The sequence below is a fragment of the Nocardia puris genome (assembly GCF_003315035.1).
GTDB lineage: Bacteria > Actinomycetota > Actinomycetes > Mycobacteriales > Mycobacteriaceae > Nocardia > Nocardia puris.
In genome coordinates, this window is sequence record NZ_QNRE01000005.1 from 112,318 (window position 1) to 223,542 (window position 111,225).

The 111,225-nt window shown below is 69.7% G+C and carries 111 protein-coding genes, 4 tRNA genes and 1 pseudogene (2 of these 116 cut by a window edge); 79 read left to right on the forward strand and 37 right to left on the reverse strand.

Annotated features, from left to right (window positions below; translation table 11 throughout):
• The 5 genes from DFR74_RS16340 to DFR74_RS16360 form a co-directional block, all read left to right on the forward strand.
• Positions 1 to 657, forward strand: the 3' portion of a protein-coding gene (locus DFR74_RS16340; protein ID WP_067505994.1) for an ROK family protein. 237 nt of this gene lie to the left of the window's left edge; 657 of the gene's 894 nt are visible here — the last part of the coding sequence; its start codon lies off the left edge, out of view; the stop codon is at positions 655 to 657.
• A 51-nt stretch (positions 658 to 708) separates the two neighbouring features.
• The gene (locus DFR74_RS16345; RefSeq protein WP_195142095.1) at positions 709 to 1,455 is read left to right on the forward strand and encodes a phosphoglyceromutase; all 747 of its coding nucleotides are present in this window, start codon (positions 709 to 711) and stop codon (positions 1,453 to 1,455) included.
• A gap of 329 nt (positions 1,456 to 1,784) precedes the next feature.
• Positions 1,785 to 3,836, forward strand: coding sequence for a CocE/NonD family hydrolase (locus DFR74_RS16350; protein ID WP_067505998.1), 2,052 nt, complete (start codon positions 1,785 to 1,787; stop codon positions 3,834 to 3,836).
• Between the two features lie 242 nt (positions 3,837 to 4,078).
• Complete coding sequence (locus DFR74_RS16355; RefSeq protein ID WP_067506001.1) at positions 4,079 to 5,314, forward strand: sensor histidine kinase; 1,236 nt, start codon at positions 4,079 to 4,081, stop codon at positions 5,312 to 5,314.
• The gene (locus DFR74_RS16360) at positions 5,311 to 6,000 is read left to right on the forward strand and encodes a response regulator transcription factor (RefSeq protein WP_067506004.1); all 690 of its coding nucleotides are present in this window, start codon (positions 5,311 to 5,313) and stop codon (positions 5,998 to 6,000) included. Before DFR74_RS16355 ends, DFR74_RS16360 begins: the two co-directional genes overlap by 4 nt.
• 108 nt (positions 6,001 to 6,108) lie before the next feature.
• Here the strand turns inward: DFR74_RS16360 and DFR74_RS16365 are convergent, their stop codons facing one another.
• The 4 genes from DFR74_RS16365 to DFR74_RS16380 form a co-directional block, all read right to left on the reverse strand.
• Entirely contained in the window at positions 6,109 to 6,438 is a 330-nt protein-coding gene (locus tag DFR74_RS16365; RefSeq protein ID WP_228788997.1) for a hypothetical protein, read from the reverse strand.
• 124 nt (positions 6,439 to 6,562) lie between these two features.
• The gene (locus DFR74_RS16370) at positions 6,563 to 7,021 is read right to left on the reverse strand and encodes a hypothetical protein (protein WP_067506011.1); all 459 of its coding nucleotides are present in this window, start codon (positions 7,019 to 7,021) and stop codon (positions 6,563 to 6,565) included.
• A 105-nt stretch (positions 7,022 to 7,126) separates the two neighbouring features.
• Positions 7,127 to 7,600, reverse strand: a complete 474-nt coding sequence (locus DFR74_RS16375; protein ID WP_067506015.1) for a hypothetical protein — start codon at positions 7,598 to 7,600, stop codon at positions 7,127 to 7,129.
• A gap of 122 nt (positions 7,601 to 7,722) precedes the next feature.
• A complete protein-coding gene (locus tag DFR74_RS16380) occupies positions 7,723 to 8,577 on the reverse strand; it encodes a hypothetical protein (protein WP_067506018.1) in 855 nt (284 codons plus the stop codon).
• A gap of 67 nt (positions 8,578 to 8,644) precedes the next feature.
• Here DFR74_RS16380 and DFR74_RS16385 point away from each other — a divergent pair, with 67 nt between their 5' ends.
• The 9 genes from DFR74_RS16385 (at position 8,645) to DFR74_RS16425 (ending at position 17,720) form a co-directional block, all read left to right on the forward strand.
• The gene (locus DFR74_RS16385; protein WP_067506021.1) at positions 8,645 to 9,664 is read left to right on the forward strand and encodes a Ppx/GppA family phosphatase; all 1,020 of its coding nucleotides are present in this window, start codon (positions 8,645 to 8,647) and stop codon (positions 9,662 to 9,664) included.
• A gap of 31 nt (positions 9,665 to 9,695) precedes the next feature.
• Positions 9,696 to 11,789, forward strand: a complete 2,094-nt coding sequence (locus tag DFR74_RS16390) for a hypothetical protein (protein WP_067506025.1) — start codon at positions 9,696 to 9,698, stop codon at positions 11,787 to 11,789.
• 132 nt (positions 11,790 to 11,921) lie between these two features.
• A complete protein-coding gene (locus DFR74_RS16395; protein ID WP_067506417.1) occupies positions 11,922 to 12,791 on the forward strand; it encodes a sugar phosphate isomerase/epimerase family protein in 870 nt (289 codons plus the stop codon).
• Between the two features lie 78 nt (positions 12,792 to 12,869).
• On the forward strand, positions 12,870 to 13,739 hold the full coding sequence (locus DFR74_RS16400) for a thioesterase family protein (RefSeq protein WP_084537427.1): 870 nt from the start codon (positions 12,870 to 12,872) through the stop codon (positions 13,737 to 13,739).
• A gap of 22 nt (positions 13,740 to 13,761) precedes the next feature.
• Entirely contained in the window at positions 13,762 to 14,583 is an 822-nt protein-coding gene (gene proC / locus DFR74_RS16405) for a pyrroline-5-carboxylate reductase (protein WP_067506029.1), read from the forward strand.
• A gap of 194 nt (positions 14,584 to 14,777) precedes the next feature.
• Positions 14,778 to 15,068, forward strand: a complete 291-nt coding sequence (locus DFR74_RS37990; RefSeq protein ID WP_228788999.1) for a helix-turn-helix domain-containing protein — start codon at positions 14,778 to 14,780, stop codon at positions 15,066 to 15,068.
• Between the two features lie 238 nt (positions 15,069 to 15,306).
• Entirely contained in the window at positions 15,307 to 15,408 is a 102-nt protein-coding gene (locus DFR74_RS16415; RefSeq protein ID WP_003402602.1) for a 30S ribosomal protein bS22, read from the forward strand.
• A 258-nt stretch (positions 15,409 to 15,666) separates the two neighbouring features.
• Positions 15,667 to 16,698 carry an NAD-dependent epimerase/dehydratase family protein gene (locus DFR74_RS16420; RefSeq protein ID WP_067506032.1) on the forward strand — a complete coding sequence of 344 codons (1,032 nt, stop codon included), beginning with the start codon at positions 15,667 to 15,669 and terminating at the stop codon, positions 16,696 to 16,698.
• Positions 16,695 to 17,720 (forward strand): lysophospholipid acyltransferase family protein, encoded by a 1,026-nt coding sequence (locus DFR74_RS16425; RefSeq protein WP_067506036.1) that lies wholly within the window; start codon positions 16,695 to 16,697, stop codon positions 17,718 to 17,720. The genes DFR74_RS16420 and DFR74_RS16425 overlap by 4 nt, the downstream gene beginning before the upstream one ends.
• A gap of 121 nt (positions 17,721 to 17,841) precedes the next feature.
• On the opposite strand, the gene DFR74_RS16430 is transcribed toward DFR74_RS16425, so the two are convergent.
• Complete coding sequence (locus tag DFR74_RS16430; RefSeq protein WP_067506423.1) at positions 17,842 to 18,768, reverse strand: HAD family hydrolase; 927 nt, start codon at positions 18,766 to 18,768, stop codon at positions 17,842 to 17,844.
• A 208-nt stretch (positions 18,769 to 18,976) separates the two neighbouring features.
• Here DFR74_RS16430 and DFR74_RS16435 point away from each other — a divergent pair, with 208 nt between their 5' ends.
• The 5 genes from DFR74_RS16435 (at position 18,977) to DFR74_RS16455 (ending at position 24,514) form a co-directional block, all read left to right on the forward strand.
• Positions 18,977 to 19,258, forward strand: a complete 282-nt coding sequence (locus tag DFR74_RS16435) for a glutaredoxin family protein (RefSeq protein WP_067506039.1) — start codon at positions 18,977 to 18,979, stop codon at positions 19,256 to 19,258.
• A gap of 238 nt (positions 19,259 to 19,496) precedes the next feature.
• A complete protein-coding gene (locus DFR74_RS16440) occupies positions 19,497 to 20,348 on the forward strand; it encodes a redox-sensing transcriptional repressor Rex (RefSeq protein WP_067506042.1) in 852 nt (283 codons plus the stop codon).
• A 73-nt stretch (positions 20,349 to 20,421) separates the two neighbouring features.
• Positions 20,422 to 21,858, forward strand: coding sequence for a glutamyl-tRNA reductase (locus tag DFR74_RS16445; protein ID WP_067506046.1), 1,437 nt, complete (start codon positions 20,422 to 20,424; stop codon positions 21,856 to 21,858).
• Entirely contained in the window at positions 21,855 to 22,955 is a 1,101-nt protein-coding gene (hemC, locus tag DFR74_RS16450; RefSeq protein WP_067506050.1) for a hydroxymethylbilane synthase, read from the forward strand. Before DFR74_RS16445 ends, hemC begins: the two co-directional genes overlap by 4 nt.
• Positions 22,952 to 24,514 carry a bifunctional uroporphyrinogen-III C-methyltransferase/uroporphyrinogen-III synthase gene (locus DFR74_RS16455; RefSeq protein ID WP_067506053.1) on the forward strand — a complete coding sequence of 521 codons (1,563 nt, stop codon included), beginning with the start codon at positions 22,952 to 22,954 and terminating at the stop codon, positions 24,512 to 24,514. Before hemC ends, DFR74_RS16455 begins: the two co-directional genes overlap by 4 nt.
• Positions 24,515 to 24,934: 420 nt before the next feature.
• On the opposite strand, the gene DFR74_RS16460 is transcribed toward DFR74_RS16455, so the two are convergent.
• On the reverse strand, positions 24,935 to 25,207 hold the full coding sequence (locus tag DFR74_RS16460; protein WP_067506057.1) for a hypothetical protein: 273 nt from the start codon (positions 25,205 to 25,207) through the stop codon (positions 24,935 to 24,937).
• 169 nt (positions 25,208 to 25,376) lie between these two features.
• Between DFR74_RS16460 and hemB the strand changes: the two genes are divergently transcribed.
• The 6 genes from hemB (at position 25,377) to DFR74_RS36010 (ending at position 28,768) form a co-directional block, all read left to right on the forward strand.
• Entirely contained in the window at positions 25,377 to 26,354 is a 978-nt protein-coding gene (hemB, locus tag DFR74_RS16465) for a porphobilinogen synthase (protein WP_067506060.1), read from the forward strand.
• Positions 26,355 to 26,404: 50 nt separating this feature from the next.
• Positions 26,405 to 26,881 (forward strand): hypothetical protein, encoded by a 477-nt coding sequence (locus DFR74_RS16470; protein WP_228789001.1) that lies wholly within the window; start codon positions 26,405 to 26,407, stop codon positions 26,879 to 26,881.
• 302 nt (positions 26,882 to 27,183) lie between these two features.
• Positions 27,184 to 27,684, forward strand: a complete 501-nt coding sequence (locus tag DFR74_RS16475) for a hypothetical protein (RefSeq protein WP_067506066.1) — start codon at positions 27,184 to 27,186, stop codon at positions 27,682 to 27,684.
• A complete protein-coding gene (locus DFR74_RS16480) occupies positions 27,681 to 27,929 on the forward strand; it encodes a hypothetical protein (protein WP_067506069.1) in 249 nt (82 codons plus the stop codon). The genes DFR74_RS16475 and DFR74_RS16480 overlap by 4 nt, the downstream gene beginning before the upstream one ends.
• 56 nt (positions 27,930 to 27,985) lie before the next feature.
• Positions 27,986 to 28,288: a hypothetical protein gene (locus DFR74_RS35435; RefSeq protein ID WP_147265843.1), complete on the forward strand. Its 303-nt coding sequence runs from the start codon at positions 27,986 to 27,988 to the stop codon at positions 28,286 to 28,288.
• Positions 28,289 to 28,624: 336 nt separating this feature from the next.
• Positions 28,625 to 28,768: a hypothetical protein gene (locus DFR74_RS36010; RefSeq protein WP_157115809.1), complete on the forward strand. Its 144-nt coding sequence runs from the start codon at positions 28,625 to 28,627 to the stop codon at positions 28,766 to 28,768.
• 64 nt (positions 28,769 to 28,832) lie between these two features.
• Here the strand turns inward: DFR74_RS36010 and DFR74_RS16490 are convergent, their stop codons facing one another.
• Positions 28,833 to 29,219 (reverse strand): hypothetical protein, encoded by a 387-nt coding sequence (locus DFR74_RS16490; RefSeq protein ID WP_067506075.1) that lies wholly within the window; start codon positions 29,217 to 29,219, stop codon positions 28,833 to 28,835.
• Positions 29,220 to 29,401: 182 nt separating this feature from the next.
• Here DFR74_RS16490 and hemL point away from each other — a divergent pair, with 182 nt between their 5' ends.
• The 7 genes from hemL (at position 29,402) to DFR74_RS36015 (ending at position 36,853) form a co-directional block, all read left to right on the forward strand.
• A complete protein-coding gene (hemL, locus tag DFR74_RS16495) occupies positions 29,402 to 30,721 on the forward strand; it encodes a glutamate-1-semialdehyde 2,1-aminomutase (RefSeq protein WP_411157644.1) in 1,320 nt (439 codons plus the stop codon).
• A gap of 941 nt (positions 30,722 to 31,662) precedes the next feature.
• Positions 31,663 to 32,280, forward strand: a complete 618-nt coding sequence (locus DFR74_RS16500) for a histidine phosphatase family protein (protein ID WP_067506429.1) — start codon at positions 31,663 to 31,665, stop codon at positions 32,278 to 32,280.
• A complete protein-coding gene (locus DFR74_RS16505) occupies positions 32,277 to 32,903 on the forward strand; it encodes a TlpA disulfide reductase family protein (RefSeq protein ID WP_084537429.1) in 627 nt (208 codons plus the stop codon). Before DFR74_RS16500 ends, DFR74_RS16505 begins: the two co-directional genes overlap by 4 nt.
• Positions 32,903 to 33,742: a cytochrome c biogenesis CcdA family protein gene (locus DFR74_RS16510; RefSeq protein WP_067506082.1), complete on the forward strand. Its 840-nt coding sequence runs from the start codon at positions 32,903 to 32,905 to the stop codon at positions 33,740 to 33,742. Before DFR74_RS16505 ends, DFR74_RS16510 begins: the two co-directional genes overlap by 1 nt.
• Entirely contained in the window at positions 33,739 to 35,388 is a 1,650-nt protein-coding gene (gene resB, locus DFR74_RS16515) for a cytochrome c biogenesis protein ResB (RefSeq protein ID WP_067506086.1), read from the forward strand. Before DFR74_RS16510 ends, resB begins: the two co-directional genes overlap by 4 nt.
• A gap of 2 nt (positions 35,389 to 35,390) precedes the next feature.
• Complete coding sequence (ccsB, locus tag DFR74_RS16520) at positions 35,391 to 36,356, forward strand: c-type cytochrome biogenesis protein CcsB (RefSeq protein WP_067506089.1); 966 nt, start codon at positions 35,391 to 35,393, stop codon at positions 36,354 to 36,356.
• Positions 36,357 to 36,679: 323 nt separating this feature from the next.
• Entirely contained in the window at positions 36,680 to 36,853 is a 174-nt protein-coding gene (locus DFR74_RS36015) for a hypothetical protein (RefSeq protein WP_157115810.1), read from the forward strand.
• A gap of 178 nt (positions 36,854 to 37,031) precedes the next feature.
• Here the strand turns inward: DFR74_RS36015 and DFR74_RS16525 are convergent, their stop codons facing one another.
• Together DFR74_RS16525 and DFR74_RS16530 are read right to left on the reverse strand one after the other, a co-directional pair.
• Positions 37,032 to 37,223 (reverse strand): hypothetical protein, encoded by a 192-nt coding sequence (locus DFR74_RS16525; RefSeq protein WP_067506092.1) that lies wholly within the window; start codon positions 37,221 to 37,223, stop codon positions 37,032 to 37,034.
• Between the two features lie 119 nt (positions 37,224 to 37,342).
• Entirely contained in the window at positions 37,343 to 37,555 is a 213-nt protein-coding gene (locus DFR74_RS16530; RefSeq protein ID WP_067506095.1) for a BldC family transcriptional regulator, read from the reverse strand.
• A gap of 183 nt (positions 37,556 to 37,738) precedes the next feature.
• Between DFR74_RS16530 and DFR74_RS16535 the strand changes: the two genes are divergently transcribed.
• Together DFR74_RS16535 and cds1 are read left to right on the forward strand one after the other, a co-directional pair.
• On the forward strand, positions 37,739 to 38,062 hold the full coding sequence (locus DFR74_RS16535; RefSeq protein WP_067506099.1) for a DUF4229 domain-containing protein: 324 nt from the start codon (positions 37,739 to 37,741) through the stop codon (positions 38,060 to 38,062).
• Positions 38,059 to 39,144: an L-cysteine desulfhydrase Cds1 gene (cds1, locus tag DFR74_RS16540; protein ID WP_067506102.1), complete on the forward strand. Its 1,086-nt coding sequence runs from the start codon at positions 38,059 to 38,061 to the stop codon at positions 39,142 to 39,144. The genes DFR74_RS16535 and cds1 overlap by 4 nt, the downstream gene beginning before the upstream one ends.
• A gap of 51 nt (positions 39,145 to 39,195) precedes the next feature.
• Here the strand turns inward: cds1 and DFR74_RS36020 are convergent, their stop codons facing one another.
• Positions 39,196 to 39,363, reverse strand: coding sequence for a hypothetical protein (locus DFR74_RS36020; protein WP_170160767.1), 168 nt, complete (start codon positions 39,361 to 39,363; stop codon positions 39,196 to 39,198).
• 42 nt (positions 39,364 to 39,405) lie between these two features.
• On the opposite strand from DFR74_RS36020, the gene DFR74_RS16545 reads away from it, so the two are divergent.
• From DFR74_RS16545 to DFR74_RS16555, 3 genes are read left to right on the forward strand one after another with little or no spacing between them, the layout of a single operon-like run.
• Positions 39,406 to 39,624, forward strand: coding sequence for a hypothetical protein (locus tag DFR74_RS16545; protein ID WP_067506105.1), 219 nt, complete (start codon positions 39,406 to 39,408; stop codon positions 39,622 to 39,624).
• Positions 39,624 to 40,202 (forward strand): Clp protease N-terminal domain-containing protein, encoded by a 579-nt coding sequence (locus DFR74_RS16550; RefSeq protein ID WP_067506108.1) that lies wholly within the window; start codon positions 39,624 to 39,626, stop codon positions 40,200 to 40,202. The genes DFR74_RS16545 and DFR74_RS16550 overlap by 1 nt, the downstream gene beginning before the upstream one ends.
• A gap of 59 nt (positions 40,203 to 40,261) precedes the next feature.
• Positions 40,262 to 40,654, forward strand: coding sequence for a phage holin family protein (locus DFR74_RS16555; protein WP_067506111.1), 393 nt, complete (start codon positions 40,262 to 40,264; stop codon positions 40,652 to 40,654).
• A gap of 57 nt (positions 40,655 to 40,711) precedes the next feature.
• Here DFR74_RS16555 and DFR74_RS16560 read toward each other — a convergent pair whose 3' ends face one another.
• On the reverse strand, positions 40,712 to 41,581 hold the full coding sequence (locus tag DFR74_RS16560) for a 1,4-dihydroxy-2-naphthoate polyprenyltransferase (protein ID WP_067506114.1): 870 nt from the start codon (positions 41,579 to 41,581) through the stop codon (positions 40,712 to 40,714).
• Between the two features lie 27 nt (positions 41,582 to 41,608).
• Positions 41,609 to 42,064 (reverse strand): SRPBCC family protein, encoded by a 456-nt coding sequence (locus DFR74_RS16565; protein WP_067506117.1) that lies wholly within the window; start codon positions 42,062 to 42,064, stop codon positions 41,609 to 41,611.
• 130 nt (positions 42,065 to 42,194) lie between these two features.
• Between DFR74_RS16565 and DFR74_RS37170 the strand changes: the two genes are divergently transcribed.
• A complete protein-coding gene (locus DFR74_RS37170; protein WP_067506120.1) occupies positions 42,195 to 45,647 on the forward strand; it encodes an AfsR/SARP family transcriptional regulator in 3,453 nt (1,150 codons plus the stop codon).
• Positions 45,648 to 45,687: 40 nt separating this feature from the next.
• Here DFR74_RS37170 and DFR74_RS16575 read toward each other — a convergent pair whose 3' ends face one another.
• From DFR74_RS16575 to DFR74_RS16595, 5 genes are all read right to left on the reverse strand, one after another.
• Positions 45,688 to 46,524 (reverse strand): ABC transporter permease, encoded by an 837-nt coding sequence (locus DFR74_RS16575; RefSeq protein ID WP_067506124.1) that lies wholly within the window; start codon positions 46,522 to 46,524, stop codon positions 45,688 to 45,690.
• Positions 46,521 to 47,501, reverse strand: coding sequence for an ATP-binding cassette domain-containing protein (locus tag DFR74_RS16580; RefSeq protein WP_067506128.1), 981 nt, complete (start codon positions 47,499 to 47,501; stop codon positions 46,521 to 46,523). The genes DFR74_RS16575 and DFR74_RS16580 overlap by 4 nt, the downstream gene beginning before the upstream one ends.
• A 235-nt stretch (positions 47,502 to 47,736) precedes the next feature.
• Entirely contained in the window at positions 47,737 to 48,870 is a 1,134-nt protein-coding gene (menE, locus tag DFR74_RS16585) for an o-succinylbenzoate--CoA ligase (protein WP_067506432.1), read from the reverse strand.
• A 359-nt stretch (positions 48,871 to 49,229) separates the two neighbouring features.
• Positions 49,230 to 49,622, reverse strand: coding sequence for a VOC family protein (locus DFR74_RS16590; protein WP_067506131.1), 393 nt, complete (start codon positions 49,620 to 49,622; stop codon positions 49,230 to 49,232).
• Positions 49,623 to 49,637: 15 nt separating this feature from the next.
• Positions 49,638 to 50,531 carry a 1,4-dihydroxy-2-naphthoyl-CoA synthase gene (locus DFR74_RS16595; protein WP_067506134.1) on the reverse strand — a complete coding sequence of 298 codons (894 nt, stop codon included), beginning with the start codon at positions 50,529 to 50,531 and terminating at the stop codon, positions 49,638 to 49,640.
• 116 nt (positions 50,532 to 50,647) lie between these two features.
• Between DFR74_RS16595 and DFR74_RS16600 the strand changes: the two genes are divergently transcribed.
• From DFR74_RS16600 to menD, 3 genes are all read left to right on the forward strand, one after another.
• Positions 50,648 to 51,361 carry a PaaI family thioesterase gene (locus DFR74_RS16600; RefSeq protein WP_084537431.1) on the forward strand — a complete coding sequence of 238 codons (714 nt, stop codon included), beginning with the start codon at positions 50,648 to 50,650 and terminating at the stop codon, positions 51,359 to 51,361.
• 97 nt (positions 51,362 to 51,458) lie between these two features.
• Positions 51,459 to 51,905, forward strand: coding sequence for a DUF6918 family protein (locus DFR74_RS16605; RefSeq protein ID WP_067506137.1), 447 nt, complete (start codon positions 51,459 to 51,461; stop codon positions 51,903 to 51,905).
• 462 nt (positions 51,906 to 52,367) lie between these two features.
• Positions 52,368 to 53,999 (forward strand): 2-succinyl-5-enolpyruvyl-6-hydroxy-3-cyclohexene-1-carboxylic-acid synthase, encoded by a 1,632-nt coding sequence (gene menD / locus DFR74_RS16610; RefSeq protein ID WP_067506140.1) that lies wholly within the window; start codon positions 52,368 to 52,370, stop codon positions 53,997 to 53,999.
• 364 nt (positions 54,000 to 54,363) lie between these two features.
• On the opposite strand, the gene DFR74_RS16615 is transcribed toward menD, so the two are convergent.
• Positions 54,364 to 54,570, reverse strand: a complete 207-nt coding sequence (locus DFR74_RS16615; RefSeq protein WP_067506144.1) for a hypothetical protein — start codon at positions 54,568 to 54,570, stop codon at positions 54,364 to 54,366.
• A gap of 128 nt (positions 54,571 to 54,698) precedes the next feature.
• On the opposite strand from DFR74_RS16615, the gene DFR74_RS16620 reads away from it, so the two are divergent.
• Complete coding sequence (locus tag DFR74_RS16620) at positions 54,699 to 55,187, forward strand: DUF6998 domain-containing protein (RefSeq protein ID WP_067506147.1); 489 nt, start codon at positions 54,699 to 54,701, stop codon at positions 55,185 to 55,187.
• Positions 55,188 to 55,541: 354 nt separating this feature from the next.
• A complete protein-coding gene (locus DFR74_RS16625; RefSeq protein ID WP_067506150.1) occupies positions 55,542 to 56,117 on the forward strand; it encodes a TIGR03086 family metal-binding protein in 576 nt (191 codons plus the stop codon).
• A gap of 226 nt (positions 56,118 to 56,343) precedes the next feature.
• Here the strand turns inward: DFR74_RS16625 and DFR74_RS16630 are convergent, their stop codons facing one another.
• The gene (locus DFR74_RS16630; RefSeq protein ID WP_067506153.1) at positions 56,344 to 56,964 is read right to left on the reverse strand and encodes a TetR/AcrR family transcriptional regulator; all 621 of its coding nucleotides are present in this window, start codon (positions 56,962 to 56,964) and stop codon (positions 56,344 to 56,346) included.
• An 83-nt stretch (positions 56,965 to 57,047) separates the two neighbouring features.
• Here DFR74_RS16630 and DFR74_RS16635 point away from each other — a divergent pair, with 83 nt between their 5' ends.
• On the forward strand, positions 57,048 to 58,082 hold the full coding sequence (locus DFR74_RS16635) for an aldo/keto reductase (protein WP_067506157.1): 1,035 nt from the start codon (positions 57,048 to 57,050) through the stop codon (positions 58,080 to 58,082).
• Between the two features lie 648 nt (positions 58,083 to 58,730).
• Here DFR74_RS16635 and DFR74_RS16640 read toward each other — a convergent pair.
• From DFR74_RS16640 to DFR74_RS16650, 3 genes are all read right to left on the reverse strand, one after another.
• A complete protein-coding gene (locus DFR74_RS16640) occupies positions 58,731 to 62,861 on the reverse strand; it encodes a bifunctional nitrate reductase/sulfite reductase flavoprotein subunit alpha (RefSeq protein WP_067506438.1) in 4,131 nt (1,376 codons plus the stop codon).
• 112 nt (positions 62,862 to 62,973) lie between these two features.
• Complete coding sequence (locus DFR74_RS16645; protein ID WP_067506160.1) at positions 62,974 to 63,687, reverse strand: demethylmenaquinone methyltransferase; 714 nt, start codon at positions 63,685 to 63,687, stop codon at positions 62,974 to 62,976.
• A 90-nt stretch (positions 63,688 to 63,777) separates the two neighbouring features.
• Positions 63,778 to 64,920 carry a glycosyltransferase family 4 protein gene (locus tag DFR74_RS16650; protein WP_067506163.1) on the reverse strand — a complete coding sequence of 381 codons (1,143 nt, stop codon included), beginning with the start codon at positions 64,918 to 64,920 and terminating at the stop codon, positions 63,778 to 63,780.
• A gap of 162 nt (positions 64,921 to 65,082) precedes the next feature.
• Between DFR74_RS16650 and DFR74_RS16655 the strand changes: the two genes are divergently transcribed.
• Positions 65,083 to 65,385, forward strand: coding sequence for a cupin domain-containing protein (locus DFR74_RS16655; protein ID WP_267898908.1), 303 nt, complete (start codon positions 65,083 to 65,085; stop codon positions 65,383 to 65,385).
• A 102-nt stretch (positions 65,386 to 65,487) separates the two neighbouring features.
• Here the strand turns inward: DFR74_RS16655 and DFR74_RS16660 are convergent, their stop codons facing one another.
• Positions 65,488 to 65,967: a DUF3592 domain-containing protein gene (locus DFR74_RS16660; protein ID WP_067506440.1), complete on the reverse strand. Its 480-nt coding sequence runs from the start codon at positions 65,965 to 65,967 to the stop codon at positions 65,488 to 65,490.
• Between the two features lie 40 nt (positions 65,968 to 66,007).
• Here DFR74_RS16660 and DFR74_RS16665 point away from each other — a divergent pair, with 40 nt between their 5' ends.
• Entirely contained in the window at positions 66,008 to 66,514 is a 507-nt protein-coding gene (locus tag DFR74_RS16665; RefSeq protein WP_067506169.1) for a DUF2505 domain-containing protein, read from the forward strand.
• A 46-nt stretch (positions 66,515 to 66,560) separates the two neighbouring features.
• Here the strand turns inward: DFR74_RS16665 and DFR74_RS16670 are convergent, their stop codons facing one another.
• From DFR74_RS16670 to DFR74_RS16680, 3 genes are read right to left on the reverse strand one after another with little or no spacing between them, the layout of a single operon-like run.
• Positions 66,561 to 67,013: a VOC family protein gene (locus DFR74_RS16670; RefSeq protein WP_067506173.1), complete on the reverse strand. Its 453-nt coding sequence runs from the start codon at positions 67,011 to 67,013 to the stop codon at positions 66,561 to 66,563.
• A gap of 9 nt (positions 67,014 to 67,022) precedes the next feature.
• Positions 67,023 to 67,478, reverse strand: coding sequence for a helix-turn-helix domain-containing protein (locus DFR74_RS16675; protein ID WP_067506176.1), 456 nt, complete (start codon positions 67,476 to 67,478; stop codon positions 67,023 to 67,025).
• Between the two features lie 6 nt (positions 67,479 to 67,484).
• Positions 67,485 to 68,747: a geranylgeranyl reductase family protein gene (locus DFR74_RS16680; RefSeq protein WP_067506179.1), complete on the reverse strand. Its 1,263-nt coding sequence runs from the start codon at positions 68,745 to 68,747 to the stop codon at positions 67,485 to 67,487.
• A gap of 157 nt (positions 68,748 to 68,904) precedes the next feature.
• Between DFR74_RS16680 and DFR74_RS16685 the strand changes: the two genes are divergently transcribed.
• Together DFR74_RS16685 and htpX are read left to right on the forward strand one after the other, a co-directional pair.
• Positions 68,905 to 69,927: a polyprenyl synthetase family protein gene (locus tag DFR74_RS16685; protein WP_067506182.1), complete on the forward strand. Its 1,023-nt coding sequence runs from the start codon at positions 68,905 to 68,907 to the stop codon at positions 69,925 to 69,927.
• Between the two features lie 94 nt (positions 69,928 to 70,021).
• Positions 70,022 to 70,906, forward strand: coding sequence for a zinc metalloprotease HtpX (gene htpX / locus DFR74_RS16690; RefSeq protein WP_067506185.1), 885 nt, complete (start codon positions 70,022 to 70,024; stop codon positions 70,904 to 70,906).
• Here htpX and DFR74_RS16695 read toward each other — a convergent pair.
• A complete protein-coding gene (locus DFR74_RS16695; RefSeq protein ID WP_067506188.1) occupies positions 70,897 to 71,388 on the reverse strand; it encodes a YajQ family cyclic di-GMP-binding protein in 492 nt (163 codons plus the stop codon). The genes htpX and DFR74_RS16695 overlap by 10 nt on opposite strands.
• A 177-nt stretch (positions 71,389 to 71,565) precedes the next feature.
• On the opposite strand from DFR74_RS16695, the gene DFR74_RS16700 reads away from it, so the two are divergent.
• Positions 71,566 to 71,648: transfer RNA gene (locus DFR74_RS16700), tRNA-Tyr, on the forward strand.
• A gap of 66 nt (positions 71,649 to 71,714) precedes the next feature.
• On the opposite strand, the gene DFR74_RS16705 is transcribed toward DFR74_RS16700, so the two are convergent.
• The 5 genes from DFR74_RS16705 to DFR74_RS16725 form a co-directional block, all read right to left on the reverse strand.
• Positions 71,715 to 73,613: an FAD-dependent monooxygenase gene (locus DFR74_RS16705; RefSeq protein ID WP_067506191.1), complete on the reverse strand. Its 1,899-nt coding sequence runs from the start codon at positions 73,611 to 73,613 to the stop codon at positions 71,715 to 71,717.
• A 230-nt stretch (positions 73,614 to 73,843) separates the two neighbouring features.
• Positions 73,844 to 74,500 carry a response regulator gene (locus tag DFR74_RS16710; RefSeq protein WP_067506194.1) on the reverse strand — a complete coding sequence of 219 codons (657 nt, stop codon included), beginning with the start codon at positions 74,498 to 74,500 and terminating at the stop codon, positions 73,844 to 73,846.
• Complete coding sequence (locus DFR74_RS16715) at positions 74,497 to 75,642, reverse strand: sensor histidine kinase (protein ID WP_067506196.1); 1,146 nt, start codon at positions 75,640 to 75,642, stop codon at positions 74,497 to 74,499. The genes DFR74_RS16710 and DFR74_RS16715 overlap by 4 nt, the downstream gene beginning before the upstream one ends.
• Positions 75,639 to 76,412 (reverse strand): ABC transporter permease subunit, encoded by a 774-nt coding sequence (locus tag DFR74_RS16720; RefSeq protein ID WP_067506199.1) that lies wholly within the window; start codon positions 76,410 to 76,412, stop codon positions 75,639 to 75,641. The genes DFR74_RS16715 and DFR74_RS16720 overlap by 4 nt, the downstream gene beginning before the upstream one ends.
• Positions 76,409 to 77,320, reverse strand: a complete 912-nt coding sequence (locus tag DFR74_RS16725) for an ATP-binding cassette domain-containing protein (RefSeq protein WP_067506202.1) — start codon at positions 77,318 to 77,320, stop codon at positions 76,409 to 76,411. The genes DFR74_RS16720 and DFR74_RS16725 overlap by 4 nt, the downstream gene beginning before the upstream one ends.
• A gap of 245 nt (positions 77,321 to 77,565) precedes the next feature.
• On the opposite strand from DFR74_RS16725, the gene DFR74_RS16730 reads away from it, so the two are divergent.
• The 11 genes from DFR74_RS16730 (at position 77,566) to DFR74_RS16780 (ending at position 83,188) form a co-directional block, all read left to right on the forward strand.
• Positions 77,566 to 77,638 (forward strand) — tRNA-Thr (locus tag DFR74_RS16730).
• 83 nt (positions 77,639 to 77,721) lie between these two features.
• Positions 77,722 to 77,797, forward strand: a tRNA-Met gene (locus DFR74_RS16735).
• Positions 77,798 to 77,838: 41 nt separating this feature from the next.
• Positions 77,839 to 78,009: a 50S ribosomal protein L33 gene (gene rpmG, locus DFR74_RS16740; RefSeq protein ID WP_011211653.1), complete on the forward strand. Its 171-nt coding sequence runs from the start codon at positions 77,839 to 77,841 to the stop codon at positions 78,007 to 78,009.
• A gap of 185 nt (positions 78,010 to 78,194) precedes the next feature.
• Positions 78,195 to 79,265 carry a fused (3R)-hydroxyacyl-ACP dehydratase subunits HadA/HadB gene (locus tag DFR74_RS16745; RefSeq protein WP_067506443.1) on the forward strand — a complete coding sequence of 357 codons (1,071 nt, stop codon included), beginning with the start codon at positions 78,195 to 78,197 and terminating at the stop codon, positions 79,263 to 79,265.
• A gap of 245 nt (positions 79,266 to 79,510) precedes the next feature.
• Positions 79,511 to 79,583, forward strand: a tRNA-Trp gene (locus tag DFR74_RS16750).
• Positions 79,584 to 79,614: 31 nt separating this feature from the next.
• A complete protein-coding gene (secE, locus tag DFR74_RS16755) occupies positions 79,615 to 80,001 on the forward strand; it encodes a preprotein translocase subunit SecE (protein WP_067506204.1) in 387 nt (128 codons plus the stop codon).
• A gap of 113 nt (positions 80,002 to 80,114) precedes the next feature.
• Positions 80,115 to 80,906 carry a transcription termination/antitermination protein NusG gene (gene nusG / locus DFR74_RS16760; protein ID WP_067506206.1) on the forward strand — a complete coding sequence of 264 codons (792 nt, stop codon included), beginning with the start codon at positions 80,115 to 80,117 and terminating at the stop codon, positions 80,904 to 80,906.
• Positions 80,907 to 81,095: 189 nt separating this feature from the next.
• Positions 81,096 to 81,530 carry a 50S ribosomal protein L11 gene (gene rplK / locus DFR74_RS16765; RefSeq protein WP_067506210.1) on the forward strand — a complete coding sequence of 145 codons (435 nt, stop codon included), beginning with the start codon at positions 81,096 to 81,098 and terminating at the stop codon, positions 81,528 to 81,530.
• Between the two features lie 149 nt (positions 81,531 to 81,679).
• A complete protein-coding gene (gene rplA / locus DFR74_RS16770; RefSeq protein WP_067506213.1) occupies positions 81,680 to 82,393 on the forward strand; it encodes a 50S ribosomal protein L1 in 714 nt (237 codons plus the stop codon).
• 130 nt (positions 82,394 to 82,523) lie between these two features.
• Positions 82,524 to 82,775 (forward strand): AbrB/MazE/SpoVT family DNA-binding domain-containing protein, encoded by a 252-nt coding sequence (locus DFR74_RS16775; protein WP_067506217.1) that lies wholly within the window; start codon positions 82,524 to 82,526, stop codon positions 82,773 to 82,775.
• A complete protein-coding gene (locus tag DFR74_RS16780) occupies positions 82,772 to 83,188 on the forward strand; it encodes a PIN domain-containing protein (RefSeq protein WP_067506220.1) in 417 nt (138 codons plus the stop codon). Before DFR74_RS16775 ends, DFR74_RS16780 begins: the two co-directional genes overlap by 4 nt.
• A 39-nt stretch (positions 83,189 to 83,227) precedes the next feature.
• Here DFR74_RS16780 and DFR74_RS16785 read toward each other — a convergent pair whose 3' ends face one another.
• Complete coding sequence (locus tag DFR74_RS16785) at positions 83,228 to 84,835, reverse strand: MFS transporter (RefSeq protein WP_067506223.1); 1,608 nt, start codon at positions 84,833 to 84,835, stop codon at positions 83,228 to 83,230.
• Positions 84,836 to 85,279: 444 nt separating this feature from the next.
• Here DFR74_RS16785 and rplJ point away from each other — a divergent pair, with 444 nt between their 5' ends.
• The 17 genes from rplJ (at position 85,280) to DFR74_RS16875 (ending at position 107,564) form a co-directional block, all read left to right on the forward strand.
• On the forward strand, positions 85,280 to 85,810 hold the full coding sequence (gene rplJ, locus DFR74_RS16790; RefSeq protein WP_067506226.1) for a 50S ribosomal protein L10: 531 nt from the start codon (positions 85,280 to 85,282) through the stop codon (positions 85,808 to 85,810).
• A 45-nt stretch (positions 85,811 to 85,855) separates the two neighbouring features.
• Positions 85,856 to 86,236 carry a 50S ribosomal protein L7/L12 gene (gene rplL / locus DFR74_RS16795; protein ID WP_067506229.1) on the forward strand — a complete coding sequence of 127 codons (381 nt, stop codon included), beginning with the start codon at positions 85,856 to 85,858 and terminating at the stop codon, positions 86,234 to 86,236.
• Between the two features lie 243 nt (positions 86,237 to 86,479).
• Complete coding sequence (locus tag DFR74_RS16800) at positions 86,480 to 87,553, forward strand: ABC transporter ATP-binding protein (protein ID WP_067506232.1); 1,074 nt, start codon at positions 86,480 to 86,482, stop codon at positions 87,551 to 87,553.
• A 106-nt stretch (positions 87,554 to 87,659) separates the two neighbouring features.
• The gene (locus tag DFR74_RS16805) at positions 87,660 to 88,358 is read left to right on the forward strand and encodes an MlaE family ABC transporter permease (protein ID WP_228789237.1); all 699 of its coding nucleotides are present in this window, start codon (positions 87,660 to 87,662) and stop codon (positions 88,356 to 88,358) included.
• 103 nt (positions 88,359 to 88,461) lie between these two features.
• Entirely contained in the window at positions 88,462 to 89,226 is a 765-nt protein-coding gene (locus tag DFR74_RS16810; RefSeq protein ID WP_228789240.1) for an MlaE family ABC transporter permease, read from the forward strand.
• Positions 89,223 to 90,569 (forward strand): MCE family protein, encoded by a 1,347-nt coding sequence (locus tag DFR74_RS16815; RefSeq protein ID WP_067506241.1) that lies wholly within the window; start codon positions 89,223 to 89,225, stop codon positions 90,567 to 90,569. Before DFR74_RS16810 ends, DFR74_RS16815 begins: the two co-directional genes overlap by 4 nt.
• The gene (locus tag DFR74_RS16820) at positions 90,566 to 91,642 is read left to right on the forward strand and encodes an MCE family protein (protein ID WP_195124651.1); all 1,077 of its coding nucleotides are present in this window, start codon (positions 90,566 to 90,568) and stop codon (positions 91,640 to 91,642) included. The genes DFR74_RS16815 and DFR74_RS16820 overlap by 4 nt, the downstream gene beginning before the upstream one ends.
• Positions 91,642 to 92,652 carry an MCE family protein gene (locus DFR74_RS16825; protein ID WP_067506244.1) on the forward strand — a complete coding sequence of 337 codons (1,011 nt, stop codon included), beginning with the start codon at positions 91,642 to 91,644 and terminating at the stop codon, positions 92,650 to 92,652. The genes DFR74_RS16820 and DFR74_RS16825 overlap by 1 nt, the downstream gene beginning before the upstream one ends.
• A 7-nt stretch (positions 92,653 to 92,659) precedes the next feature.
• The gene (locus DFR74_RS16830) at positions 92,660 to 93,895 is read left to right on the forward strand and encodes an MCE family protein (RefSeq protein WP_232331680.1); all 1,236 of its coding nucleotides are present in this window, start codon (positions 92,660 to 92,662) and stop codon (positions 93,893 to 93,895) included.
• A complete protein-coding gene (locus tag DFR74_RS16835; RefSeq protein WP_067506250.1) occupies positions 93,892 to 95,127 on the forward strand; it encodes an MCE family protein in 1,236 nt (411 codons plus the stop codon). Before DFR74_RS16830 ends, DFR74_RS16835 begins: the two co-directional genes overlap by 4 nt.
• Entirely contained in the window at positions 95,124 to 96,365 is a 1,242-nt protein-coding gene (locus DFR74_RS16840) for an MCE family protein (RefSeq protein WP_067506253.1), read from the forward strand. The genes DFR74_RS16835 and DFR74_RS16840 overlap by 4 nt, the downstream gene beginning before the upstream one ends.
• A 129-nt stretch (positions 96,366 to 96,494) precedes the next feature.
• Positions 96,495 to 97,454 carry a hypothetical protein gene (locus DFR74_RS37175; RefSeq protein ID WP_232331682.1) on the forward strand — a complete coding sequence of 320 codons (960 nt, stop codon included), beginning with the start codon at positions 96,495 to 96,497 and terminating at the stop codon, positions 97,452 to 97,454.
• Complete coding sequence (locus tag DFR74_RS16855; protein ID WP_067506256.1) at positions 97,451 to 98,131, forward strand: hypothetical protein; 681 nt, start codon at positions 97,451 to 97,453, stop codon at positions 98,129 to 98,131. The genes DFR74_RS37175 and DFR74_RS16855 overlap by 4 nt, the downstream gene beginning before the upstream one ends.
• Positions 98,132 to 98,598: 467 nt before the next feature.
• Entirely contained in the window at positions 98,599 to 102,090 is a 3,492-nt protein-coding gene (gene rpoB, locus DFR74_RS16860; protein WP_067506258.1) for a DNA-directed RNA polymerase subunit beta, read from the forward strand.
• 106 nt (positions 102,091 to 102,196) lie between these two features.
• On the forward strand, positions 102,197 to 106,150 hold the full coding sequence (locus DFR74_RS16865) for a DNA-directed RNA polymerase subunit beta' (protein WP_067506261.1): 3,954 nt from the start codon (positions 102,197 to 102,199) through the stop codon (positions 106,148 to 106,150).
• Between the two features lie 189 nt (positions 106,151 to 106,339).
• On the forward strand, positions 106,340 to 107,017 hold the full coding sequence (locus DFR74_RS16870; protein ID WP_067506264.1) for a hypothetical protein: 678 nt from the start codon (positions 106,340 to 106,342) through the stop codon (positions 107,015 to 107,017).
• Between the two features lie 76 nt (positions 107,018 to 107,093).
• A complete protein-coding gene (locus DFR74_RS16875) occupies positions 107,094 to 107,564 on the forward strand; it encodes a PaaI family thioesterase (protein ID WP_067506267.1) in 471 nt (156 codons plus the stop codon).
• A gap of 48 nt (positions 107,565 to 107,612) precedes the next feature.
• On the opposite strand, the gene DFR74_RS16880 is transcribed toward DFR74_RS16875, so the two are convergent.
• From DFR74_RS16880 to DFR74_RS37995, 3 genes and pseudogenes are all read right to left on the reverse strand, one after another.
• Positions 107,613 to 108,236, reverse strand: a complete 624-nt coding sequence (locus DFR74_RS16880) for a hypothetical protein (RefSeq protein WP_067506270.1) — start codon at positions 108,234 to 108,236, stop codon at positions 107,613 to 107,615.
• A 119-nt stretch (positions 108,237 to 108,355) separates the two neighbouring features.
• Entirely contained in the window at positions 108,356 to 109,147 is a 792-nt protein-coding gene (locus tag DFR74_RS16885; RefSeq protein ID WP_369689990.1) for a hypothetical protein, read from the reverse strand.
• Positions 109,148 to 109,208: 61 nt separating this feature from the next.
• Positions 109,209 to 109,370, reverse strand: a pseudogene (locus DFR74_RS37995) (FAD-dependent monooxygenase); the annotation flags it as partial.
• A 122-nt stretch (positions 109,371 to 109,492) separates the two neighbouring features.
• Between DFR74_RS37995 and DFR74_RS16890 the strand changes: the two are divergent.
• Positions 109,493 to 109,825 (forward strand): ArsR/SmtB family transcription factor, encoded by a 333-nt coding sequence (locus DFR74_RS16890; RefSeq protein ID WP_067506273.1) that lies wholly within the window; start codon positions 109,493 to 109,495, stop codon positions 109,823 to 109,825.
• Positions 109,822 to 110,301, forward strand: coding sequence for an SRPBCC family protein (locus tag DFR74_RS16895; RefSeq protein WP_067506276.1), 480 nt, complete (start codon positions 109,822 to 109,824; stop codon positions 110,299 to 110,301). Before DFR74_RS16890 ends, DFR74_RS16895 begins: the two co-directional genes overlap by 4 nt.
• An 89-nt stretch (positions 110,302 to 110,390) precedes the next feature.
• Here the strand turns inward: DFR74_RS16895 and DFR74_RS16900 are convergent, their stop codons facing one another.
• A protein-coding gene (locus DFR74_RS16900) for a pirin family protein (protein WP_067506279.1) crosses the window boundary here: on the reverse strand, positions 110,391 to 111,225 show its 3' portion. It continues 155 nt past the right edge of the window; only the last 835 of its 990 coding nucleotides appear in the window; the start codon falls outside the window, past its right edge — the gene reads right to left on this strand; the stop codon is at positions 110,391 to 110,393.

Genomic DNA, 111,225 nt, shown 5'->3' on the forward strand with positions numbered 1-111,225 from the left:
TGGCATCACGGATTCGAATTGGTCGCCGCCGTCCGGGAATTGTTCCCGGGCGCCTCGGTGCGGCTGGCCGTCGACGGCGTGTGCCTGGCGCTGGCGGAACGGCATTTCGGCGCAGCGCGCGAGACGCCGGACGCGCTGGCGATGACGGTGTCGTCGGGGATCGGCGGCGGCGTGATCGTGGGCGGCATGGTCGCGGTGGGGCACACCGGCAATGCCGGACACATCGGGCACATGATCGTGCCCGGGTCCACCGATCCCTGCTCGTGCGGCGGCGTCGGCTGCGTGGAGGCGGTGGCCAGCGGGCCCGCATCGGTGCGGTGGGCGCGCGAGCGCGGCTGGGAGGGCGAGACCGGAATCCAGCTCGCGGCCGACGCGCAGGAGGGCGACCGGGTGGCGAAGGCCGCGCTGCGCCGTGCGGGAATCGCGCTGGGACAGGTGATCTCGTCGGCGGCGGCGCTGCTGGACGTGGACCTGGTGGTGGTCGGCGGCGGTTTCGCGCAGGCGGGGGAGCCGCTGTGGCGGCCGATGCGGGAGGCGATCGGTGCGCACGCCCGCATCGATTTCCTCGGTGACCTGCGGGTGGTGCCCTCCGAACTGGGTGCGCACGCCACGCTGGTGGGGGCGGGCCTGCTCACCGCGCTGGCCCCGGCGGCCTGACCGCCCGACTTCACACCTGCCGAACATGCCGGACATATCCATCGTGGCAAGATGACCGGCATGACGTACACCCTCGTGCTGCTGCGCCACGGCGAGAGCGAATGGAATGCCCTGAACCTGTTCACCGGCTGGGTGGACGTGCACCTGACCGACAAGGGCATCGCCGAGGGCAAGCGCGCGGGCGAACTGCTGGCCGAGCACGGCATCCTGCCCGATATCGTCTACACCTCGCTGCTGCGCCGCGCCATCTCCACGGCGAACATCGCGCTGGACGCCGCCGACCGGCACTGGATCCCCGTGGTGCGCGACTGGCGGCTCAACGAGCGCCACTACGGCGAGTTGCAGGGCAAGAACAAGGCCCAGATCCGCGACAAGTACGGCGACGAGCAGTTCATGTTGTGGCGGCGCAGCTACGACACCCCGCCGCCGCCCATCGCCGACGACAACGAGTACAGCCAGGAAGGCGATCCGCGCTACGCGGGCATCGACATCCCCAAGACCGAGTGCCTGCTGGACGTGGTGAACCGCATGGTGCCGTACTGGGAGTCGACCATCTCCCAGGAACTGCTCGCCGGTAAGACGGTGCTGGTGGCCGCGCACGGCAATTCGCTGCGCGCGCTGGTCAAGCACCTGGACCAGATCTCCGACGACGAGATCGCCGAGCTGAACATCCCCACCGGCATCCCGCTGCGCTACGAACTGGACGAGAACCTGCGTCCGGTGCGCGCGCGCGAGTACCTGGATCCGGAGGCGGCGGCGGCCGGCGCGGCGGCGGTCGCGAGCCAGGGCGGGAAGTAGCCGAGACGATGTGGCGGCGCCGCGGTCGGAGATGTTCCGGCCGCGGCGCCGTTGTGTTTCGCCGGGCCGTGTTCGCCGGGCGCCGGATGATTCCGTTGGGGCGCCGGTGAATTCGGCCGGTGTGCAGGGCGAGCTGCCGGGGTGCTCGCACGGCCCTGGGTGGACGGAGGGAGGGGTGCGCCGTAAGCCGTTGACAGCGTGGTGTTCTCGCTGGTGATCACCGGTCGCCTGAGGTTGTGCGACCGCATTAAGTGACCGCCGGTTCTTACCGACAGGTAGGTTCTGTACACTTCCGCTCGACCGATAGTCCGAGAGGTGGATCACGTCCGATGAAGTACGCGATACGGGTCACCGTGGCGGCGCTCGCCGTCGCGATGCTGGCCCCCTTCCTCACCACGGGCGCCACCGCCGCGCCCGTGCCCACCGGCCCCGACGGTGGCGCCGCCGGGGCGCAGTGGGCGGCGACGCAGGACGCGCCGCAGCAGTACCCGAACGTGCACATCGAATGGGATGTGCCGATCACGATGAGCGACGGCACGGTGCTCAAGGGCAACGTCTACCGTCCCGCCGACGCCACCGGGCGTCCCGTGGCCGAGCGCACGCCCACCATCGTCAACATGACGCCCTACACCAAGCTGGTGTCGAACCTCGCCGATCACGCGCAGTCCATTCCGGTGCTGTCCGACGCGCTGCTCGAGTTGTTCCGCCAGATCGACTTCAGCGGCACCCCGCTGTCGGGCGTCACCGATCTGACCAAGGCGTTCGGCGGCGGTGAGCTGCGCAACTTCACCGTGGACCGCCAGCTCATCCGGTCGGGCTACTCGCAGGTCGTGGTCGACGTGCGCGGCACCGGCTTCTCGCAGGGCGAATGGGACATGCTGCGCGCCCGCGAACAGCAGGACACGCTCGAGGTGATCGACTGGGCCGCGGCCCAGCCTTGGTCGACCGGCGACATCGGCATGAACGGCATCTCCTACTCGGGCATCAACCAGGTGCAGGCCGCCTCGAAACAGCCGCCGGCGCTCAAGGCGATCTTCCCGGTCGTGCCCGGCAGCGACCTGGTGAACGACGTGCTCGCGCCCGGCGGCGGCTTCGGGTTCAACTTCATCCCGCTGTGGCTCACCGCCATCAACACCCTCAAGTGGGTGCCCGACGTGCAGTCCATCGTCACCGGGCAGTTCGACTGGCAGTGGCTGGCCGACCGCGGCGCCTCCCCGCTGACCTTCATGGACGTGTTCCTCAACGCCTACACCTCGACCCGCTTCGAGGACGCCGATCCGCGCCTGCGCAGCCTGCTCAGCCACAACAGCCCCGAACGCGGCGACTACCTCAGCGACCCGTCGAAGATCCGGGTGCCCACGTTCGTCGTGGGCGGGTGGCACGATCTGTTCACCTACTCCGAATCCAAGATCTACAACAAGGTTCCGCTGCCGCCCGGTCAGAAACAGTTGCTGATGGGCAACACCTATCACGTGAACTCCGGCAACGAATACGGCAAGCCGGGCCTGCCGCCGCGCCTGGACGTGTTGCAGCGCGCGTGGTTCGACAAGTGGCTCAAGGGAATCGACAACGGCATCGACGACTACGGCCCGGTGACGCTGCGCCAGCAGGGCGGCGGCTGGATCACCCAGAGCGGCTTCGGCGATTCGGCCACCGGCGACCAGGCGGCCACCCACCGGCGCATGTACCTGTCGTCGGCGATCAGCGGCACCGCGCACAGCGTGTACGACGGATCGCTCACGGCCGCACCGAACTCCGACACCGCGCGGCTCACGGTGGCGCCCGGTCTGACCATGCTCTGCTCCAACGACGCGGCGCAGGGCAGTGCGGGCGTGCTGTCCATCATCGACGGGTGCGCCAAGGATTCTCGGGTCGCCGAGCTCAACGGGCTCACCTTCACCAGCGCGCCGGTGGCCGGGCCGACCACCATCTCCGGCCCGATCGCGGTGCGGCTCAACACCGTTCAGGACGCGGCCGACGGATACTGGACGGTGACCGTCAACGACGTCGCGCCCGACGGGCAGTCGACGGTGCTCACCTCGGGCCAGCTCATGGCCTCGCTGCGGGCGATCGACGAGGCCAACAGCACCCGCTCGGCCAACGGCGACTACACCGATCCGCGCCCCTACACCTCGCTCGAGCACCGGCAGCCGACCGTGCCGGGCGAGGCCACCACTCTCGACATCACTCTCTCGGCCACCGAGGCGGTGCTGAAACCGGGCCACCGGTTGCGCGTCGACGTGTTCGCGGGCAACTTCCCGAAGGGCCTGCCCGTGCTGCCCATGCTGCTCGACACCGGTCTGAAGCCGCAGCACGTGCAACTCGACCCGAACCGGCCGAGTTTCGTGAACATCCCGGTGCGGGGCGACCACGGGTGGTGAACCCCGCGTGACGCGAAGGGCGCCACCGCTGGTGCGGGGCGCCCTTCGGCGGTTTCCGGACACGGCGCGAACGCCGCGCGACCGCCCGGAAAACCCGGGTGACACCCGCCCGCCCGGCTCCGGCGCGCCGACGGCGAACAACGCGTAAACACCCGGCTAACGGGCCTGTAAGGCCCCGTGACCTGCGAGAAACTTCGTGTACCCGGCGTTGGCCGGTCGGTCGGCGACCGTACGATTCAAGTGTGAGTGTTCCGCAGGCCGTGCTGTTGGCAGTCCTCGCTGCCGTCGTCGGACTCGCGGTAGGCGGACTCCTGATCCCGTACGTCAACGCGCGTCAGGCCGCCCGCAAGCAGGCCGATTCCGGTCTCACCATGTCGCAGGTGCTCGACCTCATCGTGCTCGCCTCCGAGAGCGGGATCGCGGTGGTCGACCAGTACCGCGACGTGGTGCTGGTGAATCCGCGCGCCGAGGAACTCGGGCTGGTGCGCAACCGGTTGCTCGACGAGCGCGCCTGGGCCGCGGTCGAGAAGGTGCTCGGCACCGGCGAATCCGCCGAGTTCGACCTCACTGCCAAGAACCCGATGCCCGGCCGCAGCCGGATCGCGGTGCGCGGCGTCGCCCGGCCGCTGTCCTTGGAGGAGACCGGCTTCACCGTATTGTTCGCCGACGACGATTCCGAGCAGGCCCGCATGGAGGCCACCCGCCGCGATTTCGTCGCCAACGTCAGTCACGAACTCAAGACCCCCGTCGGCGCCATGAGCCTGCTCGCCGAGGCGATGCTGGAATCGGCCGAGGATCCCGAGGCCGTGCGCCACTTCGGACAGCGGGTGCTGGACGAGTCGCGCCGCCTCGGCAAGATGGTGACCGAGCTGATCGCGCTGTCGCGCCTGCAGGGCGCGGAGAAGCTGCCCGAGCTCGAGGTCGTCGACGTCGACACCGTGGTGCAGCAGGCCGTCGACCGCTCCCGCACCGCCGCCGAGGCCGCGGGCATCACGGTGAGCACCGACCGGCCCAGCGGGCTCGAGGTGCTCGGCGACGAGACGCTGCTGGTCACCGCCCTGTCCAACCTGGTCGAGAACGCGATCGCCTACTCGCCGGCCGGCTCGCACGTGTCGGTGAGCCGCTCGCTGCGCGGCGACCACGTCGCCATGGCGGTCACCGACCGCGGCATCGGCATCGCGAAGGAAGACCAGGAGCGGGTGTTCGAACGATTCTTCCGCTCGGACAAGGCGCGATCGCGCGCCACCGGCGGGACCGGGCTCGGGCTGGCTATCGTCAAGCACGTGGCGGCCAACCACAACGGGGAGATCACCCTGTGGAGCAAGCTCGGCACCGGATCGACGTTCACCTTGCGAATACCCGCCCACCTGGAGGCAGCCGGCGACGACGACGTCGACGGGCCCACGGTGAGCACGAAGGAAACCGGCTCGCGTCCCGCGGGACCGGGCAGACCGAATGGTGTGGAGGCACGCAGATGACGAGTGTTCTGATCGTCGAGGATGAGGAGTCGCTGGCCGATCCGCTCGCGTTCCTGCTGCGCAAGGAGGGCTTCGAGGTCACCGTGGTCGGCGACGGCCCCTCGGCGCTGGCCGAATTCGATCGCTCCGGCGCCGATATCGTGCTGCTGGACCTGATGCTGCCCGGTATGAGCGGCACCGACGTCTGTAAGCAGCTGCGCACCCGCAGCGGCGTGCCGGTCATCATGGTGACCGCGCGCGACAGCGAGATCGACAAGGTCGTCGGGCTGGAGCTGGGCGCCGACGACTACGTCACCAAGCCGTACTCGGCGCGCGAGCTGATCGCGCGCATCCGCGCGGTGCTGCGCCGCGGCGCGGGCGACGAGCTGGACGGCGGCAGCGAGAACGGCGTGCTGGAGGCCGGGCCGGTGCGCATGGACGTGGACCGCCACACGGTGCTGGTCAACGGCAAGCCGGTCACGTTGCCGCTCAAGGAGTTCGACCTGCTCGAGTACCTGCTGCGCAACTCGGGCCGGGTGCTCACCCGCGGCCAGCTCATCGACCGGGTGTGGGGCGCGGACTACGTGGGCGACACCAAGACGCTCGACGTGCACGTCAAGCGGTTGCGCTCCAAGATCGAGTCCGATCCGGCCAAGCCGGAGCACCTGGTCACGGTGCGCGGGCTCGGCTACAAGCTGGAGGCCTGAGGCCGATCGCCGCTGTTCGGGTCCGGTGCTACCGGATTCCGGCGCGGCGGGCCGCACAGCGCGGCGGCCCGGTTCCGAGGGGGAACCGGGCCGTCGTCGTTCGTCCGGTCAGGGGATGTAGACCCAGGCCGGGCCGATGCCGGGCAGGTCGTTCTTCTGCAGGGTGATCCAGCCGAGGTCGTCTTCCTGCATGCAGTCGTAGAGGGGGACCTCGGCGCCGTTGCCGCGACAGGCGATGGTGCGCGTGGTGCCGTAGGGACTCACGATGACGTTCTTGCCGTCGCGCGCGGCGTTCAGCGCGGCCGGGTCCAAGCCCGACACGAACGTCGCGGTGACATCGGAGAACTGCGTGGGATCGGCGGGGTCGGCCTGGGCGGTGCCCGCCACGGCCAGGCCCGCGCCGAGCACGGCGGTCGCCAGGGTGAACACTTTCCTCATGCCGGACATCCAACCGCAATCCGGTGACGCGCGCAGGACGAGGGGATGTCCCGCAGGCTGCGGATACCGCACAACCGCTGGTCGCGCGGTGTGCGGGCCGCCGGGAAACGGCCCGCGACCGTGCTCAGCTGCTGCCGAGCAACCCGCCGAGCAAGCGTCCGGCACTGCCGGTGCCCGCGCTGCCGGTACCGGCGCTGCCCGAGCTCCCGGAGCCGCCGCTGCTCGCCTTGCCCACGTCGACCATGATCGACTTGGTGCTGCCGCCCTGTTCCACGGTGATGATGTGCTCGCCGGGTTGGCTGGGTGTCCATTCGATGGTCGCCGTGCCGGGCGGCCACGGCACCTTGGGCGCGCCGATGAACTCGCCGTTGACGCTGAAGTAGACCAGCAGGCCGCCGGACGCGCCGCCGACCTTCGCGGTGATGGTGTAGGTCTGGCCGACCCTGTGGTTGCCGCCGTCGACCGAGACCGAGGTGACGGCGGCGTGCGCCGCGGGTGCGGCGAGCACGGTCACCGCCGCGACCGCCGCGAACGCCGTGAGTCCGGCGCCCGCCGTGTGCCGGGTGAAGCCGAATGCTGTCATGATGCTCCTCCTGTGCCGACCGGCTGTGCGGTCAGGCTACTTTGTGAAGCGCGAATGTTTCTGAATTTTGCGAGAAGACGCCCGACCCGGCGAGTGGGCCGGAGGTCAGCGGCTGCTGCCGCCGAAGAGGCCGCGCAGCAGGTTGCCCGCGCTGCCGGTGCCGGGACTGCCCGGATCACCCGGATCGGGGTCGCCCGGATCGCCCGGCCCCGGATCGTTCGGGTCCGTCACGTTCACGACGATCGTCTTGGTGCTGCCGCCCTGCGCGGCGGTGATCAGGTGCTGTCCCGCCTCACGCGGGGTCCAGGGGACCGACGATTCGCCGACCGGCCACGGCACCTGCGGGTTGGCGATCGATTCGCCGTTGGCCGTCCAGTAGACGAGCAGGCCGATGCCCGCGCCGCTGAGCTGGGCCCGCAGCGTGTAGGTGGTGTCGATGACGTGGTCGGAACCCGAGATGGTGATCGAGTCGACGGTGGCGTGCGCCGGCGGGGCGGCGAAGACGGCCACCGCGGCGGCCGTCGCGAACCCGGCGACGCCGACGCCGACGCGGCGGCCGAGGGTGGGGGTGTTGCCCATGGTGTTTCTCCTGTGCTGCCCGCCGGGGGAGGCGGGCACCCCGCACAGTAAATCGGTCGATGTGTGAAATGTAGACGTTTCGCAAAATTGGACAAGCGACCGTTAGGCGACGGCGGGCCGGTTCAGTCCTGCGCGCGCCGCGCGTGCACGGTGGCCGGGTGCACGGCCACCAGCCCGAGACCCTCGCGGCGGCGGCAGTGCCTGGCCAGCTCGTCGTAGGCCGGCTTGCCCAGCAGCTCGGTGAGCTCGGGGCCGTAGGACTGCCACACCGCGCGCGTGCCCACGTGCGCGTCGGGCGAGCCGGAGCAGTACCAGTCCAGGTCCAGGCCGCCCGGGCCCCAGCCGCGCCGATCGTATTCGGTGACCACCGTGCGCAGGATCTGCACGCCGTCGGGGCGGTCCACCCACTCCTGGGTGCGGCGAATAGGCAACTGCCAGCACACATCCGGCTTCACCGTGTGCGGTTCCAGTCCGCGGCGCAGGGCCATGGTGTGCAGTGCGCAGCCGACGCCGCCCGCGAAGCCGGGCCGGTTCAGGAAGATGCACGCGCCCTCGTGGCGGCGGGTGCGCAGCGCCGGCTCGTCCTCCAGCTCGTCGAGTTCGAGGAAGCGCTTCGCGCTGACCTTGCCCTTGGCGTTGCGGGCCTCGTCCATGAACTGCCAGTCCTGCGGTGTGAGCATTTTCACAGCCTTGGCCAGGCGCAGTTTGTCGTCGTCATCGGAGAGGAAGGCGCCGTGTGAGCAGCAGCCGTCGTCGGGGCGCTCGGCGATGATGCCCTGGCAGGCGGGCGTGCCGAAGACGCACGTCCAGCGCGACAGCAGCCACGTCAGATCCGCGACGATGAGATGCTCGTCATTTGCCGGATCGGTGAACTCGATCCATTCGCGCGGGAAATCGAGATCGACTTCGGGTGCCGGGTCGATCTTTCCCGCTGGTCGGGGCGGGTTCTGGCTGCTCGTAGCTGCGCCTGCCGTCACACTTGCCCACGGTAACAGCTCACCTCGCCTGGCCCGCCGGACACCGGGACCAAGTACCGTGTTCGGAGTGCGGCTAGGGGTACTCGACGTCGGAAGCAACACCGTTCACCTGCTCGTGGTGGACGCGCACCGTGGTGGCCACCCGATGCCGATGAGCTCGACGAAGGCCACGCTGCGGCTCTCGGAGAACATGGACGACGAGGGCCGCATCACCGTCGCGGGCGCCGAACGCCTCATCAGCACGGTGGCCGAATTCGCCAGCATCGCCGAGACCTCCCGCTGCGTCGAGCTGATGCCCTTCGCCACCTCCGCCTTGCGTGAGGCCGCCAATTCCGACGAGGTGCTGGCCCGCGTGCGCACCGAGACCGGCGTCGAACTCCAGGTGCTCAGCGGCGTCGACGAGGCTCGGCTCACCTTTCTCGCGGTGCGCCGCTGGTACGGCTGGAGCGCGGGCCGCATCCTCAACCTCGATATCGGCGGCGGCTCGCTCGAGATCAGCACCGGCGGCGACGAGGAGCCCGACGTGGCGCTCTCGCTGCAACTCGGCGCCGGCCGGCTCACCAGGGACTGGCTGCGCGAGGACCCGCCGGGCAAGCGCCGCGTCGCCGTACTGCGCGACTGGCTCGACGCCGAACTCGTCGCACCCGCGAAAGAGCTGGTGGCGGCCGGTAAACCGGATCTGGCGGTGGGCACGTCCAAGACCTTCCGCTCGCTGGCGCGGCTCACCGGCGCGGCGCCGTCGGGGGCCGGTCCCCGCGTGCGGCGTACGCTCACCGGCTCGGGCCTGCGGCAACTGATCGCGTTCATCTCGCGAATGACGGCCGCCGACCGTGCAGAATTGGAAGGCGTAAGTTCGGATCGGTCACAGCAATTGGTGGCTGGCGCATTGGTCGCGGAGGCGAGTATGCGGGCACTATCGCTGGATACCCTCGAAATTTGTCCGTGGGCGCTGCGGGAAGGGCTGATCCTGCGCAAACTGGATACCGACATGAACGGTGGACTCGAGGCGACGATCCTGCCCGGCGCGGCGCGCGGCGGCGACCCCGGCGGCCCCCAGCCGGGCCCGATCGAGGCGGCGACGCCGTGAACGCGGCCCGGTGCGTCAGCGAGGCGCGACTATGAGCGACGAATCCAAACAGCTGTCGGTGGCCGAGCTGCTGGCCCGCAACGGTCAGCAGGGCGCCACCTCCTCCGGCGGGCGGCGCAGACGCGGCGCGCGCGGCATCTCCGTGGCCGAGCTGACCGGCGACCTGCCCGTGATCGGGGAGGGCGGCAGCCATTCCGCGCACGCCGCGCCCGAGCCCGAGGTACCCGAACCGGCGGGCTTCCAATCCTCACCCTTCCAGCCCTCGCCGTTCGAACCCGGTGCGAGCGAACAGGTCTCCTACAGTCCCCCGCAACCGGAGTCGGACTACTCGCCGATCTCCGGGCCGATCACGCGCTACGACCCGCTCGCGCCGTATCCGCCGGCGGGTGCCGAACAGGGCGATCCCTATGGGAGCGCCACCGGTTACGGCACTGCCGAACCCACCGCGTATTCGAGCCCCGCCCCGGCCGAGCCGTCCTACGCACCCGCCGAGGTCGAGACGCCGCCACCCGGCGGTTCCCGGCACAGCGCCCCCGGCCCCGAGGAGTCCGGCGGGATGCCCGCGCTGCCGCCGCTCGGCGCGCGCCGCAGCGGCCGCAGGCGCAAGCAGGATCCCGACGAGAACGAGACGATGGTCGTCGGGCCGCCGCTGCGCGAGCCCGTCGAGTTCGACCCGTCCGCGGCGGCTCCGGGTGGTTCCGTGTCGGACGAGGGCGCGGCGCGCGGTGGGCGCGCGGCTCGTCGCCGGGCCGCCGAGGCGGAGGAGGAGGCCGGACCTTCCACGGCGGCGTGGTCCCCGGCCGCGGGGGGATTCGAACCGGGTGGATACCGGCCGAACGGTCTCGTGCCGGAGGTCGACGGAGATTTCGCGTCGAACGGGTTCGGACCCAACGGTTCCGCGCCGGGACACGGTGGGAGTTTCGCACCGAACGGTTTCGGCTCCGACGGTCCCGTGCCGGGGTCCGGCGGGAGTTTCGCACGTGGCGGATTCGCGCCGGAGCCGGACGGAGGTTTCGCGCCGAACGGTTTCGCGCCGGAGCAGGGCGGAAACTACGCGCCCGGTGGTTTCGCGCCGGAACAGGGCGCGGGAGAGTCCGGCCCCAACGGTTTCGCGCCAGAGGGCTACGCGCCGCACGGTTTTCCGCCGAAGCCCGGCGGGTTCCCACCCGGGCCGGATTCCGGCAACGGTTTCGGGCCCGAGAGTTACGGCCCCGACCCGCGCGGTGGTTTCGCCCCCGGCTACGGTCCCGAGCACGGTCGCGGATTCGGGCCGCCGCCGAGCGCCTTCGGCCCGTTCGCGCCCGACGCCGGCGACGGATTCGGCCCCGAAGCGGACGCCGAGCCCGGCACGCCGCACGGATTCGCGCCCGATCCGGAACCCAAACCGCTCTCGCCGATGCCGGAGCGGCCGAAGGAGCCGCCGCGTTCGCGCACCGAGACCCTGCGGTCGCGGGCCGGTGGCGCGCTGCCCGCGTGGTCGGCGCGCAGGCACAAACCGGGCCCGCCGCCGCCCGAGGACCCCGATCCGGAATCCGGCGGCATCCCGACCGCCGCCTGGTCGCTGGCCAGCCAGGACCAGCAGTTGCTGTCCGGGTCCACGGTGGCGGGCGACCTGCTGCGCGACGGTGTGGAGCGCTCCGAACGCGGTCGCAAACGCCCGCCCGCCGATCTCGACGACGGCCACACCGACGCCTACGACCCGTTCACCGCCGACGTCGACGAGTACGACGACGAGGACGATCAGGACGAGTTCGAGGCCGAACCGCGCGGCAAGCTGACATCGCTGTCGCGGGGATTGCGCGCCAAGGCGCTGGCCGCCGGCAAGCGGTCGGCCGAGCGCGAACCGCGGCCCGATCTCGACGAGAACCGCCGCCAGTGGATGATCCTCGGCGGGCAGAGCGCGGGCGCGGCGATAGCGGGCATGTTGCTGTTCAAGGGCTTCGAGCGCATGTGGGAGATGCTGCCCTGGGTGGCGCTGCCACTGGCGACGATCGTGATCCTCGGACTCGTCGCGCTCGTGCGGGTGCTGCGTCGCACCGACGACATTCTCAGCACGGGCATCGCGGTGGTCGTGGGCGTCTTCGTCACGCTCGGACCGCTAGCCTTTCTTCTCAGTACAGGCTGAGCAGGGAGCGGTGCCGTGGGGAACATCGGGCAGGCGGACGACACTCGGATAACCGGGTCGATCGGGGGGATCGAGCCGGAATCCGGGACACGGCACGAGGACCCGGGCGCGCCACCGGGCCGCATCATCCAGGTGGGGCTGTCCACCGCGTCGGTCTACCCGCAGAACACCGAGGCCGCGTTCCGCTACGCCGCCGAACTCGGTTACGACGGGATCGAGTTGATGGTGTGGGCCGAGCCCGCCAGCCAGAGCATCGCCACCGTGCAGTCCTACGTGCGCAAGTACGACATGCCGGTCCTGGCCGTGCACGCGCCGTGCCTGCTCATCTCGCAGCGGGTGTGGGGCGCCGATCCGATCGCGAAACTCGAGCGCAGCGTGCGCACCGCCGAGGCGCTCGGCGCCGAGACCGTCGTCGTGCATCCGCCGTTCCGCTGGCAGCGGCGCTACGCGGAGGGGTTCGCCGCCCAGGTCGCCGAGCTGGAGGAGCACGGCGAGGTGGTGGTCGCGGTGGAGAACATGTTCCCGATGCGCGCCGACACCCTGTTCGGGCGCGGGACGAAGGCGGCGCAGCGCCTGGAGCGCCGCGGCGGGCCCGGGTGGGGGCTCACGGCGTTCAGCCCGTCCTACGACCCCACCGACACCGGATTCGCGCACTACACCCTCGACCTGTCGCACACCGCCACGGCGGGCGCCGACCCGCTCGCGCTGGCCAAGCGGATGGGCCCCGGCCTCGCGCACCTGCATCTGGCCGACGGCCGCGGCGCTGCCCACGACGAGCATCTCGTCCCCGGCGAGGGCTCCCAGCCGTGCGTCGAGGTGTGCGCGCAGCTGGTGCGTTCGGGTTTCGCGGGCCACGCCGTCGCCGAGATCAACACCCAGAACGCCCGCACCACCGCCGACCGCGCCGCCATGCTGCACCGCACCCTCACCTTCGCCCGCGTCCATCTCAACGGCCACGCCCCGGCCCCCCTGCCCGCCGCACCCCGCGTCAACCCGGCCTGAGTGCTCCGGGGGCCTGGGAATCGGTACTCCATCCGCGCGGTTGTACGCTGTACGAATCGCACGACAGGAGCCGACCGTATGACGCTGGAGTTGACCGAATCCACCCTCGCGCCGTTCGCCGCGGTGTGCACGCTGACCGAGACGGCCGCGCCCGCCGACGGCGTGGGCCGCTACGCGGGCGTGATCGACGACGTGTGGACCATCGGGACCAAGGTGCACGGCGGCACCATGGTCGCGGCGAGCGCGGCCGCGGCCGCCCGCCTGCTGCGCGCCACCGATCCGGCGCTCGCCGAGATGGCGCCGATCGCGGCCAGCTCCGATTTCCTCGGCGCGCCCGATCCCGGCGCGGTCGATTACGAGGTGCGGGTGCGCAAGATCGGCCGCCAGATCTGCCTGGTCGACACCACCCTCGTGCAGGACGGCCGCGACCGCGTGCGCACCGCGTTCACCTTCGGCCACCTCGACGACGGTGAGCCGCTGTACGCGCCCGAGCACACCGATATGCCCGCCGAACCGCCCGCCGACGCGCTCGGCTACCAGGGCTCGCCGATGGGCGACATCGTGCACGTCGCGCAGGGGGCCGAGCTGTTCCTGGACAAGTCCTGGGCGCGGTTCCTCGACGGTGCGCAGGGCGAGCCGCGGCTGCGGCTGTGGATGCGCCCGCTGGCCGGCGACCAGGCCGATCCCGAGGTGTCGGCGCTGTTCGCGATGATGGCCGCCGATATGAGCCCGCCGGTGTCGATGAACCTCGGCCACTTCGGCTGGGCCCCGACCGTCCAGATGACGACGTATCTGCGGCGCAGGCCCGCGCCCGGCTGGCTGCGGATCGTCGCGGTGTCCCACGAGGTGGGCGGTCGCCTGTTCGACGAGGACCAACTCGTGCTCGACAGCACGGGCGCCATCGTCGCCCAGAGCCGACAGCTGGCACTGCTGCCACAGCGCCGCTGACGCGCGTCTAGCCTTATCCACCATGACGAGAATCGCGGTGATCGGTGGTGGACGGATCGGGGAGGCGTTGGTCGCCGGACTGCTCGAGTCCGGGCGGGCGAACAAGGATCTGGTCGTCGTCGAGCCGCACGCCGACCGCGCCGAGGTGCTGGCGGGTCGGTTCGGTGTCCGGGTCACCCCCGACGCCGCCGACGCGGCCGTGGGCGCCGACCTGCTGGTGATCGCGGTGAAGCCCGGCGACGTCGATTCCGTGCTCACCGAGCTGGGCAAGGCCGATCTGGACGGCGGCGATCGCGAGCAGGTACTGGTCTCGCTGGCCGCCGGTGTGCCGACGGCCCGGCTGGAGGCCAAGCTGCCCGCCGGTTTCCCGGTGGTGCGCGTGATGCCGAACACCCCGATGCTGGTGGGCCAGGGCATGAGCGTGCTCGCGCCGGGCCGCTACGCGCGCGCCGAGCAGCTGGAGCTGGTGACCGACATGCTGTCGGCCGTCGGCAAGGTCGTCACGGTGGCGGAATCGCAGATGGACGCCGTCACCGCGGTGTCCGGCTCCGGTCCCGCCTATTTCTTCCTGGTGGTCGAGGCCATGGTCGACGCGGGCGTCGGGCTGGGCTTGTCCAGGGACGTGTCGACCGAGCTCGTGGTGCAGACCATGATCGGCTCGGCGGCCCTGCTGGACGAGTCGGGACAGAGCGCGGTCGACCTGCGCGCGGCCGTCACCTCGCCGGCCGGCACCACCGCCGCCGCGCTGCGCGAACTGGAGCGCGGCGGGGTGCGCTCGGCGTTCCTCGAGGCGCTGCACGCGGCCAAGCGGCGTTCGGCCGAACAGGGCGCCAGCGCCGAATAGACCGGTCGGTTGGAATAAACCTCCGGTTCGCGTCCGGGCCACCGCCGCGTAAGCGCTGATTTCTCACACACGTCGCAGTAATCCCACTGGCCCCGCTAAGCTTCAAGGAGCACGTGCGTGTCTGTTCCGCCGGTGGGGAAGCCGGCGGCGCGGACGTGCCGGAGGTCAATGGTGCAATGATGTCTTCCAACAAGATGTCTGCGAACAGCTCGGGGACGTCACCAGGTGCGTCCGGCCCCTCCGCGGGCCGTGCCGGACCGCGCGCGCAAGGTGGTTCCGGTTCGCCGGGGCAGAACGTGCTCGGTGGCGGCACCCAGTTTCTCACCGTCGCCGAAGTGGCGAATCTGATGCGAGTCTCCAAGATGACGGTCTACCGTCTCGTGCACTCGGGCGAACTGCCCGCGGTGCGCGTCGGGCGGTCGTTCCGCGTGCACGCCAAGGCGGTGCACGACTATCTGGAGACTTCGTACTTCGACGCGGGGTGAGGTAGCGGTAGTTCCGGACGGGACGTCCCTGTCGCTGCGGGCGGCCCGGGCCTCGGCATGGCTCCAGGGGCCTGGATCGAGGGCGCCGCGCCTACCGGTAGGATGGTCCTCCGGTTCGTGTTCGCCTGCCTGCGGCGCCAGTTCGTGGTGTCCGGTGGCCGCGGGCGGCGCGGGCGCCGTAAACAGCTAGGCGTACGCGATGCGTGCGCGCCGAGTAGAGAGAACGCGAGGACACCCTATGGGTTCTGTGATCAAGAAGCGTCGCAAGCGCATGTCGAAGAAGAAGCACCGCAAGCTGCTTCGCCGCACGCGTGTGCAGCGGCGCAAACTCGGCAAGTGAGTCGCCGCGCCGCGAGGCGCTCAGCGAGGCCCGTCACCGTCCGGTGGCGGGCCTCGCTTTTTGAAACAGTTCAGTTTGAAAATTAAACGTGTATCCGGTGACTGAAGTCATCGTTAGATCCTGGTTAATACTCTCGGCGACTCAGACGGCAGCGGCTACCCTGGGAACCGCGAATAAAGTCAATCGGGGGCCTGGCAGGTGGGAACCGGTGCAGCGGTGGGTTCTGAACTGAGAGACGGACACTCTCCCAAGGTGGTGATGGTGACCGGCGCGAGTCGTTTCTTCGGCGGCAGTGTGGTGGCCAAACTGGCCGCCGACCCGTCCGTCGAGCGCATCATCGCCGTCGATACCATGACCCCGGGCCGAGATCTGCAACGGCGCATGGGCCGCGCCGAATTCGTCCGCGCTGATATCCGTAACCCGTTGATACGCAAAGTTATCGGCGGCAACGAGGTCGACACCGTCGTGCACTCCGCGGTGCTGTCGCGGCCTCCGGCCGGCGGCGGCCGCGCGGTCATGAAGGACCTCAACGTGCTCGGCGCCATGCAGTTGCTCGCCGTCTGCCAGAAGTCCCCGTCGGTGCGCCGGGTTGTGGTGCGCTCCACCTCCGCCGTGTACGGGTGCAGCGCCAAGGATCCGGCGAAGTTCACCGAGGAGATGAGCGCTCGCACGCCGCCGCGCGGCTGGTTCGCGCGCGACATGATCGAGGTCGAGGGCTTCGTGCGCGGCCTGGCCCGCCGCCGTCCCGACGTGGCCGCCTCGATCCTGCGCTTGGCGCCGATAGTCGGTCCGCGCCTGGCCCGGCGCGGAGTACAGTATCTTCGTTCGCCCGTGACGCCCACTGTGTTCGGCCGGGACGCGCGGATGCAACTGTTGCACGAAGAGGACGCGGTGGCCGCCCTCGCGCACGCGGCGCGGACGGCCCCCGGTGGTACCTACAACATCGCGGGTGACGGGGCGCTGGCGCTCTCGCAGGCGGTGCGCCGAGCCGGGCGCCTCGAACTGCCGGTGCCGTTCCTGTTCTTCCGCACGGCAGGGCGCGCGCTGATGGGTCCGGTGATGCGGGAATTCACCGGCGAACAGCTCGACTATTTTCATTTCGGTTGTGGTCTGGACACGACGCGGATGCGCACCGAACTCGGATTCGAACCGCGTTGGACAACGGTCCAGGCTTTCGACGATTTCATCGGGGGCGCAGCGTTGCGGCCCGTCTTCGATCCGGCGTGGATCGATGCCGCAGAAAAGAAACTGCTCGGCCTGCTCGGGGCCGGTACGGGAGCACATTCATGAACGACGTGGCGAAAGTCATCCCACTGCATGATCCGAACACCGAGTTCAAGCCGCGGGCGAATGTCCGCCGCTGGCCCGAGTCCGCGCCGGGGACGGCGCCGAGCCGGGTCACGTCGCTGACCGATCGACTGGCGGCGGCCGTTCCGCAGTCACCGCAGTCGCTGGGCGAGCTCGTCCGGGGCGGTATCGGCAAGCAGATCAGCCGCACCGCCGAATTCGCGCGCCGCCGGATCACCGGCGACTACCAGGTCGACGAGTTCGGTCTCGACGAGCACCTGCTCGAATCCCTCATTCTGCCCGCGCTGCGGCCGCTCTCGGATCTGTGGTTCCGGGTGGAGGTCAGCGGCGTGGAGAACATCCCCGAGGTGGGCGGCGCGCTGATCGTCGCCAACCACGCGGGCACCGTCCCGATCGACGGGCTGATGCTGCAGCTCGCCGTGCACGACCAGCACCCAAAACAGCGCGCGCTGCGGCTGCTCGCCGCCGACCTCATCTTCGAACTGCCCTTGCTCGGCGTGCTGGCCCGCAAGGCGGGTCACACCCTGGCCTGCCGCGAGGACGCCGAACGCCTGCTGCGTTCCGGTGAACTCACCGGTGTCTTCCCCGAGGGCTTCAAGGGCGTCGGCAAGCACTACTCCGACCGCTACAAGCTGCAGCGCTTCGGCCGCGGCGGTTTCGTGGCCGCCGCCGTGCGCACCGGCGTGCCGATCATCCCGTGCTCGATCGTGGGCTCGGAGGAGATCTACCCGAAGCTGGCCGACCTCAAGCCGCTGGCCCGCCTGCTCGGCCTGCCGTACTTCCCGGTGACGCCCACGTTCCCGCACCTGGGCCCGCTCGGCGCCGTCCCGCTGCCCTCCAAGTGGTACATCGAATTCGGCACCCCCATCCCCACCACGGCCTACGAGCCGGAGGCCGCCGACGACCCGATGACCATGTTCGAGGTCACCGACCAGGTGCGCGAAACCATCCAGCAGACGCTCTACAAACTGCTGACCAAACGCCGCAACCCGTTCACGGGCTGAGTTTTTGGCGCGCCGGGGGCCGCGAACGGTCGGTCGTCGGGCTCCCTCCCCGGGGCGGCTGGGGTAGTGCGGATCTCGCGGTGTCTGTTGAGGGTTGGCGCCGAGCGGTGCAGGCGCGGCCCTAATGCTCGCGCTTGCGGGTGATGGCGGCTGCGACCGCCCCGCCCGCCGCGCCCAGGGCCAGCGCCGTCGGGACGCCGATCTTGGCGGCCTTGCGGCCGGTGCGGAAATCGCGGATCTCCCAGCCGCGGTTCTTGGCCACCTCGCGCAGGTCGGAGTCGGGGTTGATGGCGACGGCGGTGCCCACCAGCGAGAGCATCGGGACGTCGTTGTGGCTGTCGGAGTACGCGGTACAGCGCCTCAGGTTCAGGCCCTCGCGCACGGCCAGGGTGCGCACCGCGTGCGCCTTGCCGAGGCCGTGCAGGATGTCGCCGACCAGCCGTCCGGTGAACTTGCCGTCCACGCTCTCGGCGACCGTGCCCAGCGCGCCCGTGAGGCCGAGGCGTTTGGCGATGACCTGGGCCAGCTCCACCGGCGTCGCCGTGACCAGCCACACCTGCTGGCCGGCGTCCAGGTGCATCTGCGCCAGCGCGCGCGTGCCCGGCCAGATCTTGTCGGCGATGATCTCGTCGTAGATCTCCTCGCCGAGCGCGGCCAGCTCGGCCGTGGGGCGGCCCGCGATGAACGACAGCGCCTTCTCCTTGCCGGAGGCCATATCGCTGCTGTTCTCCTTGCCGGTGACGCGGAACTTCACCTGCTTCCACGCCACGTCGACCAGGTCGCTGGTCTTGAAGTATTTGCGCGCCGCCAGGCCGCGCGCGAAATGCACGATGGACGCGCCCTGCACCATCGTGTTGTCCACGTCGAAGAACGCCGCCGCCGTCAGGTCGCGCGGCACCTCGTGACCGGTGTCGGCGGCCTCGGCCAGCTCGGATTCGTGCAGCGAGAGCGCGGCGTCGGCGCTGGCCTCACCGGCCAGGTTGGCGCGCACCTCTTCCTCGCTGGGGCCGAACGGGCTGCGCGAGATGCGCGCCAGCTGATCCTGCAACCCCTGGCCGAGCGAACTCGAACTCCATCGCGCCGGGAACTCGCCGAACCGGCCCGCGATGAATCCGGCCCTCTCCACCCTCGATCGTTCCGGCACCAGTACCTCCGCCCGTTCGCGCGAACCACGTCCACAGTAACCGGATTCACCGACAGTCACGCCGAGACGGCGCGCACCGGTGACGGTGTGGCGAGGGGATTTAATAGCAGGCATGACCAATCCCACAGCGCCCGCCACGCCGGAAGTGACTTTGCTGACTCGCGCCGGTTGCGGGTTGTGCACCACCGCGCTGGCGCGGCTGCGGGCGGTCTGCGTCGAATTCGGCGTCGAACCGGGTGTGGTGGACGTGGACGAGGCCGCGAAAACCGACCCTGGCCTGCGCGCGGAGTACGGCGACCGGCTGCCGGTGGTGCTGCTGGACGGGCGCGAGCACAGCTACTTCGACGTCGACGAACCGCGCTTGCGCGCCGATCTGAGCCGCCGCCCGGCCTGATCGGCGCGCGATTTCCCCGCCGCGCTGGTCGCGGCGGAAAATGAGGCCAATTTCACCGACTTTGTGCAGGGCTTCACAAGCAGTTACGGTGGTGGCACGCGACCCGCGGGCCGAGGCCACGCCAAGTCGCACGCGAAATCCGATACATCGACCGTGGCACCGGTCCGCCGCCCGGGCTGGAGGTCGAGCGAACGAACCGGTCCGCGCTCACTGGGGACCGCAACGAGGAGCCGACGACGTGACAGAGCAGCATGAGGCGCCGGGCGGCGTCTCCGGCAGGGCTCTGCGACCGGGCGACGGGCCCGACGGCGTCGGCGCGCGCTCCCTGCAGAAGGACATTCCCCAGGCCACCGTCACGCGGCTGGCGACCTACCTCCGGGTGCTCGCCACGCTCGCCGAGGACGGTGTGCTCATCGTATCGAGTGAGGAACTCGCTGTCGCGGCGGGTGTCAATTCGGCCAAGCTGCGCAAGGATCTGTCGTTCCTCGGCCCCAACGGCGTCCGGGGTGTCGGCTATGACGTGGCCAAGTTGCGGACCAGGATCGAGGATGTGCTCGGACTGTCCGGTGGGCATCGCGTGGTGCTGGTCGGCGCCGGGAACCTGGGCCGTGCCCTGGTCGGCTACGGCGGGTTCCGGCGCCGCGGTTTCACGGTCGTCGGCGTCTTCGATGCCGACCCCGCGGTGATCGGCGCGCCGCTGGCCGGGCTCACCGTGCGCGACGCCGCGGGCCTGCGCGCCGCCGTCGCCGAACTCGAGCCCACCATCGCGGTCATCGCGGTGCCCGACGAGGCGGCCCAGGACGTGTGCGACCAGCTGGTCGCCGCCGGGCTGCAGTCGATCCTGAGTTTCGCCGCGTGCGGGCTGATCGCGCCCGACACGGTGGAGGTCCGCCGGGTGGACCTGGCGGTGGAGATGCAGATGCTCTCGTTCGAGCGGACCCGCAACGCCGAACCCGAGCCGCTGCCCGAGGTCGCGCACGTGGGGTCGGGCCGGATCGCCCGCCGCGCACCGGCGCACCCCGCCCTCAAGCATTCGACCTCGCATTCGGCAACGGAGCCAAAAGGCAAGGGATCGGTGGTTACGCCATGAGCGAACGCAGTGAGCGAATCATGTGCCAGCGTGCAACGCGCATGCCGGAGCCGAGCGTCAGCGAGGCGCAGGCATGAGTGTTCTGCTCGTCGGGATTTCGCATCGCAGCGCGCCGGTCGCGGTGCTGGAGAAGGTGGCGATCACCGACACCGACCGGCCCAAGCTCCTGGATCAGCTGCTGGCCTCCACCCATGTGTCCGAGGCGATGATCGTGTCGACGTGCAACCGCGTCGAGGTGTACGCGGTGGTGGACGCCTTCCACGGCGGTCTGGCCGAGGTCGGCGAGCTGCTCACCGAGCACTCCGGGCTGCCGATGCCGGATCTGACCCGACACGCCTACGTCCGCTACAGCGAGGCCGCCGCCGAGCACCTGTTCGCCGTGGCCTCGGGCCTGGATTCGATGGTGGTCGGCGAGCAGCAGGTGCTCAGCCAGATCCGCAGCGCCTACGCCACCGCCGACGCGCAGCGCGCCGCGGGCCGCACCCTGCACGAACTCGCCCAGCACGCCTTGCGCGTGGGCAAGCGGGTGCACACCGAGACCGGGATCGACCGCGCCGGCGCCTCCGTGGTGTCGGTCGCGCTGGACCGCGCGCGTGAAGTGCTGCGCGCGGGCACCGACCTGCCGCTGGAGACGGCACTCGAGGGCCGCACCGCCGTGGTGGTCGGCGCGGGCGCGATGGGCGGACTGGCCGTGGCGCACCTGTCGCGCGCGGGCATCGGCCGGATCATCGTGGTGAACCGCACCCTGGACAAGGCCACCCGCCTCGCCGAGACCGCCCGCACGCACGGCGTGGAATCCACGGCGCTGGAACTGTCCCGGCTCACCGAGGCCATGGCCGCCGCCGACGTCGTGATCACCTGTACCGGAGCGGTGGGCTCGGTCGTGACGCTGGCCGACACCCACCGCGCGCTGGCCGACCGCGACCGGGCCGAATTCCCGGCCACCGAGCGCCCGCTGGTCTTCTGCGACCTGGGCCTGCCGCGCGATGTGGAGCACGCCGTGGCCGGCCTGCCCGGCGTCGCGGTGATCGACATCGAGACCCTGCAGCGCGATCCGGCCGCGAACGCCGCGTCCGACGACACCGCCGCCGCCCGCTCGATCGTCGCCGACGAACTCGCGAAGTACCTGGCCGGCCAGCGGATGGCCGAGGTCACGCCCACCGTCGCGGCGCTGCGCCAGCGCGCGGCCGAGGTGGTGGAAGCCGAACTGATGCGGCTGGATTCGCGGTTGCCGAGCCTGGCCGATCCGGAGCGCGACGAGGTCGCGCGGACGGTGCGCCGGGTGGTGGACAAGTTGCTGCACGCGCCGACGGTGCGGGTCAAGCAGCTGGCCTCCACCCCGGGCGGGGACAGCTACGCCGAAGCGCTGCGCGAGCTGTTCGAACTGAAACCCGGTGCGGCACAGGCGGTTGCCGCGCCGATGGAGATCAGCGCGATCGCGGGCGACGGCGCGGGCCTCGCCGACGATTTCACCGCGGGACACCTCGGCGAGGAGGGCAGGCCGGCATGACAGTCGTTCAGGAAGACGAAAACGTGACCGCTGACGGGACCAGGGCGCCGTGGCGCATCGGCACCAGGGGCAGCCTGCTCGCGCTGACCCAGGCGGGCACCGTGCGCGACGCGCTCGTCGCGGCCGGGCACCCGGCCGAACTGGTGGTGGTCAAGACCCCCGGCGACCTCTCCTCCGACCCGGTGCAGAAGATCGGCGTCGGCGTGTTCACCTCCGCCCTGCGCGACGAACTCCTCGCGGGCGCCATCGACATCGCGGTGCACTCGTACAAGGATCTGCCGACCGCCCCGGACGAGCGGTTCACGATCGCCGCGATCCCGCCGCGCGAGGATCCGCGCGACGCGCTGGTCGCCCGCGACGGCATGGTGCTGGGCGAACTGCCCGCCGGTTCCCGCATCGGCACCTCCGCGCCCCGGCGCGCGGCGCAGTTGCGCGCACTCGGCCTGGGCCTGGAGATCCTGCCGCTGCGCGGCAATCTGGACACCCGGCTGCGCAAGGTCTCCGAAGGGGAACTGGACGCGGTGGTGGTGGCGCGCGCCGGCCTGGCCCGCATCGAGCGCCTGGACGCGGTGACCGAGGCGCTGGAGCCGGTGCAGATGCTGCCCGCCCCGGCCCAGGGCGCGCTGGCGGTGGAATGCCGCAGCGACGATCCCGATCTGGTCGAGATCCTGGCCCGCCTCGACGACGCGGCCACCCGCGCGGCCGTGCTGGCCGAGCGCACCCTGCTGGCCGAACTGGAAGCGGGCTGCACCGCGCCGATCGGCGCGCTGGCCGAGGTCGTCGAATCCCTCGACGACGACGGCCGGGTGGTCGACGAACTGTCGCTGCGCGCCTGCGCCGCCGCCCACGACGGTTCGGAGGTGCTGCGCGCCTCCGTGGTGGGCGCACCCGCCGACGCCGCCGAACTCGGGCGGGCACTCGCGCGTGAACTGCTCGATCTGGGGGCGCGCGATCTGCTCAGCGCCCCGGGCGAGGACGCCGAGGACGCGAGAGCGGAGGGCTCGCCGTCCGGTGCCGAGCCCCCTTCGCAAGAGCCGCGACCGGGCGCGGCCGACGGTCGTATCAGCAATCCCAGCCCAATGGAGAACAACCGATGAGCCGAGCCACCAAGAAGCACCCCGGTCGGATCTTGTTCGTCGGGTCCGGCCCCGGCGACCCGGCCCTGCTGACCGTGCGTGCGCGCGAGGTGCTGGGGCGAGCCACACTGGCGTTCACCGATCCCGATGTGGACAAGGGCGTGCTGGCGCTGATCGGCACCGCGGTCGAGGCGGACGAGGACGGCAACCGTCCGGTCGACGTGCGCCCCGCGCTGGGTGAGCCCGCCGAGGTCGCCAAGACCCTCGTCGCCGAGGCGCGCGCCGGACACGACGTGGTGCGCGTGGTGGCGGGCGATCCGCTGACCACCGATTCGGTGATCACCGAGGTCACCTCCGTCACCCGCTCGCACATGGTGTTCGAGGTGCTGCCCGGCCTGCCCAACGGCTCGGCGGTGCCCAGCTACGCCGGTATCGCGCTCGGCTCCGGGCACACCGAGGCCGACGTGCGCGGCGAGGTCGACTGGGCCGCGCTGGCCGCCGCGCCCGGCCCCCTGGTGCTGCACGCCACCTCCGGCCACCTGGCCGAGACGGCGAGCGCGCTGGTGGAGCACGGCATGGCCCCGCAGACCCCGGTCGCGGTCACCGTGCGCGGCACCACCCGTCAGCAGCGCACCATCGAGGCCACCCTGGCCACGCTGAACAGCGCCGCCTCCGAACTGGTCGGCCCGCTGGTGGTGACCATCGGCAAGGTGGTCGCCTCGCGGTCGAAGATGTCGTGGTGGGAGTCGCGGGCGCTGTACGGCTGGACCGTGCTGGTGCCCCGCACCAAGGATCAGGCGGCGGAGATGAGCGAGCGGCTCGTCACGCACGGCGCCATCCCTATGGAGGTGCCGACCATCGCCGTCGAGCCGCCGCGCAGCCCCGCGCAGATGGAGCGCGCGGTGAAGGGCCTGGTGGACGGCCGCTACCAGTGGGTGGTGTTCACCTCCACCAACGCGGTGCGCGCGGTGTGGGAGAAGTTCGCCGAGTTCGGACTGGACGCGCGCGCGTTCTCGGGCGTGAAGATCGCCTGCGTGGGCGAGGCCACCGCCGACCGGGTGCGCGCGTTCGGCATCAACCCCGAGCTGGTGCCCTCGGGCGAGCAGTCCTCGGAGGGCCTGCTGGCCGACTTCCCGCCCTACGATGACGTTTTCGACCCGGTGAACCGCGTGCTGCTGCCGCGCGCCGACATCGCCACCGAGACGCTGGCCGAGGGCCTGCGCGACCGCGGCTGGGAGATCGACGACGTGACGGCCTACCGCACGGTGCGCGCCTCGCCGCCGCCCGCGGAGACCCGCGAGATGATCAAGACCGGCGGTTTCGACGCCGTGCTGTTCACCTCCTCCTCCACGGTGCGCAACCTGGTCGGCATCGCCGGCAAGCCGCACGCCCGCACCATCGTGGCCTGCATCGGCCCCAAGACCGCCGAAACGGCCATCGAATTCGGTCTGCGCGTCGACGTGCAGCCCGAGGTCGCCCAGGTCGGCCCGCTCGTCGAGGCACTGGCCGAACACGCGGCCCGCCTGCGCGCCGAGGGCCTCCTGCCCCCACCCCGCAAGAAGAGCCGCCGCAGCCGATAGCCAACGCCTTCGGCGATAGCCAACGCCTCCGGCGTATTGCTTGGCATTTGGAACTGATGCCACAGGCACGGGTTGTGGTTTCGGTGGTTGATAGTCGCCTTCCGGGTGGTGCTGTGGTCGTGTGTGGGCTGTGGGGCTCAGGGTCGGCCGGTTGAACTGCGGCTGTTCAAGTGGTTGCGGCGGGGCGCTCGCGCCGGTACGACATCGGCATCACCGACGCGAGCGCCCCGGTCAAACACGTTCGGCCTATTGCCGCACCTGGAGTGTTCAGCGGTCACGGCCATGCTCGGCTGCAGATCCACAGCCGAACATGGCCCACACAGCCGGAGCACCGCCCCCTGAAGGGGCCCCACCAACGACCGCAACCACAACCCACACCTGTGGCGCTAGTTCTAAATGCCAAGCAATACGCCGAAGGCGCTAGCGCCAGCGCATGAGGTTGCGGACCAGGCGGCAGGTGGCGTCGGAGGGTGGGCGGATGCCGACGAGTTCGGCGGTGCGCCTGATCTTTTCGTTGCTCGCCTGGGTGGGCAGGTAGACGCCCGAGTCGAGCAGGGCGATGCTCAACCGCATGGCCTTGAGCCTGCGGTTGTGCGTGACGTACCACCGGCGCGGACGGCCGGTCGGCAGCGGCCGCCGCTCCAGCGGCCGATAGGGCGTGATGGTCTGACGGGTGGTTGCGGTCGCGGGCAAAACGTCCTCCCCTCGCGGTAGGGAACCCGGTGGATCCCCTCGAACACATCTTCGATTCTACGCGAGGGGTCCGACAAAAACCCCTGCCCGACAGGGATTCTCGGGTTCTTGCGCACACCCCCTGCGGCCGCTCGCGCGGGGGTTTCCCGGCAGGCGTATCGTGCGAATCATGACCGGAATGGACCGCCCGCGGCGGTTGCGCCGAACTCCCGCTCTGCGTCGCCTCGTGGCCGAAACGACCCTGGAACCACGGCAATTGGTGCTGCCGATGTTCGTGGCCGACGGTCTGGCGGAGCCGCGGGAGATCGGGTCCATGCCCGGGGTCTACCAGCATTCGATGGACTCGCTGCGCAAGGAGGCGGTCGCGGCGGTCACCGCGGGCGTCGGTGGGCTCATGCTGTTCGGCGTCCCCAAGCCCGAGGACAAGGACGCCACCGGCAGCCTGGCCAGCGATCCCGACGGCATCCTCAACCGCGGCCTGCGCGCCCTGGCCGACGAGGTCGGCGACGCCACCGTGATCATGGCCGACACCTGCCTGGACGAGTTCACCGACCACGGCCACTGCGGCGTGCTGGACGCCGACGGCGCGGTCGACAACGACGCCACCCTGCACCGCTACGTGGACATGGCGCTGGCCCAGTCGGAGGCCGGCGCCGATCTGCTCGGCACCAGCGGCATGATGGACGGCCAGGTCGCCGCCGTCCGCCGCGGCCTGGACGCGGTCGGGCGCACCGACACCGGCATTCTCGCCTACGCCGCCAAGTACGCCTCCGCCTTCTACGGCCCGTTCCGCGAGGCTGTCGGCTCCTCGCTGCAAGGCGATCGCCGCACCTATCAGCAGGATCCTGCCAATCGCAAAGAGGCCCTGCGCGAGCTGGAACTGGATCTGGCCGAGGGCGCCGACATCGTGATGGTCAAGCCGGCCATGTCCTACCTTGACATCCTGCGCGACGTGGCCGACCGCTCCACCGTGCCGGTCGCCGCCTACCAGATCTCCGGCGAGTACGCGATGATCACCGCCGCCGCCGAGCGCGGCTGGATCGACCGCCGCGGCGCCGTGCTCGAGTCGCTGGTCGGCATCCGGCGGGCGGGCGCCGACATCGTGCTGACCTACTGGGCGACCGAGGCCGCAAACTGGTTGTCGTGACGAACCACCCTGGACCTATGGTCTTCGCTCCGCCCCCACAGCGCCCACCTATGCCCGAGGATGTTCGCACCGCACGCCAGGTGTGGTGGGTGATCGTCGTGTTCGGCGTCATCCAATTGATCGCTTCGGCGGTGTCGTCGCTGCAGAATCGCGACGAGCTCGAGCAGCGCGTGCTCGAACAGGGCCGTCAGAGCGACGCGAACTACGCCATGGCCACCGCCGAGCTGGTGGTGTCGTTGTTCCTGGTCGGCATGGTCCTGGCCGGTCTCGCGCTGGCCGCCGCCGCGCTGGGCGTGGTGCACCTGTTCGGCCGCGGCAAGCCGTGGGCGCGCACGATCCTCACCGTCGGGTCGATCTGGCTCATTCTGGGCGGCTTCCTCGCGCTGTTCTCCCTCGACACGGTCGTGGGCACGGCCTCGCTCATCGCCGGTGGCGCGACTATCGTGCAGGGCGTGCTGGCCGGTGGCGCGCTGTATCTGAGTTACCGTCCGGATTCCTCCGCATACTTCCAGGTGAACCGCAGGTGAACGGCCGGGCATACCCCCGCCGAATTTGTCGCCGCCATGGCGCCATGTATGGTGAGGGTTGTCACAGTGGAACTGGGAACCGGTAGTTGTCGTTCGAGCGTTGCGCAAGCGTTGTCCAGATGGCTCCGGGGGATCGGAGGCATCGATGCGAGTGGTGATCCAGCAGCCGCACAGCATTCGGCGAGACGTGCTCGTTCTCGGCCTGTTGATTCTGTTCGGTGTGGTCACCGTCGCACTGTTGCTGCTGCCCGGTCTGGTCGGCTGAACCCACTCCCACCCTCGAGTCCGCGGGGTAGCGCCGCGTGACCGGGGAAGTCCTGTTCGCCGAGCCCGGCGCGCGCTGGCGTGCCGTCGCCTACGGCCCGATCATCTGCCTCGTCGTGCTGCTGATCGAAATCCGCACCGGTGGTCAGGTCCACTGGTTCGCCCTGCTCTTCTGCGCGGTGCTGATCGCGGCGTTCGTCGCGCTGCAAGTCGTCGCCGGGCGCAGGCACGTGAGCGTCGAACTCACCCCGAGCGCCCTGCGCCAAGGCGCCGAGACGCTGCCGCTCTCCTCGATCGCCGCGGTGCTGCCGGACCGCGACGAGCAGTCCTGGAATGATGAGGACTGGGAGTCCGCGCGGGCGCTGGGCGAACTGACCGGCGTGCCGCGCAGGCGCACCGGCATCGGCCTGCGACTGCGCGACGGCGGACTGGTGCAGGCGTGGGCCCGCGACCACCGCGGCCTGCGCACCGCCCTCACCGCGGCGCTGCGGACCGGGGCGGACGACGGCAAACCGGGTGAGAACGGAGCGGATGGGTGAATCGGAGCGTCGGGATCGCACTCGGTGAAGCGGTGGTGGTCGTCGTCTGCCTGGTGCTGGCCGTGGTGTGCTGGGGCCGGGGTGTGGTCACCACCTCGTTCGCCGCTTTCGGTGACGTGCCCGCCTTCGACGCCACCCGCTACGTCGCCCCCTGGATCGCGCTCGCGGCGTTCCTCGTCGCGGTGGGCGGATTGTTCGCCATCGACGCCGTCGCGCGGGCCGTGCGCGAACTCACCTCGCGCTGAGAACCTTTCGGCCCGGTGCGCCGTTTAGGGCGCGGGCGGGTGGGAAGATCCCCCACATGAACCAGACAAGTCGCGCGAAGCTCGTTGCGGGGGCGGCCGGCGTTCTGTTCGGCGTGATCGTCGCGGTTCCCGCGGCGTCGGCGCAGGCGCCGGGATCTACGGGTACTCCCCAGGTGGTGTCGGCCGGTGCGCCGGGTGGTTCCGGGGCGTCGGCCGTGGAAATCACGCTGCCGGTGGAGGGTGTCGCCGCACCGGTCTACGCGCCGAGCGCGCCGCCCGGCCTGCTGAGCCTGCTCCCCGCGCCGCTGGGGTGCCTGGTGACCACGGGGTCGGCTGGATTCTGCGTCGGCATCACGTAGGGCGGAGTCGGCGTTGCCGCTCTGCCTGCTCGGCGCCGCCGCCCGGCCGCTCGGGGTTGCCCGCGCCTCTTGCGTGCCCGGCGGCCGAGGGTCGGCCTCGATTCCGCGTCGGCATCACGTGGGGCGTCCGCCGTGCTCCGCACCCTGCACCACTATTTGAAGTGATCGCGATCCAGACTGCTCGGGCGGGTTTACGATGGTTGGGCCGGCGATAGTCACGCCAAGACGCGATCGGTGCGGGAAGGTGTGGAACACATGCGTTGTGTCGCGTCGAAAATCATTGCGACCCTGGCAGTTTCGGCTGCGGTAGGTTTCGCCGCCGCACCTGCGTCCGCCGTGGGCCTGCCCTTGGCACCGGCCGCACCGCACCCGGTGCCCGTCTCCGACCTGGTGCCGGAGACCGGCTCGGCGGGCATCTTGAACGGACTTCTCTGCTCACTGCGCACCTTCTCCGCCGAACTGCCCTGCCGGATGACCTGACGGTCGTCCCTATCCGGAGGTCGGAGCAAGTCGGGTTATTGCCGCGAGCAGAACCGTTAGTGAATCAGCTGGTCCAGTTCTGATACACGTCGAGCACACGTCCGTTGCGCGTGCCGGGGGCGTTCACGTAGACGGTGACCGTCCCGTCGGGGTGACTCGCGGATTCCGCGATCACCTGACGCAATGACGCGTGCACGCCGCCGTTCTGATCGCGATAGATCTGGGTGTCGTCGTGCAGACCCGCGCCAATGCGGTTCAGCGGCACGAACATCGACACCACCGCGGGCACCGGACCACCCGCCAGCGCGACGGTTTCCTCGTGCGTGAGTCGCGCGCCGACGCGCCCCTGGTCGGGCTCGGCGATGGGATCGGCCGCCGCGGCCGTGCCCGCGCCCGCGAATCCGGCGGTGAGCAGTGCGAGAAGAGCCGAGCTGACGAGCGCGAACCGCATGGTGAGCCCTCCCGGGAGCTAGCTGCTGCGACGATCACAAGAGGGTACGCAGCGGCCGCGCGCGGTTCACCGAACTCGCGGTCCGTGGCGTGTTGCTGCGGTGCGCGTCACTCTCCTACACCCTGTCGTCGACCGGCCGCGCGGGTGCTGCGACACTGGAGGCCGTGAGTTCTTCTCCGCGCGTGACCAGTGCATCGGTGCCGGTTTCCGCTCAGCTCTTCGATCGGGCGAGCTCGGTGATCCCCGGCGGCGTCAACTCGCCGGTCCGGGCGTTCCATTCGGTCGGGGGCACGCCCCGCTTCATCGCCTCCGCCGACGGGTACACCCTCGTCGACGCCGACGGCAACGAGTACGTCGATCTCGTGTGTTCGTGGGGGCCGATGATCCTGGGCCACGCGCATCCCACCGTCGTCGAAGCGGTGCGGAAGGCCGCGAGCGGCGGACTCTCCTTCGGGGCGCCCACCGAGGCCGAGATCGAACTGGCCGAACTCATCGCCGAGCGCGTCGCGCCGGTGGAACGCGTGCGGCTGGTGAACTCCGGCACCGAGGCCACCATGAGCGCGGTCCGGCTGGCGCGCGGCTACACCGGCCGGTCCAAGATCATCAAGTTCAGCGGCTGCTACCACGGGCACGTCGACGCGCTGCTCGCCGACGCGGGCTCGGGCGTCGCGACCCTCGGCCTGCCCACCTCGCCCGGCGTCACCGGCGCGCAGGCGAGCGACACCCTGGTGCTGCCCTACAACGACCTCGCGGCGGTGCGGGCGGCATTCGAGGCGCATCCCGGCCAGATCGCGTGCGTGATCACCGAGGCCGCCGCGGGCAACATGGGCGCGATCGCCCCGCTGCCCGGTTTCAACGAGGGCCTGCGCGCGCTCACCACCGAACACGGCGCGCTGCTCATCATGGACGAGGTCATGACCGGGTTCCGGGTCAGCGCGGCGGGCTGGTTCGGGCGCGAGGGCGTGGCGGGCGACCTGTACACGTTCGGCAAGGTGATGAGCGGCGGCCTGCCCGCGGCGGCGTTCGGCGGTCGCGCCGAGGTGATGAACCAGCTCGCCCCGCTCGGCCCGGTCTATCAGGCGGGCACGTTGTCCGGTAACCCGGTGGCGGTGGCGGCGGGCCTGGCCACGCTGCGCGCCGCCGACGCGGAGGTCTACGCCGCGCTGGACCGCAACGCCGAACGCCTCGGCGGCCTGTTCACCGAGGCGCTGACGGCCGCGGGGGTCGAGCATCGCGTGCAGTTCGCGGGCAATATGGTGAGCGTGTTCTTCGCCGACCGTCCGGTCACCGACTACGCCACCGCCAAGGCCGCGCAGACCTGGCGTTTCCCCGCCTTCTTCCACGCCCTGCTCGACGGCGGCGTGTACGCGCCGCCGAGCGCGTTCGAGGCCTGGTTCGTCTCCGCCGCGCTCGACGAGAACGCTTTCGACCGTATCGCCGCCGCCCTCCCCGCCGCCGCCCGAGCGGCCGCGGCCGCCACCCCCGAAGGATCCCGCGCGTGACCTCCGACCTCGACAACCCAGACGCAGGCGCCCCCACCCCCGCGCCCACCCCGAAGAAAACCCCGAAGCGCACGGCCCCCGCGGAAGCCGCCGCGACCGCGACGAAGGCATCCGAACCCGCCGCCTCGAAGCCCGCGGGCAGCGATGACGCCGCACCGGCGGACACCTCTGCGGCGAGCGCGGGGACCCAGGCCGGGGACACCGTTGTGCCTGCGGCGAAGGCAGCCGGAACCGCCGCCAGCCCCGCCGCCGAGCCGGTGACAGACAAGCGCGACGAAACGCCTGCGGTGGCCGCGCCGAAGTCGGCGAAATCCTCCGCCGGCTCGAAGGCGAAGCGGTCCCCGAAGACGAATGCGCCGTCCACCGCACCGGTCGCCGGGTCCGTGGTCGCCGATATCGCCGGGGTGACCACGTCTCCCGCCGACGTGGTGGAATCCACCTCCGCCGCGGCCGATTCGTCCGCCACCGCGAACGCCGCGACATCCAGCGCTACCTCGAGCGCCGCCGCTTCGTCCGCCACCGGCTCGGCCGGTGCCATCGCTGACCCGGCTGCCCATAATCCTGCCGCCGTCCCGGCCGCCGGCGAGACTGCTGCCGCCGAGACCCCTGCCGCCGCCGGTGAGCCCGCTGCCGACAAGGTCTCGGCGACCACTCCTGCCGCCGCCGAGGTCCCCGCTGCTGCCGAGCGTCCCGTTCCCACGTCGGATCGCGGCGACTCGAACCCGGCCACCGAGCCGGACAACACCGGCGCAGCTCCCGTCGCCGCGGCTGCCGCTCGCCACAGTGCCGAGGTGCCGGCTGGCGACGACCAGGGCGACGAGTCGACCGACTCCACCCCCGACGCTCTCCCCGTCGAGAAGTCCGCCCCGAAGACGTCCTCCACCACCGCCACCCCGCGCGAGGACGACGACTTCCCCGAGGTCGACGCCGGTGTCGAGACCATCGTGCACGTGCTGCGCCACGGTGAGGTGCACAATCCGAACGGCATCCTCTACGGCCGCCTGCCCGGGTTCGGGCTGTCGGTGGCGGGGCGCGCGCAGGCCGGGGCGGTGGCGCGGGCGCTGTCCGACCACGATCTCGCGCTCGTCATCGCCTCGCCGTTGCAGCGGGCGCAGGAGACGGCCGCGCCGATCGCGGGGGAGCACGGGCTGATCGTGCGCACCGACGAGAACCTCATCGAGGCCGGCAACACCTTCGAGGGCCTGCGCGTCTCCGTCGGCGACGGCGCGCTGCGCAAACCGCGCCACTGGTGGAAGCTGCGCGACCCGTTCACCCCGTCGTGGGGCGAGCCCTACCTGCAGATCGCGCACCGCATGCTGGCCGCGGTGAACAAGGCGCGGGTGGAGGCGGCCGGGCGCGAGGCGGTGCTCGTCTCGCACCAGCTGCCCGTGTGGACGCTGCGCCGGTTCCTGCAGGGCCAGCGCCTGTGGCACGACCCGCGGCACCGTCAGTGCTCGCTGGCCTCGCTGACCTCGCTGGTCTACCAGGGCGACACCCTCGTCGACATCGTCTACTCCGAACCCGCGGGCGGCTCGGACCCCACGGTGCACGGCGCATGAGACCCACCGCGTCCCACCGGTCCGCGCCGGCGCGGGCCGGGATGGTCCTGACCGCCTGCCTGGCGCTGATTCTCGCGCTGGCGGGCTGCTCGACCGGGTCGGACGCGGTGGTCACCGGCGGCACCTTCGAATTCATCTCCCCGGGCGGCAAGACCGACATCTTCTACGACCCGCCCGCCGACCGCGGCACCATCGGCGAACTCGCAGGCCCGGAACTCATGACCGACGAGCGCATCTCGGTCGCCGATTTCGCGGGCCAGGTGGTCGTGCTCAATCTGTGGGGCCAGTGGTGCGGCCCGTGCCGTGGAGAGGCGCCCGCGCTGGAACGGGTCTACGAGGCCAGCAAGGACAAGGGCGTCGCGTTCCTGGGCATCAACGTCCGCGACCCGCAGCGCGACAAGGCGCAGGATTTCGTCACCGACAACAAGGTCGGCTACCCCTCGATCTACGACCCGTCGATGCGCACCCTGCTCGCGCTGGGCGGCAACTTCCCGACCAGCGTCATCCCGACCACGCTGATCCTGGACCGGCAGCACCGGGTCGCCGCGGTGTTCCTGCGCGCCCTGCTCGCCGAGGACCTGCAGCCGGTGGTCGATCGTCTCGCCGCGGAGGAAGCCGCGTGATGATGCTCGCGAGCGTGGGGAATTCGTTCCAGCAGGCGGCCGCCGACGGTCCACTGCTGCTCGGGCTCGGCGCGTGCCTCTTGGCCGGACTGGTGTCGTTCGCGTCCCCGTGCGTGGTGCCGCTGGTGCCCGGCTACCTCTCCTACCTGGCCGGACTCGTCGGCGCGGAGGCGCCACCCGCGACGGTGGCCGAGGCGAAGAACCGCGCCGGTGCGGTCGCGGTGGCCGAGCGCACGGCCCCACCCTCGTCGGGCAAGATGCGCGTCGCGGCCGCGGCCGGATTGTTCGTGGCCGGGTTCACGGTCGTGTTCGTCCTCGCGACGGCCACCGTGTTCGGCCTGATCCAGACCCTGAACGTGAATCGTGAACTGCTGCAACGGGTCGGCGGTGTGGTGACGATCCTCATGGGTCTCGTTTTCGTCGGCCTCGTGCCCGCCTTGCAGCGCGATACGCGCATGGAACCCCGCCGCCTCACCAGCATTGCCGGTGCGCCGTTGCTCGGGGGAGTGTTCGCGCTCGGCTGGACCCCCTGCCTCGGCCCCACCCTGTCGGGCGTGATGGCGGTGGCCGCGGGAACAGAAGGCACGACCGCCGCGCGCGGTGTGGCACTGATCGTCGCGTACTGCCTCGGGCTCGGACTTCCGTTCGTGATCCTGGCGTTCGGCTCCGCCAGCGCGCTGCGCGGCGTCGGCTGGCTGCGCCGCAATTCGCGCAACATCCAGATCGCCGGGGGCGTTCTGCTGATCGGCGTCGGCATCGCGCTGGTCACGGGGGCGTGGGATGTGTTCGTGGCGTGGGTGCGTGACGCGTTCGTCTCCGAGGTGACCCTGCCGATATGACAGTGATCGACCAGCCCGTACCCGCCCCCGCCGCGCCGCGCCCGCCGCGCCAATCGCTTCCCGGGCGCGCGGTGGCGTTCGTCCGCAACACGTGGCGCGGACTCACCAGCATGCGCACCGCATTGGTACTGCTGTTCCTGCTGGCATTGGCCGCGATCCCGGGTGCGCTGCTGCCGCAAAGGAATCTGAACACCCAGAAGGTCGACGAGTACATCCGCAACCGTCCGACGCTGGGGCCGTGGATGGACCGGTTCCAGCTGTTCGACGTGTTCGGCAGCACCTGGTTCACCGCCATCTACGTGCTGCTTTTCATTTCGCTGGTCGGCTGCATCGTGCCGCGCGCGTTCGATCACTACCGCGCCCTGCGCACGCCCCCGGTGCGCGCGCCCCGCAACCTTTCCCGGTTGCCGCACCACTTCTCGGACACCACCGACCGCACGCCGGAGCAGGTGATCGACGGTGTGCGCGGGCAGTTGAAGGGCTGGCGCACCGAGGTCCGCCCCGGTGACGGCAAGCGCGACGGGGAAGTCACGCTCTCGGCCGAGAAGGGCTACGCGCGCGAACTCGGCAACCTGGTCTTCCACTTGGCGCTGGTGGGGCTATTGGTGTCGATCGCTGTCGGCCGCCTGTTCGGCACCGAGGGCAATGTGATCGTCATCGCCGACGATGGCCCCGGCTTCTGCACCACCTCGCCCGCGGTGTTCGACTCCTTCCGCGCGGGCAACGTGAACGACGGCACCGGTATGACCCCGATCTGCGTGCGGGTCAAGGACTTCAAGGCCGACTACCTCGACACCGGGCAGGCCGAGATGTTCACCTCGAACATCTCCTACCAGGCCGGCGACGACCTGCGCACCGACACGTGGCGCGAGGCGACGCTGCGCGTCAACCACCCGCTGCGCGTCGCGGGCGACCGCGTCTACCTCCAGGGCCACGGCTACGCGCCGACGTTCACGGTGAAATTCCCCGACGGCCAGACACGCACCGAGACGATCCAGTGGCGCCCCGACGACGCCCGCACCTTCCTGTCCAGCGGTGTGCTGCGCATCGACCCGCCCGGCGGCAGCTATGCCACCGACGAGGAGCGCCGTAAGAATCAGGTAGCCATCGAGGGCTTGTTCGCGCCCACGGCTATGTTCCACGAAACCCTGCTCACGTCTGCCTTTCCCGCGATGAACGACCCGGCCGTCGCCGTGGATATCTACCGGGGCGACACGGGCCTGGACACGGGCCGTCCGCAAAATCTGTTCGCGCTCGACCAGGAGATGGTGCGCCAGGGCCGCCTTTCCAAGGAGGCCCGCGTGAACCTGCGCCCGGGGGAGTCGACCACGCTCGCCAACGGCACCACCGTCACCTTCGACGGCGCGAAGGAGTTCGTGAACCTCCAGGTCTCGCACGACCCGGCGCAACAGTGGGTGCTGGTGAGTTCGCTCGCCATGATGGCGGGACTGCTCGTCTCGCTGCTGGTGAAGCGCAGGCGGATCTGGGTGCGGGCCTACCCGGCGGCCGATTCTGCCGGTACCGTTGACCAACGACAAACCGTAGTAGAAATGGGCGGGCTCGCCAGAACCGACCAGGCCGGGTGGGGCGGCGAGTTCGACCGGCTCCGCGCGCGCGTGCTGGACGCCGAGACCACGGGAGAATGACGATGCCGATCGACGAAACCCTCGCGCAGTACAGCGACCTCGCCTTCAAATCGGCGATCGTCGTGTACACGCTGGCGCTGGTGCTCCTGATCCGCCAGTACGCGGCGGCGCAGGTGCGCAAGGCCGAGGGCCGCGAACTCGTCACCGTGGGCGGCGGCGCGGCACCCGGCGTGCCGGGGCGCGTCGAGGAGCGCCCGGTCAAGCCGTGGTCGGAGCGCCTGGGCAATATGGCGTTCGCGGTGCTCGTGGTGGGCGTCGCGGTACACATCCTGTCGATCGTGTTGCGCGGCTTCGCGACCGGGCGTTTCCCGCTCGGCAACATGTACGAGTTCGTCACGATGGCGTGCGCGGCGTCGGTGCTGGTCGGGTTCTGGCTGCTGCGCGAACAGCGGTACCGCTCCACCTGGGTGTTCCTGCTGGTGCCGGTCCTGATCCTGATGTTCCTGGCGGGCACGGTGCTCTACGCCGACGCCGCGCCCGTGGTGCCCGCGCTGCGCTCGTTCTGGCTGCCGCTGCACGTCACGATCGTCAGCGTCGGCAGCGGCGTGTTCCTCGTCTCCGGCGTCGCGAGCCTGCTGTTCCTTTTCCGCCTGCGCCAGCCCGAGGGTGAGGAATCCACCAACTTCCTCGGCGCCATCGCGCGCCGCCTCCCCGACGCCCGCACCCTCGACCGCCTCGCCTACCGCACCACCATCGTCGGCTTCCCCCTCTTCGGCGCCGGCGTCATCCTCGGTGCCATCTGGGCCGAAGCCGCCTGGGGCCGCTTCTGGGGCTGGGACCCCAAGGAAACCTGCTCCTTCATCGCCTGGGTCCTCTACGCCGCCTACCTCCACGCCCGCGCCACCTCGGGCTGGCGCGACACCAAAGCCGCCTGGATCAACATCGCCGCCTTCGTCGCGATGCTGTTCAACCTGTTCATCATCAACATGGTGATCTCGGGATTGCACAGCTACGCGGGGCTGACGTAAACGGCTTCTACCAGCGCGTTCGAGTCGTCCCCTACGCCGGCCCGGTTCGGCTGAGCGGCTTCGGTACGCAGTGAGTCCCGCGCTCGCGAACAGCTCATCGATCGATGCCATGACGGACTTCGCCTGATCCTCATCGAGCCGACCGTCTTACAGGAACGCGAGCTCGACATCTTCCGACACGTGGCGAACTCTGGCGGTAGGCACCGCCAAGTCGTCGGGACTCCGCACCTGGTCAGCGTGACGAGGGGGACCGCGAGGAGTGGATCGGGCGGCCCCTCAGGACTGTCAAAGGGTCGTGTATTTCGTTCGTAGTACGACTGAGCGTGTTCGAGTTCCTGTGGAACGACGAGTCCGAGGCGCATATAGCTCGTCACGATGTCGATCCCAGCGAGGTTCAGGAGGCTGCGCAACGCCCGTTCCATACGTTCGCGGGCCGTGAGGAGACCACTATTCTTCTCGGCCGCACCTATGCGGGTCGCTACCTGCATGTCTGCTGAGTGAGGCGATGGATGGACGCTTCTACGTGGTCACCGCACGCAGCATGACGGATCGCGAACGTCCGAGAGACCGGCTGCGGACACATAGCAATGGGCCCTGGGCAGGGCGCGCAGCCGTAGCCGGTCATCGGGATTCGGCGCCTCGCTGGTCGGGCGGACACGACCTACTCGCCCAACCCTACTGGGGCGGTTCCCCGTCCCGGTGCTGCTGACGGGAGAGCCGCCAGAGGAACTCCGGATCGTCATCGGGCCCGAGGACTGGTTTGCGCTGCTGGGGGGAGCGCGGGGCTTCGGTCCTCATCGGTCCGAACGCCTTCCAGCACAGCACCGCGACTGCCACGATGGCGATGAGTGCCAACAGATACGTCACGTTCGCTCACCTCCTACTTACGAGGGTAGTCGCGAGTGACCTCCGCGCACACCACGGACACGAAATTGGTGCGACGCCACAAGGCGCGGGCACCCCCGCCCGCGCCGCGCGGTGGATGGTCAGCGGGTGGTGCCCGCTTCGGTGGTGAGCGATTTCAGGAGCTGGAGGACCTCGGATTCGCGGAAGCGACGGTGTCCGCCGGGGGTGCGCAGCGAGCCGAGGCGCCCGGCGTGGGCCCAGCGCGTGACGGTCTTGGGGTCGACGTGGAACAGGGCGGCAACCTGTCCCGGGGTCAGCAGGGTGTCCTGGCCGCCGACGGTGATCGCACTCATAGCAAACCTCTCCGTTCTCGACAGTTCCCTCATCAGATGGCGTCATCGTTGCACCCCGACCCCTAGGTACGCGAACCATCTACGGTTGGTAAAGGCGAAGTAATGGACAAAACGGATGGGTCCGCGACCTCGGCGGGAGGTGTGCGCGAGGGGCCCGCAACGTCGTCGCATACCCTGGTTCGCGTGAGCGATTCCACTCGTCCGGAGCAGCCGACCGCCCGTCCGGGTCGCAGGTTGGCCATCAATCTCGCGCTGTACACCTTGGCCCGGCTGGTGCTCGTCGCGATCATCACCGCGCTGATCCTCGGGGGCGCGCGGCTCATCGACGTCGAGGTTCCGCTGGTGGTCGCGGCCCTGTTCGCGCTGATCATCGCGATGCCGCTCTCCCTCACCCTGTTCAAGACGCTGCGCGTCAAGGTCAACGAGGACATCGCGCTCGTCGACGAACGCCGCCGCCGGGACAAGGCGCAGTTGCGCGCCCGCCTGCGGGGTGAGGACGGGGCGTGAAGTCCTGCGACCGCAGTGCCCCGCGCGACTGGGTCGACAACGCGGTTCGGCTGATCGACGCCGACACCCAGCGCAGCGCCGACACGCATCTGCTGCGCTACCCGCTCCCGGAGGAGTGGAACGTCCAGCTCTACCTCAAGGACGAATCCACCCACATCACCGGCAGTCTCAAGCACCGGCTGGCCAGGTCGCTGTTCCTGTACGCGATCTGCAACGGGTGGGTCACCGAGGGCACCACCGTGGTGGAGGCGTCGTCGGGGTCGACCGCGGTGAGCGAGGCGTACTTCGCGAAGATGCTCGGCCTCGACTTCGTGGCGGTGATGCCGGCGAGCACGTCGCCGCGCAAGATCGCGCTGATCGAGGCCCAGGGCGGGCGATGTCATTTCGTGCGACGCCCACCGGACATGTACACCGAGGCGGCGCGGCTGGCGGCCGAATGCGGCGGCCACTACATGGACCAGTTCACGCACGCCGAACGCGCCACCGACTGGCGCGGCAACAACAACATCGCCGAGTCGATCTTCCAGCAGATGCGGTTGGAGACGCACGCGGTACCGGAGTGGATCGTGGTCGGCGCGGGCACCGGCGGCACCAGCGCCACCATCGGCCGCTACATCCGCTACCGCAGGCACGCCACCAAACTCGCGGTGGTGGACCCGGAGAATTCCGCGTTCTACGGCGGCTACGAGACCGCCGACGCCGGCTACGAGACGGGCATGCCCTCGCGCATCGAAGGCATCGGCCGCCCGCGCGTGGAGCCCTCGTTCGTGGGGCAGGTCGTGGACCGGATGATCGAGGTGCCCGACGCCGCCTCGCTGGCCGCGATGCGCTACGCGAGCCGCGTGCTCGGCCGCCGCGTCGGCGGCTCGACCGGCACCAACCTGTGGGGCGTGTTCCACCTCGTCGCCGAGATGCTGGCGCGGGGCCGCACCGGCAGCGTCGTGACGCTGATCTGCGACGGCGGCGACCGGTACGCCGACTCGTACTTCGACGACGACTGGGTGGCCGCGCAGGGGATGGAGCTGGACGAGCACACCGCCGTCCTCGAGGAATTCCACGCGTCCGGTATCTGGCGCGGCTGAGTAGGCGGGGTGTCGCCGGGCAGGTCGGCGGTCCGCAGCACGCCTGCCACGTCACGTGCGCGCCCGAGCGCCCACCCGCCGCGTGCGTTCGAGCCTGTCCTCCGGCCGGATGAGCCGGTCGATTCGCCGTGGGGATGCGTGCTGCACTTCGACCGCTGAACCGCGCCGGCTGAGCCGCGTCTCCACCTCTTCGCCGACGGCGAAATCCTCGATCGTCAATTTTTGTTGACACGCCCGCGTCAGTCAATCAAAATTGACAGCATGACCGAGGCAACCACATTGGCGGCCGCCGCGGGCAGTCCCGACCCGAAGGTCGGGCTGCGCGCGGTGCTGGCGCTGCGCAGGCTCCTCGAACGGTTGGAGGCCATTCAGGTGACCAACGCCCGCGAACAGGGCTGGTCCTGGCAGGCCATCGCCGACGCGCTCGAGGTCAGCAAGCAGGCCGTCCATCAGAAGTACAACCGGAGAGGCAGGGGCTGATGTTCGAAAGGTTCACCAAGTCGGCCAGATTCGCGGTGGTGGGCGCGCAAGAGGACGCGCGCGCCCTGCGATCACCGTCCATCGGCGTGGAACACGTGCTGCTCGGCGTGCTCGCCCACGCCGAGCCCGACGTCAAGGCGCTGCTCGCGGAGGAGGGACTCACGCACGAGGGCGTCACCGCCGCGCTGCGACAGCGCGGGCGCGGCGAACCGCTCGGCGACGCGGACGCCGAAGCGCTGCGCTCGATCGGCATCGACCTCGACGCGGTGCGCGAATCCCTGGAGGCGACCTTCGGCGAGAACGCCCTCGACGGCCCCGAGCCCGAACCCCCGCGCGGCCTGTTCGGCAAGCGCAGGGCGAGCGGGCACATCCCGTTCACCCGCGACGCGAAGAAGGTGCTGGAGCTCTCGCTGCGCGAAGCCCTGGCCCGCCAGGACAAGACCATCGGGGTCGAACACGTGCTGCTGGGCATCCTGCGCGCCCCGAACGACACCACGGCCGACCTGCTGGGCGGCGCGCCCGCGATCGCCGCCCTCCGCCCGAAGGTGCACGCCCACCTCGACCGCCCGGCGGCGTAGGGCGCGGCGAAACGCGTTCAACGCCAGCGCGGATGGGCGCCCCCACTTAGCATGGGCGCATGCAGCTAGTGCTTCGACTGATCATCAACGCGGTGGCCATCTGGTTGGCCGCGGCCTGGGTGACCGGTATCGAGATCCTGAGTCCGGAAGAGAACGGCAACGGCGGCAAGATCGTCGTGGTGCTGGTGATCGCCGCGGTGTTCACGCTGGTGAACGCGCTGGTGAAGCCGATCGTGAAGCTGCTTTCGCTGCCGCTGATCATCCTCACCCTCGGCCTGTTCCTGCTGGTCGTGAACGCCCTGATGCTGTGGCTCACCGCCAAGCTCACCGAACTGGTCGACCAGCCCGACTACGGCCTGGTGGTGGACGGTTTCTGGGCGGCCGTGCTCGGCGGCATCATCATCTCCCTGGTCAACTGGGTGCTGGGCGTGCTGGTCCCCGACAAGGACTGAGCAGGCTCCGCGGCCGACACGGGCCCGGTGGTGGAAACCACCGGGCCCGTTCGTCTGTCAGCCCACGCCCAGCGCCACCGCCGTCACCACCGACCACACCAGCAGCGCCAGCCCGGAATCGCGCAGCGCCGGAATGAGTTCCAGACCTTGCCCGCCGGAGCGCACCGGGGCGTTCGCGCGAATCGCCAGCGGGATCGCCAGGAGACCGGCGAGCGCGAACGGGGTGCGGAACACGAGCAGCAGCGTGACGACGAACGGCGCGGCGAGCAGCACCAGGTGCAGGGTGCGGGTCCGGGGATCGCCGAGTTTCACCGCGAGCGTGGTCTTTCCGGACGCGGTGTCGGTGGGGATGTCGCGCAGGTTGTTCGCCACCAGCACCGCGCTGGAGAACGCGCCCACCGCCACGGCCAGCGCCAGCCCGACCCAGTCCACGCGCTCGGCCTGCACGAACTGCGTGCCCAGCACGCCGATCAAGCCGAAGAACACGAACACGGCGACCTCGCCGAATCCGCTGTAGCCGTAGGGTTTGCTGCCGCCGGTGTAGAACCAGGCGCCCGCCAGGCAGCCCGCGCCGACCAGCAGCAGCCACCACGCCGACGTCGCCACCAGCACCAGCCCGAACACCGCGCCCAGCGCCAGGCTCGCGATCGCCGCGTTGCGCACGGCCGCGGGCGAGGCCAGTCCGGAACCGACCAGTCGCAGCGGGCCGACGCGCTCGTCGTCGGTGCCGCGAATGCCGTCGGAGTAGTCGTTGGCGTAGTTGACCCCGACGATCAGCGCCAGCGAGACCACCAGCGCCAGCAGGGCTTTCCACCAGACGGCGCCGTCGAGCGAGGCGGCGGCGCCGGTTCCGGCGATCACCGGCGCGATCGCGTTCGGCAGGGTGCGGGGCCGGGCGCCCTCCAGCCATTGCGCTGCTGTAGCCATGCTCGCAGCCTAATGCGGGCCGCCGGTTCAGGCGCGCACGGCGGCTTGCAGGCGGGCGAGCCCCTTCTCGAAGTCCTTGCCGATCAACCGATCCATCTTGATGACCTTGCCGACCACGGCCATCAGGCCCTTCTGTTCGCCGTCCATCCGCCACACCACTTCGGTGCCGCCGTCGGCAGGGGTCAGCCGGAAGGTCAGCTTGCTGGTGGACTTGAACGGCTTGGTGAACTCGAGCCGGATGCCGATCTCGCGCTCGGTGTCCGTCACGGTCTCCATGCTGCCCGCGCCCGCCTTGCGGTTGCCGCTCCAGGAGTAGCGCGCGCCCACACCGGATTCCGGACCGCTGTAGACGCGTTCCATGCCGGGGTCTATGTCCTCCCAAGGCGACCACTTCGGCCATTCGCGGTAGTTGGCGATCAGCCCGTGCACACGGGAGGGGTCGGCCGCGACCACGGCCCGCCTGACCACTTCGTACTCAGCCATGCGGTCAGCGTATGCCGGTTACGGCGTCCGCGAGGGCGTATCGGTGAGGACGGCACGAGCCCGTCTCGGCAGGTGGGGGCGGAAAACCGGGACGACCCGCGCCGTGCGGTTCGCCTACGATGGCCGTGGAATGTTTCCCGATCCGGGCGGCCCGAACCGCCGAACCCTGACGCTGCCGGAAGACGCATCGATCGTGGTCGCCCTGCTGGGCGAGGTCGCGTTGCGCCGCGACGGCGTGCTGAGCGCCGTGCCGGGGGCCCGGTCGCGCCTGCTGCTCGCCGCCCTGGCGCTGCACCCGGGGCGCAGCCGGTCGGCGATCGCCCTCATCGAGGACGTGTGGGGTGAGCGTCCGCCGCGTTCCCCGATGAACGCCCTGCACACCCAGGTCTCCCGGTTGCGCGCGGCGCTGCCCGCGGGTGCGCTGGAGATCGGGCCCGCCGGCTACAAACTGACCGCGCCGGTCGATCTCGCGCTCGTCGCCGACCTGCGACACCGGGCCGAGCGTGCCCGCGCGGACGGCGACCTACCCGGCTGCCTGGCGACGATCGAGGCCGCGCGCCGACTCTGGCGCGGCGACCCGGCCGCCGACCTCCCGCCGGGTGCGGTGGCCGACGAACTCACCGCCCTCGCCGCCGCCAGGCTCGCCGAACTCGACGCCGTCGAACTCGCGGCCCGACTCGACGCGGGCGACCACGAAGGCGCCCTCGCCCTCGCCCGCCGCCGCGCGACACACGCCCCGCTCGACGAACCCGCCCACCACGACCTCCTGCGCCTGCTGGCCACGACCGGCCGCGCGAACGAGGCGCTGGAAACCTTCGCCGCCTTCCGCACGCGCCTCGCCGACGAACTCGGCGCCGACCCCGGCCGAGCCCTGGTCGACCTCAACACCGCGATCCTGCGGGGCGAGCACGCCGAATCGGCCGCAGCGCAGAACACCTCGGCGGCCGAGTACGCCGCGGGCCCGGGCGCCGGTGATGCCGCGCGGCTGGATCCGGCTCGCTCGCGGCGCACCGAACCGCCCGCGGCGCGGAGTTCGCGAATGGCCGAGGACATCACGGGTGTCGGTGATGCCACACGGTTCGATCCGACGCACTCGTCGGCGCCCGAGTTCGCCGCCGCGTCCACCGGCCTCCGCGCCGCCCCCAACGCACTGCTCGGCCGCGCCGACGACCTCGCCGCGATCACAGCCCTCCTGTCCGAATCGCGCGTTGTCACCGTGCTCGGTCCCGGCGGCACCGGAAAGACGAGGGTCGCCAACGAGATCGGTGTGCGGGTGGGACGCGGCAGGCCGGTGGTGCTGGTCGAATTGGCCGCGGTGCGTGGGGAATCCGGTGATCCGCGCTCGGAGGTGGAGGCGGCGATCGCCGCCGTGCTCGGCCTGAGCGATCTCACCCTCGACGCCGCCGCCATACGCGGGCCGATGGCGCTGGACGCCCGCACCCGCCTGCGGGAGGCGTTGGCGGCGCGCCCGCCGCTGCTGATCCTCGACAACTGCGAGCATCTGATCGAGGCCGTCGCGGTGGTGGTCGCGGATCTGATCGGGGCCGCCGACCGGCTGACGGTGCTCACCACCAGCCGTGCGCCGCTGATGATCACCGCCGAAACCGTCTATCCGCTGGGCCCGCTCACCGTCGACGCGGCGGGCTCACCCGCGACCGATCTGTTCGCCGCGCGGGCGCGGGCGGTGCGCCCCGCCGTGCGCCTGGACCAGGCCGCCGTCGCCCGACTCTGCGCGGCGCTCGACGGCCTGCCGCTGGCCATCGAACTCGCGGCCGCGCGGGTGCGCACGATGAGCGTGGCGGAGATCGAGGCGGGCCTCGCGGACCGATTCGCGCTGCTGCGCCAGGGCGACCGCAGCTCCCCGGAACGCCACCGCACCCTGCACGCCGTGATCGACTGGAGCTGGGATCTGCTCGACCCGCCGCAACGGGTCGCGCTGCGCCGATTGTGCCGATTCCCAGGCGGTTTCGGCCTCGACGCCGCCCGCGCCGTGGCGGGTGGCCCGGAGGTCGGCGACGTGGACGCGGCGGTGGAGGGTCTGGTGAACCAGTCCCTGCTGACCGTCCTCGACGACGAATCGTCCACGCGCTACCGGATGTTGGAGACGGTGCGCGAGTACGGCGAGGAGGGTCTGGCCGCCCATCCCGACGAGGCGGAGCGCGTGACCGAGCGCCTGACCTGCTGGGCCCGCGAACTGGCCGAACACATCGCGGCGAACTTCCTGCACGGCGACCAAGCGGCGCTGGCGCAGCGGGCGCACGCGGAGGTGGACAATCTCACGACCGCGCTGCGCTACGCCGTCGATCGCCGCGACTCCCACACGGCCTACAGCGTTTTCCCGGTGCTGGCCGCGCTGTGGGCGATGCGCGGCGCGCACACGGAACTGGTCCACTGGATCGAGCCGGTCTTCGACCTCGGTGACAGTCCGGCGGCGCGCTCGGACCTGGTGGTCGACGCCTACGGCCTGATGTTCATGCACACCCTCTATGTGAGCCGGGACGCGCGGGCATGCTCCCGGATTCGCTTGCGGGTGCGCCGATTGTCGCGCACCCGAACCGATCTCGGTCCCGGCGACCGGCTCGCGGTCTCGATGATGCTGTTCCGCGGCGACGGCGCCGGGGTGGCGCGCCGTCTCGCCGAGGCGGTGCTCTCCGACGACCGGGACTGCCGGGTGGCCGCCTTGCTCCTGCGCGCCAACCTCCGCGAGAACCTGGGCGACCTGCGCGGTTCCACGCGCGACGCGATGCGCGCGCTGGCGCTCATCGACGAGGGCAACCTGTGGACAGCGGGCATGCTCTCCCGGCATCTGGGCCAATTGCGCGGCCAGATGGCCGATTACGCGGGCGCGGTGACTTATCACCGGCGCAGCCTCGACCTGCTGGCCCGGCTCGGCGCGCACGAGGATGCCGTCGAGATCCGCAGCATGCTCGCCGCCGCGCTCGCGGGTCTGGCGGAATGGGACGCGGCCCGCGGCGAACTCGCGCTCGCGTTCGAAGGTCTCGACCTGAGCCCCGACGCGCGGTCGGGTGCCAACGGCCTGCTCGGTTCGGTCACGCAGAGCATGGCCGAGCTGGCTATGGCCGAGGGCAGAACCGAAGAGGGACTGCGTGTTTACGAGCGGGCGCTCACGCTGTGCGGGTGGCCGGAAGGGGTCTCCGATCTCGGCCCGCACTCGATGATGGTGGCCGCGGCCGCGATCGACGCCCGCGTGCTGTGTGAGCGGGCCGACCCGGCGGATCCGCTGCCGTGGCGGTTGCTCGACGTGGCGCTTCCCGCGTTGACCGGGTACCGGGACCTGCCGCAGATCGGGGGAATCGCCTGCGCCATCGGATCTTTCCTGATCGCGATCGACCGGGATACCGATCGTGCACTGGAACTACTCGCCCTCGCGCCGCGCGTCTATGCGCGCCAAGACTTTCCGTCGACGCGACTCGACCGGCACCGAGCCCTGGCCGAGCGCCGACTCGGCACGCAACGGGTGGCGGCGGCCTTCGCGCGGGAGGTGCGCGGCGGCCGTGATCGCGCCGCGTCCGACATCCTCCGTCTGCTCGAAGAGGTTGCCGCGCATCGGAACTGCCGATGAGAAGACCGCCGCCCCCGAATGCGGGAGCGGCGGTCGGTTCTCAGGCCCGGCGCATGTACGCGCGGACGGTGAGCGGCGCGAAGATGGCGATCACCACCACGGAGCCGAGCATCGACCACAGCAGATCGGTGCCGAACGCCGTGCCGTTCATCAGCGCTCGGCACGCGTTCACCATGTAGTACACGGGATTCACGTGATTGAGCGCCTGCAACCAGCCGGGCATCGTGCTCACCACGGCGAACGCGCCGGACATGAAGGTGAGCGGGAACATCACCATCATCGAGATGCCTTGGACGCCCGCCGCGCTCTTGCCGGTGACGCCGACCAGCGCCCAGATCCAGCTGACGGCGAACGAGCACGCCACGATGACCAGTCCCGCCGCGACCACGCCGAGCACGCCGCCCTCGGGCCGGTACCCGATGCACAGGCCCACCACCACGGTGAGCACGGTGGCGATGGTGTAGCGCACCATATCGGCGGTCAGCGCACCGGCCAGCACCGAAACCCGGGCGATGGGCAGGGATTTGAAGCGGTCGAACACGCCCTTGTCCATGTCCTCGCGCAACTGGGTGCCGGTCACCACCGAGGACAGCACCACCGTCTGCACCAGGATGCCGGGGATGAGGACGGGCAGATACGCCGAGACGCTACCGCCGATCGCACCGCCGAAGATGTAGGCGAACAGCGCGGTGAACAGGATCGGCTGGATCGTCACGTCGAACAGCTGCTCGGGGTTGTGCTTCATCTTCAGCAGCCCGCGATGGGCCATGGTGAGGGACGTGGACACGGTGTCGCGCAAGCTGATTCGCTCGACGGCGGTGGGTGCGGTCCGAAGTGCGCGGTCGGCGGGTGCGGTGGTCGCGGTGAGGGTGGTCATGCCGCGCTCCTTTCGGCGTCGTCGGCCGGGCGGCCGGTGATGGTGAGGAACACCTCGTCCAGGCTGGGCTTGCTCACGGTGATCTCATCCACCGGAATCTCCCACTCCCGCAAGCGGATCAGCAGATCGGTGGTGACGTCGGCGTTCGGCAGCGGCGCGGTGAGCCTGCCCGCCTCGGGCGTGACGGTCGCCTGGGCGCCCAGGAAATCGGCGACCACGCGGCGGGCGTCCTCGAGTTGGGCGCGGTCGGCCAGCGTCAGGTGCAAGGAGGAGCCGCCGACCGAGGACTTGAGTTCGTCGGCGGTGCCGTCGGCGATCACCCGGCCCCGGTCGATCACCGCGATGCGGTCGGCCAGCTGGTCGGCCTCGTCCAGGTACTGCGTGGTGAGCAGCACCGTCGTGCCCTCACGGACCAAGCGGCGGATGGTGTCCCACATCTGGGCCCGCGTGCGCGGGTCCAGGCCGGTGGTCGGCTCGTCGAGGAACAGCAGCGGCGGCGAGGCGATGAGGCTGGCCGCGAGGTCGAGGCGGCGCCGCATACCGCCGGAGAAGTTCTTCAGCGCCTTGTTCGCGGCCTCGGTCAACCCGAACTCCTCGAGCAGGTCGGCCGATTTGCGGCGCGCGTCGGCGCGGCTCAGCCCGAGCAGGCGGGAGAACAGCATCAGGTTCTCGGTGGCGGAGAGGTCCTCGTCCACCGAGGCGTACTGCCCGGTGACGCCGAGCAGCGAGCGGACGGCGGTCGGCTCGGCCACCACGTCGCGGCCGAAGATGCGGGCGCTGCCGCCGTCGGGGCGCAACAGGGTGGCGAGCATGCGCAGGGTGGTGGTCTTGCCGGCGCCGTTCGGGCCGAGCACGCCGTAGACCGCGCCGCGCGGCACGGCCAGGCTGACGCCGTCGACGGCGCGCTGTTCCCCGAACACCTTGACCAGGCCGTCCGCCTCGACGGCGAGCGCTGCGGTGGGTGCGAATGATGTCATGCCCTCACCGTGCGGGACCCGGCTTGCACGGGTCTTGCACGGCGCTGGCGTGCACTCTTGCGTGCACCTCGCCGTTACGTCACGCTGCGCCGTCCCCCGCGTCCAGACGGCCCGACTCGGCCCTCGCCACGCGCACCCGCGCCGCCCCACGGACCTGCGAGTCCGAGCGACCGTGCGGAACCCACCCGCTCGGCTCGGCCCCTGCCGCACCGGCCCCGTGCGGGCGTCGAACCGCTCAGTTCGCCGACTGCGCTCCCAGCAGTTCCCGCAACTTGGCCCGGTTCGGCTTGCCCGGTCCGTGCAGCGGCAGTTCGTCCAGCACGGCGAGCTCGCGGGGCGCGGCGATCGGGTCGAGCTCGCGTAGCACGTGGTCGCGCAGATCCTCCAGCGTCGGGGTCGCGCCCGCCGCGGGCACCACCGCGACCGCGACGCGCTGGCCGAGCCGCTCGTCGGGCAGACCCAGCACCACGCATTCGCTGATCGCCGGATGCGTCACCAGCACGGCCTCCACCACCTGCGGGATCACCAGCAGGCCGCCGGTCATGATGGCCTCGTCCAGGCGGCCCGAGATCTGCAGCACGCCGTCGGTGAAGGTGCCCGCGTCCTCGGTGCGGAACCAGCCGGGTTCGGCGAACGCCGGATGGTCGGGCTGGCCGCGGTAGCCGCGCGCGATCATCGCGCCACCCAGCACCACCCGCCCGTCCTCGATGCGCACCCGCGCGCCGTCCAGCGGCACGCCCTCGTAGACGCACCCGCCGCAGGTCTCGCTCATCCCGTAGGTGCGAACCACGTTGATACCCGCGTCTTTCGCGCGCTCGTACACCGGCAGCGGGGTGGCCGCCCCGCCCACCAGCACGGCGTCGAGCCGGGCCAGCGCGGCGGCGGCCTCGGGCAGGTCCATGGCCTTGATGAGCTGGGTCGGCACCAGCGCGGTGTAGCGGCGCTCGCCGCGCATACCCGCCACCGCGCCCGCCAGCGCCTCGGGCAGGAATCCGCCCGAGACGTCCAGCACCGTGGGCTCGGTGCCCGCCAGGATGCTGCGCAGCAGCACCTGCAGTCCCGCGATGTGGTGCGTCGGCAGGGCCAGCAGCCAGGAACCGGGCCCGCCGAGCCGGTCATGGGTGGCGGTGCCGCTGGCGCGCAACGCCGAGGCGCTGAGCATCGCGCCCTTGGGCACCCCGGTGGTGCCGGAGGTGGTGACGACCAGTGCCACGTCGTCGTCGATGGATTCCCCCGGGGCCAGCGCGTCGCTGAGCCGCCGGGCCTCACGCCGGTCGCTGGTGGGAATGGGCAACCAGGCGGGGCCGTTGCCCTCCAAGGCTTCCCGTAGATGCGGCAGCACATCGCCGACACCGGAACCGGTGGGCATCGGCAGCGTCCGCAGTGTGTTGCTCACGATCGGACCTCACTGATCGGTGCCGTCGTGCGCAGGCGCGCTGTTTTCATGATTCGCTCGCTGCGCTCCCTCACGATAGGGATCGTGTCATGTCCGCGCGGCCGGGCGCGGAACGGGTCGGTTTGCCGGGGCGGCACACGCGAACGGCGGCCGCCCCGCGGGAATGGGGCTCAGCTGGGCCAGACATCGAGACTGCGATCCACTCGTCGGACGGACGCGGGACGGACGCGTCCCGGCATCGTCGGTTGGACGGTCACTAGAGCGCTATCGTCCTCGCCACGACAGGCGTTGGCAACTCACCGCGCGGTCGCGCGCGCGGGGCCCGGCCGTCGTCAGTCCGGTGACCAGCGCGAATCCCGCCGGATCGGATGCTCCGGCGGGATCTGCACCAGCACCACCGGCACGCCGTCGGGGTCGCTGATCCACATCTCGATCAGTCCCCAAGGCTCGCGCACCGGCGCGCGGTCGATGCGGATCCCCTGCAGCGCGAGTTCGGCCGACGCGTCCTCGATGTCGCGCACCTGCAGCCAGATGGCCCCGGAGAACGTGCTCGGGGCCTCCGTCCCGCCGTGCGCGGCGATCTCGATCAGCGACTGTCCGGCGAACAGCACGGTGCCGCCCGGATATTCGCGCGCGATCGCCAAGCCGAGGCCGTCGCGGTAGAACGCGAGCGTCTTCGCGTAGTCCGCGGGCCGCAGAATCACCCGGCTGCTGAGGATCTCCATTGACCGCTCCCGTCGTCAGAAGTACCAGGGGTAGGGGGTCCAGTCGGGTTCGCGCTTCTCCAGGAAGGCGTCGCGGCCCTCGACGGCCTCGTCGGTCATGTAGGCCATGCGGGTGGCCTCGCCCGCGAACAACTGCTGGCCGACCAGTCCGTCGTCGAGCAGGTTGAACGCGTACTTGAGCATGCGCTGGGCCTGCGGGGATTTGCCGTTGATGTCGGCGGTCCACTCCAGCGCGACGTCCTCGAGCCGCTCGTGGTCGACCACCTTGTTGACCGCGCCCATCTGGTGCATCTCCTCGGCGGTGTAGGGGCGGCCGAGGAAGAAGATCTCGCGGGCGAACTTCTGGCCGACCATCTTGGCCAGGTAGGCGCTGCCGTAGCCGCCGTCGAAGCTGCCCACATCGGCGTCGGTCTGCTTGAAGCGGGCGTGTTCGCGGGAGGCCAGGGTGAGGTCGCAGACCACGTGCAGGCTGTGGCCGCCGCCCGCCGCCCAGCCGTTGACCAGGGCCAGCACGACCTTGGGCATGAAACGGATGAGGCGCTGCACCTCGAGGATGTGCAGGCGGCCCGCGCGGGCGGCGTCGACCGTGTCGGCGGTGTCGCCGCTGGCGTACTGGTAGCCGCTGCGGCCGCGGATGCGCTGGTCACCGCCGGAGCAGAACGCCCAGCCGCCGTCCTTGGGGCTGGGGCCGTTGCCGGTGAGCAGGACCGCGCCCACATCGGAGGTCATGCGCGCGTGGTCGAGCGCGCGGTAGAGCTCGTCCACCGTGTGCGGCCGGAACGCGTTGCGCACCTCGGGCCGGTCGAACGCCACCCGCACCGTGCCCTGCTCGATGTGCCGGTGATAGGTGATATCGGTCAGGTTCTCGAATCCGGGAACCGGTCGCCACAGCTTGGGATTGAACGTCACACGGTGATTATTGCCCGGACGCCACCGCGCCCGATGCCACGTGGTCCGCGGGGCCCCTGCCAGCGCGTTCCCGATTGGGGACTTGACGGTGTAAAACCACGCGATACCGTGCAGGTATGAGCGAGCGTGTGAAACCTGTTCCAGAAGGCGACGGCGAGGTCGCGTCCCGGGCCGGCACGGCGGTGCGCCCGCGCATCGACCGCAGCGCCGTGGACCACGCCCGCTACGAGCGGCACAGCCGTTTCTTTCCGAAGGTCACCCGGGCGCGGGCCGGCGCGAACTTCGGGCCCTTCGTGGAAGCGATGCGCACTTTGCAGGATCTCGCGGTGTCGGTGGACGCCCCCGACGAGGTGATCGGCGAAGCGCTCGCCCAGGCCCGCGAACTGATCGACCTGCTCGAGCCATATCGCGCCCCCGAACTGCAAGGCCCGGCGGGGCGCGTCGTCGAATTGCCCGGCCGCGGCAGCCTTTTGCTGCTGCCCTGGCGGCTTGTGGAAGCCGGGCCCGAGGGTATCACCATGACGGGGGAGTTTCGCCGGTACCACCTCGGCGGCAACGGGGCGGCCCACGGTGGCGTGCTGCCACTGCTGTTCGACGACCTGCTCGGCATGATCGTCCACTACGCGGGCAGGCCCCTCAGCCGCACCGCCTACCTGCACGTGAACTACCGCAAAGTCACGCCGCTCCAGACGCCATTGACGGTGAGCGGGCGGGTGGATCGGGTCGAGGGCCGCAAAACCTTCGTGGTGGCCGAATTACGCGATGAGCAGGGCGCTGTGCTGGCCGATTGCGAAGGTCTGATGGTCGAACTGCTGCCGGGGCAGCCGTAGCCGCACCCACAGCCGGGTGACGCTGCTGTGACCGCGCGCACCAGTGCGTATAGTTGCGTGCGCTCGTTCATCGACATCGATCCGGAGGAACCTGAAAGTGGTTGCAGCACTGTCTGAATCCCTGCTCGACGACGCGAAGCGCTCGGCCTTCCTTGCCGATGCCAAGGAGGTTCTGGACGCCGAGGTGTCGGACAAGGGCGGGGCGTCGGGCCTGGCCGTGAAGGGCGGCTACGCCGCGGTCAAGAAAATCAGCCCGTCGATCGTGCCGGACGCACTGGAGTCGTTGGCGCCCAAGCTGGTCGAGCAGCTGGAGCCGTTCTGGCAGGAATACGCCGCGACCGGCTCCGGCAAGTTCGCCGACCTGCTGGTCTCGAAGTCCGACGAGGTCGCCGAGGCTCTGCTGTCGGTCACCGACGCCCGCGCCGCCGCCTCCTCGCGCCCGGCCCTGCAGAAGGTCTACAACTCGATGCGCTCCTCGGCGAAGAAGAACGTCATCGAGGCCCTGCCCCGCGTCGGCGACCTCGTGCAGCGCCACGCCAACTGAGGTGTGACCCCCGGTTTCCCGCAAACCCCCGTGCGGGAAACCGGGGATTCGCTGGGGGATGTATCGCGCAGGCGTATCCGGTGTGCTGTCCGAGTTCGACCCGACGTGCGGCGCGAACGCCCCTGTCCGCGCTCTCCCGACCACGTCGGAGGGCGCTCCACGGCCGAACCGCGCCGCCCACTAGCGCGCCTGACACAGCTGGCAACCCCGCTTCCGGCCGCGGCCCAAATCACCCCGCGAACGCCCCGTCCGCGCTCTCCCAGCCATCTCGGGGAGGGAGCCCGACGACCGACCGTTCGCGGCCGTCTCGCAACTCGGCGCTCGTAGCGCATGCGCAGCGCGCGTCTCGAGCGCCGAGTTGCGAGACATGAAGGGCCGCGAACCCGCGCGCACCAGCGCGCCGAAAACACTGTGACCGGCCCGACGGAGACGAAACGGTGACTGTCTGGGAGGCTGGGGGGTGTGAATCCGTCTACCGCGCAGGCCCGAGTTGTCGTTGACGAACTTGTGCTCGGGGGCGTGCGCGATGTGGTGCTGTGTCCCGGGTCCCGGAACGCGCCGCTGGCGTTCGCCTTGCAGGCCGCCGACGCGGCGGGGCGGCTGCGGCTGCATATGCGGATCGACGAGCGCACGGCAGGGTTCCTGGCGATCGGGTTGGCGATCGCGGGGGGCAATCCGGTTCCGGTGGTGATGACCTCGGGGACGGCTGTGGCGAATCTGGGCCCGGCCGTATTGGAAGCCAATTATGCGCGCGTGCCGTTGATCGTGTTGAGCGCGAACCGGCCGTACGAGATGTTGGGCACGGGGGCGAATCAAACCGTCGAGCAGTTCGGTCTTTTCGGTAGCCAGGTGCGGGCGGCGATCAGCCTAGGTCTGGCCGAGACCGAGTCGGACGATTCCTATGGTCAGCAGAACAGCGTGTGGCGTTCCGCCGTGTGCCGGGTGCTGGCCGCCGCGCGCGGTACCCGGTCAGGGAACGCGGGGCCGGTGCATTTCGACATTCCGCTGCGGGAGCCGTTGGTTCCCGATCTGGCGACCGCCGACGGCTGGCCGGAGGGCCGCGCGGGCGGCAAGGCCTGGACGTCCACGCAGTACGCGACGCTGGATGTGCCGCTCGATATCGACCTCACCCCCGACACCGTCGTGATCTCCGGTCACGGCGCCGGCCTGCGCCCCGAGCTGGCGGAGCTGCCGACGGTAGCGGAGCCGACCGCGCCCGTGCACGGCCCGGCGCTGCATCCGCTGGCGCTGCCGTTGCTGAAGCCGAAGCAGGCCATCATCACCGGCCGCCCGACGCTGCACCGTCAGGTGTCGAAGGTGCTCGCCGATCCCGAGGTCACCGTGTTCGCGCTGACCACCGGTCCGCGCTGGCCCGACGTGTCGGGCAACGTGGTCGGCACCGGAACGCGCGCCGTCACCACCGGCGCGCCGCGTCCGGAATGGCTGGCGCACTGCCGCGACCTGAACGCCCGCGCCGGCGAGGTGGTGCGCACGGAACTGGCCAAGCACCCGAAGCCGACGGGTCTGCACGTGGCGGCCGTGGTGCTCGACGCCCTGCGCGAGGGTGATCAGCTGCTGCTCGGCGCGTCCAACCCGGTGCGCGACGCGGCGCTGGTCGCGAATCCGCGCGTGAACGTGAAGGTGCTGTCGAACCGAGGTGTGGCGGGTATCGACGGCACCGTGTCCACCGCGGTGGGGGCGGCACTGGCGCACGAGGGCCGCACGATCTCGCTGATCGGCGACCTCACCTTCCTGCACGACGCGTCCGGCCTGCTCATCGGCCGCGGCGAACCCCGCCCCACCGACCTCACCATCGTCGTCGCCAACGACGACGGCGGCGGCATCTTCGAACTCCTCGAACAGGGCGACCCCCAGTACGCGGGCGTCTTCGAACGCGTCTTCGGCACCCCGCACGGCATGGACCTGGCCGCCCTCTGCGCCGCCTACCGCATCCCGCACCGCCAGGTCGACCCCGACGAACTCGCCTCGGAGCTCGCCGGCCACGCCCACGGGCTGCGCGTACTGGAAGTCGCCACGGAGCGTTCGAGTCTGCGCGAGCTGCACGCGACGGTGCGGGCGCGCATCGCGCCGTGATCGTGGCTCGCTGAGGTTGGTTGCCCCTGCGTGCTGAGGCTCCCCAGCACATCGTGCGTCGTTCCAGCCCGGCGTGCCAGGAGTCGAGTTCGCGCGTCCATTCCGGCTCGCCTGGCGGCCCGGCTCTCCAGCGTGCGGTGCGGCCGTTCCGGCTCTGTGCCAGTGGTGCGGTCGCGGTGTCACGGGTGCGGCCCGCGCGTCAGCTTGCGCGTCGTTCCCATCTGCGTGCCGGGCCGTGTGGCTCTCCGGCACATAGTGCGCCTGTTCGCGCGGCTCCCCAGCACATCGTGCCCGCGACAGCGTGGTGACCCAACCTCCGGCCGAGTCACGGGGGTTTGCGACCAGAGTCCGCCGGAGCGGCGGGTCAGTCCTCGCGGTCCTCGTCGTCGAGCGGCACGGGAATCGCCTGCTCGATGAGGTCCGCCTCGTTCGCGCGCCACGTATCCCGCTCGACGACCTCGCTCACCACCGCCTCCTCGGTGGCCTCGTCGTCCGGATACGCGGGTATCAGCTGCTCCGCGAGATCCGCCTCGGAAGTCTCCTCCAACGGGCGGGGCGTGCGATCGATCATCGTGTGCTCCTCTCCGCGCGAGTGCCTCGGTCGAGGCACGGACAACGGTCCGGCCCCTACGAGCATCCTCCGCCCGCGAGCTCCCGGCAACCTCGCGTCCGGCGCGCCGCCACGCCTACGATCCGGAGGTGACACCACCGGACCCCTTCGAGGAACGCACCACCCGCACCGCCGAACTGGTCTCGCAGCTCCACGCGATCGTCGCCGAACTCGAAGCGCTCCACCCGGGTCGGAAGTTCACCCCGGACGGCCACCTCGTCGGTGCCCTCGCGGAAGCCGCGGCGGAAGCCTTGTTCGACATCACCCTCCAACCTCCCTCCACCACCGGCCACGACGCGATCGCCGCCGACGGCCGCGCGGTCGAAATCAAAGGAACCTACGGCAGCCGAGCGATCGGACTCCGCACCACCTCCCACGCCGCCGCCGACGCCCTCCTCGTCCTCGCCCTCTCCCGCCACCCCGGCGTCCCACACGAGATCATCTACAACGGTCCCTTGCGCACGGTGACCGGCACCGCCGGCCGCGCCGGCTCGAACGGCCAGGCCCAACTCTCCCTGAGCCGCCTCCGAGTCCTGAACGCCACCGTCCCGGCACTGGACCGAATCCCGTTGCGGTAGAGGTGAAGTAGTCGCGGACGGTCCTGCTGCGTTTCCGGGCGGACCCGGCCGCCCACCACACCCGGACCATCCCCACGTGCGTGGGGAGCACTCCGAGACGAAACACCGTTGAACCTCAACGACAGGACCATCCCCACGTGCGTGGGGAGCACTTCGGCACCAAGTTCGAGGATCTCGGCAGGGCCGGACCATCCCCACGTGCGTGGGGAGCACACTCCTTGACCTGGCACTCTACCCGTGGGTAACCGCATTTTCGACCACTCGAGAATGCGGATCGGGATCCGGCACCCGATGAATTCGGGAGGCTCGCGGCGTCGATATGGGTGGAAGGTTCCATCCACGGAGGAGACCCGCATGCAGCCCTTCGATCTCGACACCGCGGCCGACGAGTTGGCGGTGGTGGTCGCTGGTATCCGCGACGACCAGCTCGATGCAGCGACGCCCTGTGCCGGTATGACCGTCGGTGACTTGCTCGATCATGTCGTCGGCCTGACCGAGGCGTTCCGCCAGGCAGCCACCAAGGAATCGGTGGGCAACAGTGCGTCCCCACCGCCCGGTGGGCGCGAGAACCTCGCCCCCGACTGGCGCACTCGGATCCCGGCGCAGCTGAAGGCGCTCGTCGCCGCGTGGCGGGAACCGGACGCGTGGGAGGGCGACACCGAGGCGGGCGGTGTGCAGGCCGACGCGGGCGTGATGGCGATGATCGCCCTCGACGAACTCGTCATCCACGGCTGGGATCTGGCCCGCGCCACCGGCCAGGACTTCACCTGCGCCGACCCCGACACCACCATCCTCTTCGAATTCCTCCGCGAAACCCCACCCGAAGGCACTCCCGGACTTTTCGGCCCCAGCGTCCCGATCCCGTCCGACGCACCGCTTTTCGACCGCGTCCTCGGCTTCACCGGCCGCGAACCCTCTTGGCCGAACTGAGCCGAGTTCCGGTGGTGCTGTGCCGCTGCACAACTCGACACCGCCGCAGGTTCGCGGTCCCGAGGGCGTGTGCTCTTCGGCGTCGACGCTCGCCCGAGGTCGCGCAGCGCGGCGAAGACAGCCGCATCCAGCATCCAGGATGTGCCTGCCCGGCCAGGTGAAACGATCGCGGGCCGCGCGCAGTCGCCGTTGCTGAGGCTGGATTCGGTGCCGGTCGTGGCCGGGACTACTTCGTGCCCGAAAACGTCCCTGCCGCAACGGCATCCAACGCCGCTTCGGCCGCGACCACCGCCGCCGCGTCCTCGATCGGGTCCCCGCTGGCGAGCAGCCGGTAGTACAGCGGAGCAGAGACGGCGGAGAGGACCGCGCGGGGATCGGTCCCCTCCGGAGCCTCACCGCGCTCCACCGCGTCGGTGACGCAGGCCGCCCATTCGGTGAGCCGTGTGTCGTAGAAGCGATGGAGGGCGGTGGCGCAGGCGGGATCGGTGGTGGCGGCGGCGATGACGGCGCGGAACAGGCGGCTCTGGCGCGGGTCGGTCAGGGTCTTCGCCACCAGGCGCGCGTTGGCGAGCAGGTCGCCGCGCAGGGAGCCGGTGTCGGCGCGCGGCAGGGACTGTTCGGCCATATCGGCCAGCAGGTCCGCGACAAGCCCGGCCGGGGTGCCCCAGCGCCGGTAGACGGTGGTCTTGCCGACGCCCGCCGCGGCAGCTACTTCGGTGAGATCCAGTGCGGCGAAACCGCGTTCGGCGAGCAGGTCGCCCGCCGAACGCAGCACGGCGTCGCGGACGCGGGCGGTGCGCCCACCGGGCCGGATCGAGCCGGGCGCCGCATCCCCGGAAGTGGTCATAACGGGACTCCAGTTCCATTTATCGCGCCGAGGGTGTACCTTCGGAGCTTGTTAACGGAACTATAGAACCTTTAGGAGTCCTCATGGAGTACCGTCGGCTCGGCGCGTCCGGTTTGCGGGTCCCCGCCCTCAGCTTCGGCGCGGGCACCTTCGGTGGGCGCGGCGAACTGTTCTCCGCGTGGGGCGACACCGACGCCCGCGAGGCGCGCGACCTCGTCGACATCGCCCTCGACGCGGGCGTCACCCTGTTCGACACCGCCGACGTCTACTCCGACGGCGCGTCGGAGGAGATCCTGGGCAAGGCGATCGAGGGCAGGCGCGACCGAGTGCTGTTGTCCACCAAGGCGAGTCTGCCGACCGGCCCGGGGCCGGACGAATCCGGTTCGGGCCGTTCACGTCTGATCGGCGCGGTCGAAACCTCGCTGCGCAGACTGAATGTCGAGCACATCGACCTGTTCCAACTGCACGCGTTCGACGCGCATACCCCGGTCGAGGAAGTGCTCGCCGCGCTGGACGCTCTGGTGCGCGCCGGCAAGATCCGCTACCTGGGTGCGTCGAACTTCGCGGGCTGGCAGCTCATGAAGTCCCTGGCGGCGGCGGACAGGCACGGTCTCACTCGCTATGTCGCGCACCAGGTGTACTACTCGCTGGTGGGCCGCGATTACGAGTGGGAGCTGATGCCGCTCGCAGCGGATCAGGGCGTGGGTGCGGTGGTGTGGAGCCCCCTGGGCTGGGGCCGGCTCACCGGCAAGATCCGTCGTGGTCAGCCGCTGCCCGCAGGCAGCCGACTGCACCGCACCGCGGAGGCGGGCCCGCCCGTCTCCGACGACCTGCTCTACGACGTGGTCGACGTGCTGGACGAAATCGCCGCCGAAACAGGCAAATCCGTCCCGCAGATCGCGTTGAACTGGTTGCTGTCCCGGCCGACGGTCAGCACGGTCATCGTCGGCGCGCGCAACGGTGAGCAGTTGCGCCAGAACCTCGGCGCGATCGGCTGGCGGCTCGACGCCGACCAGATCGCCCGCCTGGACAAGGCCAGCGCCGCGACCCCGCCCTATCCCTATTACCCGTACTACCGGCTGCCGGACTTCGCCCGGTTGAATCCGCCTGCGGTGTAAGCGATCAGCGGTCTTGGGCCGCCGCGTGCGCCTTGGTCGGCCCGTCGGCCGGGAGGTGGTCCGGCGCTCGCGCGGCCGCGTCGACATCGTCGTGCCCGGCGCGGTAGTTCTCACCGTCACCTTCTCGGCCAGGCGGAGTCGCCTCATCAGCGCTTGGGAGCCGAGACCGTCTCGCTCGGCTACGCAGACAACCGGACCACCGCACCCGCGGCGGTCACCGCAGACCATCCCGCAGGCCGCCAGACATGCCGCCCCTGCCGTGGCCTATCGGCCACCGCCAGAACCGGCCCCCACCGCGGCCCTATCGGCCACCGTTTCCACCGCGACCCAACCGGGCACCGTTCCCACCGAGGCCACCGTCCACAACGCCATCTGGCTCACCGACCGCCGCGACGACCATCCCCGCCACCCGCACCGACCAGCCCAACCGCAGCACCGCTCAGTTGCCGCAGACGATCGTTTCCACCTCCGACACGACCCTGCGCCCGCCTGTGCCTACGATCGGCTCCGATACGAACAGCGCGGTAGCGGCCGCCCCTGCGCACCTCGCCACGTCGACGTCTGCTACCGAGGACCGGCATATCGGCCGCGGCCGAAACCATCGGCCGCCTACCGCGCCCCACCGAACCCGTTGCGGGCAAACCACTTTCAGTACACGTCGCGCACATACCGCTTCTCGGCAACCAACTGTTTGCGGAACGCCAGCGCCCCGTCCTCGTCCAACTTCCCGTGAATACGGGCGATGCGCAAGAGCGTATCGTCCACATCCTTGGCCATCCGCGCGGCGTCCCCGCACACGTAGAAGTGGGCGCCGTCGCGCAGCCACGACCACAGCTCGGCCCCGTGCTCGATCATGCGGTGTTGCACGTAGATCCGTTCGCGCTGGTCGCGGGAGAAGGCGAGGTCGAGGCGGGTGAGGAAGCCGGTGCGGAACATGTCCTCCAGCTCGGTGCGGTAGTAGAAGTTCTGCGCCGCATGCTGTTCGCCGAAGAACAGCCAGTTACGTCCGGTCGCGCCGAGTGCGCGCCGCTCGTGCAGGAAGCCGCGGAACGGCGCGATGCCGGTGCCGGGGCCGACCATGATCATGGGTGCGTTCGGGTCCAGCGGCGGGCGGAAATGCGGTGCGCGCTGGAGGAAGATCGGCACCTCGCCCTCGGCCACGCGGTCGGCCAGGAAGGTCGAGCACACGCCCCCGCGCCTGCCGGGCTCCTCGCCGTAGCGCACCACGCCCACGGTGAGCTGCACCTCGTCGGGACTCACCAGCGGACTGGACGAGATCGAATACTGGCGCGGCTGCAGCTTTTTCAGCGTGCCGAGCCACTCCACCAGGTCGGCCCGCACCGGGAAGTCGCGCAGCACGTCCACGGCCTGACGGTCCCACAGGTAGTTGTCGAGCTCGTTGCGGTTGTCGCGGCGCAGCAGTTTGGCGAGCTGCTGGCTGGCGTTGCGCTCACCGAGGAAGGTCAGCAGGTCGTGGCTCACCTTGGTGATGTCGTACCGGGTGCGCAGCGCTTCGGCCAGCGGCATCTCGCGCTCGTCGACCGCCACGGAGCGCCGCCCGTCCAGTCCGGTCGCGGCCAGCCATTCGTTCACCAGATCGGGGCAGTTCGACGGCCACACGCCCAGCGAATCACCCACCTCGTACGCGGCGCCGAGGCCGCGCAGGTCGAAACCGAACTGCCGCACCTCTTTCGGCGATCCCGGGCGGGAGAGCTGCTCATTGCGCACCAGCGGCGCCGCCACCGGCGCGTTGCGCGTGAACGGCGCGGCTCCGGTGCGCGTGGGACGGGTGAGGACGGCCGCGCCACCCTCGCTCGCCCGCGCCACCGGGCCGGAACCGCCTCCGGGAGGCGGAGTGCCGGGCGTCGGCGGAAGCTCCGAGGCGCCCAATGCCGCGAGGACGTCCTCGAGCCACCGCGCCGCCGGTTCGTCGTAGTCGGGCTCGCAGTCCACCCGCGCCACCAACCGCGTCGCGCCGCGCTCGGCCAGCTTCTCGTCCAGTTTGCGGCCGTGCCCGCAGAAGTCGTCGTAGGAGGAATCGCCGAGCGCCAGCACGGCGTAGCGCAGCGCCGTCAGCCGAGTTCCGTGCTCGGACAGTCGATCCCAGAAGTCGGCGCCGTTGTCGGGCGGTCCGCCGTCGCCGAAAGTGCTGCTGATGAACAGCACGTCGCCGGTGAGCGCGGCGATATCGCAGGAATCCATGTCCAGCAGGCGCGGTGCGAGACCGGCCTCGGCCAGCTGCTGCGCGACGGTGGTGGCGAACTCCTCGGCGTTGCCGGTCTGTGAGGCCCACAGCACGGTCACCGGCGCTGATTCGATTGTCTCCGTCGTGAATTCCACCGGCACCGAGGTAGTGCGCGAATACATGCCCGCGAGCAGGCCGTCGATCCAGGTCCGGCCGCGCGCCGAGATCGGCGCCGACTCGGGCAGCACCGGCTGCCCGGTCACCGGAAGTGAGTGCAGCGCCGCCAGATACCCGCTCAGGTACACCTGCTCGGTCTCGGTGAGTGTCGGCGCGACGTGACCGTCCAACCCGAGCATCACGGCCAGCGGATGCGCGGTCGGAACATTCTCGACCGCGGCCGGTTCCACCATCGGCGCCACTCGCCGCAGCGCCACGGCGCACTGTTTGAACTCCGGCTGCAACGACGCCGCGTCCACCGCGTCGTTGGTGACGGCGTTGATCGTCAGGTACTCGCCCTGCTCGTCGTTCCAGTGGAACGGCGCGAAGCAATCACCCGGCCGCACCCGGTCGCTCACCCGCACGGGCAGCACGGCCCGCCCGCGCCGCGAGGCGATTTCGAGCTGATCGCCCGCACCCACACCCAACTGTTTCGCGTCCTCGGGGTGGACCTCCACGAAAGGTTCGCCGTTGAGCTTGTTGAGTTTGGCGATCCGCCCGGTCTTGGTCATCGTGTGCCACTGATGTTGCAGGCGGCCGGTATTCAGCACGAACGGGAAATCGTCGTCGGGCATCTCCTCGGGCGCCATGTGCGGGCGCGGCAGGAACACCGCGCGCCTGCTGGGTGTGGCGAAGGCGAGGCGGGGGCGGTGGCCGTCCTCGTCCACGAACAGGTTCTGGCTGACACCGTCGTTGACGTAGCGAATCGGGTTGCGCCGCCGGTCCGCCTCGGCGCAGGGCCACTGCATCGGGCCCTCGCGCAACGCCTCGTAGCTCATCCCGCGCAGGTCGTAGCCGGTGGCGGGATTGGCGAACTGCCGGATCTCCTCGAAAACCTCTTCGCCGGAGCGGTATTCGAAGCCGGGGAAGCCCATGGCGGAGGCGACCTGGGCGATCAGCTGCCAGTCCGGCCGTGCCTCACCCACGGGCGGAACGGACTGCCGCAACAGCGTGACGTTGCGCTCCGAGTTCACCATCACCGCATCGGCCTCCGCCCACAGCGTGGCGGGCAGCAGCAGATCGGCGTAGGCATTGGTGGCCGTGTCGGTGTAAGCGTCCTGCGCGATGACCAGTTCGGCGGCCTCCAACCCGGCGATCACCGTCTTCCGGTTCGCGACGGAGGCAACAGGATTGGTGCAGATGATCCAGGCCGCCTTGATCGAGCCCTCGGCCATACCGCGGAACATCTCGATGGTGCCGGGACCGGCTTCGGTGCGGATCGTGCCGGGTTCGAGCTCCCACGCGGTCTCCACGAACGCGCGGTCGGCGGGGGAGAGCAGCGAACGCTGACCGGGCAAACCCGGTCCCATATAACCCATTTCGCGCCCGCCCATGGCGTTGGGCTGGCCGGTCAGCGAGAACGGTCCGCTGCCCGGCCGGCAGATGGCGCCCGTGGCCAGGTGCAGGTTGCAGAGGGCGTTGGTGTTCCAGGTGCCGTGTGTGGATTGGTTGAGTCCCATCGTCCACAGCGACATCCACTCACCCGCCTCGCCGATCCAGCGGGCGGCGGTGCGGATATCGGCCTCGGCGAGGCCGGTGATCTCGGCGACCCGCGTCGGCGGGTAGTCGGCGAGGAACTCGGGCATCGCGTCCCAGCCCTCGGTGTGCTCGGCGATGAAATCGGTGTCTATGTCACCATTTTCGACCAGCAGGTGCAGCAGGCCGTTCAGCAGCGCCAGATCGGTGCCGGGTCGTAGTTGCAGGAACAGGTCGGCGCGGGCTGCGGTGTCGGTGCGGCGCGGGTCCACCACGACGAGCTTCGCGCCCGCCTTGAGCCGATCGGCCATGCGCAGGTAGAGGATGGGGTGGCAGTCGGCCATGTTCGCGCCGATCACGAAGAACAGATCCGCGTGCTCGAAATCGTCGTAGGAGCCGGGCGGGCCGTCCGCGCCGAGCGACTGCTTGTAGCCGGTGCCCGCGCTGGCCATGCACAGGCGCGAATTCGCCTCGATGTGCACGGTGCGCAGGTAGCCCTTGGCCAGCTTGGTCGCGAGGTACTGGGCCTCCAGCGACATCTGCCCCGACACGTAGAGGGCGATCGCGTCGGGCCCGTGCTCGTCGAGGATGGCGCGCAGCCGGTCGGCGGCCTCGCGGACGGCCGCGTCGACGGGGACCGGCTGCGGCTCCTGCCCGCGCTCGGGGCGGCGGAAGGCGGTCTCCATCCGGCCCGGCGTGCGCATGAGCTCGAGGTGGGTGGCGCCCTTGGTGCACAGCCTGCCCGCGTTCGCCGGGTGCAACTTGTCGCCGCTGACCTTGGCGATCACCGGCGCGCCCCGCTCACCCGGCGTGACCTCGACGGTGACGCCGCAGCCCACCCCGCAGTACGAGCACGCCGTTCTGGCGGTGCTCGTCGCGGTGCTCACCACTGCGTCCGACATGTCACCGATCATGCGGAATCCCGATTGCGCGGGATTTACCCAGCGTTATCGTCAGGTGACAATCACCCTCACCGCCCTCCTCCGGCGCTGTGAGGTGTGGGATATCCCACGATCAGCCCAGCTTGAAGCCCCGGTGCAGCGCGACGACGCCGCCCGACAGGTTGCGCCACTTCACCGACGACCAGCCCGCTGCCGCCACTCGCATGGCCAGCTGCCGCTGGTTCGGCCACGCGCGGACCGATTCGGCCAGGTAGACGTAGGCGTCGGGATTGCTGCTGACCGCGCGCGCCACCGCGGGCAGCGCCTTCATCAGGTACTCCATGTACAGCGTGCGGAACACCGGCACGACCGGCGTGGAGAACTCCGCGACCACCAGCCTGCCGCCGGGCTTGGTGACCCGCAGCATCTCGCGCAGCGCCAGATCCGGGTCGGCCACGTTGCGCAGGCCGTAGGAGATGGTCACCGCGTCGAACGAGTCGTCGGCGAACGGCAGGGCCATCGCGTCGCCCGCCACCATCGGCACGCCCCGGTGCCTGCCCGCGGCGAGCATGCCCTTGGAGAAGTCGGCCGCGACGCACCAGGCGCCGGATTTGCCGAGTTCGACCGTGGACACGCCCGTGCCTGCCGCCAGATCCAGCACGCGCTCACCGGGGCGCAGCGCGAGCGCCCTGCGGGTGGCCCACCGCCAGTACTTGTCCTGGCCGCCCGAGATCACGGTGTTGGTGAGGTCGTACCGCCGCGCGACACCGTCGAACATCGACGCCACCTCGTGCGGTTCTTTGTCCAGCGAGGCACGGAAGGAGTCCCGCTGCTTCGTATTCGCCACGCCCTGACCCTAACGGGCGGCTCGAGAGACTGTCCGCGACACCGGTCACACGGGGGACGGCGCGCCGGATGAGGTGGGAGCTCGGGCGGCTCAGGCCGTCCGGGAAACGCGGTCCCGGTACCCGGTGACGTCGGCGTAGTGACCCATGAGCTCGGTGCACAGCGCGGGCCAGGTGCGGTGGAGGACGGATTTGCGGGCGGCGGCGGCGAAGCGGGTGCGCAGGGCCGGGTCGCGCAGGGCGGCGACGGCGCTGGGGAGCAGTTCGGTGAAGCGGTCGACCGGCAGCAGGTAACCGTTGCGGCAGTGGGCGATGAGGTCGCGGGGGCCGCCCGCGTCGGGGCCGATCACCGGCACACCCGAGGCCAGCGCCTCCTGCACGCCCTGACAGAAGGTCTCGTGCTCGCCCGCGTGCACCATCACGTCCAGGCTCGCGTACGCCTGAGCGAGTTCGTCGCCGCCGAGTTCACCGGTGAACACGGCGTCCGGCATGAGCGCCGCCAGCCGGGCGCGCTCCGGCCCGTCGCCGACGATGATCAGCTGAATGCCCGGATCACCGGCCAGCACCGCCAGCCGTTCCACGTGCTTCTCCGGCGCGAGCCTGCCCACGAAACCCACCACCAGCCGGTCGTGGCCGCGCAACCACGCCTCGCGCAACCCGGTCCGCCGCGCCGACGGCGTGAACCGCGCGATATCGACCCCGCGCCCCCACCGGTGGATGCGCGGAACACCGTGCCGCGCAAGATCTTCGGCGGCGGCCGTGGACGGGGCGAGCGTGCGGGTGGCGCTCTCGTGGATGCGGCGCGTCCAGGCCCACGCCGCCCGGCTGGTCAACCCCAGCCCATAGCTCTTCGCGAAACCTGCCACGTCGGTCTGATACACAGCGACCGTCGGCAGATCCAACCGCATAGCCGCGCCCAGCCCACCGGCCCCCAGCAGGAAAGGTGAAGCGAGGTGCACCACGTCGGCGTCGAAAGCGGAGATGGCGGCGGTGATCCCCGGCTGCGGCAACCCGACCGGCAGCGAACTCACCTTCGGCACCATCACCGCGGGCACCCGGTGCACCCGGAACCTGCCGTGCTGCTGGGGCGCGGGCGGCAACCCCTTGACCGTGTCCGGCGCGACCACCAGCGCGTCGTGACCGTGCTGCTCCAGATGGTCCAGCACCCTCAGCACGGAATTCACGACGCCGTTCATGTTCGGCAGGAACGACTCCGAAACAATGGCTACGCGCACCAGCCCAGCCTGACTCGGGCAGCACGCCCAGCGGCCACGCCGACGTGAAGTGCGGGGGAAGATCGGGCGAACTGCTGTGTTTGTGGCGCGCCGGGCCGCGAACGGTCGGTCACCCCCGCCGATGCCCCGCGTTTCGACCTGCCCGGCATCGAATTCCTGCCCATCGCCGCCCCCAGCCGCGGCAGCGCGCACGTCTGCGCCTGGCGTCTCACCGTCGCGCCGGGCCGCGAACCGGACGCGCCGCACGTGCTGGATCGCGACGAGATCTTCATGGTCGTGGCGGGTCGGCTGGACGTCTGCGGACGGGTGCTCGAGGCCGGAGAGTCGGCCGTGATTCCGGCGGGCGAGCCGATCGCGGTGGGGAATCCGGGGGACGAACCGGCCGTCGCGCACGTGGTGATCGCGGCGGGGTTCGAGGCGACGATGGCGGACGGGTCGACGATGAGCCCACCCTGGGCGCGGTGAGGAGCGCCCCGGTGCTGCGCTTTCGGCGCGTCGGGGCGCGCGAACGGTCGGTTGTCGGGCTCCCTCCCCGAGGTTGGTCGGGAGGGCGCGGAGTGGAACCTTTCAGTCCCGCGGCCGGACGAGCGAAACCGCTTCGTCCGCGGGTGCGCGCCGCCCCAACCGCGCGATGAACCACAACGCGGGCAGCGCCAGCGCCCACGCGACCACGATCACCGAGAGCGCGGGTTGGATCGCGACGCGCACGTCGCGGCCCGCCACGCGCACCAGGTCGGGGTCGCTGCGGGCGTATTCGACGTTGATGCGTTCGCCCGCCGTGAGATTCGTCGGGTAGAGCACGCCGACCTTCGGGTTGTGCGTCTCGCCGTCGGGCGTCACGTACATGACCGCCGACCGCAACCGGCCCGCGGAGAGCACTTCGCCGGTGGTGACACCCATGTCGGAACTGATCAGGTAATCGTTGCGCCACGCGGCGAGCACCAGCAGTCCCATGAGCACGCTGACCACCGTCGCGGCGGTGATCACGCCGATCCTGGCCCGCCGCAGGCGGATCGTCCGCCTTACGGACTGGGAGGTTTCCGACACCGCCACAGGCTACCGATCGCGTCGGCTAGCGTGTGCGCCCATGTCCCGAAAATTCAGCTTCACCGTGCCCTACACAGTTCCGGTCGAAGATCTCCACCGGGCACTCACCGACGACGACGCCTGGCGGGCCCGTTTCGCCGGCGCCGACACCGCGACCCTGGATCTCTCCCATCCGGGCGGCGCGAGCACCCTCCGCATCCACATGACCGAGAAGGCCAGCCAGGACAAGATTCCCGGCATCGTCCGCAAGGTCCTCAAGAGCGAACTCGAACTCTCCCGCACCGACGACTGGCAGGCGCTCGACGGCGAGATCGCCAAGGGAACGTTCGAGGGCGGCACCAAGGGCATCACCAGCGCGATGTCGGGCACCTACGAGATGCGCCCCACCGCCGAAGGCAGCGAGATCGAGGTCGCGGGCGTGATCGAGGTGAAGGTGTCGCTGGTCGGCGGCGCCATCGAACCGCTGGCCGAACAGCTGTTCCGCCGCGTGATCGACAGCGAGCGCCGGTTCTTCGAGGAGTGGTTCACCGCCGCCCCCAGCGCCTGACCGCGTTCCGGGCGCAGCCGGCGGCCGCGCCCGGAAACACCGCCGATCAGGCGGTGCCGAAATCGGTGCTGCCGCTGTTCGGGTCGTATTCGGCCCGCTCCACCAGCACCAACCAGTTGCCCGAGTTGTCCCGGAACACGGCCTCGGTGCCGTACGGCCGCTGCGAGGGCGGCTGGATGAACTCCACGCCCTTCGCGCTGAGTTCCTCGTACGCCTTCTGACAGTCGTCGGTGGACAGCCCGAGCGCGCTGTTGGTGCCGTTGGCCAGCGACCGCCGGATCGCCTCGGCCATGTCGGCGTCCAGCGGCGGGCCGGGCAGCATGAGGGTCACCTCGAGTTCCGGATGATCCGGCTGGGTCACCGTCACCCAGCGGAATCCCTCACCCATCGTCACGTCCGTGGCCTCGACGAATCCGAGTTTGTCGATGTACCACCGCTTCGCTTCGTCCTGATCGGTCACGTACACCGTGACCAGGGAAATGTGTGTGATCGTCGCCATGGGACCAGGCTAGGAGCCGCCCGCGCCCCGGCGCTTCTCCGAAATTGCGCCGTTGCCCGCGCGATCCGACAACCCGTGCATGAAGACGTAGCAGCCGGGGATGTGCGGCGCGCCGTCGGCGAACTTCGCCTGGTAGTCCGTGGGCGACACCCCGACCAGCCGGCGGAACTTGGCGCTGAACGATCCGAGACTGCTGTAGCCGACCAGTACGCACACCTCGGTCACCGTCAGGTTCGTCGCCCGCAACAGATCCTGGGCGCGTTCGATACGGCGCTCGGTGAGATACGCCGCGGGTGTCACCCCGTACACCGCGGCGAACGCGCGCAGGAAGTGATACTTGGAAACGCCTGCGGCCGAAGCGAGTTCGTCCAGATTCAGCGGTTCGGAGTAGTTCCGGTCGGCGAGGTCGCGCGCCCTGCGCAGGTGCGGCAGCAGGTACAGCGGGGGCCTGCGGGGCGCGCACATCGCCGGCTACTCGAACGGCGCCGGGTCGTCGTAGCGCATCGACGCGCGGCCCGCCGTGCGCCAGGCGCGTGCCGTGAAGTCCACGTCCTCGTCGGTGACGAGATTGCCCATCACGCGAACCGCGGTGCGCCGCAAGTACTTCGACCGCATCAGCGGCGGCCCGCCGAGTGGCACCGTGCGCGGATGGGTGGCCAGTCCCGCGATCCGGCGCGCCACCGAGAACGTGCGGCCGTAGCGGTTGCGCAGCAGTTGCGGCCACACGCGGCGGAAATCGTCCGCGTCCAGAATGTCCGCGAGCATGTGCCCGCCCTCGAGCCCGTAGTCGATGCCCTCGCCGTTGAGCGGGTTCACGCACCCGGCGGCGTCACCGATCAGAACCCAGTTGCGCCCGGCCACATTCGAGACCGCGCCGCCCATCGGCAACAGCGCCGAGGCCACCGCGCGCAGCTCGCCCTCGAACTGCCACTCCTCGCGGCGCTGCGCGGTGTAGTGGCGCAGCAGCGGTTTCAGCGCGATGTGCGAGGGGCGCTTCTCGGTGGCCAGCGAGCCGACGCCGATATTGACCTCACCGTTGCCCAGCGGGAACACCCAGCCGTAGCCCGGCACGAGTTCGCCGTTCTCGTCCCGCAATTCGAGGTGCGAGGTGATCCACTGATCGTCGCTGCGCGCCGACTTGATGTAGGCGCGGGCCGCCGTGCCGTAGGCGAAACGGCGATGCCAGGTGCGGCCCAACAACTTTCCGATCGGCGAGCGCACGCCGTCGGCCACGATCAAGAGGTCGCAGGCGATCTCGCGCGTCACGTCCCCGGTTCGCACGGTCACACCGGTGACGCGGTCGCCCTCGCGGGTGACATCCACCACCTTCGTGCCGTCCAGCATCCGGGCGCCCGACTTCACCGCCGTCTCACGCAGCTTGTCGTCGAGTTCGGTCCGTGGGACGGCACTTCCATAGCTCGGGAACGAGCCGCCCGGCCACGGCAGCAGCGATTCGCGGCCGAAGCCGGTCATCCGCAGACCGTGGTTCACCGTGTGGGCGCGCAGCCATTCGCCGAGGCCGAGCAGTTCCAGCTCCTTGGTGGCGCGGGGCGTGAGCCCATCACCGCAGGTCTTGTCCCTGGGGAACACCGCGGCGTCGGTGAGCAGCACGTCGCGGCCCGCGCGTGCCGCCCAGGCGGCCGCGGCCGAACCGGCCGGTCCGGCGCCGACGACCAGGACCTCTGCGCGGGCGGGCAGCGCGCCGCCCGCTGGGGTGTCATCCGGTGAGCCCATGTGCTCAATACTGGCAGCATCGCCGAGCCGGTGTCGACGGCGGAGGGGTGTGTGGAAAACTGTCTGGTACACCGGATAGTGACGGTGTTCATGGGCCGCGCGGCGGGGACACGCTAGGTTCTCTACCGTGGGGTCGGACGCGGCGCTGGGAGAAGAGATGAGCACATCGGCTGTGAACAGCGGGGGCACGGTGGTGGCCGGGGTCGAACTCGGTGACCCGGAGCTCGCCGAGAACGTGCGCAACGGCCTGGAACAGGTCGAGAAACTGCTCATCGCCGAACTGTCCGACGGGGAGGATTTCCTGCAGGACGCGGCGCTGCACCTGGCCAAGGCGGGCGGCAAGCGGTTCCGTCCGCTGTTCACGATCCTCACCGGTCAGCTCGGGCCCAACCCGACCGATCCGGCGCTGGTCACCGCGGGCACCGTCGTCGAACTCGTGCACCTGGCCACCCTCTACCACGACGACGTCATGGACGAGGCGCCCATGCGCCGCGGCGCGCCCAGCGTGAATTCGCGCTGGGGCAACAACATCGCCATCCTCGCCGGCGACTACCTGTTCGCGCACGCCTCCCGCCTCACCTCCACCCTCGGGCCCGACGCGGTGCGCATCATCGCCGAGACCTTCGCCGAACTGGTCACCGGCCAGATGCGCGAAACCGTCGGCGCGCGCGAGCGGCAGGACCCGGTCGAGCACTACCTGCGCGTGGTGTGGGAGAAGACGGGTTCGCTCATCGCCGCCTCCGGTCGCTTCGGCGGCACCTTCTCCGGCGCGAGCCCCGAGCACATCGAACGCCTCGCCCGCCTCGGCGACGCCGTCGGCACCGCCTTCCAGATCTCCGACGACATCATCGACATCTCCTCGGCCTCCGAGCAGTCCGGCAAGACGCCCGGCACCGACCTGCGCGAGGGCGTGCACACCCTGCCGGTGCTCTACGCGCTGCGCGAGGACGGCGCCGACGCCGACCGCCTGCGCACCCTGCTCGCCGAGCCCCTGGAGACCGACGAGGACGTGGACGAGGCCATCGCGCTGCTCTCCCGCTCGCACGGCATGGTGCTGGCCAAGGAGAAGCTGCAGGGCTACGCCGAGCTCGCCTACGCCGAACTGGCCGAGCTGCCCGCCGGACCGGCCAACGACGCGCTCGAACAGCTGGTCCGCTACACCATCGAACGCGTCGGGTGATCGAGCGCCCATAAACCTCTGGAACTCGCTCGCGCGGCCTATCGTTGACCTGTCGTAAGGCACTCGACGAACGGGGGAGTGGGCAAGGAGACGTATGCACGGGCACGGGTATGCGAACGGTCTGAAGACGTTCGGTCTGATGGTCGGGCTTTCGGCGCTGATCGTGTTCGCCGGGGCCATGTTCCGCAGCCCGACCATTCTCGTCATCGCCATCCTGCTGGCCGTCGGCATGAACGCCTGGGCCTACTTCAACAGCGACAAGCTCGCGTTGAAGGCCATGCACGCGCAACCGGTCAGCGAGCTCGAGGCGCCGGTAATGTACCGGATCGTGCGGGAGCTCGCCACCCTCGCGCGCCAGCCCATGCCGCGGCTCTACATCAGCCCCACCAACGCGCCCAACGCCTTCGCCACCGGGCGCAATCCGCGTCACGCCGCCGTCTGCTGCACCAGCGGCATCCTGCAGATCCTCGACGAGCGCGAACTGCGCGCGGTGCTCGGCCACGAACTGGCGCACGTCTACAACCGCGACATCCTGATCTCCTCGATCGCGGGCGCCCTGGCCGCCGTCATCTCCGGCTTGGCCAACCTGGCCTTCTTCGCCTCCATGTTCGGCGGCCGCGACAGCAGCGGGGGCCCCAACATGCTGGGCGTACTGCTCATCTCGCTGCTCGGCCCGATCGCGGCCACCCTCATCAAGCTGGCCGTCTCCCGCTCCCGGGAGTACCAGGCCGACCAGTCCGGCGCCGAACTCACCGGCGACCCGCTGGCGCTCGCCTCGGCGCTGCGCAAACTGGAACGCGGCGTGCAGGCCGCGCCGCTGCCGCCCGAGCCGCAACTCACCTCGCAGTCGCACCTGATGATCGCCAACCCCTTCCGGGCCGGGGATCGCGCCGCCCGCTGGTTCTCCACGCACCCGCCGATGGCCGAGCGCATCGCGCGGCTGGAGGAGATGGCGGGCGGCCCGCGCGACTACCGGTAGTTCACGAACTGCAGCGCGATACCGAAGTCCTCACCCTTGAGCAGGGCGATCACGGCCTGCAGATCGTCGCGCTTCTTGCTGCTCACGCGTAGTTCGTCGCCCTGGATCTGCGCCTTCACGCCCTTGGGGCCCTCGTCGCGGATCTTCTTGGAGATCTTCTTCGCCTTCTCGGCGTCGATGCCCTGCACCAGCGAACCGGTGATCTTGTAGGTCTTGCCCGAGGCCACCGGCTCGCCCGCGTCGAACGCCTTCAGCGAGATGTCGCGGCGGATCAGCTTCTCCTTGAACACCTCCAGCGCGGCCTTCACCCGCTCCTCGGCCTCGGCGGTGATCACGATGCTCTCCTCGCCGGACCACTCGATCTTCGCGCCCGTCCCGCGGAAGTCGTAGCGGGTGTTCAACTCCTTCTCCGCCTGATGCAGAGCGTTGTCGACCTCCTGCCGGTCCACCTTGCTGACGACGTCGAACGACGAATCGGCCACTGAAGAGCTCCTGTTCTGCGACGGTTGACGCGGGCGCGCTCGCCGGGGCGAGCGGTCGAGGAAGTTCTACCCCGCGAGCATCGAACGTAGTCCCTCCGCACGGCCCTTGGCCAGCCGGTTTGCATTCGGCACGGGGGTTCGTTGTATTCTGCTGTGCGCGCCGAGAAGCGCACGTAAGGCAGGTTGCCCGAGCGGCCAATGGGAGCAGACTGTAAATCTGTCGGTGAAAGCCTACGTAGGTTCGAATCCTACACCTGCCACCCCGCCGGAAAGGGCGAGCAGTGCACCAGCACCGCTCGCCCTTTCCGCGTTTCCAGGGCGGTTGTTCACCGTTCCCGGTGGCCCAGATGCCCGTCGGGGCGGACGTGTATTCGGTCGCCGGTGTGGGCGCGATAGTGCGCGAAGGCGTGGCCTTCGACGTCGGTGACGTAGGGGGTGTTCGGTCGCGGGTCTCCGGGGCGGATGACCGTCCAGGTGTGGACGGGGTGGGTTTGCCGGGGTGACGAGAGCGCTGCCTGTGCTGCGCCGGGCTCCCCTGGCGTGGGTGCCGTTGTGGTGGCAGTCGGCGAGTCTGGGCCGACCGGTGCGGCGGGATTCGGTGGCGCGGACGAGGTATCCGTTTTGGGACGTGCTGGTGGCGCTGCGTTCGGTGCGATGGCGTCGTTCGTCGGTGTGGGAGCGCGTGTTGATGGCGAGGGTGCGGCAACGATCGGCGGACCAGGGGCGTTCGGTGTGGCGTTGGCCGGCGCGGACGAAGTGTCCGGTTCGGGGCGAACTGCCGGCGGTATGGCGTCCGGCGTGACGGAGGCGCTCGGTGGCGCGGACGAACTCTCCGCTGGTTTGGGCGCTGCCGGTGGTGTGGGGGCGGGTTTCGGCGGCGTCGGTGCTGCCGGTGGTGCGGGAACAGCTGCTGGTGGTGTGGAGGCCCCCGGTGCGGGGAGGGTGAGTGGATCGCGGGTGGCCTCCGTGCGGTGCGTGTTCGGCGATGTGTTCGCCCCGAAGCGGAGCAGGGTGGCGTGGGGGCCGCGGAACAGGTCGAAGAGGCGGAGTGGGTTTCCGGTGGCGTCGAGGACGGGGGCGTCGGGTGCGCGGTCGCCGGTGACCAGCGCTCCCTCGTCGTCCGGGTCGCGGTAGGTGATGTCGAGCTGGTGGGTTTCGGTGCCGCGGCGGTGGGCGTTCTCGTCGCCGTCGAGGTGCCGCCGCAGCAGGCCGGTGCTGATCCCGAGGACGCGCGCCGCGACCGGACGGCGTTCGGCCTCATAGGAATCGAGCGTCTCGGGCGTGCCGTCGGCCAGTTTCCAGCCCAGGTTGTGGGCGTCTTGTACGCCCGTGTTGAGCCCTTGGCCGCCCGCCGGTGGGTGCACGTGGGCGGCGTCGCCCGCCAGGAACACCCGGCCTACGCGGTAGCGCCGCGCCAGCCGCGTATTCGACCGCCACACCGTGGACCACCGCAGATCGGTGAGCCGGATCGCGAGATCGCCCGCGAGGTCGTCCACGTGGCGTTGCAGCAGCGACAGCGTGGGCTCGGCCTGCTCGGTGAACGGCGCGGCGAACTGGAAGTGCCGCCCGCCCGGCAGCGGTGACAGCGCGACGGCGCGCAAGGGATCGGCGGAAGTGCGCAGGGCATAGCCGAATTCGTGATCGAGGGCGTCGGCGCGCACGTCGCCCAGCAGCATCCGCATCGACTCGTCGGTGTGGCCCTCGAACTCGATGCCCAGGGCGCGGCGCACGAAGCTCCCGCCACCGTCGGCGCCGACGAGGTACCGGGCGCGCACGTCGCCGCCGTGCGCGAGGGTGACGGTGACACCCTCCGTGTCCTGCTCGACGCCCACCACCTCGGTGCCGAGTTCGACTTCGACGCCGTACTCCGCGAGCCGGTCCCGCAGCACGGCCTCGGTGTCGGACTGTCCGAGCACCAGCGGATTCGGGTACGGCACAGCGGGATTCGGTGGTAGGTCCTCGTCCATCCGCAGTTCACCGACCTCCACGCCGTCCAGGAAGTCCCGGAAGACCGGCCGCGCCGTGGCTTTCGCGCGGATCGCGTCGATCACGCCGAGGTCGTCGAACACCTCGAGGGTGCGCGGCTGTAGGCCGTCCGCGCGCGATCCGGGGAAGAACTCGGTCGCCTTGTCGACGATCCGGACCGGCAGCCCGCGGCGGGCGAGGTCGATGGCGAGAGTGAGCCCGGTCGGGCCCGCGCCCGCGATCAGGGTGTGGATGGTCATGATTCACCTCCGTGGGCTCGGTGGGGTAGTGGTGCCGGGTGGGGTGTTGGTGCTGGTGTCGGTGGGTGTTGGGGACTGTTGTCGGGGCGCGCTGTCGGGTGTCGGCGTCAGCGGGGCTCTGGTTGTCGGGGGTGTTGGTGTGGGCGGGGTGGTGTCGGGTGCCGGCGTCGGCGGGTCGTGGCGTCGGTGATTGGCGTCAGCGATGCGGTGGTGGCTGAGTCGTGCACAGCTCAGCGGGGTTCGGTCAGTCCGCTTTCGTAGGCGAAGATCGCGGCCTGGGTGCGGTCGCGCAGGCCGAGTTTGAACAGGATCCGGCCGACGTGCGTCTTCACCGTCTCCTCGGCGATGAACAGGCCGCCCGCGATCTCGGCGTTCGACAGCCCGCGCGCCACCAGCTCCAGCACCTGGGTCTCGCGTTCGGTCAGTTTCTGCAGGTCCGCGTTGCCGGGGCGGAAACGTCCACCGAGACGGGAGAATTCGCCGAGCAGCCGTCGCGTAACCGAGGGCGCGAGCATCGCGTCGCCGCGCGCGACGGTACGCACGCCGAGCGTGAGTTCCGCGGCCGGTGTGTCCTTGAGCAGGAACCCGCTGGCCCCGGCTTGCAGCGCGCGGAACACGTATTCGTCCAGGTCGTAGGTGGTCAGCACGATCACCTTGGTCGGCGCCCCGGACGCCACGATCCGCGCGGTCGCCTCCAACCCGTCGAGGATCGGCATGCGGATGTCCATCAGCGCCACGTCGGGCCGCAACCGCTCGACCATCCGCACCGCCTCCGCCCCATCCCCCGCCTCCCCGACGACCTCGATGTCCTCCTGCGCCCCGAGCAACACCGCCAACCCATCCCGGATCAGCGCCTGATCATCAGCGATCAACACCCGTATCGTCATCGCGCCCGCCGTTCGTCGAAGGGGAGGAGTGCCCTAACTCGATAGCCGCCGTCGGGGGTCGGTCCGGCGTCGAATTCGCCGCCGAGGGCGGCGACGCGTTCGCGCATGCCGACCAGGCCGTGGCCGGTGCCGGTGGTCGTCGGATGCGAGTTCGGGCGGGTGTTGCGGACGTCGATCGCGAGTCCGGTGTCGCTGCGCGCCAATTCGAGGGTGAGCTCGGAGCCCGGGGCGTGGCGCAGCGCGTTGCTGAGTGCCTCCTGCACGATCCGGTACGCCGACACCGAGACGCCCTGGGGCAGGTTCGTGTCCAGTTCGTCGCGCCGCACGTGCACCGTCCGGCCGGCCGCACGCACGCTCTCCACGAGTTCGCCGATGGCCGCCACGTCGGGTTGCGGGCGGGGATCGTGTTCGGTGTCGGCGCGCAGCACCCCGAGGATGCGCCGCATCTCGCCGAGCCCGGCGGCCGCGCTGGCGCGGATCGCGTCCAGGCTCGCGACGAGTTCGGGCGGCGGATCGGGCACCCGGTACTGCGCGGCCTCGGCCTGCACCGCCACCACCGACATGTGGTGGGCCACCACGTCGTGCAGTTCGCGGGCGATCCGGGTGCGCTCCTCGAGCAGGGCGTTGCGCTCGCGCTGCCGCTCCGATTCGCGGCGCTGGGTCCGCGCGTCGCGGCGCGATTCGATCAGCGCCCTGGTGACCGCGGCGGCGGTGAGCACCAGCCCGGTGAGCACGGCCGAGGTGACGAATTCCGCGAGCCCGCCCCCCGGCGCGGCGATGGCCGCCACGGCCGTCACAGCGGTGGTGACCACCCACACGACCACAGTGGCGCGCCAGCCGACCAATAACGCCAGGATCGCCAGCACCAACAGGTAGGAGTTGAAAACGGCATCGGCCCAGAGGGTTTCGTCGGAGACCGCCGCGGTGCTGGTGAGGGCGATCAAGCTCACCGCCCACCCCGCCAGCGGCACCCGCGCCTGCAACACGATCGCCAGCGCCTGCGCCGCCGCCAGGATCGCCGACTGCCGCGCACTCAGATCGGTATCCGACAGCAGCGTGTGGTCGACCACCGCGAAGACGAAGACCGCCAGGGCAGCCAACACCACGGGTGCCAGCCAGCGCGGCCCCACCGGGGCGCTCACACGTCCTCCCGTTCCAGCCGGCGCCACGCCACCGCGACCGACGCGAGCGTGGTCACCACCACGATCGCCAGCCGCGGCCACCCGCCGAGCGTGCCGATCAACTCCGCGGCCCCGTCGGAACTCTGCGCGAGTTTGGCCACCACGGCGCTCGGCGCGAAGATCGTCAGCCATTTGTGCAGCTCCCCGAAGATCTGCGCCGAGGACACCTGCGGCAGCACCACGTACAGCACGGACAGGGCGACCGCGGCGGCGGAACTGCGCAGCAGCACCCCGAGCGAGAGCCCGAGCAGCGCGACGGCGGGGAAACAGCAGTAGATCCCGAACAGGCCGGGCAGCGGGTCGCCCGGGTCGTATGCGGCGGGCTCGATCATCGCGCTGCCGATCAGATACGCCGTCGTCACCGCGACGATCCCGCACACCGTGGCGATCACCGTGACCACCACGGCCTTCGCCGCCAGCACGAGACCGCGCTGTGGCGTGGTCGCCAGTACCGGCCGGATCGTGCCCGAGGTGTACTCCGTGCTCATCACCAGCGCGCCCCACGCCGCGATCGCGGCCAGGCACAGCGTGACCCCGGTGAGCGCGCCACCGAGGACGGTGTCGCCCGCCTCCATGCTCGCGGTGAGCCCGACGAACAATGCCGTCAGCGGACCGAGCACCGCCGTGGCCAGCGGCAGCGCCCACAGCGCGCGCGCCGAACGGATCTTGATCACTTCGGAACGGATCTGATCGGCCAGGAGGGTGCCCGCGGGCACCGTGACGGCGGTCATCCGGCACGCTCCGTCACCGGGCGCGCCGCGAAGTTCTCATGTTCGGCCACCAGCCGCGTGAACACGTCCTCCACACTGGCCGTGACGGGTGTGAGTTCTTCGAGGGCGATGCCGTGCGTGAGAGCCAGCCTGCCGATCTCGGCGGACGTGATTCCGCGCACCGTGGCCGCGCCGTCGCGCCACGCGAGCTCCCGGTCCAGAACGCCGGTCAGGCGCTCCGGCTCGGCGCAGCGCACCCGCACCACCGGCTCGTCCCGGCGCGCGACGAAGCGCGACAGCGGTTCGTCGGCCAGCAGCCGCCCCGACCCGATGACCACGAGGTGGTCGGCGATCAGCTGGGTCTCGCTCATGAGATGGCTGGACAGCAGCACCGTGCGGCCCTCATCGGCCATCGCGCGCAGCAACTCCCTGATCCACCGGATGCCCTCGGTGTCCAGGCCGTTCACCGGCTCGTCCAGCACCAGGACCTCCGGATCGCCGAGCAGTGCGGCGGCGATCCCCAGACGCTGGCGCATCCCCAGCGAGAACCCGCCGACCCGCCGGCCCGCCATCGCGGTGAGGCCGACCGTGTCCAGTACCTCGTCCACGCGTCGCGCCGGAATCCCGGACGCCGCCGCCAGCCCCCGCAGGTGTGCCGCCGCCGTGCGCGACGACAGCACATCACCCGCGTCGAGCAGCGCGCCGACCGTGTGCAGCGGCCGCGTGAGCTCGCGATACGGGCGGCCCCGCACCGTCACCGATCCACCCGTCGGGGTGATGAGCCCGAGAATCATCCGCATGGTCGTGGTCTTGCCCGACCCGTTGGGGCCGAGGAAGCCGGTGACCCGGCCCGCACCCGCCGTGAACGTGAGGTCGTCCACGGCGCGTGTGCGTCCGTAGCACTTCGTCAACCCGCGCGCCTCGATCATGGTTCGATGCTAGGGACGCGCCCGCCGCCGCCACATCCCTCGCACGAGCGTTCGTGGTGTAGCTCGGAAGGGGGATACGGTAGGTGCGGCACGCCGCCCGCAGGCCGTGCGCCGACCCGCTCGACGGGTCCGAAAACATGTCTTGACCACACGGTTTGGAACTGCGTGCGTTCGGTGTGTAATCTCGTTCAAGACTTCAGCGCGCCGGGGTCGAGATCCTGAGTCTCCGGAGCGAAGGCAGTCATGCCCCCTTAGCTCAGTCGGCAGAGCGTTTCCATGGTAAGGAAAAGGTCAACGGTTCGATTCCGTTAGGGGGCTCGCCGGATTGCCGGTGGTGACCGACTCGGCAACGCACCCGCGGTGGTGGGGCTGGGCACGGAACCACGGCAATGCGACGCCGTGGCGGTGTAGCTCAGTCGGTAGAGCAAACGACTCATAATCGTTGTGTCGCCGGTTCAAGTCCGGCCATCGCTACCACAACCTATCGAGCCCATCAGGTACCGGAAAGAAGGCATATCGTGGCCGCGAAGTCCACCGATGTCCGGCCAAAGATCACCTTGGCCTGCGAGCAGTGCAAGCACCGCAACTACATCACCAAGAAGAACCGGCGCAACGACCCGGATCGGCTGGAGCTGAAGAAGTTCTGCCCGAACTGCGGCACGCACCGGGCGCACCGCGAATCCCGCTGAAACCCACTCGCGCGTGAAGCTACCGCGAGGGTGGTGCCGGGAGCTCGATCCCGGCTTTCTCGGACCGTGAAGCCGTGCAGGGCCGGACATATGTCCGGCCCTGATCTCGTTTGCGGACCGGTGCGGTGGTCAACGCTCCGCGACCCCGGGGAGCGGGGTCAGATAGGTACAGTCCTCCCGTGACAATCAACACCGGTACAGAAGAAGCGGTCCAGCCGGGCGCTGCGGATTTCGATCCCGCCGCCCACGCCGCGGCGATGGTCGGTCACCACTATCGCGTCGACGACTACTACGAAGTCGGCCGCGAGAAGGTCCGCGAATACGCCCGCGCGGTGCAGGACTACCACCCGGTGCACTGGGACGAGGACGTCGCCGCGGAGTACGGCTACGACGGCCTGCTCGCGCCCCCCACGTTCATCTCCCTGGTCGGCATCCTGGCCCAGCGCAAGCTGTTCGAACAGGTCGTCACCGGTTACGACCTGAGCCAGATCATGCAGACCGACCAGATCCTGGAGTTCCACCGGCCCATCCGCGTCGGCGACCAGCTCACCTGCGACGTCTACCTGCATTCCTTCCGGCAGGCCTTCGGCGGCGACATCATCGTCACCAAGAACATCGTCACCGCGCAGAACGACGAACTGGTGCTCACCACCTACACCACGCTCGTCGGCCGCAGCGGCGGCGATATCGACCCGAACCTCAACGAGGCCGTGCGCAACGTGCTCATGCACGGCATCGGCTCCGAGGAGCCGGGCCACCACCCGCGCACCGCCGCGCCCGTGTCGGCGCCGCCGGTGCCCGTCACCACCATCCCCGAGGTCGCGGCGAGCAAGCACGCCCGCTCGTTCGACGGGATCGGCGTCGGTGACGAGCTGCCCCCGCGCGTGGTCCGCCTCACCCGCGGCGATCTGGTCAACTACGCCGGCGTCTCCGGCGACGCGAACCCGATCCACTGGAGCGACGAGGTGGTCAAGCTCGTCGGCCTGGACAACGTGGTCGCGCACGGCATGCTCACCATGGGCCTCGGCGGCGGATTCGTCACCTCCTGGCTGGGCGATCCGGGCGCGGTCAAGGAGTACAACGTGCGCTTCACCAGCCCGGTGTACGTCGGTTCCGAGGAGGCCGCCGAGGTGGAGTACACCGGCAAGGTGAAGTCGGTGGACCCCGAGACGCGCACCGCGGTGATCGCGATCGTGGCCAGGTCGGCGGGCAAGAAGATCTTCGGCCGGGCCACCGCGACCGTGCAGCTGTCCTGACCTGGTCGGCCGACCCTGATTGGCTATCGGCGCGGTCGGTCGAGTACACTCGGGACTCTGGGGTCACCAGCCGCTGCGCGCTGCTCTGAGGGGCTGGTTCCAGGCGGCGGCTTCGGCCGCCACCCTCGGGACCGGCAACCGCCGGAGCGGCGCGCGTGTTGTGTGAACCCGGTACCGGGCGCTCGCGCTCGATACGGCAAACTGAATATGGGAAACGTGGTCGGACACGATGTTCGTCCGACCGAAGGGGCGTAGCTCAAATGGCAGAGCAGCGGTCTCCAAAACCGCAGGTTGCAGGTTCAAGTCCTGTCGCCCCTGCCCTGGATGCCAGCGATGAGAGAGGATCGGCGTGAGCGACGACACTCGCAACGGCGCAGACCCGGCCGACGACGCCGCCGCGGTGAGCCGGCCGAGTGGCAAGCGGTCCGCCCGGCGGACCCGCTCGGGGTCGTCCTCGGCCGACACCGGATCGGTCGCCACGATCGACCGGCCTTCGCTGAAGAAGACGGACAAGACTGCCGGTAAGGGCAAGCGCGGCGAGACGGGCAATCCGTTCAAGCGCGTGATCAAGTTCCTGCGAGAGGTCATCGCGGAACTGCGCAAGGTGATCTGGCCCAACCGGAAGCAGATGGTCACCTATACGAGCGTTGTTCTGGTGTTCGTGATCTTCATGGTCGCCTACATCAGCGGGTTGGATCTGGCGTTCATCAAGGGTGTCAACTGGCTGTTCGGCTAGCGGTACGACGCCGACGCCGGTAGCCGATCCCGGGGCGGACCGGTGGAATCTTCCGCCGCGCCCGGCCCGGCACGCAGAGGATGTACGTGACGACACAGGAAGCGAGTGCCCCAGTGAGCACCCCGGAGAACGGCACCAACGACGAGTTCCCGGTCGACGACGTGGCCGAGCCCGCCATCGAGGCGGCCGACGAAGCCGCGGCGGTCGAAGAGCCTGTGGTCGAAGAGGACGTCGAAGCGGTCGAGGAAGCTCCCGCCGCCCCGATCGATGCCGAGCCCGCCGATCCCGTCGCCGAGATGAAGGCCGCGCTGCGGCGCGCCCCCGGTGACTGGTACGTCATCCACTCCTACGCCGGCTACGAGAACAAGGTGAAGGCCAACCTCGAGACCCGCGTCCAGAACCTGGACCTCGAGGAGTACATCTTCCAGGTCGAGGTGCCGACCGAAGAGGTCACCGAGATCAAGAACGGCCAGCGCAAGAACGTCAACCGCAAGGTGCTGCCCGGCTACATCCTGGTCCGCATGGACCTCAACGACGAGTCCTGGGGCGCGGTGCGCAACACCCCCGGCGTCACCGGTTTCGTCGGCGCCACCTCGCGCCCGTCCGCGCTGTCGCTGGACGATGTGGTGAAGTTCCTGGTCCCGGCCTCGCAGCAGAAGAAGGCGCCCGCCGCGGCGGCCGCCGCCACCGCGGGCGAGACCGCCACCGACGTGGCCCCCAAGCCGGTCATCGAGGTCGACTTCGAGGTCGGCGAGTCGGTCACCGTGATGGACGGACCGTTCGCGACGCTGCCCGCCAGCATCTCCGAGGTCAACGCCGAACAGCAGAAGCTCAAGGTGCTGGTGTCGATCTTCGGTCGCGAGACCCCGGTCGAGCTGGCGTTCACCCAGGTCGCGAAGATCTGATCGGGGGCCGGGCAACCCGGCCCCACCCGAAGGACGAGGGCACGCTCCCGGTAAGGTGTGTTGGTTCGTGCGCGGATCCCCCTGGCGTCAGCCGGATTCGCCCGCGAGCACCGGGCCGCGTGTCCGGAAGCGGGCCGCGCCCGCGACAGGCTTACGGCAACCGTAAGGACCCGAAACCAAGGAAGAAAGATGCCCCCCAAGAAGAAGAAGCTCGCCGGGATCATCAAGCTGCAGATCCAGGCCGGCCAGGCGAACCCGGCCCCGCCCGTGGGCCCGGCGCTCGGTCAGCACGGCGTCAACATCATGGAGTTCTGCAAGGCGTACAACGCCGCGACCGAGTCGCAGCGTGGCAACGTCATCCCGGTCGAGATCTCGGTGTACGAGGACCGGTCCTTCGACTTCAAGCTGAAGACCCCGCCGGCCGCCAAGTTGCTGCTCAAGGCCGCCGGTGTGCAGAAGGGCTCGGCCGAGCCGCACCGCACCAAGGTCGCCAAGGTCACCCTGGACCAGGTCCGCGAGATCGCGAAGACCAAGCAGGAAGACCTCAACGCCAACGACCTCGACCAGGCCGTGAAGATCATCGCGGGCACCGCCCGTTCGATGGGCATCACCGTCGAGGGCTGAGCGTCAGCGCCGGAGGAGGTAGCGCAGCGTGACCACGCAGGCGTAAGTGAAGCCCTCCGAAAGGCGCTGGGGCTGAGCGAAACCGCTCGGTGGGAGGGTCGGCCAGACCCGGCAACCACAGCTGAACCAGAACTTAAGGACAGAGAATCATGGCAAAACGAAGCAAGGCGTACCTCGCCGCGGCCGAGAAGGTCGATCGCGACAAGCTCTACTCCCCGCTGGCCGCCGCGCGGCTGGCCAAGGAGACCGCCACCACCAAGACCGACGCGACCGTCGAGGTCGCCGTGCGTCTGGGTGTGGATCCCCGCAAGGCCGACCAAATGGTCCGCGGCACCGTCAACCTGCCGCACGGCACCGGTAAGACCGCCCGCGTCATCGTGTTCGCGGCCGGTGAGAAGGCCGCCGAGGCCGAGGCCGCCGGTGCCGACGCCGTGGGCGCCGAGGACCTGATCGAGCGGATCCAGGGCGGCTGGCTGGACTTCGACGCCGCGATCGCCACCCCCGACCAGATGGCCAAGGTCGGCCGCATCGCGCGTGTCCTGGGCCCGCGCGGTCTGATGCCGAACCCGAAGACGGGCACGGTCACCACCGACGTGACCAAGGCCGTCAACGACATCAAGGGCGGCAAGATCAACTTCCGCGTCGACAAGCAGGCCAACCTGCACTTCGTCATCGGCAAGGCGTCCTTCGACGAGGCCAAGCTGGTGGAGAACTACGGCGCCGCGCTGGACGAGATCCTGCGCGTCAAGCCCTCCACCGCGAAGGGCCGCTACGTCAAGAAGGTGACGGTTTCGACGAACACCGGACCGGGCATCCCGGTGGACCCGAACCGCACCCGCAACCTCCTCGACGAGGACGCGTAAGCACCACCGCACCACCGCCGAGGGCGGGAACGCACCAGCGTTCCCGCCCTCGGCGTTTGCCGGGGCTTCGATACGACGGTCCGCCGTCCGAAGCGCTATCCTTACTTTGGTGTAAACGTAAGGAGATGTCATGGACGCGCTTGCTCGAATGACTTCCAAGGGTCAGTTGACGGTGCCGAAAGCTGTGCGGGACGCTCTCGACCTGCACGCCGGGGACAACGTGCACTTTCGCGTGGAGGGCGAGATCGTCGTGCTGGCCAAGACACCCGATCTGCTGGAACTGGCGGGCAGCGTTCAGGTGCCGCCAGCGGTTCGGGGTAAGACTTGGGACGAGATTCGAGAATCCGCATGGGCCGCGCAATGGCTGGAAGGGGAGGCGTGACGGTATTTCTCGACACCAATGTCCTGGTGCGACACTTGATTCAAGAGCCGCCCGAGATGGGGCGGCGGGCGACTGCCTTCTTGTCCGGAGCTGACGCCCTGCACCTGACGGATCTGATTCTCGCGGAGACGGTATACGTCTTGCGGAGCGTCTACCGAGTGCCTCGGCCGCAGGTCGCAGCGCTGGCACGGGCCGTCATCGGATCTCGCGGTATCGTCACCGACGATCCGGCGACGTTGATCCGCGCGGTCGACATCTACGAGCACGACCGCCTGTCGTTTGCCGACGCATATCTCATCGCCAGAGCTGAAGCGGCGGAACCGCACTCGGCTGTCGCCTCGTTCGACAAGGGCCTCGACAAGGTCGGCACCGTGCGTCGAATCGAGCCGGGGCGACTCGACGCGACTGGGTGACGGCGGCTCTCGTCGCGTGCCGCCGTCACCCGCGTCGCTTCAGTCCTCGTCGTCGGACTTCCGCCAGGCCAACAGCACCGATTCGCCGTGCTGCCTGCCCCACGGCAGGAAGATCGCGACGATGACCGCGCAGACCACGACCGCGCCCGCGGCTACCAGGGAGGCGGCGTGGGAGCCTTGGAGGGCGGCGGTTTTCATGGCGGTGATCAGGCTCTCGCGCTGGGATTCCAGGAAGGACGGGAGTTCGCGTTTGCGGATCTCCAGGACGCTCAGGGGGCTGGCGCGGACCAGGCTCTTCTGTTCCTCGCTGATCAGGGTGGTGGGTATGCGGTCGATCAGCGGGTCGACGCGGGTCGTGTAGTAGGAGGCGACGATGGAGCCGAGGACCGCGACGCCGAGGGTGCCGCCGACCTCGCGGGTGGTGTCGTTCACCGCCGACCCCGCGCCCGCCTCGTTCAACGGCAGTGACGCCATGATGGATTCGGTGGCCGGTCCCTGAACGATGGCCAGGCCCAACGCCATCGACACCATCGAGGGCAGCACGTCGGTGACGTAGCCGCTGTCCACCGTGACCTGTCCGCCCAGGTAGAGCCCCACGCCGGTGAGCAACAGGCCGAACACGATCACCGGTGTGGTGCCGAAACGCTGCGCCAGCAGCACCGCCACGGGCGCGCCGATCGCGACGGAGAACGCGAAAGGCAGTGAGGCGATGCCGAATTCGAGCGGTGTGTACTCGCGCACGCCTTGGAAGTACTGGGTGATGAGGAACAGGAATCCGAACATCGAGAAGTAGCCGACCGCGATCGACAGGGCGGGCAGCGAGAAGCGCCGGTTGCGGAACAACCGCATGTCGAGAATCGGTGCGGGAGTGCGCAATTCCCAGACGATGAACGACGCCACCAGCGCCGCGCCGAGTGCGCCCGCGCCGAGGATGGTCACCGACAGCCAGCCGTAGTGCGGGCCTTCGATGATCGCCCACACCACCAGCGTGATGCCCGCGATGGACAGTCCGATGCCGGGCAGGTCGAGCTTGCCCACCTCGGCCGAACGCGATTCCGGCACCCACAGCACCACCGCGATCACGGCGGCGACGGCGACCGGCACGTTGATCCAGAACACCGAATGCCAGCTGAAGTGTTCGAGCAGCCAGCCGCCGGAGATGGGGCCGATGGCGATGGCGAAGCCGGCCATGGCCGTCCACGCCGCGATGGCCAGCGCCCGCTCGCGGCGGTCGGTGAAGATGTTGATGATCAGGGCGAGGGTGGCGGGGAAGACGGCCGCGGCGAACACGCCCATGGCCGCGCGGGCGGCGATGACCGAGCCCAGCGATTCCGACAGCGCGCCGCCGACGGACATGATCGCGACGCCGATCAGGCCGAGGATCATCACCTTCCGGCGCCCGTAGCGGTCGCCCAGGTTGCCGAAGGCCAGCAACAATCCGGCGAAGGTCAGGGTGTACGCGTCGACGACCCATTGCAGGCCGCTGACACCGGTGGACAACTGCACCCCGATGGAGGGCAGGGCCACGTTGACGATGGTGTTGTCGAGGACGACCAGCAGTTCCGCCAGGCAGATGACCGCGAGGGCGAGGAATCGCTGGGAACGTCGTTCCAGCAGCACCGGTGGATCGACTATGGAGGTTGCCATAGTCCAGTAGCCAAGCAGATATATGTCACCGTTGGTAACATCTTGATGCGGCGATATCGGCCACAATCACCCCGGAAAAGTGGTGTGCATCACAACAATTCGGCCGCGCGCGGGTGTCGATCCGGCCGGGACTGGACCCGTTTTGGCAGATGGCGGGCACGACAGGTACTGTGGTCGTCAGTTGTCGACATGTTCGATCGCTACCCAATCCGTTCTACCGAAGACCGTTGGTCGCCGATTCCGCAGGGAATCGGTCGAAGGTCCGGCGACATTGCCGGCGGCCCACGCAGGGAGGACCGAGGCTGGGAGTCGATACGAGTCTCGGACTCGCTCGATTTTTCCTGTGCGCCCCGGAACGCTCTGCGTCCGGGGCGTTCGTTTTGTCGCCGGACCCCTGATCGGTAGTTCGCATACACGAACCGACCATCAGAGAGGAGGCGAAGTATGGCAAAGGCTGAGAAGGTCACCGCGGTTGCGGAGATCGCCGAGCAGTTCAAGAACTCCACGGCCACCGTGGTCACGGAATACCGTGGCCTGTCGGTCGGCAAGCTCACCGAACTGCGGCGTGCGCTCGGCTCGGAAGCGACGTACTCCGTCGCCAAGAACACCCTGGTGAAGCGCGCGGCCGCCGAGGCGGGCGTCGAGGGGCTCGACGACCTGTTCGTCGGTCCCACCGCGATCACCTTCATCACCGGTGAGCCGGTCGATGCGGCGAAGGCCCTGAAGACCTTCGCCAAGGAGAACAAGGCGCTCGTCATCAAGGGCGGCTACATGGACGGCGCCGCGCTGTCCGTCGCCGAGGTCGAGAAGATCGCCGATCTGGAATCCCGCGAGGTGCTGCTGGCCAAGCTGGCCGGTGCTCTCAAGGGCAACCTGGCCAAGGCCGCCGGCCTGTTCAACGCTCCTGCCTCGCAGGTGGCCCGCCTGGCCGCCGCGCTCGAGGAGAAGAAGCGGGCCGAAGGCGGCGCCGAATAATTCGGCCCGCCCCCACAGACATCCACTACCGAAAGGAAAACAACAATGGCCAACGTTGACGAACTGCTCGAGACCTTCGGCAACATGACCCTGCTCGAGCTGTCGGACTTCGTCAAGAAGTTCGAGGAGAAGTTCGAGGTCACCGCCGCGGCTCCGGTCGCCGTCGCCGCCGTCGGTGGCGCTGCCGCTCCGGCCGAGGCCGCCGAGGAGCAGGACGAGTTCGACGTCATCCTCGAGGGTGCCGGCGACAAGAAGATCCAGGTCATCAAGGTGGTCCGTGAGATCGTCTCGGGCCTGGGCCTGAAGGAGGCCAAGGACCTCGTCGAGGGTGCGCCCAAGCCGATCCTGGAGAAGGTCGCCAAGGACGCCGCCGACGCCGCCAAGGCCAAGCTGGAAGAGGCCGGCGCCAAGGTGTCGGTCAAGTAATTCCCGAATTACTTCGCTCGCGGGCGGTCCCCACCTCGGGGGCCGCCCGTTCGCGTTCGCGGGGGACATGCGAGCGTAGTACCCGAAAGTCCGAGGATGTCCGGCTTACTCTGGAGTCAGGTTGGGGTGTGCCGCGTCTCGGGCATGCGATAGAGTGACCGAACCCACTGTGACGTGACGCACCGCGAGGACCGAGGCGCGGTTCGCCGGTGGGCTGCTCGCTGAGAAACTGTGGAGGTAGGCGTGGGCGTCGAGGTCAGGACCGAGGGTGTTACCAAATCCTTCGGTTCACAGCGAATTTGGCAGGACGTGTCGCTGACCCTGCCTTCCGGCGAGGTGAGCGCGCTGCTGGGCCCGTCGGGTACGGGTAAGTCGGTGTTCCTGAAGTCGCTGATCGGCCTGCTGCGTCCCGAGCGCGGCTCGATCTACATCGACGGCACCGACATCACCACCTGCTCCAACAAGGAGCTCTACGAGATCCGCAAGCTGTTCGGCGTGCTGTTCCAGGACGGCGCGCTGTTCGGCTCGATGAATCTGTTCGACAATGTCGCGTTCCCGCTTCGTGAGCACACGAAGAAGTCGGAGAGCGAGATCAAGAACATCGTCATGGAGAAGCTCGAGCTGACCGGTCTGCTCGGCGCCGAGGGCAAGCTGCCCGGCGAGATCTCCGGCGGTATGCGCAAGCGCGCCGGGCTGGCGCGTGCGCTGGTGCTGGACCCGCAGATCATCCTGGTCGACGAGCCCGACTCGGGTCTGGACCCGGTCCGCACCTCGTACCTGAGCCAGCTGCTGATCGACATCAACGCCCAGATCGACGCGACGATCCTGATCGTGACGCACAACATCAACCTGGCCCGTACCGTGCCCGACAATATCGGCATGCTGTTCCGCCGCCAGCTGGTGATGTTCGGCCCGCGTGAGGTGCTGTTGACCTCGGAGGAGCCGGTGGTCAAGCAGTTCCTCAACGGCCGGATGATCGGTCCGATCGGCATGTCGGAGGAGAAGGACGAGGCGCAGATGGCCCGCGAGCAGGCGCTCGTGGACGCCGGTCACCACCACGGTGGCGCCGAAGAGGTCGAGGGCATCATCCCGCAGATGAAGGCCACGCCCGGTATGCCGGTGCGCCAGGCGGTGCATCGCCGTCAGGCGCGGGTGCGCGAGATCATGCACACGCTGCCGCACGCCGCGCAGGTCGCCATCCGCGAATCCATGACCGAGAACGACGACACCCAGGTGATGTCGTACAACCTGCCCACCGCGCCGATTCCGGGCGGCGCGAACGACACCACCGTGCGCCACAACACAACCAACGGGTAGCATTCCGCGCGTGACCCCATCCCTGGCGCGCGTGCGAACTCCAGTCGAGTCCGCATTCGCCCAGGTAGGCAACGTCTTTGCGCTGTTCGTCGACGTACTGCGCAAGATGTTCCGGCGCCCGTTCCAGTGGCGCGAGTTCATCGAGCAATCCTGGTTCATCGCCAGCGTCTCGATCCTGCCCAGCGCGCTGGTGGCGATTCCGTTCGGCGCGGTGGTCGCGCTGCAGACCGGTTCGCTGATCAAGCAACTCGGCGCGGAGTCGTTCACCGGCGCCACGAGCGTGCTCGCCACCGTGCAGCAGGCCGCGCCGGTGGTGACGGCGCTGATCATCGCGGGCGCGGCCGGCTCCGCGGTGGCCGCCGACCTCGGCGCGCGTGTGATCCGCGAGGAGATCGACGCCATGGAGGTGCTCGGCGTCGATCCGGTCGCCCGGCTCGTGGTACCGCGCGTATTGGCCATGACGCTGGTGGCGGTGCTGCTCAACGGCCTGGTCTCGGTGGTCGGCATCGCCGGTGGTTATTTCTTCAACGTGCTCTTGCAGGGCGGTACGCCCGGTGCGTATCTCTCGTCGTTCTCGGCGTTGGCGCAATTGCCCGACCTGTGGATCGGCGAGATCAAAGCGGCGATTTTCGGGCTGTTGGCCGGGGTGATCGCGGCATACAAGGGACTGCATCCGAAGGGGGGACCGAAAGGAGTCGGTGACGCGGTGAACCAATCCGTGGTGATCACATTCCTGGTCCTTTTTTTCGTGAATGTCATTCTGACGTTGGTGTATCTACAGGTCGTTCCGGCCAAGGGCTCGTGACGTGGTGACCTCGTCGCGGGACCCGGTGCTGGCCAAGTCGGCCCGCCGGGCGGGAGCCCTCGCGCGGACGCCGCTGGACGTGGTGGATCGCGCGGGCGAGCAGATGTCGTTCTACGCGCGCGCCATCGCCTGGATTCCGCGCACCGCCGTGCACTACCGCAAGGAAGTCATGCGGCTGCTGGCCGAGGTGACCTTCGGCAGCGGCGCGCTCGCGGTGATCGGCGGCACCATCGGCGTCATCGTGTTCATGTCCGGTTCGGTCGGCGTGGTGGTGGGCCTGCAGGGCTTCAAAGCGCTGGATTCGCTGGGCAGTTCGGTGCTCACCGGCTTCCTCACCGCCTACATCAACACCCGTGAGATCGCGCCGCTGGTGGCGGCGCTCGCGCTCTCGGCCACCGTGGGCTGCGGGTTCACCGCGCAATTGGGCGCGATGCGGATCTCCGAGGAGATCGACGCGCTCGAGGTGATGGCGGTGCCGGGTGTGCCGTTCCTGGTGACGACGCGCGTGATCGCGGGCTTCCTGGCCGTCATCCCGCTCTACATCGTGGGCTTGCTCGGCGCGTACTTCGCCTCGCGGGCGGTGAGCATCTGGTTCAACGGCCAGTCCAGCGGTTCCTACGACCACTATTTCAGCCTGTTCCTGCCACCGGAGGACGTGCTCTATTCGTTCCTCAAGGTGCTGGTGTTCGCGTTCGTGATCATCCTGGTGCACTGCTACTACGGCTTCACCGCGACGGGCGGTCCGGCCGGGGTCGGCGTGGCGGTGGGCCGGGCGGTGCGCGCGGCCATCGTGCTGGTGAACGTGCTCGACTTCTTCCTCAGCCTGGCCATCTGGGGCACCACGACCACGGTGCGGGTGGCCGGATGACCGGGGTGTGGCGGGCCACCGAGAAGCTGCGGGTGCGGCTGCTGGGCATCGTGTTCTTCCTGGTGGTCGGGCTGTTCCTGTGGGGGACGGTGGCGATCTACAACAAGCAGTTCGTGCGCACCGTGGACGTGGACCTGATCACCGACAGCGTCGGCAACGCGCTGAGCCGCAACGCCGATGTGAAGGTGCGCGGCGTGACGGTCGGGGAGGTGCGCGCCAGCCGCGCCGAGGGCGACCGGGTGACCCTGGACCTGGCCATCGATCCGGACAAGGCCGGCCAGATCCCGGTGAACGCGACCGCGCGCCTGCTGCCCAAGACATTGTTCGGCGAGCGCTACGTGGATCTGGTGATCCCCGACGAGCCGAGCCCGCAGCACCTCACCGACGGTGTGACCCTGCATCAGGACGCGAGCGGCAACGCGATCGAGATCAGCCAGTTGCTCGACAACCTGTTGCCGCTGCTGCAAGCCATTCCGCCACAGGATCTGGCCGCGACCCTCGGCGCGCTCTCCCAGGCGCTGTCGGGCCAGGGTGTCGCACTGGGCGAGACAGTGGACCGCCTCGACACGATCTTCCGCGATCTCAACGGCGTGCTGCCGGAGTTGCAGGAGGGCCTGCGCCACTTCGCCGAGACCGCCGCCGTCTACTCCGACGCCGCCCCGCAGCTGGTGGACGCCCTGGACAACTTGCGCACCACCAACACCACCATCGTGCAGCGCCGCGCCGATATCGACGCACTGTACGCGGTGCTCACGCCGACCTCGGCCAGCGCCGCCGACTTCCTGCTCGCCAACCGCGACAACATCATCGACCTGGCCGCCGACTCGCGGCCCGCGCTGGAACAGCTCGCCACCTACTCGCCGAGCTACGCCTGCGCGCTGGCCAACTTCGCGAAGATGAAGCCCCGCATCGACGAACTTTTCGGCATGGGCACCGATCGCCCCGGTTCGCGGGTGACGATCGAGCTCACCAACACTCGCGGCAAGTACCTGCCCAACCAGGACGAACCCCGTTGGCTCGACACCAGCGGCCCGTGGTGCGTCCCCGAATTCCCGGTGGGCGTGGACGCGGGCCAGTACCCCGCCGGGCCGCGCAACGACGGGTCCTACGCGGTGCCGAGCCGCAATCCGGGCGATCAGACCTCGGGCTGGCTCCCCGCCCCGCAGTTCGGCGTCTTCCCGGCCGCCGCGCAGGTGCCCACGCTGGCCGGTTCGCCGGGCGAACAGCAGTCGCTCGGCGCGATCTACGGTGCGGCGCACGGGGTTTCCCCCGACCAGGTGCCGGGCTGGGTGACCAGGGCGGGTGCGCCCGCGTTCCGCGGCAGCGAGGTGAGCGTGCGATGAGCGCGAACCTGCGCGGGCTCGGTGCGCCGCTGGCGAAGCTGATCGCGTTCGTGCTCGTCACGCTCACCGCCACCACGGTGCTCGGCCTGTCGATCGCGAACTACACCGGCGGCGGCACGGCCTTCAAGGCGCGATTCACCGACGTCACCTCGCTCAACCCCGGTGACGAGGTGCGCATCGCGGGCGTGCGGATCGGCAAGGTCACCGGCATCTCGATCGTGGACCGGCGCCTGGCCGAGGTGACGTTCGAACTCACCGACCGCGACTGGCTGCCCGCGTCCACCACGGCCAGCATCCGCTACCGGAATCTGGTGGGGCAGCGCTACATCGCGCTGGAGCAGGGCGCGGGGGAGCAGGGCCGCAAACTCAACGAGGGCGCCACCATCCCGCTGGAGCGCACCCGTCCCGCGTTGAACCTGACCACGCTGTTCGACGGGTTCCGCCCGCTGTTCCGTGTGCTCACCGCCGACGACGTGAACAGGCTGTCGTTCGAGATCATCCAGGTCTTCCAGGGCGAACAGGGCACCATCCGGGATCTGGTGGCCAGCACCGCGAGCCTGACCAACAAGATCGCCGACAAGGACGCGGTGATCGGCGAACTCACCCGCAGCCTGACCCAGGTGCTGGAGACGGTCAACGAGCGCGACGAGCAGTTCGATCAACTCATCCGCAACACCGAGGCGCTGGTCACCGGGTTGGCCGCCGAACGCGACACGGTCGGGCGGGCGGTGAGTTCGCTGGGCGCGCTGGCCACGGCCACCGGCGAGCTGCTGGTGCCCACGCGGCCGTCGCTGCAGGGCACGATCGCCGGGTTGAATCAGCTCACCGGCACCCTCAACGAGCGGTCCGACGAGGTGAACGAGGCGCTGGCGACCCTGCCGATCAAGATGGAGAAGCTCGGGCGGGTGGGCAGTTACGGCTCCTGGTTCCAGTTCTATCTGTGCGGCATCGACATCGTGGTGGGGCCGGGCGCGGTGGACGCGCCGCAGCTGAACCTGCCCGCGAGCCTGCCGACGATCAACCAGCCGCTTTACACCAACGCCGCGCCGCGCTGCCAGGGGAGGGCCCGCTGATGGAGGACCGCACCCTGCTCGGCAAGCGCAGCCCGGCGTTCCTCGGCGCGCTGGGGCTGGCGCTGGTGCTGCTGGCGACCATGTCGGCGTTCGCGCTGGACCGGCTGCCCATCGTGGGCGCGGCCACCAAGTACACGGCGGAATTCTCCGAGGCGGCCGGGCTGAAGAAGGGCAACGAGGTGCGCGTGGCCGGCGTGAAGGTCGGCTCGGTGTCGGACGTGCGGCTCGACGGCGACCGCGTGCTCGTCGACTTCCGCACCAAGGACGCCTGGATCGGTGACGAGACCACCGCGTCGATCCAGATCAAGACCCTGCTGGGCCAGAAGTTCCTGGCGCTGGACCCCAAGGGCTCGCGCCCGGCCGACCCGGGGACGCCGATTCCGCTGTCGCGCACCGTCTCCCCGTACGACGTGATCGACGCGTTCTCCGACGCGGCGCGCAATATCGACGAGATCGACACCGGTCAGCTGGCCACCAGCATGCGGGTGCTGTCCGACGCGTTCGCCACCACGCCGCCGGAGATCCGCGGGTCCATCGACGGTATCGCCCGGCTCTCCGAGACGCTGGCCTCGCGCGACGAGGAACTGAAGCGGCTGTTCCGCGCCACCCACCGCACCACCGAACTGCTCGCCGACCGCAACGCCGAATTCGAGCGGCTACTCGCCTCGGCGGGACAGTTGCTGGCGGAGTTGAACTTCCGGCAGCAGGCCATCCACCAGCTCCTGGTGGGCGCGCGCACGGTGTCGACCGAGCTGAGCGCGCTGGTCGCCGACAACGAACAGCAGATCGGGCCCGCGCTGACCAATCTGCGCGCCGCCATCGACATGCTCAACGCCAACCAGCAGAACATCTCCAAGACGCTGGAACTGGCCGCTCCGTTCTACGGGCTGTACGCCAACGTGCTCGGCACGGGCCGCTGGTTCGACGCGGTGATCGTCAACCTGATCCCGCCGCAATTGCCGGAGATCCCCGGCTACCGGGACCCGGTGCGGCAGATGGGAGGCAACTGACGTGGGCGTGAACTGGTCGAGCCGTCGTGCCCGCCTCGGTGTCGCGGTGGGCGTGGTGCTGGCGCTGATCGCGGGATTCGTGCTGTGGCAGGGGTTCGACCGGCTGACCACCACCAGGATCACCGCGTACTTCGACCGGTCGGTGGGCATCTACGAAGGCTCCGACGTGCGCATCCTCGGGGTGTCGGTGGGCCGGGTGGCGGCGGTCGAGCCGATGGGCGATCAGGTGCGCGTCGATTTGCGCGTGGATCGCGGCTTCGACGTTCCGGCCGACGCGCGCGCCGCGCAGATCACCCCGTCGGTGGTGGCCGATCGCTATATCCAGCTCACCCCTGCCTACACCGGCGGCCCGAAAATGGCGCGCACCGCGACCATTCCGCGCGAACGCACCGTGACGCCCGTCGAGGTGGACGAGCTGTATCGCAGCATCGCCGAACTCTCCGAGGCGCTCGGCCCCGACGGCGCGAACCGCGAGGGCGCGGTGAACGATCTGGTGCGCGTGTCCGCCGACAACCTCGCGGGCAACGGTGAGGCGCTGGCGAACAGCATCACCCAGCTCTCGGGCGCGGCGCGGTACTTCGCCGAGGCGCGCGGCGACATCTTCGAGACCGTGAAGCATTTGCAGTCGTTCGTCAGCATGCTCGCCGAGAACGACCAGCAGGTGCGGCAATTCAACGCGCAGCTGGCCGACCTGGCCGGATTCCTCGCCGACGAACGCCAGAACCTGGGCGAGGCGCTGCGGCTGCTCTCGGTGGCGCTGGGCGATGTGGCCCGGTTCGTCGATGCGAATCGCGACCTCGTGGCGCAGAACGCGGAGTCGCTCACCACACTCACCCGCACCCTGGCCGACCAGCGCGACGATCTGGCCGCCACGCTGCCGGTGCTGCCGGTGGCGCTGAGCAACCTGATCAATATCCACAACGCCGAATCCGGCACCCTCGACATGCGCGCCAACTTCACCGATCTGCAGGATCCGTTCGGCGTGATCTGCAAGATGCTGGATCTCTCCGAGCTGGTGCCCGGCGATGCGAAGTTCGAGGCGCTGGGCCGCCAGATGCGCCCGCTGCTGGATCACTGCAAGGAGATCACCGACCAGATCACCGCGGGCGTCCAGACGCCCACGCTGATCCTGCCGTTCGGCATTCTCAGCGGCGAGAACCAGCAGCGCGCACCGGTGCCGGGGACCGTACCCGGCACGCCGTCGGACCGGGTGCCGCCCTCTCAGCAGGACGGTGGACGATGAGGGCCGCACGCGGATTCGCCGTCGCCGCACTGGGATTCGCGACGCTGCTGCTGGGTTCCTGCGCGGCCGACGGCATCTACAGCGTGCCGCTGCCCGGCGGCGCCGACGTGGGCGAGCACCCGATCCACGTCGACATCCACTTCGACGACGTGCTCGACCTGGTGCCGCAGTCGGCGGTGAAGGCCGACGGCGTGCCGGTCGGGCGGGTCGAGGAGATCACGCTCGCGGGCGACGGCTGGACCGCCAGCGTGCGCACGCTGATCAACTCTTCGGTGCGGCTGCCCGCCAACGCCGTCGCCGAGGTGCGGCAGTCGAATCTGCTGGGCGAGAAGTTCATCGAACTGTCCGCGCCCGAGGTGGCCCCCGATCCGGAACCGCTGACCGACGGCGCGGTGATCCCGGTGCGGAACACCCGGCACGCCACCGAGGTGGAGCAGGTGCTGGGCGCGATGTCGTTGTTGCTCAACGGCGGTGGCGTCGCGCAGCTCAAACCGATCGTCACCGAGCTGAACAACGCCATGGGCGGGCGCGAGGACCGGGTGCGCTCCCTGCTGGAGCAGGCGAACACGCTGATCGGCGGCTTGGAGCGGCAGGTCGCCGATATCACCAGGGCCATCGACGAACTCGCCGAACTCGGCAATCGGGTGGCCGCCCGCAACGTCGAACTCGGGCGCGTGATCGACGAACTGCCCGCCGGTATCGCGACCCTGGAGCAGCAGCGGCCGCAGCTGATCGACCTGCTCGGCCAGCTGGACCGGGTGGGGCAGGCCGGGTTCGACGTGATCGACACCGCCAAGGACGATCTCATCACCGATCTCAACGCGCTGCGGCCCACGTTGCAGGAATTGGGCCGTGCCGCACCGGATCTGGTGACGGCGTTCCCGCTCATCCCCACCTATCCGTTCCCGGATTCGTCGCTGGAGGGCACCTTCGGCGGCCAGGTGAACACCTGGCTGTCGGTGGACCAGCAGATCGGCGTGACGCTGAGCAATCTCGGTGTGGGCAAACCGGATCCGGTGTACATCCCGCCGCCGTACGGGCCCACGCCGAACGTGAATCCCACGAACCCGTACTACCACGGCAACGGTCCCCGCCCCGGCTGGCCGACGGTGTCGCTGTTGCCGCTGCCGCCCGCCCTGGCGCCGCTGCCCGCGCCCGGCGCGGATCCGTTCGGACAGCTCCTCGAACAGCTCGGGGTGCGCCCGCCCGCCGCGGGAGGTGCGCCCCGATGACCAGGCTCGTGCGCAATCAGCTGGTGGTGTTCGTGGTGATCGCCGTGCTCGGCATCGCGTTCGTGGGCGCGCGCTACATCCGGCTGGACCACATGCTCGGGTTCAGCCAGTACGAGGTGCGGGTGGAGACCGCGCAGACGGGCGGCATCTATAAAGGCGCCGAGGTGACCTATCGGGGTGTGCCGGTGGGGCGGGTCGGCGAACTCGCCCTCGACGGCGACGGGGTGAGCATCACGCTGGTGATCGACTCGAGTGCGCCCGACATCCCGGCCTCGGCGAAGGCCGTGGTGGCCAACCGGTCCGCGATCGGCGAACAGTACGTCGACCTGCAACCCGACAGCGACAGCGGCCCGTACCTGACCGACGGCTCGGTGATCGTGGGGGCGCAGACGCCGGTGCCCGTGCAGGATCTGGTCGCCAGCGTGGACCGGTTCGCGAGCACCGTCGACCTCGCCGCGCTCAATGTCACCGTCACCGAACTGGGCCGCGCCTTCGACGGCAAGGGCGAGGACCTGCACGTCTTCGTGCGCTCGCTCAACGAGTTCACCACCACGTTCCACGAGACGCTGCCGCAGACCGTCCAGCTCATCCGCGACGGCCGCATCGCGCTGGGCACCCAGGCCGAACAGGCCGACGCCATCCGCCGCTTCAGCGAGGGACTCGACGCGCTCACCGCCCAGCTGCGCTCCAGCGACCCCGATGTGCGCCGCCTCATCGGCACCGGCGCCGACGCGGGCGAACAGCTCGGCGCGCTGCTGGAGGAGAGCGGGCCCGCGCTGACCACCGACCTGGCCAACCTGCGCGAACTGCTGGTCGCGATCTCGCCGAAGTTCTACGCGCTGCGACCGCTGCTGCAGATGCTGCCGCACCTGTCCATCGGCGCCTCGGCCACCGCCCCGGGCGACGGCACCAGCCACTTCGGCCTGGTGCTCGAGACCAATAACCCGCCGGCCTGCACGGTCGGCTACGAGGGGACCCAGGTGATCCTGGAGCGGATGAAGGCGCAGAACCCGGATTTCGACGACACACGCGACGAATTCCCCTTCAACACCGAAGCCAAATGCCTTGTGCCGTTCGGCAATCCGACCGCCGTGCGCGGCGGCGAGCGCGCCGAGCTCGCCGACCCGGCGATCACGCAGCCCTGGGACGCCAACCCCAAGACCGACCCGGAGAAGCTGAACCTCACCCCGGTCGCCGTCCAGCTGGCCACCCTCATGGGCGTCACGCCGAAGCGATGAACACGCTGGACGTTAGGGTGGCGGCGTGAGCGAGCGCAGCGAGGGAACCGTCGACACAGCGCGCATCGCGCGCGCCGGAAGCGTGAGCGAGCGCCGGGAGCGCATCGAAGGTTCGCGGGCGGTGCCGGCGTGAAGCCCGGCAGCTCCGAGGACGAGTCGCGTCCGGCGGACGGTGCGGTGCGTCCGGCCGACACTGACGGGGTGGCGGCCGATGCCCAGGGGCCGATCGCGGAGCCGAGCCGGGCGACCGCCGATTCCGACGGCGAGGCCGCCGACTCACGGCCTGCTGCCGAGGAGCCGGGCCGAGCGGATGACGGCGTCACCGCTGATGCCAAGGGGCAGGTCGCGGACTCGAGTGAGGTGACTGCCGATGCGTCGGTTTCGGACAGCGCTGCCGAGCCGGTCGCGGAATCCAGCGGTGGGTCGCGAGCGGCGCGGCGCGAGAAAACTTCCGACGACGCGTCCACCACCTCCGCGAGCTCCCGCCCACCTGCCGCGCTCACAGTCGTAGCGCTCGGCGCGGTGATCGTCGCCGCGCTGGCGGCGCTGTGGTTCGGCGGCGGCTGGGTGCGGGCGGCGTTGTTCACCGACGGTCCGCGCGCCGACGCCCGCGACTCCGCGCTGGACGCCGCCCAGCAGGCCGCGCTCAATATGACCACCATGAACCTGGACGACGTGCCCGGCTCGCTCGCGCTGGCCCGCTCCTCGATGACGGGCCCGATCCTGGAGTCGGCCACGAAGAACCAGGCGCAGTCGGAGGAGATGGCCGCCCGCGCGGGTGTCGGCATGTCCTCCACGGTGCTCGGTGCCTCGATCACCTCGCTGAACAGCGAGCGGGACCGGGCCTCGGCGCTGGTCGTGCTGCGCGTCACCGAATCCGCGCCGGACCGGCCGGACTCGGCCTACCGCTACACGTGGAGCCTGGACATGGCCAAGGACGGCGAGGTGTGGAAGGCCGAACAGGTCGCCTCCCTCACCCAACCCGTCCTGCTGGACGGTCCGGGCCCGGCCGGCACACCCGCGGAACCCGGTGCGCCAGTGGAAGTTCCGCCTCCCACCGAGCCCACGCCGCAGGAGGGACCGCGATGAACACGCGCCGCCCGGTCAACCGGGTCACGCCCAAACGCCGTACCGCGCAGACGGCCGGCCCGCGCCCGGTCTCGCGCGGACCGAAGCTCGCCTCCGCGCGGCAGACCACGTCCACCGCGCCCGCCGAACGTCGTCCACGCAAGCAGCCCGCCCGTCCGCCGCGCGCCCCGCGGCCCGAGCGCACCGGCGGCGGTTCCTGGCGACTGGTCACCCTCGCGCTGCTCGGGGCGATGGTGCTGGGCGGTTTCGCCGTGATCGCGGCCTTTCGCCCGGGAGTTTCCGACGACAATCGCGCCTACCTCGACAGCGCCGCCACCGAGGAGGTGCGCGCCGCGGGCGAGCACGCGCTGCGCACCATCTACGCCTACGACCTCGACGCCGTCGACGGCTACGAGGACGCCGTTCGCCAGGTGGTCACCGGCACGATGCTCACGGAGCTCGACCAGTTCGCCGGAACGACGATCGAAGCCATCAAACAGGCCCAGACCAGCGCCGACGCGGTGGTCGATCCGATCGGTGTGACAATGCTCACCGACGATCACGCGGAGTTGCTGGTGAATCTGGTGGTGAGTGCCACCAAGGACGGCGTGGCCCAGCAGAGCGTGGCTGGTCCGGTCGTGTTGCAGATGACGAAGGTCGACGGGCGCTGGCTGGCGAGCTCGGTCGTGGACCGGTGATCTTGAACCGGGTCAACCGATCTCGGTGACCCGGTGACGGGCATGCCACTTGACGAGTTTCGCCCGACCCGTCACGCTATTCACAACAGCGGCAGCTGTCACAAGCGGTTTCCCCCGCCCCGTGGCCACCGGCGCAGCCAGCGATACGGTCGCCCCCCGCACGCGCGGACGAGGTGTGGCGCCCGCCGGTGAGCCCCCGGCCCTCGTGGTCCGGACGCCGCTGCGCCACGGCGCGCCAGCGGCGAGGGAGATCACACGGGTGGTACTTTGACACCTCCGTGTCATGGAGTGTAGGTTTGGACTTTGCGCTGGCTGCCTCCTGTCCATACCTCGATTCGCACACGTAAGTTTCGCCCTTCCGGTGTTACTTCCGTTGTTGCCTGTTCGGGTTTCGTTCGGGTTGTGACCAGCGGAATTCGTAGCAGAAGCAAAGCGACGGTCGCGGACCACCACGCGACGCGCGTGAGGTGCTGGAAGGACGCATCTTGGCAGTCTCCACCCAGACCAAGGCAGTTGCCGGTATCCCCGGAGCCCCGAAGAGGGTCTCCTTCGCGAAGATCCGTGAACCCTTGGAAGTGCCGGGTCTTCTCGATCTACAGACGGAGTCGTTCAACTGGTTGATCGGTGCGCCGGAATGGCGCGAACGGGCCGCGGCACGTGGTGACGTAGGCATCGTCGGTGGACTCGAGGAGGTGCTCGAGGAGCTCTCGCCGATCGAGGACTTCTCCGGCTCCATGTCCCTGTCCTTCTCGGACCCGCGATTCGAGGATCACAAGGCCTCGATCGACGAGTGCAAAGAAAAGGACATGACCTACGCGGCGCCGCTGTTCGTCACCGCGGAGTTCATCAACAACAACACCGGTGAGATCAAGAGCCAGACGGTCTTCATGGGCGATTTCCCGATGATGACCGACAAGGGCACGTTCATCATCAACGGCACCGAGCGTGTCGTGGTCTCCCAGCTGGTCCGCTCCCCGGGCGTGTACTTCGATCACACGATCGACAAGGGCACCGAGAAGGACCTGCACAGCGTGCGCGTGATCCCCTCGCGCGGCGCGTGGCTGGAGTTCGACGTCGACAAGCGCGACACCGTCGGCGTGCGCATCGATCGCAAGCGCCGTCAGCCGGTCACCGTGCTGCTCAAGGCGCTGGGCTGGACCACCGAGGAGATCGTCGAGCGCTTCGGCTTCTCCGAGATCATGATGTCCACCCTGGAGAAGGACAACACCGCCGGGCAGGACGAGGCGCTGCTCGACATCTACCGCAAGCTGCGCCCGGGCGAACCGCCCACCAAGGAGTCCGCGCAGACCCTGCTGGAGAACCTGTTCTTCAAGGAGAAGCGCTACGACCTCGCGCGCGTCGGCCGCTACAAGATCAACAAGAAGCTCGGCATCCACCCGGGTGAGCCGGTCGTGGGCTCGGTGCTGACGAAGGAAGACATCGTCACCACCATCGAGTACCTGGTGCGCCTGCACGCGGGCGACAAGTTCATGACCGCCCCCGGCGGCGTCGAGGTGCCCGTCGAGGTCGACGACATCGACCACTTCGGCAACCGCCGCCTGCGCACCGTCGGCGAGCTGATCCAGAACCAGATCCGGGTCGGCCTGTCCCGCATGGAGCGCGTGGTCCGCGAGCGGATGACCACCCAGGACGTCGAGGCGATCACGCCGCAGACCCTGATCAACATCCGCCCGGTCGTCGCCGCGATCAAGGAGTTCTTCGGAACCTCCCAGCTGTCGCAGTTCATGGACCAGAACAACCCGCTCTCGGGCCTGACCCACAAGCGCCGCCTCTCGGCGCTGGGCCCCGGCGGTCTGTCCCGTGAGCGCGCCGGCCTCGAGGTCCGCGACGTGCACCCCTCGCACTACGGCCGCATGTGCCCGATCGAGACCCCGGAAGGCCCGAACATCGGCCTGATCGGTTCGCTGTCGGTGTACGCGCGGGTCAACCCGTTCGGCTTCATCGAGACGCCGTACCGCAAGGTCGAGAACGGCCGGGTCACCGACGAGGTCGTGTACCTGACCGCCGACGAGGAGGACCGCGAGGTCCGGGCCCAGGCCAACTCGCCGGTCGACGCCGACGGCAACTTCCTCGAGGACCGGGTGCTCGCGCGCCGCGGCAACGAGGAGATGGAGTTCGTCGCCCCGGCCGAGGTGACCTACATGGACGTCTCGCCGCGCCAGATGGTGTCGGTCGCGACCGCCATGATCCCGTTCCTCGAGCACGACGACGCCAACCGCGCGCTCATGGGCGCGAACATGCAGCGCCAGGCCGTGCCGCTGATCCGTTCCGAGGCCCCCATCGTGGGCACCGGCATGGAGCTGCGCGCCGCGGTCGACGCCGGTGACGTGGTCGTCAACGAGAAGCCGGGTGTGGTCGAGGAGGTCTCCGCCGACTACGTGACGGTGATGGCCGACGACGGCACGCGCAAGAGCTACCGCATGCGCAAGTTCGACCGCTCCAACCAGGGCACCTGCTCCAACCAGCGTCCGATCGTGGACGAGGGCCAGCGGGTGGAGTCGGGCCAGGTGCTGGCCGACGGTCCGTGCACCCAGAACGGTGAGATGGCCCTCGGCAAGAACCTGCTCGTGGCGATCATGCCGTGGGAGGGCCACAACTACGAGGACGCGATCATCCTGTCGCAGCGCCTCGTGGAGGAGGACGTCCTCACCTCGATCCACATCGAAGAGCACGAGATCGACGCCCGCGACACCAAGCTGGGCGCCGAGGAGATCACCCGGGACATCCCGAACGTCTCCGACGAGGTGCTCGCCGACCTGGACGAGCGCGGCATCGTGCGCATCGGCGCCGAGGTCCGCGACGGCGACATCCTGGTCGGCAAGGTCACCCCGAAGGGCGAGACCGAGCTGACCCCCGAGGAGCGGCTGCTGCGCGCGATCTTCGGTGAGAAGGCGCGCGAGGTGCGCGACACCTCGCTGAAGGTGCCGCACGGCGAGTCGGGCAAGGTCATCTCCATCCGCGTGTTCTCGCGCGAGGACGACGACGACCTGCCCCCCGGCGTCAACGAACTGGTCCGCGTGTACGTGGCGCAGAAGCGCAAGATCCAGGACGGCGACAAGCTCGCCGGCCGCCACGGCAACAAGGGCGTCATCGGCAAGATCCTGCCGACCGAGGACATGCCGTTCCTCCCCGACGGCACCCCGGTCGACATCATCCTGAACACCCACGGTGTGCCGCGTCGTATGAACATCGGCCAGATCCTGGAGACACATCTGGGCTGGATCGGCAAGGCGGGCTGGCAGGTCGACGGTGAACCCGAATGGGCGAAGAACCTGCCGGAGGAGATGATCGGCGCCCCCGCCGACTCCAATATCGCCACCCCGGTGTTCGACGGCGCGCGCGAGGAGGAGCTGACCGGTCTGCTCGGTTCGACCCTGCCCAACCGCGACGGCGAGCGCATGGTCGACGACAACGGTAAGGCCACCCTGTTCGACGGCCGCTCCGGCGAGCCGTTCCCGTACCCGGTGGCGGTCGGCTACATGTACATCCTGAAGCTGCACCACCTGGTGGACGACAAGATCCACGCCCGTTCCACCGGCCCGTACTCGATGATCACCCAGCAGCCGCTGGGCGGTAAGGCGCAGTTCGGTGGTCAGCGCTTCGGTGAGATGGAGTGCTGGGCGATGCAGGCCTACGGCGCCGCGTACACGCTGCAGGAACTGCTCACCATCAAGTCCGACGACGTCGTCGGCCGCGTGAAGGTCTACGAGGCGATCGTCAAGGGCGAGAACATTCCGGAGCCGGGCATTCCGGAGTCGTTCAAGGTGCTCCTCAAGGAACTCCAGTCGCTGTGCCTCAACGTCGAGGTGCTGTCGTCCGACGGCGCCGCGATCGAGCTGCGCGAGGGCGAGGACGAGGACCTGGAGCGCGCCGCGGCGAACCTGGGCATCAACCTGTCCAGGAACGAAGCGGCCACCGTCGACGATTTGGCGAACTAGGCGGTCGGCGCGGATGCCTTGCCCCGCAACGGCATCCGCGCCCATCGCGTTCCACCACTAGTGAACTTTTGCTCGATTTCGACCCGAACAGGGGAAAGGAAGTTACGTGCTAGACGTCAACTTCTTCGATGAACTCCGGATCGGTCTCGCCACCGCGGAGGACATCCGCCAGTGGTCTTACGGCGAGGTGAAGAAGCCGGAGACCATCAACTACCGCACGCTCAAGCCGGAGAAGGACGGCTTGTTCTGCGAGAAGATCTTCGGTCCCACCCGGGACTGGGAGTGCTACTGCGGCAAGTACAAGCGCGTCCGTTTCAAGGGCATCATCTGTGAGCGCTGCGGCGTCGAGGTGACCCGCGCCAAGGTGCGCCGCGAGCGGATGGGCCACATCGAGCTGGCCGCGCCCGTCACCCACATCTGGTACTTCAAGGGCGTCCCCTCGCGCCTGGGCTACCTGCTGGACCTGGCGCCGAAGGATCTCGAGAAGATCATCTACTTCGCCGCCTACGTCATCGTCGCCGTCGACGAGGAGCTGCGCCACAACGAGCTCTCCACCCTCGAGGCGGAGATGGAGGTCGAGAAGAAGGCCGTCGCCGATCAGCGCGACGCCGATCTCGAGGCCCGCGCGCAGAAGCTCGAGGCCGATCTGGCCGAGCTGGAGGCCGAGGGCGCCAAGTCCGACGTCCGACGCAAGGTCAAGGACGGCGGCGAGCGTGAGATGCGCCAGCTCCGCGACCGGGCCCAGCGCGAGCTGGACCGGCTCGACGAGATCTGGACCACCTTCACCAAGCTGGCCCCCAAGCAGCTCATCGTCGACGAGGTGCTCTACCGCGAGCTCACCGACCGCTACGGCGAGTACTTCACCGGCGCGATGGGCGCGGAGTCCATCCAGAAGCTGATGGAGTCCTTCGACATCGAGGCCGAGGCCGAGAACCTGCGCGAGACCATTCGCACCGGTAAGGGCCAGAAGAAGCTGCGCGCGCTCAAGCGCCTGAAGGTCGTCGCGGCCTTCCAGGCCAACGGCAACTCGCCGATGGGCATGGTGCTCGACGCCGTTCCGGTGATCCCGCCGGAGCTGCGCCCGATGGTCCAGCTCGACGGTGGCCGCTTCGCCACCTCCGACCTGAACGACCTCTACCGCCGCGTCATCAACCGCAACAACCGCCTCAAGCGACTGATCGACCTCGGCGCGCCCGAGATCATCGTCAATAACGAGAAGCGGATGCTGCAGGAGTCGGTCGACGCCCTGTTCGACAACGGTCGTCGCGGCCGGCCGGTCACCGGTCCCGGTAACCGGCCGCTCAAGTCGCTGTCGGATCTGCTCAAGGGCAAGCAGGGCCGGTTCCGCCAGAACCTGCTCGGCAAGCGCGTCGACTACTCCGGCCGTTCGGTCATCGTGGTCGGCCCGCAGCTCAAGCTGCACCAGTGCGGTCTGCCGAAGCTGATGGCACTCGAGCTGTTCAAGCCGTTCGTCATGAAGCGCCTGGTGGACCTGAACCACGCGCAGAACATCAAGTCCGCCAAGCGGATGGTGGAGCGGCAGCGGCCGCAGGTGTGGGATGTCCTCGAAGAGGTCATCGCCGAGCACCCCGTGCTGCTCAACCGCGCGCCCACCCTGCACCGCCTCGGCATCCAGGCCTTCGAGCCGCAGCTGGTGGAAGGCAAGGCCATCCAGCTGCACCCGCTGGTCTGTGAGGCGTTCAACGCCGACTTCGACGGCGACCAGATGGCCGTGCACCTGCCGCTGTCGGCGGAGGCGCAGGCCGAGGCCCGCATCCTGATGCTGTCCTCGAACAACATCCTGTCGCCCGCGTCGGGCCGCCCGCTGGCCATGCCCCGCCTGGACATGGTGACCGGCCTGTACTACCTGACCCGCCTGGAAGAGGGCGCGAAGGGCGAGTACCGTCCGGCGACCAAGGACGAGCCCGAGTTCGGCGTCTACTCCTCGCCCGCCGAGGCGCAGATGGCCGTCGACCGCGGCGAGCTGACGGTGCGCTCCAAGATCAAGGTGCGCCTGACCACGCAGCGTCCGCCGAAGGAGATCGAGGCCGAGCTGTTCCCCGAAGGCTGGCAGCGCGGCGACGCCTGGACCGCGGAGACCACGCTGGGCCGGGTGCTGTTCAACGAGCTGCTGCCCGCCGACTACGCGTTCATCAACGAGCCGATGCCGAAGAAGCGGCAGGCGACGATCATCAACGATCTCGCCGAGCGGTACCCGATGATCGTGGTGGCGCAGACCGTCGACAAGCTCAAGGACGCCGGCTTCTACTGGGCCACGCGTTCGGGTGTCACCGTCTCCATGTCGGACGTGCTCGTGCCGCCGGAGAAGGCCGAGATCATGGAGCGCTACGAGGCGCAGTCGGATCAGATCGAGAAGAAGTACCAGCGTGGTGCGCTCGATCACCAGGAGCGCAATAACGCCCTGGTCAAGATCTGGCAGGAGGCGACCGAGGAGGTCGGTAAGGCGTTGCGCGCGCACTACCCGGCCGACAACCCGATCATCACGATCGTCGACTCGGGCGCCACGGGTAACTTCACCCAGACCCGTACCCTCGCGGGTATGAAGGGCCTGGTGACGAACCCGAAGGGTGAGTTCATCCCGCGCCCGATCAAGTCCTCGTTCCGCGAGGGCCTGACCGTGCTGGAGTACTTCATCAACACCCACGGCGCTCGTAAGGGTCTGGCCGACACCGCGCTGCGCACCGCCGACTCGGGTTACCTGACCCGTCGTCTGGTGGACGTGTCGCAGGACGTCATCGTGCGCGAGCACGACTGTGGCACCGAGCGCGGCATCCTGGTGCCGATCGCCGAGAAGCAGCTCGACGGTTCGCTCATCCGCGACGCGCACGTGGAGACCTCCGCGTACGCCCGCACGCTGGCCGCCGACGCGGTCGACGCGAACGGGAACGTCGTGGTCACCAAGGGTTCCGACCTGGGCGACCCGGCCATCGAGGCGCTGCTCGACGCGGGTATCACCGAGGTGAAGGTCCGCTCCGTGCTGACCTGCACCACCGGCACCGGCGTGTGCGCGGTCTGCTACGGCCGTTCGATGGCCACCGGCAAGCTGGTCGACATCGGCGAGGCCGTCGGCATCGTCGCCGCCCAGTCCATCGGTGAGCCCGGTACCCAGCTGACCATGCGTACCTTCCACCAGGGTGGTGTCGCGGGTGATGACATCACCGGCGGTCTGCCGCGTGTGCAGGAGCTGTTCGAGGCGCGCGTGCCCAAGGGCAAGGCCCCGATCGCCGAGGTCTCCGGCCGGGTGCGGCTCGAGGACGACGACCGGTTCTACAAGATCACCATCATCCCCGATGACGGTGGCGAGGATGTCGTCTACGACAAGCTGTCCAAGCGTCAGCGTCTGCGTGTGTTCAAGCACGACGACGGCACCGAGCGCCTGCTCGCCGACGGCGACCACGTCGAGGTCGGCCAGCAGCTGCTGGAGGGCGCGGCGGATCCGCACGAGGTGCTGCGCGTGATGGGCCCCCGTCAGGTGCAGATCCACCTGGTCCACGAGGTCCAGGAGGTCTACCGCTCGCAGGGTGTGTCGATCCACGACAAGCACATCGAGGTCATCGTGCGCCAGATGCTGCGCCGCGTGACGATCATCGATTCGGGCGCGACCGAGTTCCTGCCCGGTTCGCTCACCGAGCGTGCCGAGTTCGAGGCGGCCAACCGCCGGGTCGTGGCCGAGGGCGGCGAGCCCGCCTCCGGTCGCCCGGTGCTGATGGGTATCACCAAGGCGTCGCTGGCCACCGATTCGTGGCTGTCGGCGGCCTCCTTCCAGGAGACCACCCGGGTGCTGACGGACGCGGCCATCAACTGCCGCTCCGACAAGCTCATCGGCCTGAAGGAGAACGTGATCATCGGCAAGCTGATCCCGGCAGGCACCGGCATCAACCGGTACCGCAACATCCAGGTTCAGCCCACCGAGGAAGCCCGTGCCGCGGCGTACGCGGTGCCGTCCTACGACGACACCTACTACAGCCCGGACAGCTTCGGCGCCACCACCGGTGCCGCCGTGCCGCTGGACGACTACGGCTTCAGCGACTACCGCTGATCCCGTGAAGCATTCGGCCCCCGCATCTTTCGGTGCGGGGGCCGTTTCGCGTTCCGGGGGCCGGAACGGGGTGGTGCGGTTTAGGATGTGGCACCGGCTCGGTGGTTCGTCCGGGTCGGCGCGAAAGCTTCGAGGGGGCGCGCCGTGAGTCGATTCTCGCGTCGGGGGAGAGTGGTCCGGGATAGATGGATGGTGGGGGTGGTGGCGAGTTCGGTGTTCTCCCTGGCGTTTTGCGTGGGCGTGGCCGGGCTGTGGATGGTGACCGGTCGTGAGGAGACCCCGTCGGAGGGGCCCGCGACGTCGGTGATCGGAGAGCCCGCCGCGGCGACACCGCCGGACCTACCCAGGCGGCCTGACGTGACGTTGGCGCGAAATGGTGATCGCGGCCCGGTGGTCGGCCAGACATACGGTGCGGGCGAAGCGCTTTCGCCGATGCGGGGGTTGCGCGGACTGCCGTTCGATTTCGATCTTCCGGAGGGTTGGGGGTGTCGCGAGGGCAGCGAGCGACTGCGTGTGGACGCTGTGTGGACGTGTGTGGATGAACGCGGAGGCAGCCGGGCGGGCGGCTGGATCGGCGTGCAATCCTGCGCCGAGCCCTGCGGCGAGCTCGAACAGGCCATGTTCCGTTCGGCGTTGATCGGCACCGGACCGGTCTGGCACGCCACCGACGACACCACCTGGTACACCGAGACGCCGATCGAGATCGACGGTGATCCCCGCCTGCGCGTCGCGATGATCCACAGTTTCGCCGCCCACCCCGGCGGCCCCGTCGACACGCTCGCCTTCGCCCGCCTCACCGGGCCGGTCGCGGTCACCGACACCCTGGCGCGCGTGGTCAACGAGATCCGGCTGCGCGCGGCCGGCTGACCCGGCACTGGACAGCGCCGCCCACCCTGCGGTAGACAACTGGAACACGTTACAGTTCTGCGGCTCGGGAGGGTGTGTGGACAGCGCGACCATGGGCGAGCTGGTGATGGCCGGATTCGCCAAGCTCGGGTTCATCCGGTTCGCCGGCATCGAGGGGGAGGAGTTCGCGGCCGGGCACAATGTCGTCGCGATGTCGCCGCGCCCCGAGCACTTCAACCACAACGGCGACCTGCACGCCGCCGTGCTCTTCGGGCTGGCCGAGACCGCCGCCATGGGCGCCGCGGTCTCCGGGATCGTCGACGTGATGGGCGAGACGTTCGTCGTCGCGCGCAACGGGCGCATCGAGTACCTGGCCCGCGCCAAGGGTGACGCGGGACCGTTCCGCGCGGCCGCCGACCTCGACGCGGCGCTGCTCGCCCGCATCCGCGCGGCCATCGCCGAACGCGCCGAGAGCGAGTTCGAGATCGGCGTCCGCATCACCGACGACACCGGAAAGCAGGTGGCGGCAGCGGCTTTCACGGCCGTGCTGCGCCCGCGCCGCGCCTGAGGCGAGGCTCCGGCTCCCCGCCCGCCGGAGTCCCGCCCGAGGCGGGGCCTACGGCTGCCCGGTCAGGTAGTCCTCGGCCGCGTCGATCGCGGGCTGCCCGCCCCCGTGGTAGAGCCCGGCGAACGCGCCGATGACGCCGCCGACCACGGTGGTGATCGGCACGGTGATGAAGTCGAACACGAACAGCCCCAACGGGAATCCGACCAGGAAGCCGATGCCCGCGCCGATCGCCGCGCCCGCGAGGATCTGGGGCATCGCCTTCTCCGCCTCGGCGAAGAAGCGCTGCTGCGCATTGATCTCGCGCACCGGCGTTTCCGCCATCTCGGCGGGCGCGAGGGTGAGGCGGGTGCCCGACTCGTCGAGGTCCGGGACGAGGTCGACGCGCTGACCGGCGATGTGCAGCGTCATCGGCAGTGCCGCCACCACCTCGCCGTCCCGGTCGGCCACGGTGACCACGCGGTTGTCGGAGACCAGGTCGAAACGCCCGTCCGTCAGGGTGGTGACGGTGGCGCGCCGGTCCTCGGCGACGCTCACGTGGTAGTCGATCTCGTGGAACGCGCCGCGCAGATCCAGCGCCGGGTCCGCCGCCGGGTCGGCCGGGGCCACGCCGGAGGCGAGTCCGGTGGTCGCCAGCGCCAGCAACGCCGTCGCGGTGATTCTGCTGATCCTCATCCGATGCTTGTCCGTCCGCCGCATGTCCGATTTGTCCGCGCAGAATGTACCCGGCCTCGGCGGTGCCGGAAAGGGCGCCGGGACAATTGGGTGTGATCTAACAATCGCCGTTGTGGGATCTAACTGTCGCGGCGCGCGGAATCCGGTGCGTGCTCCGGGCGGATGCCCATTCCGCCGAGGTAGGCGGTGAGCGCCGCCAGCGGCGGGAAGCGGTCGGGCAGCCGCAGGGGCAGCGGGGCCTCGCGCAGCGTTCCGTCCAGCGCGGGGCGCAGCACCATGTCGTGTTCGCCGCGTCGCCCAGGCAGAGCAGGCCGTCGACGTGCCAGCGGTCGAGCCTGCCCATGGTGACCTCGAGCAGTTTCACGTCGTCCCAGGAGCGGATGGCCGCCAAACTCTCGGCGTCCCAGTCGAACAGCTCGTGGAGTTCGTCGCGCAGCCACTGGATGTCGCGCGTGCGCAGGGCCGCGTCGCTGCCCTTCGGGATGAGGTGCTCGTACCTCCGCCTTCGCTCCGGCCGTGCGCGGTGTGCGGAGGGGCTTCGCCCCAGCTGCGTCTGAGGGGAGGCCGGTGGTAGTCGCCGCGGTCCATCGTGACGGCGGCCCGCCCGCCGCCGAAGTGCGCGAGATCATACTCTCCCGGCTGCCGTCGGGATTGCGGTACCGCACACCGGTGATGGGCCCCGTCGCCGCGTCGTGCGCGGTGCGTTCCCGGCCCGCCGCGTTGTCCGGGCCGCGCAGCAGATCGACCGCGGCGGTTTCCATGCGGAGGGTGAATGTGGGCTCGGCGCGGGCGGTTTCGGCGAGCAGGTTCAGGAATTCCCACTGCGGCACCATCGCGATGTGCCGGTATCCGACCGGGATGCCGCCGAAATCGGCGATGACGAGGGTGCGGTCGCCGATCCGCATCCGCATCTGTTCCAGCTTGCGGTGCGGCAGTGCGGCGAAGCGCGCGCCGAGGCCGAGTTCGTCCAGCAGGCCGCAGCGTGGATGGGTGCACCGTGTCACCACGGAAATCGCGCAGGAAGTCGCGGTGCTTCTCCAGGACCACCACCTCGATGCCGGCCCGGGCGAGCAGCAGTCCGGCCATCATCCCCGCGGGTCCGCCGCCCGCCACGACCACCTGTGTCGACTCCATCGGTGCCCCTCCCTCTGTTTACTACCAGATGTAGTAATTCCGTGTACGACCGAACGTGGTACCGGAATCGCCTTCGCGCCAGGGGTTGACGGGGCGGCATGCGGGTCGTAATACTGAACTAGATGGTTCAGTATGAGTTTCTGGATGCCTCGTTCGGGGCGCTGGCGGACCCCACCAGACGGGGCATCCTCGAGCGTCTCGGCGGCGGGCCCGCCACCGTCAGCGAACTGGCCGAGCGCTTCGACATGACCCTCACGGGCATCAAGAAGCACATCGGGCTGCTGGAGGAGGCGGGCATGGTCGTCACGGAGAAGCGCGGCCGGGTGCGGTACTGCATGCTCGGCGCGAACGTGCTCGAGCGTGAAGTGGCCTGGCTGCAGGGGTATCGGAGGATGCTGGAAGCCCGGATGGACCGTCTCGGAGAATTCCTCGAACGAACGGAGCCAGAACAATGACCACCGGTACACGCGAAGTCACTGTCGCCAAGCAGTCCGACCGCGAGATCCACATCGAGCGCGTCTTCGACGCCCCGATCGACCGGGTCTGGGAGGCCCACAGCCGCATCGAACAGCTCGTCCAGTGGTGGGGGCGCGGCAACCGGATCGACGTGGAGCGCTGGGAGTTCCGCAAGGGCGGGCACTACCGCTTCGTCGAGCGGTCCGATGACGGCGAGCACGGCTTCGAGGGGCGGTTCCGCGAGATCACCCCGAACGAGCGCATCGTGCAGTCCTTCGAGTGGGACGGCATGCCCGCCCACATCTCCATCGACGCCGTCACCTTCATCGATCTCGGCGACGGCCGCACGAAGGTCGTCACCGACAGCCAGTTCCACACCCCGCAGGAGCGCGACGGGATGCTGGCCTCTGGGATGGAATCCGGTCTCGCCGAGAGCTACGAGGCCCTCGACGCGCTGCTCGCGAAATCGGCCTGAGCGCCGGCGTGTGGAACAGGTTGGCGCGAACGGGTATTCACTCGACTCGCGCCGGCCGTTCCGTATTCGCTATCGGGAAGTCCTGCCGCTCAGCCTCTTTCCGTGCCGATCCGGCGCTTGCGCGGCTTCAGGCGCAGCGGCGGCAGCGGTGGGGCGGGGATGCGCTGATCGTGGGGATGGCCGGCGATGTAGGGGAACCGCTCGGCATTGCGCGCCTCCCAATCGGCACGGGCCGCGACGATCTCGTCGTGATCGCGGCCCACGAAGTTCCACCACATCACCAGTTCCTCGCGGAACGGTTCACCGCCGATCAGTGCCAGGTGCGCGCCCGTGGCGCTGGTGAGGCGCAGTTCGCGCCGTCCGGTGCCGAGGTAGAGCAGCGGGCCCGGCTTCAGTTCGGTATCGGCCACCGTCACCTCGCCGTCCACCGACAGCAGCGCGTACTCGAAGGCGGGATCGGCGGGGAGCACCACGTCGGCGCCCGGCTCGAGGCGCACGTCCGCGCCGACGATCGGCGTGTACGCCCGCGCGGGTGAGGTGATGCCCGCCAGTGTGCCGATGAGCACGATCGCGCGCAGCCCCGCCGACTCGTATACCGGCAGGTCGCGGTGCTGCTCGAAATGCGGTGCCACCCCGGTGGATCCGCCGGGCAGCGCGATCCACAGTTGCAGGCCGTGCCCGGCGGGCCGGGCCGGGTCGTAGTATTCGGAGTGGGCGATACCGCGCCCGGAGGTCATCAGGTTGAGCTGGCCGGGGTTGATCTCCACGTCCGAGCCCACCGAATCGCGGTGCCGGATACGGCCCTCGAACGGCCAGGTCACTGTCTGCAACCCGATGTGCGGGTGCGGATCGATATCGGGCGGCGCGCCGGTCTTGGTGACGGTGGGCGATCCGAAGTGGTCGAGGAAGCACCACGCGCCCACC

What these genes read in the sequence shown, in the direction of transcription:
- DFR74_RS16345 (WP_195142095.1), top strand. Translation starts at nt 709, where the DNA reads ATGACCGGCATGACGTACACCCTCGTGCTGCTGCGCCACGGCGAGAGC.
- DFR74_RS16350 (WP_067505998.1), top strand. Translation starts at nt 1,785, where the DNA reads ATGAAGTACGCGATACGGGTCACCGTGGCGGCGCTCGCCGTCGCGATG.
- DFR74_RS16360 (WP_067506004.1), top strand. Translation starts at nt 5,311, where the DNA reads ATGACGAGTGTTCTGATCGTCGAGGATGAGGAGTCGCTGGCCGATCCG.
- DFR74_RS16365 (WP_228788997.1), bottom strand. Translation starts at nt 6,438, where the DNA reads ATGAGGAAAGTGTTCACCCTGGCGACCGCCGTGCTCGGCGCGGGCCTG.
- DFR74_RS16370 (WP_067506011.1), bottom strand. Translation starts at nt 7,021, where the DNA reads ATGACAGCATTCGGCTTCACCCGGCACACGGCGGGCGCCGGACTCACG.
- DFR74_RS16375 (WP_067506015.1), bottom strand. Translation starts at nt 7,600, where the DNA reads ATGGGCAACACCCCCACCCTCGGCCGCCGCGTCGGCGTCGGCGTCGCC.
- DFR74_RS16390 (WP_067506025.1), top strand. Translation starts at nt 9,696, where the DNA reads ATGAGCGACGAATCCAAACAGCTGTCGGTGGCCGAGCTGCTGGCCCGC.
- DFR74_RS16400 (WP_084537427.1), top strand. Translation starts at nt 12,870, where the DNA reads ATGACGCTGGAGTTGACCGAATCCACCCTCGCGCCGTTCGCCGCGGTG.
- proC (WP_067506029.1), top strand. Translation starts at nt 13,762, where the DNA reads ATGACGAGAATCGCGGTGATCGGTGGTGGACGGATCGGGGAGGCGTTG.
- DFR74_RS37990 (WP_228788999.1), top strand. Translation starts at nt 14,778, where the DNA reads ATGTCTGCGAACAGCTCGGGGACGTCACCAGGTGCGTCCGGCCCCTCC.
- DFR74_RS16415 (WP_003402602.1), top strand. Translation starts at nt 15,307, where the DNA reads ATGGGTTCTGTGATCAAGAAGCGTCGCAAGCGCATGTCGAAGAAGAAG.
- DFR74_RS16420 (WP_067506032.1), top strand. Translation starts at nt 15,667, where the DNA reads ATGGTGACCGGCGCGAGTCGTTTCTTCGGCGGCAGTGTGGTGGCCAAA.
- DFR74_RS16425 (WP_067506036.1), top strand. Translation starts at nt 16,695, where the DNA reads ATGAACGACGTGGCGAAAGTCATCCCACTGCATGATCCGAACACCGAG.
- DFR74_RS16435 (WP_067506039.1), top strand. Translation starts at nt 18,977, where the DNA reads ATGACCAATCCCACAGCGCCCGCCACGCCGGAAGTGACTTTGCTGACT.
- DFR74_RS16445 (WP_067506046.1), top strand. Translation starts at nt 20,422, where the DNA reads ATGAGTGTTCTGCTCGTCGGGATTTCGCATCGCAGCGCGCCGGTCGCG.
- hemC (WP_067506050.1), top strand. Translation starts at nt 21,855, where the DNA reads ATGACAGTCGTTCAGGAAGACGAAAACGTGACCGCTGACGGGACCAGG.
- DFR74_RS16455 (WP_067506053.1), top strand. Translation starts at nt 22,952, where the DNA reads ATGAGCCGAGCCACCAAGAAGCACCCCGGTCGGATCTTGTTCGTCGGG.
- hemB (WP_067506060.1), top strand. Translation starts at nt 25,377, where the DNA reads ATGACCGGAATGGACCGCCCGCGGCGGTTGCGCCGAACTCCCGCTCTG.
- DFR74_RS16470 (WP_228789001.1), top strand. Translation starts at nt 26,405, where the DNA reads ATGCCCGAGGATGTTCGCACCGCACGCCAGGTGTGGTGGGTGATCGTC.
- DFR74_RS35435 (WP_147265843.1), top strand. Translation starts at nt 27,986, where the DNA reads ATGAACCAGACAAGTCGCGCGAAGCTCGTTGCGGGGGCGGCCGGCGTT.
- DFR74_RS16490 (WP_067506075.1), bottom strand. Translation starts at nt 29,219, where the DNA reads ATGCGGTTCGCGCTCGTCAGCTCGGCTCTTCTCGCACTGCTCACCGCC.
- DFR74_RS16505 (WP_084537429.1), top strand. Translation starts at nt 32,277, where the DNA reads ATGAGACCCACCGCGTCCCACCGGTCCGCGCCGGCGCGGGCCGGGATG.
- DFR74_RS16510 (WP_067506082.1), top strand. Translation starts at nt 32,903, where the DNA reads ATGATGCTCGCGAGCGTGGGGAATTCGTTCCAGCAGGCGGCCGCCGAC.
- resB (WP_067506086.1), top strand. Translation starts at nt 33,739, where the DNA reads ATGACAGTGATCGACCAGCCCGTACCCGCCCCCGCCGCGCCGCGCCCG.
- ccsB (WP_067506089.1), top strand. Translation starts at nt 35,391, where the DNA reads ATGCCGATCGACGAAACCCTCGCGCAGTACAGCGACCTCGCCTTCAAA.
- DFR74_RS16530 (WP_067506095.1), bottom strand. Translation starts at nt 37,555, where the DNA reads ATGAGTGCGATCACCGTCGGCGGCCAGGACACCCTGCTGACCCCGGGA.
- DFR74_RS16545 (WP_067506105.1), top strand. Translation starts at nt 39,406, where the DNA reads ATGACCGAGGCAACCACATTGGCGGCCGCCGCGGGCAGTCCCGACCCG.
- DFR74_RS16550 (WP_067506108.1), top strand. Translation starts at nt 39,624, where the DNA reads ATGTTCGAAAGGTTCACCAAGTCGGCCAGATTCGCGGTGGTGGGCGCG.
- DFR74_RS16555 (WP_067506111.1), top strand. Translation starts at nt 40,262, where the DNA reads ATGCAGCTAGTGCTTCGACTGATCATCAACGCGGTGGCCATCTGGTTG.
- DFR74_RS16560 (WP_067506114.1), bottom strand. Translation starts at nt 41,581, where the DNA reads ATGGCTACAGCAGCGCAATGGCTGGAGGGCGCCCGGCCCCGCACCCTG.
- DFR74_RS16565 (WP_067506117.1), bottom strand. Translation starts at nt 42,064, where the DNA reads ATGGCTGAGTACGAAGTGGTCAGGCGGGCCGTGGTCGCGGCCGACCCC.
- DFR74_RS37170 (WP_067506120.1), top strand. Translation starts at nt 42,195, where the DNA reads ATGTTTCCCGATCCGGGCGGCCCGAACCGCCGAACCCTGACGCTGCCG.
- DFR74_RS16575 (WP_067506124.1), bottom strand. Translation starts at nt 46,524, where the DNA reads ATGACCACCCTCACCGCGACCACCGCACCCGCCGACCGCGCACTTCGG.
- DFR74_RS16580 (WP_067506128.1), bottom strand. Translation starts at nt 47,501, where the DNA reads ATGACATCATTCGCACCCACCGCAGCGCTCGCCGTCGAGGCGGACGGC.
- menE (WP_067506432.1), bottom strand. Translation starts at nt 48,870, where the DNA reads ATGCCCACCGGTTCCGGTGTCGGCGATGTGCTGCCGCATCTACGGGAA.
- DFR74_RS16590 (WP_067506131.1), bottom strand. Translation starts at nt 49,622, where the DNA reads ATGGAGATCCTCAGCAGCCGGGTGATTCTGCGGCCCGCGGACTACGCG.
- DFR74_RS16600 (WP_084537431.1), top strand. Translation starts at nt 50,648, where the DNA reads ATGAGCGAGCGTGTGAAACCTGTTCCAGAAGGCGACGGCGAGGTCGCG.
- DFR74_RS16615 (WP_067506144.1), bottom strand. Translation starts at nt 54,570, where the DNA reads ATGATCGATCGCACGCCCCGCCCGTTGGAGGAGACTTCCGAGGCGGAT.
- DFR74_RS16625 (WP_067506150.1), top strand. Translation starts at nt 55,542, where the DNA reads ATGCAGCCCTTCGATCTCGACACCGCGGCCGACGAGTTGGCGGTGGTG.
- DFR74_RS16630 (WP_067506153.1), bottom strand. Translation starts at nt 56,964, where the DNA reads ATGACCACTTCCGGGGATGCGGCGCCCGGCTCGATCCGGCCCGGTGGG.
- DFR74_RS16635 (WP_067506157.1), top strand. Translation starts at nt 57,048, where the DNA reads ATGGAGTACCGTCGGCTCGGCGCGTCCGGTTTGCGGGTCCCCGCCCTC.
- DFR74_RS16640 (WP_067506438.1), bottom strand. Translation starts at nt 62,861, where the DNA reads ATGTCGGACGCAGTGGTGAGCACCGCGACGAGCACCGCCAGAACGGCG.
- DFR74_RS16665 (WP_067506169.1), top strand. Translation starts at nt 66,008, where the DNA reads ATGTCCCGAAAATTCAGCTTCACCGTGCCCTACACAGTTCCGGTCGAA.
- DFR74_RS16670 (WP_067506173.1), bottom strand. Translation starts at nt 67,013, where the DNA reads ATGGCGACGATCACACACATTTCCCTGGTCACGGTGTACGTGACCGAT.
- DFR74_RS16675 (WP_067506176.1), bottom strand. Translation starts at nt 67,478, where the DNA reads ATGTGCGCGCCCCGCAGGCCCCCGCTGTACCTGCTGCCGCACCTGCGC.
- DFR74_RS16680 (WP_067506179.1), bottom strand. Translation starts at nt 68,747, where the DNA reads ATGGGCTCACCGGATGACACCCCAGCGGGCGGCGCGCTGCCCGCCCGC.
- DFR74_RS16685 (WP_067506182.1), top strand. Translation starts at nt 68,905, where the DNA reads ATGAGCACATCGGCTGTGAACAGCGGGGGCACGGTGGTGGCCGGGGTC.
- htpX (WP_067506185.1), top strand. Translation starts at nt 70,022, where the DNA reads ATGCACGGGCACGGGTATGCGAACGGTCTGAAGACGTTCGGTCTGATG.
- DFR74_RS16705 (WP_067506191.1), bottom strand. Translation starts at nt 73,613, where the DNA reads ATGACCATCCACACCCTGATCGCGGGCGCGGGCCCGACCGGGCTCACT.
- DFR74_RS16710 (WP_067506194.1), bottom strand. Translation starts at nt 74,500, where the DNA reads ATGACGATACGGGTGTTGATCGCTGATGATCAGGCGCTGATCCGGGAT.
- DFR74_RS16720 (WP_067506199.1), bottom strand. Translation starts at nt 76,412, where the DNA reads ATGACCGCCGTCACGGTGCCCGCGGGCACCCTCCTGGCCGATCAGATC.
- DFR74_RS16725 (WP_067506202.1), bottom strand. Translation starts at nt 77,320, where the DNA reads ATGATCGAGGCGCGCGGGTTGACGAAGTGCTACGGACGCACACGCGCC.
- rplK (WP_067506210.1), top strand. Translation starts at nt 81,096, where the DNA reads ATGCCCCCCAAGAAGAAGAAGCTCGCCGGGATCATCAAGCTGCAGATC.
- rplA (WP_067506213.1), top strand. Translation starts at nt 81,680, where the DNA reads ATGGCAAAACGAAGCAAGGCGTACCTCGCCGCGGCCGAGAAGGTCGAT.
- DFR74_RS16775 (WP_067506217.1), top strand. Translation starts at nt 82,524, where the DNA reads ATGGACGCGCTTGCTCGAATGACTTCCAAGGGTCAGTTGACGGTGCCG.
- DFR74_RS16785 (WP_067506223.1), bottom strand. Translation starts at nt 84,835, where the DNA reads ATGGCAACCTCCATAGTCGATCCACCGGTGCTGCTGGAACGACGTTCC.
- rplJ (WP_067506226.1), top strand. Translation starts at nt 85,280, where the DNA reads ATGGCAAAGGCTGAGAAGGTCACCGCGGTTGCGGAGATCGCCGAGCAG.
- rplL (WP_067506229.1), top strand. Translation starts at nt 85,856, where the DNA reads ATGGCCAACGTTGACGAACTGCTCGAGACCTTCGGCAACATGACCCTG.
- DFR74_RS16805 (WP_228789237.1), top strand. Translation starts at nt 87,660, where the DNA reads ATGTTCCGGCGCCCGTTCCAGTGGCGCGAGTTCATCGAGCAATCCTGG.
- DFR74_RS16810 (WP_228789240.1), top strand. Translation starts at nt 88,462, where the DNA reads ATGTCGTTCTACGCGCGCGCCATCGCCTGGATTCCGCGCACCGCCGTG.
- DFR74_RS16815 (WP_067506241.1), top strand. Translation starts at nt 89,223, where the DNA reads ATGACCGGGGTGTGGCGGGCCACCGAGAAGCTGCGGGTGCGGCTGCTG.
- DFR74_RS16820 (WP_195124651.1), top strand. Translation starts at nt 90,566, where the DNA reads ATGAGCGCGAACCTGCGCGGGCTCGGTGCGCCGCTGGCGAAGCTGATC.
- DFR74_RS16825 (WP_067506244.1), top strand. Translation starts at nt 91,642, where the DNA reads ATGGAGGACCGCACCCTGCTCGGCAAGCGCAGCCCGGCGTTCCTCGGC.
- DFR74_RS16835 (WP_067506250.1), top strand. Translation starts at nt 93,892, where the DNA reads ATGAGGGCCGCACGCGGATTCGCCGTCGCCGCACTGGGATTCGCGACG.
- DFR74_RS16840 (WP_067506253.1), top strand. Translation starts at nt 95,124, where the DNA reads ATGACCAGGCTCGTGCGCAATCAGCTGGTGGTGTTCGTGGTGATCGCC.
- DFR74_RS16855 (WP_067506256.1), top strand. Translation starts at nt 97,451, where the DNA reads ATGAACACGCGCCGCCCGGTCAACCGGGTCACGCCCAAACGCCGTACC.
- DFR74_RS16870 (WP_067506264.1), top strand. Translation starts at nt 106,340, where the DNA reads ATGGTGGGGGTGGTGGCGAGTTCGGTGTTCTCCCTGGCGTTTTGCGTG.
- DFR74_RS16880 (WP_067506270.1), bottom strand. Translation starts at nt 108,236, where the DNA reads ATGAGGATCAGCAGAATCACCGCGACGGCGTTGCTGGCGCTGGCGACC.
- DFR74_RS16885 (WP_369689990.1), bottom strand. Translation starts at nt 109,147, where the DNA reads ATGCGGATGCGGATCGGCGACCGCACCCTCGTCATCGCCGATTTCGGC.
- DFR74_RS16890 (WP_067506273.1), top strand. Translation starts at nt 109,493, where the DNA reads ATGGTTCAGTATGAGTTTCTGGATGCCTCGTTCGGGGCGCTGGCGGAC.
- DFR74_RS16895 (WP_067506276.1), top strand. Translation starts at nt 109,822, where the DNA reads ATGACCACCGGTACACGCGAAGTCACTGTCGCCAAGCAGTCCGACCGC.